General features: G+C 66.5%; 110 protein-coding genes, 1 pseudogene and 1 riboswitch (2 of these 112 running past the window's edge). Of the genes and pseudogenes, 55 read left to right on the plus strand and 56 right to left on the minus strand.

Translation table 11 applies throughout. The features are described 5' to 3' along the window. The 4 genes from BDW41_RS10375 to BDW41_RS10390 form a co-directional block, all read right to left on the minus strand. Positions 1-509, minus strand: partial view of an aminopeptidase gene (locus tag BDW41_RS10375; RefSeq protein WP_074551449.1) — the start only. It extends 526 nt beyond the left edge of the window; the window shows 509 of its 1,035 coding nt (coding positions 1-509); it begins with the start codon at positions 507-509; the stop codon falls past the left edge of the window. 97 nt (positions 510-606) lie between these two features. Further along, entirely contained in the window at positions 607-1,005 is a 399-nt protein-coding gene (locus BDW41_RS10380; protein WP_074551448.1) for a hypothetical protein, read from the minus strand. A 125-nt stretch (positions 1,006-1,130) separates the two neighbouring features. Then, the gene (locus BDW41_RS10385) at positions 1,131-1,838 is read right to left on the minus strand and encodes a histone H1-like repetitive region-containing protein (RefSeq protein ID WP_074551446.1); all 708 of its coding nucleotides are present in this window, start codon (positions 1,836-1,838) and stop codon (positions 1,131-1,133) included. Between the two features lie 128 nt (positions 1,839-1,966). Further along, positions 1,967-2,569: a rhomboid family intramembrane serine protease gene (locus BDW41_RS10390; protein ID WP_074551444.1), complete on the minus strand. Its 603-nt coding sequence runs from the start codon at positions 2,567-2,569 to the stop codon at positions 1,967-1,969. 163 nt (positions 2,570-2,732) lie between these two features. Here BDW41_RS10390 and BDW41_RS10395 point away from each other — a divergent pair, with 163 nt between their 5' ends. Further along, on the plus strand, positions 2,733-3,614 hold the full coding sequence (locus tag BDW41_RS10395; protein ID WP_074551443.1) for a PhzF family phenazine biosynthesis protein: 882 nt from the start codon (positions 2,733-2,735) through the stop codon (positions 3,612-3,614). Next, on the plus strand, positions 3,611-4,078 hold the full coding sequence (locus BDW41_RS10400; RefSeq protein ID WP_074551442.1) for a YaiI/YqxD family protein: 468 nt from the start codon (positions 3,611-3,613) through the stop codon (positions 4,076-4,078). Before BDW41_RS10395 ends, BDW41_RS10400 begins: the two co-directional genes overlap by 4 nt. A 30-nt stretch (positions 4,079-4,108) precedes the next feature. On the opposite strand, the gene BDW41_RS10405 is transcribed toward BDW41_RS10400, so the two are convergent. Both BDW41_RS10405 and BDW41_RS10410 read right to left on the minus strand, forming a co-directional pair. Then, positions 4,109-4,996 carry an NAD(P)-dependent oxidoreductase gene (locus tag BDW41_RS10405; protein ID WP_074551440.1) on the minus strand — a complete coding sequence of 296 codons (888 nt, stop codon included), beginning with the start codon at positions 4,994-4,996 and terminating at the stop codon, positions 4,109-4,111. A gap of 64 nt (positions 4,997-5,060) precedes the next feature. Continuing rightward, on the minus strand, positions 5,061-6,239 hold the full coding sequence (locus BDW41_RS10410; RefSeq protein ID WP_074551438.1) for an NAD(P)/FAD-dependent oxidoreductase: 1,179 nt from the start codon (positions 6,237-6,239) through the stop codon (positions 5,061-5,063). 108 nt (positions 6,240-6,347) lie between these two features. Between BDW41_RS10410 and BDW41_RS10415 the strand changes: the two genes are divergently transcribed. Beyond that, positions 6,348-6,830: a YajQ family cyclic di-GMP-binding protein gene (locus BDW41_RS10415; RefSeq protein ID WP_074551437.1), complete on the plus strand. Its 483-nt coding sequence runs from the start codon at positions 6,348-6,350 to the stop codon at positions 6,828-6,830. Positions 6,831-6,876: 46 nt separating this feature from the next. Here BDW41_RS10415 and BDW41_RS10420 read toward each other — a convergent pair whose 3' ends face one another. Then, positions 6,877-7,566 carry a DUF1345 domain-containing protein gene (locus BDW41_RS10420; RefSeq protein WP_074551435.1) on the minus strand — a complete coding sequence of 230 codons (690 nt, stop codon included), beginning with the start codon at positions 7,564-7,566 and terminating at the stop codon, positions 6,877-6,879. Between the two features lie 132 nt (positions 7,567-7,698). Further along, the gene (locus BDW41_RS10425) at positions 7,699-7,974 is read right to left on the minus strand and encodes a GNAT family N-acetyltransferase (RefSeq protein WP_074551597.1); all 276 of its coding nucleotides are present in this window, start codon (positions 7,972-7,974) and stop codon (positions 7,699-7,701) included. Between the two features lie 144 nt (positions 7,975-8,118). On the opposite strand from BDW41_RS10425, the gene BDW41_RS10430 reads away from it, so the two are divergent. Further along, on the plus strand, positions 8,119-8,550 hold the full coding sequence (locus tag BDW41_RS10430) for an OsmC family protein (protein WP_304529194.1): 432 nt from the start codon (positions 8,119-8,121) through the stop codon (positions 8,548-8,550). Positions 8,551-8,662: 112 nt separating this feature from the next. Beyond that, positions 8,663-9,520: an intradiol ring-cleavage dioxygenase gene (locus BDW41_RS10435; RefSeq protein ID WP_074551433.1), complete on the plus strand. Its 858-nt coding sequence runs from the start codon at positions 8,663-8,665 to the stop codon at positions 9,518-9,520. Between the two features lie 6 nt (positions 9,521-9,526). On the opposite strand, the gene BDW41_RS10440 is transcribed toward BDW41_RS10435, so the two are convergent. Beyond that, positions 9,527-10,624, minus strand: a complete 1,098-nt coding sequence (locus BDW41_RS10440; RefSeq protein WP_074551431.1) for a 3-deoxy-7-phosphoheptulonate synthase — start codon at positions 10,622-10,624, stop codon at positions 9,527-9,529. A 253-nt stretch (positions 10,625-10,877) separates the two neighbouring features. Here BDW41_RS10440 and BDW41_RS10445 point away from each other — a divergent pair, with 253 nt between their 5' ends. The 5 genes from BDW41_RS10445 to BDW41_RS10470 all read left to right on the plus strand — a co-directional run bounded on the left by BDW41_RS10445 (position 10,878) and on the right by BDW41_RS10470 (position 19,210). Further along, complete coding sequence (locus tag BDW41_RS10445) at positions 10,878-11,801, plus strand: oxygenase MpaB family protein (RefSeq protein WP_074551430.1); 924 nt, start codon at positions 10,878-10,880, stop codon at positions 11,799-11,801. Positions 11,802-11,959: 158 nt separating this feature from the next. After that, complete coding sequence (locus BDW41_RS10450) at positions 11,960-13,786, plus strand: 3'-5' exonuclease (RefSeq protein WP_083337760.1); 1,827 nt, start codon at positions 11,960-11,962, stop codon at positions 13,784-13,786. 504 nt (positions 13,787-14,290) lie between these two features. Continuing rightward, entirely contained in the window at positions 14,291-15,379 is a 1,089-nt protein-coding gene (locus BDW41_RS10455; protein WP_074551428.1) for an aromatic ring-hydroxylating dioxygenase subunit alpha, read from the plus strand. Then, positions 15,376-16,689, plus strand: coding sequence for an amino acid permease (locus BDW41_RS10460; protein ID WP_074551426.1), 1,314 nt, complete (start codon positions 15,376-15,378; stop codon positions 16,687-16,689). Before BDW41_RS10455 ends, BDW41_RS10460 begins: the two co-directional genes overlap by 4 nt. A gap of 1,126 nt (positions 16,690-17,815) precedes the next feature. Next, positions 17,816-19,210 carry a glycosyltransferase gene (locus tag BDW41_RS10470; protein ID WP_083337759.1) on the plus strand — a complete coding sequence of 465 codons (1,395 nt, stop codon included), beginning with the start codon at positions 17,816-17,818 and terminating at the stop codon, positions 19,208-19,210. A gap of 13 nt (positions 19,211-19,223) precedes the next feature. On the opposite strand, the gene BDW41_RS10475 is transcribed toward BDW41_RS10470, so the two are convergent. Continuing rightward, positions 19,224-19,667 carry a hypothetical protein gene (locus tag BDW41_RS10475; protein WP_074551595.1) on the minus strand — a complete coding sequence of 148 codons (444 nt, stop codon included), beginning with the start codon at positions 19,665-19,667 and terminating at the stop codon, positions 19,224-19,226. Between the two features lie 97 nt (positions 19,668-19,764). Between BDW41_RS10475 and trxC the strand changes: the two genes are divergently transcribed. After that, on the plus strand, positions 19,765-20,202 hold the full coding sequence (gene trxC, locus BDW41_RS10480; protein ID WP_074551422.1) for a thioredoxin TrxC: 438 nt from the start codon (positions 19,765-19,767) through the stop codon (positions 20,200-20,202). 8 nt (positions 20,203-20,210) lie between these two features. Here trxC and BDW41_RS10485 read toward each other — a convergent pair whose 3' ends face one another. Continuing rightward, the gene (locus BDW41_RS10485; RefSeq protein ID WP_074551420.1) at positions 20,211-21,770 is read right to left on the minus strand and encodes a YdiU family protein; all 1,560 of its coding nucleotides are present in this window, start codon (positions 21,768-21,770) and stop codon (positions 20,211-20,213) included. Positions 21,771-21,994: 224 nt separating this feature from the next. Between BDW41_RS10485 and BDW41_RS10490 the strand changes: the two genes are divergently transcribed. Beyond that, positions 21,995-22,192, plus strand: a complete 198-nt coding sequence (locus BDW41_RS10490; RefSeq protein ID WP_074551418.1) for a hypothetical protein — start codon at positions 21,995-21,997, stop codon at positions 22,190-22,192. A gap of 23 nt (positions 22,193-22,215) precedes the next feature. Here the strand turns inward: BDW41_RS10490 and BDW41_RS10495 are convergent, their stop codons facing one another. Genes BDW41_RS10495 through BDW41_RS10505 form a run of 3 tightly spaced genes read right to left on the minus strand, consistent with a single transcriptional unit; the run spans position 22,216 to position 24,930 of the window. Further along, positions 22,216-22,929, minus strand: a complete 714-nt coding sequence (locus tag BDW41_RS10495; protein ID WP_074551417.1) for a 16S rRNA pseudouridine(516) synthase — start codon at positions 22,927-22,929, stop codon at positions 22,216-22,218. Then, positions 22,926-23,993 carry a class I SAM-dependent methyltransferase gene (locus BDW41_RS10500; protein ID WP_074551416.1) on the minus strand — a complete coding sequence of 356 codons (1,068 nt, stop codon included), beginning with the start codon at positions 23,991-23,993 and terminating at the stop codon, positions 22,926-22,928. The genes BDW41_RS10495 and BDW41_RS10500 overlap by 4 nt, the downstream gene beginning before the upstream one ends. Positions 23,994-24,051: 58 nt before the next feature. Next, positions 24,052-24,930, minus strand: coding sequence for a pseudouridine synthase (locus BDW41_RS10505; RefSeq protein WP_074551414.1), 879 nt, complete (start codon positions 24,928-24,930; stop codon positions 24,052-24,054). Between the two features lie 310 nt (positions 24,931-25,240). On the opposite strand from BDW41_RS10505, the gene BDW41_RS10510 reads away from it, so the two are divergent. Next, positions 25,241-27,169 (plus strand): serine protease, encoded by a 1,929-nt coding sequence (locus BDW41_RS10510; protein ID WP_233496835.1) that lies wholly within the window; start codon positions 25,241-25,243, stop codon positions 27,167-27,169. A gap of 120 nt (positions 27,170-27,289) precedes the next feature. Here the strand turns inward: BDW41_RS10510 and BDW41_RS10515 are convergent, their stop codons facing one another. Continuing rightward, a complete protein-coding gene (locus BDW41_RS10515; RefSeq protein WP_074551593.1) occupies positions 27,290-28,558 on the minus strand; it encodes a multidrug effflux MFS transporter in 1,269 nt (422 codons plus the stop codon). Positions 28,559-28,638: 80 nt separating this feature from the next. Further along, positions 28,639-28,718, plus strand: a riboswitch (Fluoride riboswitch). 77 nt (positions 28,719-28,795) lie between these two features. Between BDW41_RS10515 and crcB the strand changes: the two genes are divergently transcribed. The 11 genes from crcB to BDW41_RS10570 all read left to right on the plus strand — a co-directional run bounded on the left by crcB (position 28,796) and on the right by BDW41_RS10570 (position 38,451). Continuing rightward, positions 28,796-29,179 carry a fluoride efflux transporter CrcB gene (gene crcB, locus BDW41_RS10520; protein WP_074551410.1) on the plus strand — a complete coding sequence of 128 codons (384 nt, stop codon included), beginning with the start codon at positions 28,796-28,798 and terminating at the stop codon, positions 29,177-29,179. Between the two features lie 8 nt (positions 29,180-29,187). Next, positions 29,188-29,532: a DUF190 domain-containing protein gene (locus BDW41_RS10525; protein WP_074551408.1), complete on the plus strand. Its 345-nt coding sequence runs from the start codon at positions 29,188-29,190 to the stop codon at positions 29,530-29,532. A gap of 46 nt (positions 29,533-29,578) precedes the next feature. After that, complete coding sequence (gene cfa, locus BDW41_RS10530) at positions 29,579-30,697, plus strand: cyclopropane fatty acyl phospholipid synthase (protein WP_074551407.1); 1,119 nt, start codon at positions 29,579-29,581, stop codon at positions 30,695-30,697. A 104-nt stretch (positions 30,698-30,801) separates the two neighbouring features. Continuing rightward, the gene (locus BDW41_RS10535; protein WP_074551405.1) at positions 30,802-31,671 is read left to right on the plus strand and encodes a TraB/GumN family protein; all 870 of its coding nucleotides are present in this window, start codon (positions 30,802-30,804) and stop codon (positions 31,669-31,671) included. 38 nt (positions 31,672-31,709) lie between these two features. After that, positions 31,710-32,333, plus strand: coding sequence for a DUF6445 family protein (locus tag BDW41_RS10540; RefSeq protein WP_255412969.1), 624 nt, complete (start codon positions 31,710-31,712; stop codon positions 32,331-32,333). 100 nt (positions 32,334-32,433) lie between these two features. Continuing rightward, a complete protein-coding gene (gene parC / locus BDW41_RS10545) occupies positions 32,434-34,671 on the plus strand; it encodes a DNA topoisomerase IV subunit A (protein WP_074551403.1) in 2,238 nt (745 codons plus the stop codon). Positions 34,672-34,849: 178 nt separating this feature from the next. After that, on the plus strand, positions 34,850-35,377 hold the full coding sequence (locus BDW41_RS10550; protein ID WP_074551401.1) for a hypothetical protein: 528 nt from the start codon (positions 34,850-34,852) through the stop codon (positions 35,375-35,377). A gap of 216 nt (positions 35,378-35,593) precedes the next feature. Further along, entirely contained in the window at positions 35,594-36,433 is an 840-nt protein-coding gene (locus BDW41_RS10555; protein ID WP_074551399.1) for an alpha/beta fold hydrolase, read from the plus strand. Between the two features lie 9 nt (positions 36,434-36,442). Beyond that, entirely contained in the window at positions 36,443-36,808 is a 366-nt protein-coding gene (locus BDW41_RS10560; protein WP_074551398.1) for an EamA family transporter, read from the plus strand. 13 nt (positions 36,809-36,821) lie between these two features. Beyond that, a complete protein-coding gene (locus BDW41_RS10565) occupies positions 36,822-37,253 on the plus strand; it encodes an EamA family transporter (RefSeq protein ID WP_074551591.1) in 432 nt (143 codons plus the stop codon). A 1-nt stretch (position 37,254) separates the two neighbouring features. Continuing rightward, positions 37,255-38,451, plus strand: coding sequence for a DegT/DnrJ/EryC1/StrS family aminotransferase (locus BDW41_RS10570; RefSeq protein WP_074551396.1), 1,197 nt, complete (start codon positions 37,255-37,257; stop codon positions 38,449-38,451). A 9-nt stretch (positions 38,452-38,460) separates the two neighbouring features. On the opposite strand, the gene BDW41_RS10575 is transcribed toward BDW41_RS10570, so the two are convergent. The 3 genes from BDW41_RS10575 to BDW41_RS10585 all read right to left on the minus strand — a co-directional run bounded on the left by BDW41_RS10575 (position 38,461) and on the right by BDW41_RS10585 (position 41,296). After that, complete coding sequence (locus tag BDW41_RS10575; protein WP_074551395.1) at positions 38,461-39,264, minus strand: type II CAAX endopeptidase family protein; 804 nt, start codon at positions 39,262-39,264, stop codon at positions 38,461-38,463. Positions 39,265-39,375: 111 nt separating this feature from the next. After that, positions 39,376-40,251 carry a hypothetical protein gene (locus tag BDW41_RS10580; protein ID WP_074551394.1) on the minus strand — a complete coding sequence of 292 codons (876 nt, stop codon included), beginning with the start codon at positions 40,249-40,251 and terminating at the stop codon, positions 39,376-39,378. After that, on the minus strand, positions 40,238-41,296 hold the full coding sequence (locus BDW41_RS10585) for a GNAT family N-acetyltransferase (RefSeq protein ID WP_074551392.1): 1,059 nt from the start codon (positions 41,294-41,296) through the stop codon (positions 40,238-40,240). The genes BDW41_RS10580 and BDW41_RS10585 overlap by 14 nt, the downstream gene beginning before the upstream one ends. A gap of 234 nt (positions 41,297-41,530) precedes the next feature. On the opposite strand from BDW41_RS10585, the gene BDW41_RS10590 reads away from it, so the two are divergent. Next, positions 41,531-41,782, plus strand: coding sequence for a phosphopantetheine-binding protein (locus BDW41_RS10590; RefSeq protein ID WP_019464829.1), 252 nt, complete (start codon positions 41,531-41,533; stop codon positions 41,780-41,782). A gap of 3 nt (positions 41,783-41,785) precedes the next feature. Then, a complete protein-coding gene (locus BDW41_RS10595) occupies positions 41,786-43,000 on the plus strand; it encodes a beta-ketoacyl-[acyl-carrier-protein] synthase family protein (protein ID WP_074551391.1) in 1,215 nt (404 codons plus the stop codon). A gap of 733 nt (positions 43,001-43,733) precedes the next feature. Here the strand turns inward: BDW41_RS10595 and BDW41_RS10600 are convergent. Next, positions 43,734-44,144 (minus strand): NUDIX domain-containing protein, encoded by a 411-nt coding sequence (locus tag BDW41_RS10600; RefSeq protein WP_110301583.1) that lies wholly within the window; start codon positions 44,142-44,144, stop codon positions 43,734-43,736. Continuing rightward, positions 44,141-44,629 carry an 8-oxo-dGTP diphosphatase gene (locus BDW41_RS10605; protein ID WP_074547484.1) on the minus strand — a complete coding sequence of 163 codons (489 nt, stop codon included), beginning with the start codon at positions 44,627-44,629 and terminating at the stop codon, positions 44,141-44,143. The genes BDW41_RS10600 and BDW41_RS10605 overlap by 4 nt, the downstream gene beginning before the upstream one ends. A 235-nt stretch (positions 44,630-44,864) precedes the next feature. Between BDW41_RS10605 and BDW41_RS10610 the strand changes: the two genes are divergently transcribed. Together BDW41_RS10610 and BDW41_RS10615 are read left to right on the plus strand one after the other, a co-directional pair. Next, the gene (locus BDW41_RS10610; RefSeq protein WP_074547668.1) at positions 44,865-45,569 is read left to right on the plus strand and encodes a phosphodiester glycosidase family protein; all 705 of its coding nucleotides are present in this window, start codon (positions 44,865-44,867) and stop codon (positions 45,567-45,569) included. Positions 45,570-45,621: 52 nt separating this feature from the next. Continuing rightward, a complete protein-coding gene (locus BDW41_RS10615) occupies positions 45,622-48,042 on the plus strand; it encodes a penicillin acylase family protein (protein WP_074547483.1) in 2,421 nt (806 codons plus the stop codon). Positions 48,043-48,214: 172 nt separating this feature from the next. Here BDW41_RS10615 and dapE read toward each other — a convergent pair whose 3' ends face one another. The 6 genes from dapE to map all read right to left on the minus strand — a co-directional run bounded on the left by dapE (position 48,215) and on the right by map (position 55,478). Continuing rightward, positions 48,215-49,348: a succinyl-diaminopimelate desuccinylase gene (gene dapE / locus BDW41_RS10620; protein WP_074547482.1), complete on the minus strand. Its 1,134-nt coding sequence runs from the start codon at positions 49,346-49,348 to the stop codon at positions 48,215-48,217. A 53-nt stretch (positions 49,349-49,401) separates the two neighbouring features. Beyond that, positions 49,402-50,469 (minus strand): VIT1/CCC1 transporter family protein, encoded by a 1,068-nt coding sequence (locus tag BDW41_RS10625; protein WP_074547481.1) that lies wholly within the window; start codon positions 50,467-50,469, stop codon positions 49,402-49,404. 1 nt (position 50,470) lies between these two features. Then, a complete protein-coding gene (locus tag BDW41_RS10630) occupies positions 50,471-50,827 on the minus strand; it encodes a Spx/MgsR family RNA polymerase-binding regulatory protein (protein WP_074547480.1) in 357 nt (118 codons plus the stop codon). Beyond that, positions 50,824-51,651, minus strand: a complete 828-nt coding sequence (dapD, locus tag BDW41_RS10635) for a 2,3,4,5-tetrahydropyridine-2,6-dicarboxylate N-succinyltransferase (protein WP_074547479.1) — start codon at positions 51,649-51,651, stop codon at positions 50,824-50,826. The genes BDW41_RS10630 and dapD overlap by 4 nt, the downstream gene beginning before the upstream one ends. 241 nt (positions 51,652-51,892) lie before the next feature. Next, a complete protein-coding gene (glnD, locus tag BDW41_RS10640; RefSeq protein ID WP_074547478.1) occupies positions 51,893-54,547 on the minus strand; it encodes a [protein-PII] uridylyltransferase in 2,655 nt (884 codons plus the stop codon). A 163-nt stretch (positions 54,548-54,710) separates the two neighbouring features. Continuing rightward, positions 54,711-55,478: a type I methionyl aminopeptidase gene (map, locus tag BDW41_RS10645; RefSeq protein ID WP_074547477.1), complete on the minus strand. Its 768-nt coding sequence runs from the start codon at positions 55,476-55,478 to the stop codon at positions 54,711-54,713. A gap of 350 nt (positions 55,479-55,828) precedes the next feature. Here map and rpsB point away from each other — a divergent pair, with 350 nt between their 5' ends. From rpsB to BDW41_RS10720, 15 genes are all read left to right on the plus strand, one after another. After that, positions 55,829-56,713 (plus strand): 30S ribosomal protein S2, encoded by an 885-nt coding sequence (gene rpsB, locus BDW41_RS10650; protein ID WP_074547476.1) that lies wholly within the window; start codon positions 55,829-55,831, stop codon positions 56,711-56,713. Positions 56,714-56,770: 57 nt separating this feature from the next. Next, entirely contained in the window at positions 56,771-57,649 is an 879-nt protein-coding gene (gene tsf, locus BDW41_RS10655; protein ID WP_074547475.1) for a translation elongation factor Ts, read from the plus strand. A 235-nt stretch (positions 57,650-57,884) separates the two neighbouring features. Further along, on the plus strand, positions 57,885-58,607 hold the full coding sequence (gene pyrH / locus BDW41_RS10660; protein ID WP_074547474.1) for a UMP kinase: 723 nt from the start codon (positions 57,885-57,887) through the stop codon (positions 58,605-58,607). A 207-nt stretch (positions 58,608-58,814) separates the two neighbouring features. Beyond that, positions 58,815-59,372 (plus strand): ribosome recycling factor, encoded by a 558-nt coding sequence (gene frr, locus BDW41_RS10665; RefSeq protein ID WP_074547473.1) that lies wholly within the window; start codon positions 58,815-58,817, stop codon positions 59,370-59,372. Positions 59,373-59,395: 23 nt separating this feature from the next. Further along, entirely contained in the window at positions 59,396-60,136 is a 741-nt protein-coding gene (uppS, locus tag BDW41_RS10670) for a polyprenyl diphosphate synthase (RefSeq protein WP_074547472.1), read from the plus strand. Between the two features lie 31 nt (positions 60,137-60,167). Further along, positions 60,168-60,986 (plus strand): phosphatidate cytidylyltransferase, encoded by an 819-nt coding sequence (locus tag BDW41_RS10675; RefSeq protein ID WP_074547471.1) that lies wholly within the window; start codon positions 60,168-60,170, stop codon positions 60,984-60,986. Next, the gene (locus BDW41_RS10680) at positions 60,983-62,170 is read left to right on the plus strand and encodes a 1-deoxy-D-xylulose-5-phosphate reductoisomerase (RefSeq protein ID WP_074547470.1); all 1,188 of its coding nucleotides are present in this window, start codon (positions 60,983-60,985) and stop codon (positions 62,168-62,170) included. The genes BDW41_RS10675 and BDW41_RS10680 overlap by 4 nt, the downstream gene beginning before the upstream one ends. Positions 62,171-62,192: 22 nt before the next feature. Then, positions 62,193-63,539, plus strand: a complete 1,347-nt coding sequence (rseP, locus tag BDW41_RS10685; RefSeq protein WP_074547469.1) for an RIP metalloprotease RseP — start codon at positions 62,193-62,195, stop codon at positions 63,537-63,539. Positions 63,540-63,756: 217 nt separating this feature from the next. Further along, positions 63,757-66,219 carry an outer membrane protein assembly factor BamA gene (gene bamA / locus BDW41_RS10690; RefSeq protein WP_074547468.1) on the plus strand — a complete coding sequence of 821 codons (2,463 nt, stop codon included), beginning with the start codon at positions 63,757-63,759 and terminating at the stop codon, positions 66,217-66,219. Positions 66,220-66,369: 150 nt separating this feature from the next. Beyond that, positions 66,370-67,398 carry a UDP-3-O-(3-hydroxymyristoyl)glucosamine N-acyltransferase gene (lpxD, locus tag BDW41_RS10695; RefSeq protein ID WP_074547467.1) on the plus strand — a complete coding sequence of 343 codons (1,029 nt, stop codon included), beginning with the start codon at positions 66,370-66,372 and terminating at the stop codon, positions 67,396-67,398. Continuing rightward, a complete protein-coding gene (fabZ, locus tag BDW41_RS10700) occupies positions 67,391-67,864 on the plus strand; it encodes a 3-hydroxyacyl-ACP dehydratase FabZ (protein WP_083337560.1) in 474 nt (157 codons plus the stop codon). Before lpxD ends, fabZ begins: the two co-directional genes overlap by 8 nt. Further along, complete coding sequence (gene lpxA, locus BDW41_RS10705) at positions 67,861-68,634, plus strand: acyl-ACP--UDP-N-acetylglucosamine O-acyltransferase (protein WP_074547466.1); 774 nt, start codon at positions 67,861-67,863, stop codon at positions 68,632-68,634. The genes fabZ and lpxA overlap by 4 nt, the downstream gene beginning before the upstream one ends. A 58-nt stretch (positions 68,635-68,692) precedes the next feature. Beyond that, entirely contained in the window at positions 68,693-69,904 is a 1,212-nt protein-coding gene (gene lpxB, locus BDW41_RS10710; RefSeq protein WP_074547465.1) for a lipid-A-disaccharide synthase, read from the plus strand. 46 nt (positions 69,905-69,950) lie between these two features. Then, on the plus strand, positions 69,951-70,532 hold the full coding sequence (rnhB, locus tag BDW41_RS10715) for a ribonuclease HII (protein ID WP_110301584.1): 582 nt from the start codon (positions 69,951-69,953) through the stop codon (positions 70,530-70,532). A 314-nt stretch (positions 70,533-70,846) separates the two neighbouring features. After that, entirely contained in the window at positions 70,847-71,056 is a 210-nt protein-coding gene (locus BDW41_RS10720) for a hypothetical protein (RefSeq protein ID WP_074547463.1), read from the plus strand. Positions 71,057-71,109: 53 nt separating this feature from the next. Here the strand turns inward: BDW41_RS10720 and BDW41_RS10725 are convergent, their stop codons facing one another. Further along, a complete protein-coding gene (locus BDW41_RS10725) occupies positions 71,110-72,549 on the minus strand; it encodes an amino acid permease (RefSeq protein WP_074547462.1) in 1,440 nt (479 codons plus the stop codon). A 283-nt stretch (positions 72,550-72,832) separates the two neighbouring features. Here BDW41_RS10725 and dnaE point away from each other — a divergent pair, with 283 nt between their 5' ends. The 7 genes from dnaE (at position 72,833) to BDW41_RS10760 (ending at position 81,638) form a co-directional block, all read left to right on the plus strand. After that, a complete protein-coding gene (gene dnaE, locus BDW41_RS10730; RefSeq protein WP_074547461.1) occupies positions 72,833-76,372 on the plus strand; it encodes a DNA polymerase III subunit alpha in 3,540 nt (1,179 codons plus the stop codon). A gap of 142 nt (positions 76,373-76,514) precedes the next feature. Further along, positions 76,515-77,471: an acetyl-CoA carboxylase carboxyltransferase subunit alpha gene (locus tag BDW41_RS10735; RefSeq protein ID WP_074547460.1), complete on the plus strand. Its 957-nt coding sequence runs from the start codon at positions 76,515-76,517 to the stop codon at positions 77,469-77,471. Positions 77,472-77,577: 106 nt separating this feature from the next. After that, positions 77,578-78,333: an NYN domain-containing protein gene (locus tag BDW41_RS10740; RefSeq protein WP_074547459.1), complete on the plus strand. Its 756-nt coding sequence runs from the start codon at positions 77,578-77,580 to the stop codon at positions 78,331-78,333. Continuing rightward, positions 78,326-79,615: a tRNA lysidine(34) synthetase TilS gene (tilS, locus tag BDW41_RS10745; RefSeq protein ID WP_233496836.1), complete on the plus strand. Its 1,290-nt coding sequence runs from the start codon at positions 78,326-78,328 to the stop codon at positions 79,613-79,615. The genes BDW41_RS10740 and tilS overlap by 8 nt, the downstream gene beginning before the upstream one ends. 68 nt (positions 79,616-79,683) lie before the next feature. Continuing rightward, positions 79,684-79,935 (plus strand): exodeoxyribonuclease VII small subunit, encoded by a 252-nt coding sequence (locus BDW41_RS10750; protein ID WP_074547458.1) that lies wholly within the window; start codon positions 79,684-79,686, stop codon positions 79,933-79,935. Next, a complete protein-coding gene (locus BDW41_RS10755) occupies positions 79,895-80,818 on the plus strand; it encodes a polyprenyl synthetase family protein (RefSeq protein ID WP_074547457.1) in 924 nt (307 codons plus the stop codon). Before BDW41_RS10750 ends, BDW41_RS10755 begins: the two co-directional genes overlap by 41 nt. 94 nt (positions 80,819-80,912) lie before the next feature. Beyond that, entirely contained in the window at positions 80,913-81,638 is a 726-nt protein-coding gene (locus tag BDW41_RS10760; protein ID WP_083337559.1) for a hypothetical protein, read from the plus strand. A 150-nt stretch (positions 81,639-81,788) separates the two neighbouring features. Here the strand turns inward: BDW41_RS10760 and BDW41_RS10765 are convergent, their stop codons facing one another. Then, positions 81,789-82,226, minus strand: coding sequence for a DUF4870 domain-containing protein (locus tag BDW41_RS10765; RefSeq protein WP_074547454.1), 438 nt, complete (start codon positions 82,224-82,226; stop codon positions 81,789-81,791). Positions 82,227-82,339: 113 nt separating this feature from the next. Continuing rightward, complete coding sequence (gene pmbA, locus BDW41_RS10770) at positions 82,340-83,692, minus strand: metalloprotease PmbA (RefSeq protein WP_074547453.1); 1,353 nt, start codon at positions 83,690-83,692, stop codon at positions 82,340-82,342. Between the two features lie 112 nt (positions 83,693-83,804). Between pmbA and BDW41_RS10775 the strand changes: the two genes are divergently transcribed. Together BDW41_RS10775 and yjgA are read left to right on the plus strand one after the other, a co-directional pair. Continuing rightward, positions 83,805-84,053 carry a DUF1653 domain-containing protein gene (locus BDW41_RS10775; RefSeq protein WP_074547452.1) on the plus strand — a complete coding sequence of 83 codons (249 nt, stop codon included), beginning with the start codon at positions 83,805-83,807 and terminating at the stop codon, positions 84,051-84,053. Positions 84,054-84,081: 28 nt separating this feature from the next. Then, complete coding sequence (yjgA, locus tag BDW41_RS10780) at positions 84,082-84,669, plus strand: ribosome biogenesis factor YjgA (RefSeq protein ID WP_074547451.1); 588 nt, start codon at positions 84,082-84,084, stop codon at positions 84,667-84,669. A gap of 35 nt (positions 84,670-84,704) precedes the next feature. Here the strand turns inward: yjgA and BDW41_RS10785 are convergent, their stop codons facing one another. From BDW41_RS10785 to tldD, 3 genes are all read right to left on the minus strand, one after another. After that, the gene (locus BDW41_RS10785; protein ID WP_074547450.1) at positions 84,705-84,914 is read right to left on the minus strand and encodes a hypothetical protein; all 210 of its coding nucleotides are present in this window, start codon (positions 84,912-84,914) and stop codon (positions 84,705-84,707) included. Beyond that, positions 84,911-86,329 carry a putative sulfate exporter family transporter gene (locus BDW41_RS10790; RefSeq protein WP_074547449.1) on the minus strand — a complete coding sequence of 473 codons (1,419 nt, stop codon included), beginning with the start codon at positions 86,327-86,329 and terminating at the stop codon, positions 84,911-84,913. Before BDW41_RS10790 ends, BDW41_RS10785 begins: the two co-directional genes overlap by 4 nt. Positions 86,330-86,498: 169 nt before the next feature. Beyond that, positions 86,499-87,938, minus strand: coding sequence for a metalloprotease TldD (tldD, locus tag BDW41_RS10795; protein ID WP_074547448.1), 1,440 nt, complete (start codon positions 87,936-87,938; stop codon positions 86,499-86,501). A gap of 142 nt (positions 87,939-88,080) precedes the next feature. Here tldD and BDW41_RS10800 point away from each other — a divergent pair, with 142 nt between their 5' ends. Beyond that, positions 88,081-89,286 (plus strand): sterol desaturase family protein, encoded by a 1,206-nt coding sequence (locus BDW41_RS10800; protein WP_110301585.1) that lies wholly within the window; start codon positions 88,081-88,083, stop codon positions 89,284-89,286. Positions 89,287-89,333: 47 nt separating this feature from the next. Here the strand turns inward: BDW41_RS10800 and BDW41_RS10805 are convergent, their stop codons facing one another. Next, positions 89,334-93,242 (minus strand): YhdP family protein, encoded by a 3,909-nt coding sequence (locus BDW41_RS10805; RefSeq protein ID WP_074547447.1) that lies wholly within the window; start codon positions 93,240-93,242, stop codon positions 89,334-89,336. Between the two features lie 38 nt (positions 93,243-93,280). Next, a complete protein-coding gene (gene rng / locus BDW41_RS10810) occupies positions 93,281-94,765 on the minus strand; it encodes a ribonuclease G (RefSeq protein WP_074547446.1) in 1,485 nt (494 codons plus the stop codon). A 181-nt stretch (positions 94,766-94,946) separates the two neighbouring features. On the opposite strand from rng, the gene BDW41_RS10815 reads away from it, so the two are divergent. Next, entirely contained in the window at positions 94,947-95,459 is a 513-nt protein-coding gene (locus tag BDW41_RS10815) for a mismatch-specific DNA-glycosylase (RefSeq protein ID WP_074547445.1), read from the plus strand. Here the strand turns inward: BDW41_RS10815 and BDW41_RS10820 are convergent. Then, positions 95,444-96,336: pseudogene (locus BDW41_RS10820) on the minus strand (LysR family transcriptional regulator). The gene BDW41_RS10815 and the pseudogene BDW41_RS10820 overlap by 16 nt on opposite strands. A 92-nt stretch (positions 96,337-96,428) precedes the next feature. On the opposite strand from BDW41_RS10820, the gene BDW41_RS10825 reads away from it, so the two are divergent. Beyond that, positions 96,429-97,406 (plus strand): NAD-dependent epimerase/dehydratase family protein, encoded by a 978-nt coding sequence (locus BDW41_RS10825; RefSeq protein ID WP_074547664.1) that lies wholly within the window; start codon positions 96,429-96,431, stop codon positions 97,404-97,406. 2 nt (positions 97,407-97,408) lie between these two features. Here the strand turns inward: BDW41_RS10825 and BDW41_RS10830 are convergent, their stop codons facing one another. From BDW41_RS10830 to rplN, 21 genes are all read right to left on the minus strand, one after another. Further along, positions 97,409-98,692 (minus strand): cytochrome c, encoded by a 1,284-nt coding sequence (locus BDW41_RS10830; RefSeq protein WP_074547444.1) that lies wholly within the window; start codon positions 98,690-98,692, stop codon positions 97,409-97,411. Beyond that, the gene (locus BDW41_RS10835) at positions 98,689-99,378 is read right to left on the minus strand and encodes a c-type cytochrome (protein WP_233496844.1); all 690 of its coding nucleotides are present in this window, start codon (positions 99,376-99,378) and stop codon (positions 98,689-98,691) included. The genes BDW41_RS10830 and BDW41_RS10835 overlap by 4 nt, the downstream gene beginning before the upstream one ends. Positions 99,379-99,587: 209 nt before the next feature. Then, the gene (locus BDW41_RS10840; RefSeq protein ID WP_074547442.1) at positions 99,588-101,210 is read right to left on the minus strand and encodes an MASE1 domain-containing protein; all 1,623 of its coding nucleotides are present in this window, start codon (positions 101,208-101,210) and stop codon (positions 99,588-99,590) included. A gap of 251 nt (positions 101,211-101,461) precedes the next feature. Beyond that, positions 101,462-102,847, minus strand: coding sequence for a 3-deoxy-7-phosphoheptulonate synthase class II (locus BDW41_RS10845; protein ID WP_233496837.1), 1,386 nt, complete (start codon positions 102,845-102,847; stop codon positions 101,462-101,464). Positions 102,848-102,860: 13 nt separating this feature from the next. Continuing rightward, a complete protein-coding gene (locus BDW41_RS10850) occupies positions 102,861-103,358 on the minus strand; it encodes a disulfide bond formation protein B (RefSeq protein WP_074547441.1) in 498 nt (165 codons plus the stop codon). Between the two features lie 257 nt (positions 103,359-103,615). Continuing rightward, positions 103,616-103,996, minus strand: a complete 381-nt coding sequence (gene rplQ, locus BDW41_RS10855) for a 50S ribosomal protein L17 (protein ID WP_019464876.1) — start codon at positions 103,994-103,996, stop codon at positions 103,616-103,618. Positions 103,997-104,297: 301 nt separating this feature from the next. Further along, positions 104,298-105,296, minus strand: coding sequence for a DNA-directed RNA polymerase subunit alpha (gene rpoA / locus BDW41_RS10860; RefSeq protein WP_026033857.1), 999 nt, complete (start codon positions 105,294-105,296; stop codon positions 104,298-104,300). A gap of 16 nt (positions 105,297-105,312) precedes the next feature. Next, a complete protein-coding gene (rpsD, locus tag BDW41_RS10865) occupies positions 105,313-105,939 on the minus strand; it encodes a 30S ribosomal protein S4 (RefSeq protein ID WP_074547440.1) in 627 nt (208 codons plus the stop codon). Positions 105,940-105,952: 13 nt separating this feature from the next. Next, positions 105,953-106,339: a 30S ribosomal protein S11 gene (gene rpsK, locus BDW41_RS10870; RefSeq protein WP_007513384.1), complete on the minus strand. Its 387-nt coding sequence runs from the start codon at positions 106,337-106,339 to the stop codon at positions 105,953-105,955. 12 nt (positions 106,340-106,351) lie between these two features. Next, positions 106,352-106,708, minus strand: a complete 357-nt coding sequence (gene rpsM, locus BDW41_RS10875; RefSeq protein ID WP_019464879.1) for a 30S ribosomal protein S13 — start codon at positions 106,706-106,708, stop codon at positions 106,352-106,354. Between the two features lie 137 nt (positions 106,709-106,845). Next, on the minus strand, positions 106,846-108,171 hold the full coding sequence (secY, locus tag BDW41_RS10880) for a preprotein translocase subunit SecY (RefSeq protein ID WP_074547439.1): 1,326 nt from the start codon (positions 108,169-108,171) through the stop codon (positions 106,846-106,848). A gap of 4 nt (positions 108,172-108,175) precedes the next feature. Next, entirely contained in the window at positions 108,176-108,613 is a 438-nt protein-coding gene (gene rplO, locus BDW41_RS10885) for a 50S ribosomal protein L15 (RefSeq protein ID WP_199535325.1), read from the minus strand. Next, positions 108,613-108,807: a 50S ribosomal protein L30 gene (gene rpmD, locus BDW41_RS10890; protein WP_019464882.1), complete on the minus strand. Its 195-nt coding sequence runs from the start codon at positions 108,805-108,807 to the stop codon at positions 108,613-108,615. Before rpmD ends, rplO begins: the two co-directional genes overlap by 1 nt. Beyond that, positions 108,800-109,309 carry a 30S ribosomal protein S5 gene (gene rpsE / locus BDW41_RS10895; RefSeq protein WP_019464883.1) on the minus strand — a complete coding sequence of 170 codons (510 nt, stop codon included), beginning with the start codon at positions 109,307-109,309 and terminating at the stop codon, positions 108,800-108,802. Before rpsE ends, rpmD begins: the two co-directional genes overlap by 8 nt. A 170-nt stretch (positions 109,310-109,479) precedes the next feature. Continuing rightward, entirely contained in the window at positions 109,480-109,839 is a 360-nt protein-coding gene (gene rplR, locus BDW41_RS10900; RefSeq protein WP_074547437.1) for a 50S ribosomal protein L18, read from the minus strand. Between the two features lie 84 nt (positions 109,840-109,923). Next, positions 109,924-110,451, minus strand: coding sequence for a 50S ribosomal protein L6 (rplF, locus tag BDW41_RS10905; protein ID WP_074547436.1), 528 nt, complete (start codon positions 110,449-110,451; stop codon positions 109,924-109,926). A 10-nt stretch (positions 110,452-110,461) separates the two neighbouring features. Further along, a complete protein-coding gene (gene rpsH / locus BDW41_RS10910; protein WP_074547435.1) occupies positions 110,462-110,857 on the minus strand; it encodes a 30S ribosomal protein S8 in 396 nt (131 codons plus the stop codon). A 225-nt stretch (positions 110,858-111,082) separates the two neighbouring features. Beyond that, on the minus strand, positions 111,083-111,388 hold the full coding sequence (rpsN, locus tag BDW41_RS10915; protein ID WP_026033858.1) for a 30S ribosomal protein S14: 306 nt from the start codon (positions 111,386-111,388) through the stop codon (positions 111,083-111,085). A gap of 19 nt (positions 111,389-111,407) precedes the next feature. Continuing rightward, positions 111,408-111,950 carry a 50S ribosomal protein L5 gene (gene rplE, locus BDW41_RS10920; protein WP_038620419.1) on the minus strand — a complete coding sequence of 181 codons (543 nt, stop codon included), beginning with the start codon at positions 111,948-111,950 and terminating at the stop codon, positions 111,408-111,410. A 12-nt stretch (positions 111,951-111,962) separates the two neighbouring features. Beyond that, entirely contained in the window at positions 111,963-112,277 is a 315-nt protein-coding gene (gene rplX, locus BDW41_RS10925) for a 50S ribosomal protein L24 (protein WP_019464889.1), read from the minus strand. Positions 112,278-112,291: 14 nt separating this feature from the next. Next, on the minus strand, positions 112,292-112,570 hold the 3' portion of the coding sequence (gene rplN, locus BDW41_RS10930) for a 50S ribosomal protein L14 (protein WP_038620422.1). It continues 90 nt past the right edge of the window; 279 of the gene's 369 nt are visible here — the last part of the coding sequence; its start codon lies beyond the right edge, outside the window; it ends in the stop codon at positions 112,292-112,294.

Below are 112,570 nucleotides of genomic sequence, written 5' to 3' on the forward strand. Positions count from 1 at the left end.
GCGAGTTCGTGGAAGATGGTGCCGGCCAGCTCGTCGTCATCCCAGCGCATCATGCTGCTGAGGATGGGGTCGGCGAACCAGCCCAGGGTGGAATACGCCGACACGCCGCCGACGTAGACGTCATCCCCCTTGGCTTCCAGGCGCGAGGCTTCGGCCTGGGCCTTCGGCTTGGAGAAATAGCCGCGATAGGCCACACATCCCGCGAAGGGAAAACAATGCTGCACCGGCGCCACCGAGAACCTCGGCGTGGCGAAGACGTTCCACACCACGTAGGGTCGATCCAGCTTCACATAGCTGGTGTAGCTGCGGTTATCGGGCAGGCCCAGGTGTTCGGAGGCGAACCGGCGCGCGTCCTGCGACAACGCCAGGCGCTGGCGGGTCTTGGCATCGGTGGCGGGATCGCTCAGCACCGCGCTGACGTCGCGGCGGTTCATGACCAGCTCGCCCTGCCCCTTGGCCACGTGGGCGTAGTAGTCGACCGTGCTGCAGGCAGAAAGCACGAGGCCCATCGTCAACGCGACGATGGGCCTGGGAATCCGTAGTGTTCGTGGCACGCGGCGGGGCAACCTCATGCCGCGATTGTGCCCTGAACCTGGCGTTCGTGGCTCAGTGGCCGCGACCGCCCCAGCCGCCGTGGCCGCCGCTCCAGTTGCCATGGCCACCGCTCCAGCTGCCATGGCCGCCATGGTAGTAACCGCCGCCACCGTGATAGTAGCCACCGTGCCCGTAGTAACCGCCACGGTAGTAGCCGCGACCGTAATAACCGCCACCCCAGTAGCCGCCGATGCCGACGCTCACGGCCGGACCGTAGCAGCAGCCGTAGTAGCCGTAGCTCGGATAGTAGTAGCCAGGGTAGTAGCCGCTATAGGTGACGCCCGTGCCGTAGTAGGCATCGCCGCCGCCCGTGGCGACGGGGCGCACGTAGCTGTAGCCAGGGTCGTAATAGCAACCGGATAGCGCCGCGGTGGCAACCGCCAAGGCGAGACCGGCAAGCATGCGTTTCATGACAAAAGGCCTTCAGTGGAAGACGACTCCACTGTGAACCTCCGCCGTTGAGTGCGCACTGAACGCTCCCGGCATGGCGGCAGCGCGGGCTGCCGGCCATGCCGTTACCGGGTTGGGTGACCGGTTCAGTGGTTGCCGTTGCGCTCGGGCGGCTGACGGATGTGTCCGTAGACCGCCTCGCTGGAGACGCCGCCGTTACCCGTTCCCATGCCGATGGCGTCGTTGCTGGCCGAGGGATGTTCATCGGCGCCCGGCCAGGTGGGACCCTGCCGCACGCGCTCCTGTTTCGCCTCGAGCAAGGCCTGGATCTGCTCCGCGGCCTGCTGCGGCGTGATGCGCTTGCGCGCCGGGCGTCGCGGACGAGGCGTGGCGGCGGCCGTTGTGCGACTGCGCGTGGTCTTGGCCGCCGACTTGCGGGTGGCCGCCTGGCGAGGGGCGGCGCGTTTGGAGGCCGCCTTGCGGGCGGTCTTCTTCGCCGTCTTCTTGGCGGTGGTGCGCTTGCGTGCGGTCTTCTTCGCCGTGGCCTTGCGTGGAGCGGCGCGCTTGGTTGCGGCCTTGCGTGCCGTCGTCTTGCGGGCAGTGGTTTTCCGTGCGGACGTCTTGCGGGCGGTGGCCTTGCGTGTGGCCGCCTTGCGCGCCGCGGGTTTCTTCGCGGCTACCTTGCGGGCGGCGCTCTTTCGCGTGGCGGTCTTGCGTGCTGCGGTCTTGCGAACCGTGCGACGGGCCGTGGCGGCGGCGCGTTTGCGTGCGGTGGTTTTCTTGGCAGTGGATGTGCGGGTGGCGGTTTTCTTGGCCGAGGATTTCTTCGCGGCCGGCTTGCGCTTCGTTGCCATGCGTCTTCACTCCTGCGGTGATCGAGAAAGCCTGACGCCCCCATCACGCCAGGCTAACCCGACAAGTAACACCGCAAAGATGTATCAGGGGTGAGCAAAGCCGCTTTTTTTCGGCATCCACCGCGCGATCAGAACCTCGGCCGCGAGAGTTCCGACAGGAAATGCGAGAGCACTTCCGGCCGGATAAGCAGGGTGAATGCCACGCCGAACGCCGCGCCCCACAGGTGCGCGCTGTGATTGACGTTGCCCTGCCCGCGGCGATCCATGTAGATCGAATACACCACGTAAAGCACCGCGTAGATGATGGCCGGCATCGGCACCACGAACACCACGATGCGCGACCACGGCGACAGCAGGATGTACGAGAACAGCACCGCCGATACCGCGCCCGACGCACCCAGGCTGCGGTAGTTCGGGTTGTTCTTGTTGCTCAAATAGGTCGGCAGGATCGAGACCACCAGCGCCACGATGTAGAACAGCGCAAAGCCCATCGTGCCCAGCTTCGCGGCGAAGAACCCTTCCATCACGCGGCCGAAGAAGAACAGCGTGATCATGTTGAACAACAGGTGGCCGAAGTCCGCGTGCACCACGCCATAGGTCACCAGGCGGTGGTATTCGCGGCTGCGCGTGATGGCCGGCGGCCACAGGATCAGATCGTTCATCAGGCGGGCGTTGTTGAACGCCATGAAAGACACGATGGCGGTGATGGCGATGATGATCAGGGTGATCATGCAGTGTTCCGTATGGGGCTGAAGGCAGCGGCAAAGACTTCCCATCTTGGCGGCGCGGCCGGCGCTTGTCGACTGCCGGGCGACTGAAAAGTCCAAGCAGGGCGCCACGTTCCGCACTATCATGCCCGGCTTCCCGCGTTTCCCCACGCCCCAGGCCCCTTCCATGTCGATCCGTTACCTGCATCTGGACGTCTTTGCCGCCGCGCCCGGCGGCGGCAACCACCTGGGCGTCGTCACCGACGCCGCCGGCTGGAGCGACGCCCGCATGCAAGCCTTCGCCCGCTGGACCAACCTCGTCGAAACCACCTTCCTGCTGCCGCCCAGCCAGCCCGGCGCGAGCTATCGCGTGCGTATCTTCACGCCGCACAAGGAAATTCCCTTCGCGGGCCACCCGAGCATTGGCAGCGCGCACGCCGTGCTACTGTGCGGACTGGCCCATCCGGTGGATGGCCTGCTGTGGCAGGAATGCGGCGCCGGCGTGCTGCCGATACGCGTGGAACAGAATCGCGGGCAGCAACAGTTACTGTTGAAATCACCGCGTTCCACGGTGGAAAAGACCGGTCGCGATGCGCATCCGCTGCTCGACGCCGCACTGTCCGGCATCGGCTTGGGCGTGCTGCCACCCGCCTATGTGTCCGGCGGCCGCCACTGGTGGCTGGCCGAATGCGCGGACGAAGGCTCGCTGCGCCAGTGGAAGCCCGACCATGCCGCCATCGGCGCGCTGGCCAAGGCCACCGACAGCATGGGCCTGTGCGTCTTCGCGCACAGTGCGCATGCGGACTATCAGCTGGTCGTGCGCGCGCTGCCGGCCGGCGTCGGCCTGGTGGAAGATCCGGCCTCCGGCGCGGCCAATGGCCTGATCGCGGCCTATATCGCCCATGCCGAACCGAACGGCCCGCTGGCGCGCGGCTACGTGGTGAGCCAGGGCCGCGAGATCGGCCACGATGCCAGCCTCACCGTGCATATCGACGGCGACGATGTTTGGATCGGCGGCCACACCAACACGATCATCGACGGCACGCTGCACTGGAACGGCCGCGATTGAGCACGCGACCGCACATCTGGGTGGATGCCGACGCCTGCCCCGCCGCGATCAAGGAAGTGCTGTTCCGCGCGGCGGAACGCGAGCAGGTGCAGGTCACTCTGGTGGCCAATCAATGGCTGCGCACGCCGCCCTCGCGCTTCGTGCGCGCCATCCAGGTGCCAGGCGGTTTTGACGTGGCGGACAACGAGATCGTCGAGCGTGTCAGCGCCGGCGACCTCGTCGTCACGCAGGATATTCCGCTTGCTTCCGCCGTGATCGCCAAGGGCGCGCTCGCCGTGCATCCGCGCGGCGAGCTCTACACGCCCGACACCATCGCGCAGCGTCTCTCCATGCGCAATTTCATGGACGAGCTGCGCGGCGCGGGCGTGGATACCGGCGGACCCGCGGCATTCCATGCGCGCGACAAGCAGGCCTTCGCGAACCAGTTGGATCGTTGGCTGGTGACATACCGGCAGACGCGCTGAAGCGCCCGCGCGGCATCGCATCTCATCCGTTCAGAGCTTGCGCTCGTCCAGATGCGCGCGGCGCGCGGCGACCTGCGCCATGATCGACCAGTCCACGTCCTCGTCGCCGGCGGACAAGGCCTCAAGCAGGCTGTCGCGCAACAGGCCGGCCAGCGGCAAGGGCACACGCGTGGCGTCCGCCGCGGCCAAGGCCAGGCCAATGTCCTTGTAGCCCAGCGGCAGCGCGAAACCTGCTGGCGTATAGCGCGATTCCGCGATGAGCTTGCCATAGCCCTGATACGCCGGCGCAGCGAACAAGGTGCTGGTCATCACCTCCAGGAAATCCGCCGCGCTCACGCCATGCGCCCGCGTCAGCGCGGAGGCTTCGGCCATACTTTCGATGGCGGCGCCCAGCATGAAATTGCCTGCGATCTTCACCACGTTCGCCCGTTCCGGCGCGTCGCCCAGCGGCCAGATCCGGCTGCCCATCGCATCCAGCATCGGCCGCACGCGATCGATCACTGTCGGCTTGCCCGCCGCAAGGATGTTCAGCTTGCCCGCGGCGGCCACATCCGGCCGGCCGAATACCGGCGCGGCGACGTAGTCGAGGCCGCGCGAGGCATGCGCGTGCGCCATCTCGCGCGCCAGCGCCACCGAAATGGTCGCATGATTGACGTGCACAATGCCCTTGTCCATGCCATCCAGCAGGCCATCGTCGAAGAACACACTGCGCACGGCCTGATCGTTGGCCAGCATGCTGAACAGCACTTCGCCCTGCGCCGCGCGGTCCGCCGTCTTCGCCACCTTCGCGCCCAGCGAAGCCAGCGGCTCGGTCGCGGCTGGCGAACGGTTCCACACGGTCACCTCGTAGCCGGCCTTGATCAGGTTGCTGGCCATGGCGCTGCCCATGGAACCGAGGCCGATAAAACCCACCTTCATGCGATTTTCTCCAAACAAGACAATACACGCAGTGGAACACGGCGCACGTTCAACGCGCGCGAAATCAGGCCACTTCGCCCGCCGCGCGCCCCGAAGCCCAGGCCCACTGGAAGTTGTAGCCGCCCAGCCAACCGGTGACGTCGACCACTTCACCGACGAAATAGAGACCGGGCACGAGCTTCGACTGCATGGTCGTCGACGACAGACCATCGGTATCGACGCCGCCCAGCGTCACTTCCGCCGTGCGATAACCCTCGGTGCCGCTCGCAACGATGGACCAGTCGTGCAATTGCTCGCCGATGTCCTTGAGCTCCGCCTCGCGGTACTGCCGCATGGGTTTGCTCTCGAACCACAGCTCGCACAGACGCTGCGCCAAGCGCCGCGGCAAGGCATCGCCCAGGACGTTCTTCAGCTCGGCGGCGGGCCGCGCCTGGCGCTGCTCCTGCAGCCATGCGCCCAGGTCGAGTCCGGGCGACAGGTCGATGCGCAGATCGTCGCCAGGCTGCCAGTACGAGGAAATCTGCAGGATGGAAGGCCCGCTGATGCCGCGATGCGTGAACAGCATGCCGGCGCGGAAGGACCGCTTGCCCACGCGCGCCTCCACCATCGGCAAGGCCACGCCGGAGAGATCGTGATAGCGCTCCTGATGCTTGCCGCTGAGCGTCAACGGCACCAGCCCCGCGCGCGTGGGCAGCACGTTGTGGCCAAACTGGCGCGCCAGTTCGTAGCCAAAGCCCGTGGCGCCCATCGTCGGAATCGACAGGCCGCCCGTGGCGACCACCAGCGATTGGGCGTGCACCTCGCCGTGCGAGGTGATCACGTTGAAGCCCTCGTCCGTCTTGCGCACGCGCTGCACGCCGCAGCTGGTCTCGATGCGCACGCCGGCCTGCGCGCACTCGTCCAGCAGCATGCGCACGATGAGCTTGGACGACTCGTCGCAGAACAGCTGGCCCAGTTCCTTCTCGTGGTACGCGATGCGGTGCTTTTCCACCATCGCGATGAAATCCCAGGGCGTATAGCGAGCCAATGCCGATTTGGCGAAATGCGGATTGGCGGAGAGATAACAGGTCGGCGTCACGCCCATGTTGGTGAAGTTGCAACGCCCGCCGCCGGACATCAGGATCTTCTTGCCGACCTTGTTGGCGTGATCGACCACCAGCACGTTGCGCCCGCGCTGCCCGGCCACGATGGCGCACATCAGCCCGGCCGCGCCGGCGCCAATGACCAATACATCCACTTTCACGCGCGCACCGTCGTCATGCCTGGTTCCTGTCCCGTTGGGCGCGCATTATCCGACAGGACGGGCCATATCGCTTAAACTGGCCCTTTCCTTCGCACCGGAACCGCCAGCATGCCCTCCTTTGACGTCATTTCCGAAGTCGACAAGCACGAACTGACCAATGCCGTCGACCAGGCCAACCGCGAGCTCGCCAACCGCTTCGACTTCAAGGGCAGCGACGCGAAGTTCGAACTGGACAAGTTCGTAATCACCCAGTCCGCGCCCAGCGAATTCCAGCTGGAACAGATGCTGGACATCCTGCGCGGCCGCCTCACCTCGCGAAAGATCGACATCCGCGCACTGGAAGTGGGCGACGCCGAAACCAACCTCGGCGGCTCGCGCCAGAAGATCACCGTGAAGCAAGGCATCGAACAGCCCATCGCCAAGAAGCTGGTGGCCTCGCTGAAGGAGGCAAAGCTCAAGGTGGAAGCGCAGATCAACGGCGACAAGCTGCGCGTCACCGGCAAGAAGCGCGACGACCTGCAACTGGCGATGGCGGTGCTGCGCAAGGCGGATGTGGAGCTGCCGTTGCAGTTCGATAACTTTCGCGATTGATGGAGGACGCGCTGGCGCTGAGGGTGTTACGCCTGCGCGTGGCCCCTCACCCCGCCAGGCCCGCCGCAATATTCACGCTGATCGCAATGATGAACACATTGAAGAAGAACGCGATCACGCTGTGCATCAGCGCCACGCGCCGCAGGTAACGGCTGCTGATCTGCACGTCGGACACCTGGAAGGTCATGCCGATCACGATGGCGAAGTACATGAAGTCCCAGTAGTCCGGCTCGTCCGTACCGGGGAATTCCAGCCCTTCGTGCTTCTTGCCGAAGTCGCCGTAGAAGCCGTGCGCATAGTGCATGCCGAACATCACGTTCAGGAACAGCCACGACAGCACGATGCTCACCGCGGCAATCGCCAGCGCACGGGCATCGCCGCCCTTGGCGGCCCCCATCTCCGTGGTAAGAGCGAGCGCCACGAAACCGGTAAGGATCAGCGCCGTCCACAGCACGCCCCAGCGGCCGGTGTCCTGCTTGCGCGCCTGCCCCCGCATCAACTCCGACGAGGTGGTTCGGCAGAACAGGATGGTCAGTGCGGTCAGATAGACGGCCACGCCAACGTCGAACCCCAGCAACAGCGCTTTCGCCGGCTTCAGTTCCGCCCAATGCCACAGCGACAGCCCGAGCAGCAGGGCGACAGCGCCGGAAATCATCAGGCGCGGACGTGCGCGCAGTATCCGGAACGGGATGAAGCCGCGCGCCGGCGGGCGGGTTTCGTCGGGCGCTGCACTCATGCGTGCGCCTCTGCGGCGTTCAGGCAGTTCGTCGTCACCACTGTCTCTCCATGACCCCGAAGCGGGCATGGCGCATCTTAGTGCCTGTTCACCGTTTCCCCATCACGCCCGATGGCAGCGCGGACCGCCAAGTCAGACGTGCAGGTCCTGGTACTCCGGATGGCGGGTCATCCAGATTTCCGAGTAGGAGCACGCGGGATCGACTTTCCAGTGCTCTTCACGCGCCGTATCCAGGGCGGTGCGCACCAGGTTGGATGCGATGCCGCGCCCGCCCACGGCGGACGGCACGATGGTATGGGTGATGGTCATCACGCCGTCTTCCAGGGTGTAATCCAGCACGCAGGGCACGCCGTCCACCTTGGTTTCGAAACGATGGGCCCGCGGGTTGTGGTTGATCTCGGCGAACATGAAACGCGCCCTCTTGAAGCGAGGCGCGGAGAGTAAAGCAAGTGACAGCGAACCACGCGTGAAGACGTTGGCCTTTCGCGTTCGCGTTTCGTGCATGAGTCTTTCGGCAAGCTCCATGAGTATCGCCATGGCTTGCGCACGAGAATCGACATGAAGAGGAACGCATCCGCCGTGTGGTCGGGCGGCCTGAATGAAGGCACGGGTTCCATTTCCACGGCGACCGGCGTGTTGCGCGATGCGCCCTATGGATTCCGCTCACGCTTTGAAGACGGCCCCGGCACCAATCCGGAAGAACTGCTCGGCGCCGCGCACGCTGGTTGCTTCAGCATGGCGCTTGCGCTGGGCCTGGAGCAGGCGGGGCATACCGCGCAGCGCATCGAGACCAAGGCCGTGGTGACGCTGGACAAGGACGGCGACGGTTTCGCCATCACCACCGTCGATCTCACCTGTCGTGCGAAAGTGCCCGGCATCGATGCCGCGGCGTTCGATGCGATCGCCCAGGCGACCAAGCAAGGCTGCCCGGTGTCCAAGGTGCTCAAGGCGACGATCAACCTGGATGCGAAGCTGGAAGACTGAGCCGCGGCCATCGCGTCGACGCATCGTTCACGCATGTCATCCTGAAGCCTGCCCACGCGTTCGATGAAGGGCTGCGCCAGCGCGGCGCCCAACTTCGGCCTCAGGACGCGTAGTGAAGATCACCTGGAATCGACGCCATTTTCTGCAGATGTGCCTTGGCGGCATCGCCGCGCTTCCGTTCTTCCGCATCGCGCGTGCGCTGCCGGATGGACGTCCGGCCTGCCGGCTGAGCGCCGAGCAGACCGAAGGCCCCTACTATCTCGATCGCGCGTTGATGCGGCAGGACATCACCGAGGGCAAGCCTGGCTTGCCATTGGCATTGCGTCTTGAGGTGCTGGACAGCCGCACCTGCCGTCCATTGAGCGATACCGCGCTGGAAATCTGGCATTGCGATGCGCAGGGCCTGTATTCGGGCTTTACCCGGATGTCGCCCGGCGGCCCCAGCATGGGCCTGTCACCCGGAGGCGCACACGGCACGCCTCCACCGGGACCACCGCCGGGCGGCATGCCGCCGGGTCCGCCGCCCGGGCTCGCGGGCGGTCCACATGGCGCGCCGCCAAAGAGCGTGCCCACCGATGAACTGACGTTCCTGCGCGGCGTGCAGATCACGGATGCACGCGGCATGGTCGCGTTCCATACGATCTTCCCCGGCTATTACGCGGGGCGCTGCAATCACATCCACCTGAAGCTGCACACGGGCGGGCAGATGCAGGACGGCCATTATCGCGGCGGCAAGGTGGTGCACACCGGCCAGCTGTTCTTTCCCGAGGCTGCCTCGCTGGCCGCCATGAGTGGCGAGGCGTATCGGCGGCACGGCCTGGAACGCACCACGCTCACGCAGGACAACGTCTACGCGAGCCAGCACGGCAGCGGTTCCATCGCCACCATGTCGCTGGACGGATCCATGCACGTCGCGACGTTGACGCTGGCGGTCGATCCCACCGCCACCAGCCGCGAAAGCATAGGTTGAACGCGCTCAGCAACCGGAGGCCACGCGCGCCGTGCGTGGCGCCGCCTTGGCCATGGCGCGACGTGTGCGCACCGCTTCGGCAAGACGGTCGAGCACCCGCACCGACGCGTCCCAGTCGATGCAGCCGTCCGTGATGCTCTGCCCGTAGCGCAGCGGCTGCCCCGCTATCAGATCCTGCCGTCCGCCGACGAGATGGCTTTCCACCATCACGCCCACAATGCGCCGCTCGCCTGCAGAAAGCTGGCCGGCGATGTCGTCGATCACGCGTGGCTGGTTTTCCGGCTGCTTGTGGCTGTTGGCGTGGCTGGCGTCGATCATCACGCGCGCCGGCTGCCCGCTGGCGGCAATGGCCGCGCAGGCCGCGTCGACACTGGCGGCGTCGTAGTTCGGCGTCTTGCCGCCGCGCAGGATGACGTGGCAATCCTCGTTGCCCGTGGTGGCGGCAATGGCCGTCTGGCCGCCCTTGGTGACCGCCATGAAATGATGCGGCTGCGATGCGGCGCTGACCGCGTCCACCGCGATCTTCACGTTGCCGTCGGTACCGTTCTTGAAGCCCACCGGGCACGACAGTCCCGAGGCCAGCTCGCGATGCACCTGGCTTTCCGTGGTGCGCGCGCCGATGGCGCCCCAGGCCACGAGATCGGCGATGTATTGCGGCGTGATCATGTCCAGGAATTCGCAGCCCGCCGGCATGCCCAGCTCGTTGATGTCGCGCAGCAGCCCGCGCGCCAGCCGCAGGCCCTTGTCGATGCGGAAGCTGCCATCGAGATCGGGATCGTTGATCAGCCCTTTCCAGCCCACCGTGGTGCGCGGCTTCTCGAAGTACACGCGCATCACGATCTCCAGTTCGCCCGCGTGCCGCCCGCGCTGCTCCACGAGGCGCTCGGCGTACTCCAGCGCAGCCCGCGTGTCATGGATCGAGCAGGGGCCGATCACCACCGCGAGGCGGTCGTCGCCGCCCGACAGGATGCGGTGCAGGGCCTGCCGGGAGGCACTCACGGTATGCGCCGCGTGGACGCTTGCCGCGCAGTCGCGCATCACCTCTGCCGGCGTGCTGAGCGGAGTGATGGCGCGGATGCGCAGATCATCGGTGGAAGGGTTCACGGTAGTCTCCTTGGGGGTTCCACCGCGACCATAAAAAAGGCCGCCAGTGGTGGCTGGCGGCCTTTTTGGGAATGGTGTCTTGTCGTCAGGACAATCGCGACCAACCCTCCGCCAGCGGCATCGGATAGCCGTAAAACCAAAAATACTGGCGGGTGGCGGGGAAGGTCATGGCGACAAGGAATAACACAGGCTTTTCGCGCATGCAAAGGATGCATGTGAAACCAACGCGCACCGCGAACGCTACACTCGCGCCATGACGTCGCCCTGGAACCTGCTCACCCGCCCTGCCCGCGAACCCATCCGACGCTGGGTGCTCAGCGTGTTTCCGCGCGGCGGCGGCGGTCACGTGGACTACGACCATCCGCTGGGCGACCCCGGCTTGTTCGGCCCGGACAGCGCCACCTGGCGCGTGCACGCCGACTTCGCCGGCATGCTCGCGGGCGGACTCGCTGCCTTGATGCTGCAGACCTTGCATCCGCTGGCGCTCGCGGGGGTGTGGGATCACTCCAACTTCCGCGAGGACCTGGTCGGCCGCCTGCGCCGCACCACCTCGTTCGTCAGCGGCACCAGCTACGCCCCGCTGGATCAGGCGCAGATGCTGATCGATCGGGTGAAGCACATCCACGCGCAGGTGAAGGGCGTGGCCGAAGATGGACGGCCATACGCGGCCGACGATCCCGACCTGCTCACCTGGGTGCACGTCACCGAAGCCTACAGTTTTCTGCAGGGCTACCGTCGTTACAGCCATATCGCCCTGCCCGCCGGCGCGGCGGATCGCTACTACGATGAAGTACGGCGCATTGCGCAAGCCCTGGGCGCCCGCGAGGTGCCCGCCTCCGAGGCGCAGATCGCCGCCTATTTCAAGCGCATGCGGCCCGAGCTTCGATTCAGCGGACGCTCGCGCGAAGTGTTGGACGTGCTCTACCGCGTGCGGCTCCCCGTGCCCGTGGCGGGCTTGTCGCGCGACGTGTTCCTGCAGGCCGGCGCCGCCTTGTTGCCGCCCTGGGCGGATGTGCTGCTGGAACGCACACCGCTGCAACGCGCCCAGTCGCGCTTGGCGGCCAGGGCCCTGTGGTCGGTCGCACCCGTGTTTCGCATGGCCCTGCCCGATGGCATCGCCAGCCGCGCATGCATGCGCGTCGGTGTCAGCCCCGATACCCTGCAGCACTGGCATTGAAGCTTGGCCCGCGGCCGCAGCCAACGCGGCGCGATTGACTCCGCCGGCCGATACGCTAACGTCGCCGGACCTGAACGCCCTGCGCATATGCAAGGAAAGGCACGAGGCAGCTCACCGTGGCGACGCTCATTCCATCCCGAAACAGTTGCCTGCCGCAGATGACCGGCGGCGAGAAGCGCTTTTCCGAACGCCTGGAGCAGAAGCTCGAGGACGATTACCTGCTGTGGTACGACGTGGCCATCGGCCCGAAGCAACGCCGGCCCGACTTCATCGTGTTCCATCCGCGGCGCGGGCTGCTGGTGCTGGAGGTGAAGGACTGGAAGCCGGGCAGCATCCAGCAGGCGGACCGCACCTTGTTCACCCTGATCGCCGGCAACAGCAGCCAGAAGGAACACAGCCCGCTGATGCAGGCCCGCGACGGCGCGAATGAAATCGCCAAGGTGCTGCAACGCGATCCCGCGCTGTGCTATCCGCCGGGCCATGCCTATGAAGGCCGCCTGCAGATGCCGCTGGGCTACGGCGTGGTGTTCGCCAACATCAGCCGCAAGCATTTCGAGGCCGGCCAGCTCGAATCGGCCATTCCCGCGCATCTGGTGATCTGCCAGGACGAGATGTACGAGTCGGTGGAATCGGAGGCGTTCCAGGAGCGCCTGTGGGCCATGTTTCCGCAGGTGTTTCCCACCGCGCTCACCCTGCCCCAGATCGACCGCGTGCGCTGGCACCTGTTCCCCGACATTCGCCTGGAAGCCGGCGATGGACAGTTCGGCCTGTTTGCCGGCGGCGAGCGGAGCAAGTCCACGAAGGTGGCCATTCCCGACCTGATCCAGGTGATGGACGCGCAGCAGGAATTGCTGGCGCGCTCGCTGGGCGATGAACACCGCATCATTCACGGCGTCGCCGGTTCCGGCAAGACGATGATCCTGGGCTTTCGCGCCATGGAGCTGGCGCGCACCCTGTCCAAGCCCGTCCTCGTGCTCTGCTACAACACGGCGCTCGCCGCGCGGCTCGAACAGCTGATGGGCGAACGCGGTCTCAGCGACAAGGTGCAGGTCTACAACTTCCATCGCTGGTGCCGCAGCATGCTCACTGCCTACCACGTGCCGGTGCCGGAAGACGGCCCGCACGTGGCCGAAGAGCTGCCGCCCGCGGTCATCGCCGGCGTGGACAGCGGGCAGATTCCACGCTTCCAGTACGGCGCCGTGCTGATCGACGAAGGCCACGATTTCGAGCCAGAGTGGTACAAGCTCATCGTGCAGATGATCGATCCCAACACCAACTCGCTGCTGGTGCTGTACGACGATGCGCAGAACATCTACGGCCAGGCCAGCCGCAAGAAGCTCAGCTGGAAGAGCCTGGGCGTGCAGGCGCAGGGCCGCACCACCATCCTCAAGCTCAACTACCGCAATACGCTGGAGATCCTTTCGGTGGCGCGTGGTTTCGCCAGCGAGCTGCTGCTGGGCCGCGACGAAGGCGACGACGGCATTCCGCTGATCGAACCGCAGAGCGCCGGCCGTCGCGGCGCCTTGCCCGAACTTATCCGCGTCGAGCAGCAGAAAGACCAGTTGCCCGCGATCATCCAGCGCCTGCGCGACGAACGCTCCGCGGGGCGCCGCCTGTCGGACATGGCGGTGATCTTCCGCAACGGCTGGGAAGGCGAGAAGCTGCACGAAGCCTTGCAGCAGGCCGGCATTCCCAGCCAGCTCGCCGAAGGCAACGGCTCAAGCTCGCTCTTCGTGGTGGACGACACGGTGAAGTTGATCACCATGCATTCCAGCAAGGGCCTGGAATTTCCCTTGGTGATCATCCCGGGACTCGGTTCGCTGCCCAAGCCGGGCAAGAACGAGACCGAGGAAGCCCGCCTGCTCTATGTGGCGATGACGCGCGCGACGGAGCGGCTGGTGATGATCCATCACGAGGATTCGATCTTCAGCCAGCGCATCCGCAACTCGATCAACGAGGTGCAGCAGCAGTTGGCCAGTAGTTGATTCGCTGGCTTCTTGCGGGGATTGTGTGTGGGATGATGGCATCGCGATCTTTTCTTTATAACGGTGAGACGCAAAGCCATCGCCCGCCTTCATAAGAACCGTCATTCCTGCGAAGGCAGGAATCCAGTGGCTTTACGCTTGGTTGTCGCGTGGAGTTTGGTCGACACTTTTGGCCTCTCCACAACATGGCCACGTAGGCGGCCAAATCGCGGGGACGCTCCAAAAGATCACCTCTACGCGACAACCAAGCGTAAAGCCACTGGATCCCGGCCTGCGCCGGGATGACGGTTCCTTTGAAGTGAAGGGGCAAGAACGACCGCCACCATCGCAAGGTGACAGCGCTGCCGGCGCCCCCTCTCTCGCTGCGAGGTAAAGAGGAGCAACACCAAAGCGTTCCGCTCGCGACGCCAAACTCCCTACCCCCACCTTCGGCCGCGGATCCCCCTTCCCTTGCCGCCTCCGTGGGTTTAAACAGTAGGACAAATAGCCACCGGTGAAGTGTCCATGCGCGACCTGCTCGACGACGCCGTACTTGCACCCCAGCCGCTCGACTACGCGCTGACGCTTCCGGCCAGCTTCTACACCGATCCACGCATGCCGCACCTGGACGCGCGAGCGATCTTCGCGCGTAGCTGGCAGCTGGTTTGCCATCAGTCCCAGATTCCCGGTTCGGGCGATCACGTGGTGACGGAGATCGCCGGCCTGCCGCTGCTGGTGGTGCGCGGCGAAGACGGCGTCGTCCGTGCGTTCCACAACGTCTGCCGTCACCGCGCGGGCCCCATCGCCAGTTGCGATGGAAAAGGCGCGAAGGCGTTGCGCTGCCGCTATCACGGCTGGACCTACGGACTCGATGGCGTACTGCGCGGTGCGCCGGAAATGGGACGCACGCAGGATTTCAATCCGTCGGACATCCGCCTGCCCGAGGTGCGCGTGCAGGTGTGGCAAGGACTGGTGTTCGTGGCCATCGGCAACGCGCCGCCCTTCCATGACGTGGTCGCCGGCATCGATGAACGGCTGGGGCCGGAGCGCTCGCTGGAGAACTACCAGTTCCATCACCGGGCGAGCTATGAGGTGGCATGCAACTGGAAGGTGTACGTGGACAACTACCTGGAGGGTTACCACGTTCCGCACATCCATCCCGGCCTCAACAGCCTGCTCGACTACCGCAGCTACATCACCGAAACGGCGCAGTGGTATTCGTTCCAGTACAGCCCGCTGGAAAGTTCGGGCGACCTGTATGGCAGCGGCGAGGCGCTGTACTACTTCATCCATCCCAACACCATGCTCAACATCCTGCCGGCGCGCCTGCAGACCAATCGCGTGCTGCCGCTGGGCGTGGACCGCTGCCGCGTGGAGTTCGATTTCTATTACCCGCCCGACGACAGCGCAGAAGCGCAGGCGCGCCGCGCGCGCGACATCGAGTTCAGCGACGAGGTGCAGGACGAGGACGTCACCATCTGCGAGGACGTGCAGCGCGGGCTGGCCTCCGGCTCGTACGACGCCGGCCGCCTGAATCCGTTGCGCGAAAATGCCGTGCACCATTTCCACGAGATGGTGCGCCGCGCCTATCGCGAAACGAAGGTCGAGGCATGAATGGCAGCACGCGGGTGATCGGCCAGTGGACCCTGGTCGCACTGGTGATCGGCAACATCATCGGCTCGGGCATCTTCGTGTTGCCCGCGGCCATGGCGCCGTTCGGCGCGGCCAGCCTGCTCGGCTGGGCCATCACGCTGTGCGGTGCGCTGGCGCTGGCGCGGATCTTCGCGTGGCTGGCGCAAGGCATTCCCAATCACGGCGGCCCTTATGCCTATGCGCGCTGCGCGTTCGGCGACACCACCGGCTTCCTGGTGGCGTGGAGCTACTGGATCTGCACCTGGTCGGCCAATGCCGCGCTCGCCGTGGCGTTTACCGGGAGCCTTGGCGCACTGTGGCCCGCCGTCACTTCGACGCCGCTGCGCAGCGCGCTGTGTGCGCTGGCCGCACTGTGGGTATGCACGGGCATCACGCTGGCTGGCGTGCGCGAGGCCGGCCGTGTCGCGATGGTGACCACGCTGCTCAAGCTGGTGCCGCTGCTGCTGTTTGGATTGATCGGCCTGGCAACGTTGAACGCCGGCTCGTATCACCCGTTCAACCCCGTAGGAGAGCCGCTGCCCCACGTGGCGCTTTCCACCGCCACGCTGGCGCTGTGGGCCTTGCTGGGGCTGGAAACGGCGACGGTGCCCACCGGTGTGGTGAAGGATCCGCTGCGTACCGTGCCGCGCGCGACCATGATCGGCACCCTGGTCGCCGGCCTGGCGACCATGCTGGCCTGCACCGTGGTCATCGGCATGCTTCCTGGCAGCGAGCTCGCCGCGTCGCCGGCGCCCATGGCCGCGGCAGCCACGCACGCCTGGGGATCCACGGCGGGCATGGTGGTTGCCGCGGTGGCCGTGGTGTCGTGCTTCGGCACGTTGAACGGCTGGGTGTTGCTGGTGGCGCAGACCACCATGGCAGCCGCGCAGGACGGCATGTTTCCGCGCCTGTTCGCGCGGGTGGACAAACACGGCACGCCATGGATCGGATTGCTGATCAGCAGCGTGCTGACCAGCGTGTTGATTGCCGCCAATTTCACGCGCTCGCTGGTGGCGCTGTTCACCTTTGTGATCCTGCTGTCCACCGCGACCAATCTCTTGCCCTACCTGATCGCCACGCTGGCGTGGTGGCGCCTTGAAGGCCTCCGCTCGCGCTGGCCGCGCCGGCTGGTGGCCGCCTTGGCGCTGGCCTTCTCGGTCTGGGCGCTCGCCGGAGCGGGCACGGAGCCGCTGCTGTGGGGCGCCGTATTGCTGCTGGCCGGCGGCCCGTTCTACCTCGGCTGGCGACTGCTGAGGCGCAAGGCGCCCATGCTGCCGGACCACTCGGCTTGACCCGGTGTTGACGCCTCTTTCGCGGGTAGCGCAGTCTGATCGGGCTGCATATCCGGGAGAGGCGACCATGAAGCGGATCGTGTGGACCGTGTTGGTGCTGTTCGGACTGGCGAGTCCCACGGTATCCGCGCAGGGGTTGAACGGCGTGGTCACGGCCTACGTCGACCTCTACGCGGGCCCGACCCAGGCTATCCCACCATCGCGCAGCTGCCCGCAGGCACCAGCGTCGCCATCCAGGGCTGCACGGCGGGCTGGGCGTGGTGCGACGTGATCACCATGGGCGTGCGTGGCTGGGTGGCGGGCACGTTCGTGCAGTACGCCTATCAGAACCAGCCGGTATACGTGGCCGACTATGGCGCCCGCATCGGCATTCCCATCGTCACGTTTTCCATTGCGGCGTACCGGGGCTCGTACTACGTGAACCGGCCGTTCTACCGGAATCGCGATTACTGGTATGGCCGTCCGTTTGCGCCACGTCCGCCGCCGCGTCCGCCGGGCTGGCGTCCTGGCGCACGGCCACCGGCGCCGGGTTACCGGCCGCCACCGGGTGGCGGGCACCGTCCGCCGCAAGGCCGTCGTCCTCCACCGTCGCAGGGTTCTCGCCCGCCAGCGGACCATCGCCCAGGGCCCGGGCCGAATCCCGGCGCACGTCCTCCCGGCCAGAATCCTCGCCCGCCTCAAGGCAATCGACCGCCCCAGGGCAATCGCCCACCGCCGAACCAGGGTGGCAACCGGCCACCGCCGGGACAGGGAAACCAGCGCCCCGCGCCGCGACCGCAGACACGCCCGGCGCCGGGCGACAAGGGCGGTCATCAGGCCGCATGAGTGAGCGCACGCGCCGCGATGCGTCGGTTTGTGCCGGCGAGCGTCGGCAGCGCGAAGTGAAGCACGCGGCACCTGCCCTGACGTAAACGATTTTTCCCGGACGTTGACGCGATATCGCGGCGCAAGCCGTGTGGCATGGCTCTTGCCGCTCGAAACGGCGAGAGGCCAAGTTCCCGCAAGGACGCGCAGGGCCATCCCGGCAGGCGCGTGCCAGGCATCATGAAGTGCTTTCCCGCGATCGCGGGCGGGCGCATCATGCAGTGCAGGCACGCGACCGGCCATCGCAGCAGCAGGCTCTCGCATGAGTGTCAACGCACAAGACTGGTCCACCCGGCGGTGCCCCTACCCGGTCACGGTGCGCTTGCCGCTGGCCGCGGCCAACGACAGCCACGTGCATCGGCGCCGTTACGTATCCGTGGGTTGGAAGTTCACCCTGGCATTCGCGGTGTCGCTGGCCTGGGCCAGCTTCGCGTACCTGTTGTCGTCCCAATGGACAGCGGCACTGGCAACGCCGGCGCAGCGACTGCTGGCGCATGGACTGGTACTGGGCATCGCGGTGCTCCCGGCTTTCATGAACACGTTCCTGGCGGTGGGGCTGCTGCTGGATCGCCGCCCCGAACGCTCGCGTTTCGCCGACGACGATTTCCCCGCCGTGACGCTGCTGATCGCGGCGCACAACGCGCAGGACACCCTGCTCGACACACTGGCCAGCATCGCGGCGCAACGCTATCCCGCGCCGATGCAGGTCGTGGTGATCAACGATGGATCCACCGACGGCACACTGCAGCGCTTGCGCAACCTTGACCATCCCTGGCTGGAGGTGCTCGACCTCGCCTGTCCCGGCGGCAAGGCGAAGGCGCTGAATGCGGGTTTGCGGTTCGCCGCGCATGCCCTCACGGTGACGCTGGATGCCGATGCACACCTGCATCCCCTCGCGCTGCGGCAACTGGTGACGCGCTACATGAGCGAGCCGCCGAACACCGCCGCGGTGGCGGGCGCCGTGCTGGTGCGCAATTCGCGGGAAAACCTGGTGACGCGCATGCAGGAGTGGGATTACTTCCACGGCATCTCGGCCACCCGGCGGGTACAGAGCCTTTGCCAGGGCACGCTGGTCGCGCCCGGCGCGTTCTCGCTCTATCGCACCGACATCCTGCGCGTCGTCGGCGGCTGGACTGAATGCGCCGGCGAGGATATCGTGCTGACCTGGGCCCTCCTGCGCGACCACCATCGCGTGGGCTACGCGGAGGATGCAATCGCCTTCGTGCGCGTGCCCTCATCGCTCGCGCATTTCATGCAGCAACGCCGGCGCTGGGCCCGCGGCACGGTGGAGGCCTTCAAGGCCCATGGTCCGCTGCTGTTCCGGTGCAGGCTGAGCACGTTCTTTATCGGCTGGAGCCTGCTGTTTCCGTACGTCGACCTGATCTACTCCGTGGCGCTGATACCCGCCGTGCTGCTGGCCTGTACGGGCGTCTACTGGTTGGCCGGCTCCGCGCTGGCCTTTGCCCTGCCCACGGCATTGCTCGCCAACGCAGTGATCCACGCGGTGCAATCGCGCATGTTCCGCGCGCTCGGGCTGGGCGTGCGCAGGAATCCGATCGGACTGCTGGGTTACGCGCTGATCTACGGGCCGCTGATCAAGTGCGCGAACGTGATGGGTTACCTGTCCAGCATCGTGGCGCGACGCGAACGCGCCTGACCACGCGGCTGTTCTATGCAGCCGCCCATGGCCACCAGCCGCGCTGTCGTTGCGCGTAGCGGTCCGCGGCGTACTCGAAGCGATTGCGGGCGCTGATGCCGCCGCACGCCGCGTAGAGCGGGAGAAACAATGGCCCCAGCGCCATGTACTGGAACACGTGCGCGCGCTCGTGATCGGCCAGGGAAATGCACGGCTCGCTGCGCAGCCCGGCACGGTGCGCATAGGTGAAGCACGGCGTATCCAGCGTGTCGCAGGAATAGAGGATCACGTTGCCCAAGGTGAGCGCTCCGCCGGCTCCTGCATGCGGCATGCGTCGGAATGCCAGCGCGTACTCGCGGCGCCGCCATTCTGGCCGGGCGCCCCAGGGCATGCACGCCAGGCCCGCGAGCAGGCCCAGTGCGCTGTTGGGCAAGGTCCAGACGATGCCCGCCAGCAAGGCCAGCCCTTGCCGCGCCATGGTTCCGGCCCCTCGCTCGCGCACGTCGTCCTCCTTGTTTCCCCGCACTGGCAACACCATCTGAGGCAGCAATGAGTCTTGGCCATCGAGGCCCGCCATGTCCACCACGCTGTCGATTCCCTGCCCCCACTGTTCGGCGCTCAACCGCGTGCCGGACGAACGCCTGGGCGAACATCCGGTTTGCGGGCGCTGCAAGCAGCCGCTGTTCGAGGGCAAGCCGGTCGCGCTCACCGCCAACAACTTCGACGCGGTGGCAACGCGTGGCGACCCGCCCGTGGTGATCGATTTCTGGGCGCCGTGGTGCGGCCCGTGCATGAGCTTCGCACCGGTGTTCGCCGAAGCGGCACGCGGCCTGGAACCTCAGCTGCGCCTGGCCAAGGTCGATACCGAAGCGCAACCTGCGCTGGCCCAACGCTTCGGCATCCGCAGCATTCCGACCCTGCTGGTGATGCGCAATGGCCGCGAGGTGGCGCGCCAGGCCGGCGCGCTCAACGGCATGCAGTTGCGTCAGTTCCTGGCCAACGCGCTGCGCTGACGGCGCACTCAGGAACTGCAGGAAAGCATCGAACAGCCAGCCTTGTGCATCGCCCATGCCGGGCGCTTGCGCGCAAAGCGCTCGCGGCCGGGCTGGTCGTCGTAAGGGTGGCGCATGACCTCCAGCAGTTCGTGGATGCCGCCGTAATCGCCTTGCGTCGCGCGGTCGATGGCTTCCTGCGCGAGATAGTTGCGCAGCACGTAGCGCGGGTTGGCCGCGCGCATGCGTTCGCGACGTTGCTCGCCGGAAAGCGCGTCGTGGCGCACGCGCGCCGCATAGTTTTCCAGCCAGGCCTGGAACGCCGGCTCGTGCTGCTGTCGCTTGGCCTCGTCATAGAACGATTCCTGCAGCGGCACCAGCGATGGCTGCTCGGGGTCGACATCGGCCAGCGCGCGGAAGAACAGCGTCATGTCCACTTCCGCCTCGCTGAGCAAGGCGTGGAGTTCGCGCATGCGTTCCACGTCGGCGTCTTCACAGACCGCGAGACCCAGCTTGCGCGCGATGTTGTCGCGATCCGCCTGCGCATACACCGCCGCGTAGCGATCCAGCCCCGCCTGCAGCGCTTCCGTGCCGTTGAACAGTGGCGCCAAGGCCATGGCGAGGCGGCTGAGGTTCCACCACGCCACATTCGGCTGCTGGCCAAAGCGGTAACGCCGCCGGCCGGCATCGGTGGTGTTGGGCGTCCACTCCGGATCGAAGTTGTCTATCCAGCCATACGGGCCGTAGTCGATGGTGAGCCCCAGGATGGACATGTTGTCCGTGTTCATCACGCCATGCACAAAGCCCACACGCATCCAGTGCGCCACCATGCGCGCGGTGCGTTCGCAGATCTCGGCGAACCATGCGGCATAAAGCGGCTCGCCGGTGCCTTGCAGGCCCGGGAAATCACGACGAATGGTGAAATCGGCCAGCTGCTTCAACAGCGCGATGTCGCCCCGCGCCGCCGGCAATTCGAAGTTGCCGAAGCGAATGAACGAAGGCGCCACGCGACACACGATGGCGCCCGGCTCCGGCTGCGGGTGCCCGTCGTAGAACATGTCGCGCACGACGGTGTCGCCCGTCACCACCAGGCTGAGCGCGCGCGTGGTGGGCACGCCCAGATGATGCATCGCCTCGCTGCACAGGAACTCGCGGATGGACGAGCGCAGCACCGCTCGCCCATCCGCGCCGCGCGAATACGGCGTGCGGCCGGCGCCCTTGAGTTGAAGCTCCCAGCGCTCGCACGCCGGCGTGAGCACCTCGCCCAGCGAAATCGCGCGGCCATCGCCGAGCTGGTCGGCCCAGACGCCGAACTGATGCCCGCCGTAATTGGCTGCGAACGGCTGCATGCCTTCGAGCAAGGCGTTGCCGCCGAGAACCTGCGCCAGGCCGGGGCTTTCCATCGCCGCCGCATCCAGCCCAAGAACCTGCGCCATGTCCGCCGACCAGGCCACCACCCTTGGCGCCGCCACGGGCGTCGGCGTGACCCTGGAATACAGGGCGCCCAGCACCTGGCGCGGATGCAGGCCCTGCTCGGCGTCCGCTGGCAGCTCGCGAACGAAGGCGTTGTCGAAGTTCAGATGTGTCATGGCAGCCGCTGGCAAGGAGGAACGCCCGTGGTGATCCGCGCCACGAACGCACGAAATTCCTGCGGAAAAACGCAGGATATTGCGCGATTCAGCATTGTGAAAATTGTGACAGTCTTGCGAGAAACTTGCGTCGAAATTCAGTGCCGATTGGCATTTGTGTATCGCGTGTGAAACTGGTTATATGCGCCCTGAACGGCCGCGCAGGGGCGGCCGGGAGCCCGAATATGCACATGCTTCTCGCACGTTCCGCCTTCGGTCGCGGAATGCAGCTGGTGGCAGGGATGCTGAATCACAAGGACACGCAGGACGTCCGCAACCATCAACGTCAGGGGCACGGCTTTCAGCTCGTCTCCTGGCAGCCCGGCGCACATTCGCGACGCGAAGACGAACTCGCGCGCCGTCGCCAGAATCCGTTCGGCTGAGCGGCGCTGCGCGTCCGCGCGCATCACGCGTCCGCTGGTGCTTCAAAGATGCGCGCGATCTCGCGCTCTTCAAGTGCGCGCCATTCGCCCTGCGCCAGGCCGTCCAGCGTCAAGGCGCCCACGGACACCCGCGACAGCGTTTCCACGTGATTGCCGACGGCGGCGAACATGCGTCGCACCTGGTGGTAGCGCCCTTCCGTCAGCGTGAGGCGCGCGCGGCGCGGTGACAGCACGTGCAACGTCGCGGGTTCGAGCGGATCCTTCTCCGATTCCAGCATCATCGTGCCGCTGGCGAACAGCGCGGCCTCGTCGCCGCGAAGATCACTGGCCAGCGTCGCCTCGTACACCTTCGCCACGCAGGACTTGGGTGAAATGATCCGGTGCAGCAGCGCGCCGTCGTCGGTGAAGAGCAGCAGCCCGGACGTGTCGCGATCGAGCCGCCCCACCGTGGAAAGCGCGGGATCGCGCATGCGATAGCGCGGCGGCAGCAGGTCGTAGACCACGCGCCCGATGTCCTTGCGCGAGCAGGTCGCGCCCAGCGGCTTGTTCATCATCAGCACCAGGCCAGCGGGCGGATCCAGTGGCTCGTCGTCGATGCGGATGTGTTCGTGCGGCACCTTGTCGTCGGCGTACAGCACCTCGCCGTCCGGATCGGTGATGCGGCCTTCGCGGAACATCAGGGCGACATCCTTGCGGCTGCCGTAACCCAGGTTGGCGATCAGCTTGACCAGTTTCATGCGCGTACCCCGCGAGCCTCGATCACCTTGAAACCGTCCTGCATCACCACGGCGCGAACCTCGTTGAAACGCGAGGCCAGAGTGGCCTCATAGGGAAGATGGCGATTGGCCACCAGCCAGAATCTGCCATGCGGCAGCAGCGCATCGGCGGCGGTATCGATAAAGGCGCGACCCAGCTCCGGCAGGTCGGCGCGCCCCTGATGAAAAGGCGGATTGCTGACGACGACGTCGTAGCGCTTGGGCAAGCCTTGCGTCACGTCGTGCCAATGCACCTCAAACGCCACATCCCGGCCGCTGTCGCTCAGCGCGCGCTCAAGGTTCTGTCGCGCCGGCTCCAGCGCGCGCGCCTCGGCTTCGTAGAGGTCGACGCTCGACACGGCCGGGCAACGCGCGATCAGCTGCGCGGACAGATAGCCGTAGCCCGCGCCGAGATCCGCCACGCGGCCGGCAAGATCCGCGGGCAGATGTTCCGCCAGCAAGGCGGATGCCGTATCCACCCGGTCCCAGGCAAACAGGCCAGGACGGCTGACGTAACCCGCATCGTTCAGGCGCGGCGCATCGAGCACCGTCCATGCGTCCAGTAGGCCGCGATCCATCGTTGCCCCCAAGGGCTGCGTCCAGAACACGCGGCATTTGTGCTTGGACAGCGTGTGCAGCGGACCCGCCAGGCTCGCCAGATCGCCCTCGGCGGATTTCGCGCCTTCGGCATTGGGCACGGCGGCCAGCACCACGCCGCCTTCCGACGCGCGTTGCAGCGCCTGCGCGAACAAGGCGCGCGCCTCATCGCGCTGGCGCGGCGGCAGCACCAGCACCAGCGGAAAAAGTTCGTTGCCGCCGGGCGGCGCCACATGCAGGCCGCTGCGCGTCAGGGCTTCCGCGAAAGGCTTGAAGCCCTGCTCGCATACCCAGCCCTTCCGTGCCATTTCGCGCAAGCGGAACCCGTCGCGCGCACGCAGGAACAGCACGCGTCCGTCGGCAGGCAGCGCCAGCTCGCCAGTGTCGAAGGGCACGAAAATGGCCTCCAGCGCCGCATCATGGGCTACGGGAGAAAACGGAGAAGGCATCGGGCAGGAAGGTCCGTGAACGGGCGCCTATGTTACCAATCCGCCAGGCGCCCGCTGCTCACCGCATGGAAAGCAACGTCCGCTCACTGACGAACTCCCGCGGCTTGCCACTCAACGGATCGACAAAAGCCAGCCGGCGGGCCAGCAGTTGCAGGGGATGCGCGTGGTCGTCCGGCCGGGGCTCCGGCAGATCCGGGTAGAACGGATCGTAAAGAAGCGGCGCCCCCAGCGCGGCCATGTGCACGCGCAACTGGTGCTTCTTGCCGGTGACGGGTTGCAAGGCGTAGCGCCAGTGGGTGTCGCGGCGCTCCAGCACCGCGATGCGCGTTTCGCTGCTCGGCTCGCCCGGCACTTCGTGCATGCGGAAGAACGGCTCCCCCGCCACGATGCGCGAGCGCCGCACCAGCGGAAACGACAGCGCCGGCAGCGGCGCCGCCCAGGCCTCGTAATCCTTGTCGATGCGACGATCGCGGAACAACGCCTGATAGGCGGCACGGCTGGCCGGGTTGGCGGAAAACATCACCAGGCCGGCAGTGTGCCGGTCGATGCGATGCAGCGGCACGAGATCGGTGTTGCCCAGCGCACGCGTCAGCCGCGCCAGCACGGTTTCCTCCACGAACCCGCCCGCCGGCGTCACCGGCAGGAAATGCGGCTTGTCCACCACCACCAGGTGGGCGTCGACATGCAGCAGGGTTTCATGGAACGGGATGGACGGCTCCTGTGGCACTTCGCGGAAGTAGTGCACGCACATGCCCGCGCGACAGGACGCATCGGCGCGCAGGGGCTGGCCGGCCTCGTCGAGCACGCGGTCGCGGGCGAAGCGATCCGCCCAGGTGGCGCGGTCGACGCGCGGAAACAGCGCGCACAGCGCATCCAGCACGGAACCCCACGGCCCCTGCGGCAGGTGCACGGTACTGGCGGCGGGTGGACGCGACATCGAAGGGCTCCGGGAAAACACCCGGCAGCTTACCGCCGCCGGGCCGTTTTCCGGCACGAGGGATGGCATGGCGGCGGCCCCGTCCTGTCACGGCGATGACTTGTGACGTACACCATTCCAACGCCTGAACCGTTGGATACACTCGCCGACAGGAGGGTTCCGCACCCAGGGGATGGCGCCACCCAGCGCGCCGAGACACTACGCGAGGCAGCACATGGATAAGCCGGCACACCACGCTCGGCACGCGCTTACTTCGACACCCCGGCACGCACGGCGATGCGCCGCGTGGCTGGCCACCCTTGCACTTGCCATGCTGTCGCCCCTACATGCCGCCACCCTGGACCCGGCCGTGCTGCCGCAGGTGCAGGCGGCCACCTTCGAGGTGGTCATACCCAAGCCGGAGAAAGACCCCCTCACCTACGAAAAGCCGCTGCCGCTGGACCAACTGCCCTACCAGGAGCGCACGGACAAGTACTACTCCGTCGGCACCGCCTTCGCGATCGGCGACAACCGCTACGTCACGGCCGGCCACGTCATCGCGCTCGGCGTCGACAGCCTGATGGGCGAACCGGCGCTGCGCGATGCCAGCGGCCATGTCTATGCCATCGACAAGGTCACGCGCTACTCGCTGCACGAGGATTTCGTCGAGTTCACGCTCAAGGACCCGCCCAAGGTCGCGCCGCTCGCGGTGAACACGCAGCCCGAGATGAACCAGGTGGTCTACGCCGTAGGCAATGCGCTGGGCACCGGCATCGTGATCCGCGACGGCCTGTACACCTCGCAGACGCCGGAGGAGCAGGACGGCCGCTGGAAATGGCTGCGCTTCTCCGCCGCCGCCTCGCCAGGCAACAGCGGCGGCCCGCTGCTGGACAAGGACGGCAAGGTCATCGGCGTGGTGGTGATGAAATCGCCCGACGAGAATCTCAACTACGCGCTGCCCATCGACCTGGTGCTGAAGGCGCCCGCCAACCTCGGCGACATCGACACGCGCGAGAGCTACCAGCTAGACGTGATCGAGGACCGCCACACCGGCGCGTTCAAGGCCCAGTTCCCGCTGCCCAAGTCGTTCGCGGATTTCAGCGCGACCTACCAGAAGCTGCACAACGCGGACGTGGACCAGAAGCTGCACGAGCTCTTGGCCGAGAACGCCGCCACGCTGTTTCCCAACGGCCCGGGTTCGAGCCGGCTGCTGCACAGCAACGCCACGCTCAACCCGTTCCCCACCCTGCTTCACCGCAACAGCAACGGCAACTGGGTCATCGCCACGGCGAACGCAGGCAAGGCCACGCTGCCCCGCAACGGCTATCTCGAACGCGCTCTGGTCGGCCAGCAGGTGATGTTCCACCTGCGCAAGCCCGACGACATCACCAGCAAGCAGCTTTACGGCGATTCCAAGCTGTTCATGGACCTGGCGCTGAAGGCCGCGCCGCTGCAGCGCCGCGTCGGCACGGAACAGGTGAAGATCACTTCGCTGGGCAAGCCCTCGCTGGAGCGCGACTACACCGACGCCTACCAGCGGCGCTGGCAGATCCGGGAATGGCCGATGGCATACGACAACGGCCTGGTGGTGGCCTTCCTGCTGCCGGTGCCGGACGGCTACGCGGCCATGCTCCGCATGACCAACAACCGCACCGAGCATGAGGACATGGCGGACATGAAGCAGCTGGCCAACTTCGTCTACGTGTCCTACAGCGGCACGCTGGCGCAGTGGAAGGAGTTCCTGGCCCAGACCGAACTGCTGCCCAGCGTGCTGTCGGACATCGCCATCCGCTTCGACTATGGCGGCGACTTCAAGTACCAGTCCAAGCGCATCGGTTTCGCCTATACGCCCACGCTGCAAAAGATCGATGCCGACAGCCAGCTCGTGCTCGGCATGTCCTACTTTCAGGATCACGGCAAGACGATCTGGGACGTCTCCAAGGTGCAGGTGAAAGCCAACGTGGAAAACGCCGAGCGCGTGACGCTCGGCCGCCACGTGGCGCCATCGGATGACCTGGACGACAGCTTCCGCAACTCCTGGGGCAAGATCGTCAACCGCAGCCACCCGGACGACGGCGTGCCGTACAGCGAAAACGACATGACCTACATCGGCACCGTGGGCGGCACCCAGGCCAGCACCGGCGCCAAGCCGGAAGTGCTCTACACCGCGTTCTACGGCGTGGACGGGCCACGTCCCGAAGAGGCGATGAAGGGCAAGCTCAACCTGTTGCTGGAGAAGCTGCAGGTCAACGAGCACTGAGTGGTTGTTGGCGATCTGCGTTTGAGGTCGCCGTACGTGGACATGTACCTCACCGTCATCCCCGCGAAAGCGGGGATGACGGTGAGGGAAAATGAATTCCACGCGATCGCCAACGAACTCTCAGCGCGGCTCGGCGATCTCCGTCTGGCACTCCACCTCAACCTCGGCCGCCGCGGTGTGCGGCACCTGCGGCCGCGCTGACAGCCGCTGGTACCAGCGCCACGACAGCGCGCCGATCAGGGTCAGCACGCTCGCGCCCAGCGCCAGATACACCATGCGCCCGGACAGCAGCGGCGACAGCACGCCGGCCACAATCGCGCACAACAGCAGGCTGCAGAAGGCCTGCACCGAGGACGCGCCGCCGCGGCGATGCGGGAAGCGGTCGAGCAGCAACAAGGTAAGCGTAGGAAACGCCAGCTGCACGCCGATGCCGTGCAGCACCAGCGGCAGCATGGACCAGGGCAGCACCGGCTGCGCCGTGACCAGCGCGATCAGCAGATGCAGCCCGCAGGCCAGCAGCATGGCGCCGTAGCCCATGTTCACCGTATAGGTCACGCTGCGCCGGTTGGCCATGCGGCCGGACAGCCAGGCACCGATCATCAGGCCCGCGACGGTGGGCAGGAACAGCCACGGAAAACCCTGCGCGGACAGGTGCAGCAGGTCGCGGATGATGTGCGGCGCCGAAGCGATGTACAGGAACAGCCCGGCGAAGTTCACCGTGCACGACAGCAGCAGCGGCCAGAACGGGCGATCCCTGCCGAAGCTGATGTAGCCGCGCACCAGCGTGGTCGCGTTGAACGGCGTGCGCGCCGCCGGCGGATGCGTCTCGTCCAGATACAGCACCAGGGCCACCGAGATCAGCAGCGTGAAACCCATCAGCACCCAGAAGATGCCATGCCAGCCGTTGAGGAACAGCAGCTGCGCGCCGACGATGGGCGCGATCACCGGCGCGACGCTGAAGATCATCATCACGCGCGACATCAGCTGTTGCGCGGCCGCGCCTTCCAGGCTGTCGCGCACGATGGCGCGCCCCACCACCAAGCCGGCACCCGCACAGATGCCCTGCAACGAGCGGCAGGCCAGCAGCATGCCGTACGAGGTCGACATGGCCGCGCCCGCGGAGGCCAGCGCATACACCAGCATGCCGGCGACGATCACCGGCTTGCGGCCGATGGCGTCGGAAATCGCGCCGTGGAACAGGCTCATCACCGCATAGGTGACCAGGTACATGCTGATCAGTTGCTGCAGCCCGGTGCTGTCCACGCCAAATCGCTGGCCGATCAAAGGGAACGCCGGAAACACGGCGTCGATCGAGAACGGGCCGATCATCGACAGGCCCGCCAGCAGCCACGGCAGGCTGCGCCGGACGGGGCGCGGGGAAGACGTCATGGGCATGGCACGGCGGGCGAGGAGCGCTGAGTATAGCGGCGCGCCACGCTCGCCCGAGCCATGACGTTCGGCTAGCATGGCCACGCACAGGAGATGGCATGCCTCCCGACCCGAGCCGCTCGGGCAAACCACCCTCCGGGTTGATGATGCCTGCACTGCCGGGTTTTCCGGGGCGCAGGCGCGTGCCTGTTTCCGGGAAGCCTTCCAGAGAAGTTCTTCAGTTGAGGAGACGACGACGTGGGCTTTACCGGTTTTCTTGCCGTCGGCATCGGAGGCGCGCTGGGTTGCTGGCTGCGCTGGACGCTGGGCGTGCTGTTCAACCCCGTGTTTCCCACCGTGCCGCTGGGCACGCTGGCCGCGAACCTGCTGGGCGGCCTGCTGATGGGCGCCGTGCTGGGCATCTTCGATCATTTCCAGACCCTGCCACCGGAGCTGCGCCTGTTCGCCGCCACGGGTTTCCTGGGCGGGCTCACCACCTTTTCCACCTTCTCCGCCGAATCGACCACGCTGCTGCTGCGCCAGCAGTACCTGTGGTTTGGCGGACACCTGGCCCTGCATCTGGCAGGCTCCATCGCGATGACCGTGTGCGGCATCGCGCTTACCCGCGCCGTACTGCGCTAGGAGGGGCCATGAATAACACGCAAGAAGGCGTCCTGCTCAGCTTCTACACCCATGCACGCGCGCGCCACGAGGGCAAGCTGGTCTATGAATGGCTGCTCGAACATGCGCGCCGGCAGGGCATCGGCGGCGGTTCGGCGTTCCGCGCCGTGTGCGGGTTTGGCCGGCATGGCGTGCTGCGCGAGGAGCAGTTCTTCGAGCTTGCGGATGACCTGGCCGTGAAAGTCGAGTTTCTATTGAGTGAGGACCAGTCGCAGGCGCTGTTGCAGACGGTGCGCGACAGCGGCGTCGACGCGGTGTATGCAGTCGCTTGCGCAAGCTTCGGTTGGCTGGGCAAGGCGCCAAACGACCACTGAAGCACGCCGCGCCTGCCGCATCGTCACCACGCGATACGAGGAACGCATGAGTCAGGATTCACTCAAGGCACGCGCCGCCACCCTGCTGGAACACGCCGGCATCCGGCTCGACGGCTCACGCCCCACCGACATGCACGTGCACGACGAGCGCCTCTATGCGCGCGTGTTTGCGCACGGCTCGCTCGGCCTGGGCGAAAGCTACATGGACGGCTGGTGGGACAGCGAGGACCTGCCGGGCATGTTCACCCGCATTCTCGGCGCGCAGCTGGACACGGAGCTGAAAACGCTCGATACCCTGCTGGCGCACCTGAAGGCGCGTTTCATCAACCTGCAGCGGGGCGACCACGCGTTCGAGATCGGCCGCGTGCACTATGACCTGGGCAACGACCTGTTCCAGGCCATGCTGGGCAAGCGGCTGGTCTACTCCTGCGGCTACTGGGCGCAGGCGAGCAACCTGGACGACGCGCAGGAGGCCAAGCTCGACCTGATCTGCCGCAAGCTGCGCCTGCAACCGGGCCAGCGCGTGCTGGACATCGGCTGCGGCTGGGGCGAGGCGCTGAAATTCGCCGCCGAGCGCTACGGCGTGCAGGGCGTGGGCATCACGGTGTCGGAGCAGCAGGCCGCGTTCGCGCGCCAACTGTGCGCCGACCTGCCGGTGGAGATACGCCTGCAGGACTATCGCCAGCTCGACGAGCCGTTCGATGCCATCTTCTCCATCGGCATGTTCGAACACGTGGGCGCGCTGAACTATCGCACCTACTTCGAGGTGGCCCGCCGCTGCCTGCGCAACGACGGCCTGTTCGTCCTGCACAGCATCGGCAGCAACGGCTCGCCCGGCCGGCCCGACCCGTGGATCGAGAAATACATCTTCCCCAACTCGATGATTCCGGCCGCCAGCCAGGTGGCCGAGGCGCTGCAGAACCTATTCGTGGTGGAGGATTGGCACAACTTCGGCGCCGACTACGACCTGACGCTCACCGCGTGGCGCGCCAACTTCGACGCCGCCTGGCCGCAGCTCAGGGAGCACTACGACGACCGCTTCCGCCGCATGTGGCGCTTCTATCTGGCCGTGTCGGCCGCCGTGTTCCGCAGCCGGCGCGACCAGCTCTGGCAGCTCACGCTCAGCCCGCACGGCGTGCCCGGCGGTTATCGCGTGCCCCGCTGATTTCGCTTGCAGCGGGCCACGAGGCCCACGATAGTGCCCTTATCCGCGGGCGCAGCCATTGCGCCCGCCATGACACGCTGTTCGCCTTTGCCCCGGAATTTGCCTTGAAACTGCTTCGACGACTGGCCGTTGCACTGGCCCTGAACCTGCTGCTCGTCACCGCGGCCGCCGCCGTGCCGGGCCTGTGGGTCGCCAGGAACGAACACGCCACGGTCTACCTGTTCGGTACCGTGCACCTGCTGCCTTCGGACACGCACTGGAAATCGCCCGCGCTGGAGAAGGCGCTGGACGAGAGCCAGCGGCTGAGCATCGAAATCGTCGACGACGACACCGCCTCCATGCAGGGCCTGGTCATGCAGCACGGCCTGGATCCTGGCCAGCCGCTGTCCAGCAAGCTCAACGAGAAGGAGCGCGCGCAACTGGAACAGGCCGCGCAAACCGCCAGGCTGCCGGGGGGCGCGGCCGCGCTGCAGCCCATGCGTCCCTGGCTGGCCGCGCTCACCTTGACCATGGCCCCGCTGATGCAGGCAGGGCTGGATCCGAACCAGGGCGTGGACAAGCTGCTCAAGGCGCACATGCAGCAGGCGGGCAAGCCGGTGGACGGGCTGGAAACGGCCGAGCAGCAGATCATGATGCTGGCCGGCCTGCCCGAAGCCATGCAGCTGGATTTCCTGCGCGAATCGTTCAAGGACGTCGCCGAGGGTCCGGCCAAGCTGCATGAGCTGATCGATGCCTGGCGCAATGGCGACACCGCGGCCATCGCCCGCATCGAGGACGAAGACCTGCGCAAGGACAGCCCGCAGCTCTACCGGCAGCTGATCGTCGAGCGGAACCAGGCCTGGGCCAGGACCATCGCCGAACGCATGCGGCAACCGGGCGTGAGCTTTGTCGCGGTAGGCGCCGGCCATCTCGCCGGGCCCGACAGCCTGCAGGAACAACTGCGCAAGCTCGGCGTCTCCGTCACGCGCGAGTGATACCTGCCTTGTGGCCTTGAACCGCATCGGCGCAGTCAATAACCTCGGGCCGCATGCCGACATCCATCATCGTCGTTGACGACTTTCTCGAAGATCCCGTCGCCTTTCGCGACGCCGCGCTGAAGCTTACCTACCCGCCGCAGGAAGGCTCGTTTCCAGGGCGCAATTCGCTCGAACGCCTGCCGCTGGACGGCCTGGCCGAATACGTGTCGCACATCGTGGGCGAGCCGCTCGCGCTGATGACGCCGCCCCAGTCGCACGGCAAATGCCGCATCACCCTCGCCGCCGACAAGGGCAAGGCCAAGGTGCATACCGACCCCTCGCACTGGTCCGGCGTGCTCTACCTGAGCCGGCCGGAAGACTGCCGCGGCGGCACGGATTTCTACCGCCACATTCCCACCAACACGGACCGGCGCCCGCTCAACCACGACGAACTGGCGGCGATGGGCTACGACAGCATCGAGGCGATGCATCGCGACATCATCGAAAAAGACACCAACGACGACAGCAAGTGGGAGCTCACCATGAGCGTGCCCATGCGCTTCAACCGGCTGGTGCTGCTGCGCCCCTGGCTGTGGCACACGGCCGGCAACGGCTTTGGCGACACGCTGGAAAACGGCCGGCTGGTGCACCTGATGTTCTTCGGCGCCGGCCGTCGCTGAGCGGCGCTTCCGGCCCGGGCCCCTCGCCCGCCGGTCCCCCTTTCTGGCACCATCCCCCGGTTAAGCGCGCCGCCCGCGCGCACGCAGACGACGCAAACCCATGAATTTGCAAGCCAATTTCGAACAGATCCCGCTCAAGGAATACGCCGAGCGGGCCTACCTCGACTACTCGATGTACGTGGTGCTGGATCGCGCCCTGCCCTTCGTGGGCGATGGCCTGAAGCCGGTGCAGCGTCGCATCGTCTACGCCATGAGCGAGCTGGGCCTGGCCGCCACGGCCAAGCCGAAGAAATCCGCCCGCACCATCGGCGACGTGATCGGCAAGTTCCATCCGCACGGCGACACCTCGTGCTACGAGGCGATGGTGCTGATGGCCCAGCCGTTCTCGTACCGCTACCCGCTGGTGGACGGCCAGGGCAACTTCGGCTCGCCGGACGACCCCAAGAGCTTCGCTGCGATGCGCTACACCGAATCGCGCCTGAGCCCCATCGCCGAAGCCCTGCTCGGCGAGCTGGGCCAGGGCACGGTGGACTGGGTGCCGAACTTCGACGGCACGCTGGAAGAACCCAGCTGGCTGCCGGCGCGCGTGCCGCACGTGCTGCTCAACGGCTCCATGGGCATCGCGGTGGGCATGGCCACCGACATCCCGCCGCACAACCTGCGCGAAGTGGTGAGCGCGTGCATCCGCCTGCTGGATGATCCGGACGCCACCGTGGCCGACCTGTGCGAGCACATCCAGGGCCCGGACTATCCGACCGAAGCGGAAATCATCACGCCGCGCAACGAACTGCTGGCGATGTACCAGAACGGCACCGGTTCCGTTCGCGCGCGCGCCGTGTATCACATGGACGAGGGCAACATCGTCATCACCGCCCTGCCGCACCAGGTGAGCCCGTCCAAGATCCTCGAGCAGATCGCCGCGCAGATGCGCGCGAAGAAGCTGCCGATGGTGGAAGACCTGCGCGACGAGTCCGACCACGAGAACCCGATCCGCCTGGTGGTGGTGCCGCGCTCCAACCGCGTCGACGCGGCCGAGGTGATGCAGCATCTGTTCGCCACCACGGACCTGGAAAAGAGCTTCCGCATCAACCTCAACATGATCGGCCTGGACGGCCGCCCGCAGGTGAAGGATCTCAAGAGCATCCTCACCGAGTGGCTGCACTTCCGCACCGACACGGTGACGCGCCGCCTCAACCATCGGCTGGCCAAGGTCGAGCGCCGCCTGCACCTGCTGGAAGGCCTGCGCATCGCCTATCTCAACCTGGACGAGGTGATCCGCATCGTCCGCACCGAAGACGAGCCCAAGCCCGTGCTGATGGCGCGCTTCGGCCTCAGCGAGGAACAGACCGACTACATCCTCGAGACCAAGCTGCGCCAGCTGGCCCGCCTCGAGGAGATGAAGATCAATGCCGAGCGCGACCAGTTGGAAGAGGAACGCGCGCGCATCAACGTGCTGCTGAAATCCCCGGCCAAGCTCAAGGGCCTGATCAAGGAAGAGCTGCGCACCGACGCCGCCAAGTACGGCGACGACCGCCGTTCGCCGCTGGTGCAACGCGAAGCCGCGCAGGCGCTGGACGAGAGCGCGCTGGTCGCCAGCGAACCGGTCACCGTGGTGCTGAGCCAGAAGGGCTGGATCCGCGCCGCCAAGGGCCACGACATCGACGCCGATGGCCTGAACTACCGCGAAGGCGACAGCCTGCTCGCCGCCGTGAAGGCGCGCACCACGCAGCAGATCGCGGTGATCGACTCCACCGGCCGCAGCTATTCCACGCCGGCGCACTCGCTGCCCTCGGCACGCGGCAACGGCGACCCGCTCACCGGCCGCTTCAGCCCGCCGTCCAGCGCCAGCTTCGACGCGCTGGCCGCCGGCGACAACGACACGCGCCTGATCCTGGCCACCGACCACGGCTACGGCTTCGTGACCCGCTTCGAGGCGCTCACCGGCCGCAACAAGGCCGGCAAGCAGATCATCACCCTGGGCGACGGCGCCAAGGTGCTGGCCCCGCAGGTCAGCGCCGACCCGGCGCGCGACCGCATCGTGGTGGTCACCACCGAAGGCCACCTGCTGATGTTCTCCGTGGCCGAGCTGCCGGAACTGGACAAGGGCAAGGGCAACAAGCTGATCGACGTGCCCAAGGCCAAGCTGGCGGCGGGCGTGAAGGTCGTCGGCGTCGCCGTGGTCACCGAAGGCAAGGGCGAAGTGACGCTCTACGCCGGCCAACGCAAGCTCACGCTGAAATGGCCGAACCTGGTGGAGTACGGCGGCAGCCGCGCCACCCGCGGCGGCCTGCTGCCGCAGGGCCTGCGCCGCGTGGAACGCATCGAGACCACGGGTTAAGAGCGAGGAACGAGTGGGGAGAAGTGAGAAGTGAGAGAAGAGCTCTCTCTCGTTTCTCACTCCTCTTCACTCACTTCTAGCTTTTGGGAACTTCACCGCTTGACGGGAAATCCAAGATAACGTGTGCACACCAGCGACGGTGGCGCGTTATAGGCCCCATGCCCCCGGAGTTTTTCCCATGAAGATCGTCCGTACCACCGTTTTCGTCGCCGCGAGCCTGCTCGCCGCCACGGCCTGGGCCCAGAACAGCGAGCAGCCGCTGAACCTCAAGCTGCCGGCCAACCTGCCCGCCTCCAGCGCCAGCGCGGCCACCGCCAACACCGCCGCCCCCACCGACGCCAGCAAGGCCGTATCCGGCCGCGCCAGCACCACGGCACAGGCCAGCGCCCCCGCCACCCAGGCCAACGCCCAGACGGGCGCCTACGCCAAGGACCCGCCGGGCACCTATTACGGCGACACCAGCGGTGCGCTGGGCGATACCCAGGCGGCCGCCAGCGCCCAGCCGGCGGCCACCTGCGACGACGCCACCTACAACCAGCCGCAGGTTCACGGCGCGGTAACCACCGGCGTGGTGGCCGGCAACCACTTCAGCGGCAGCTACGGCGGTGCCGGTGTCACGCTCAGCCAGGCCTTTGGCAGCTGCGAGCACCCGACCGGCGGCATGAGCATCTCGGTCAGCGGCAGCCAAGGCCATTTCGGGCGCTGAGCCCCGCCTAGCAATATCCGTTCGCCCAAGCCCGCCATCCTGGCGGGCTTTGTCGTTCCTGGTCCGGGCCAGCATCCGACACCTCCTAACCCCTGGGCAGGAAAGTCGAAAGTTCTTGGAAAGGGTGGGCCTGCAGACTGTTTCCATGGTTTACGGTCCCTTTTCCCTGCGCGCATCGCGCCGCCCCACCCTCATCTGCAGCACCGGAGCTCCCCAGTGATCCAGAATGTCGAGTTCCGCTACGAAGGCGGTCGCAGCGGTGTGCTGCTCATCCACGGCCTGACGGGCACCCCGACGGAGATGCGTCTCCTCGGCAAGGGGCTCAACCGGGCCGGCTATTCCGTGTACGGCATGCAGCTGGCGGGCCACTGCGGCGACGTCGACGACCTGCTCAAGACCGGCTGGAAAGACTGGTACGCCAGCGTGGAAGCGGCGGCCGAGCAGTTCCGCCACGAGGTGGATCACCTGTTCGTGGCCGGCCTGTCCATGGGCGCCGTGCTGGCGCTCAAGCTCGCCGCCGAGCGTCCGGAGTGGGTGAAGGGCGTGGGCGTGTACGGCGCCACCTTCCGCTATGACGGCTGGGCGATTCCGTGGATCGGCAAGTTCTCCTTCCTGCTGCCGTTCCTGCACAAATTCGGCATCGGCAAGCACCGCATGGTGCACGAGGGCGAGCCTTACGGCATCCGCGACGAGCGCCTGCGCGCGCAGATCAGCGGCGCCATGCTGAGCGGCGACAGCGCCGCGGCCGGCCTGCCCGGCAACCCGTGGCCGTCGCTGGGCGAGATGTACAACATGGCGGCCGTGGTGAAGCGCGACCTGCCCCGCGTCACCGCGCCCTGCCTGATCGCGCATGCGACCGAGGACGACATCGCCAGCATCGAGAATGCCTACCTCGTGCAGCGCTCGGTGTCCGGCCCGGTGGAAACGCTGTGGCTGAAGGACAGCTACCACATGATCACGGTGGACCGGGAACGTCGCCTGCTGACCGACCGCTCGGCGGAGTTCTTCCGCCAGATCGCCGCCACCTACGAACCCGCCGCCCGCGCCGCGGCCTGAGGACTCGCCATGAGTCCCCTGGTGGTTGCGTTGTGGCTGCTCAACGTCACGCTCGACACCGTCGGCCAGCTCGCCTTCAAGGCGGCGGCCGGCGATCCGCGCGCGGGCGATGGCTTGGCGCGCTGGAAGTACATGGCGTCGCGTCCGTGGATCTGGATCGGCGTGCTCTCCTACGTCGCCGAATTCCTGGTGTGGATCGCCTTCCTGTCGCTGGTCGACCTGTCCGCAGGCGTGCTGCTGGGTTCGATCAACATCGTGGTGATCATGATTGCCGGCCGCATCCTGTTCAAAGAAAAGCTCACGCCGCTGCGCGTGACCGGCATGCTGCTGGTGACGGCGGGCGTGGCGATCGTGGGTCTGGCCGGGGGCGGTTGAGATGTCCAGGAACCTGATTCGCTTCTACGCCGTCGGCTTCACCATCCTGGTGCTGTTCGACACGCTGGTGCAGTTAAGCTTCAAGTACGCCGGCGACCACGCCTTTCCGCCCGAGGCCAACTGGGCGTGGATCGTGCGCGTGTTTGGCCATCCGTGGATCTATATCGCGGTGATCGGCTACGTCGGCAACTTCTTCACCTGGATGACGCTGCTCAAGCACGCGCCGATCGGTCCCGCGTTCGCGGTGACCCATCTGGAAGTGGTGAGCGTGATGCTGTTTTCCGTGTGGCTGTTCCACGAGCCGCTGACCTGGCCGCGCGTGCTCGGCGCGGCGACCATCGTGGCGGGCATCATCTGCCTGGCCTTTGCCGAAAGCGGCGCGCATCCGGAAGGCGATGCGCCGACCGAAGCGAAAGGTGCGCTGGGCGTCACCGCCGGCAAATGACATGCGCGAGCTGCCGCCCACCGCCGGACTGCCGCTACGCCTGACCGACCTGGGGCCCGGTCGCGCGCCGTTCGCCCAGCGAGTGGCCGACTGGCTGGGCGTGGATCAACTGCAGCTCGAATGCTCCGGCACCGCCGCCATGGTGGTTGCACTGCGCGCCATGCATCGCCTGCGTCCGCAGCGCGACGAGGTGATCGTTCCGGCATGGACGTGCCCACTGGTGGCGCTAGCCATCCATCGCGCGGGGCTGAAGTTGCGCCTGTGCGATCTCGCGCCCGACCATTTCGACATGGATTTCGTCGAGCTCTGCACGCACGCCGGCCCGCGCACGCTGGCCATCGTGCCGACGCACCTCGCCGGCCGCGTGGCCGACGTGAATGCCGCGCTGGACGTGGCCCATCGCGTGGGCGCCTATGTGCTGGAAGACGCCGCGCAGGCGCTCGGCGCGAAGCAAGGCGGCCATACGGTGGGCCTGCTCGGCGATGCGGGCTTCTTCAGCCTTGCCGTGGGCAAAGGGCTCACCCTGTTCGAGGGCGGCCTGCTGCTCACGCGCGACCCCGTGCTGCGCGACGCCTTTGCCGTAAGCCATGAGGCCACCACCCGCCCCGACGCGAAGATGGATTGGCAGCGCGCGCTGGAACTGATCGGCTACACGCTGGCCTATCGCCCCTCGCTGCTGCCGCTGGCGTATGGACGTCCATTGCGCAAGGCGCTGGCGCAGAACGATCCTGTCGCCGCTGTCGGCGACGATTTCGGGCCGGATATTCCGCTGCATACGGTCAGCGCCTGGCGCCAGGCCGTCGGGGCGCGTGCGCTGCCGCGGTTGCCGGCGTTCCTCAAGGCGACACGCGCGCAGGCGAAGCGCCGCGTGGAACGCCTGCGCCGGATTCACGGCGTCACCGTATTCGACGACCAACCCGGCCAGCAGGGCGTATGGCCCTTCCTGCTGCTTACTCTGCCGACTGAAGCCCAACGCGACGCCGCGCTGAAGACGCTGTGGACGGCTGGCCTCGGCGTCAGTCGCCTGTTCATCCACGCCCTGCCCGACTACGGCTACCTGCGCGAGATCGTGGCCGACACGTCGCTGCCGAACGCGCGCAGCTTCGCCGCGCGCTCGCTCACCATCACCAACAGTCCGTGGCTGGACGATGCCACGTTCGAGTCGATCTGCACGGTGCTGGAAGGCGCGACGCGCTGACGCCCACACTCAGTCCGCATGCGCCTGCCTGCGACCCATCGACAGGAACAGCAGCGCACCCACGCAAAGGCCCAGGCACGGGCCGACGAGGCCCATGTCCATGCCCCTCGGCACGCTCACGCCCATCATCGCCACGGCGTTGGACGCTGCATGCATCAGCACGCACAGCAGGATGCTGCGCGTGCGGCTGTAGAGCCAGCCGAACAGCAGCGCGTTGCCCATGATGCCGACGAGGAACAGCGCAAAACCCGCGTGGTACTGCGTAACGCCCGGCAGAAAGAACAACGGCAGATGCCATAGCGCCCAGATCGGGCCAATCAGCAGGGCCGCCCGTGCGGGCCCGATGGCATGCCCCCATTCTTCCTGCGTGACGCCGCGCCAGCCCCATTCCTCCAGCCCGCCGCCAACGATGGTCATCAGCAGATACTGCGGAAACAGATACCACGGCTTGATGTCCACCAGGCCGCCCAGCGCAGGCTTCAGCGCCACAGCCACGCCGATGGCGATGAAACCCAGGGCCAGCGGCAACCCCAGCGCCAGCAGATACCACACGGGATGCACGCGCCAGCGCAGCAGGCGCTGGTTGAACTCCCGCAGCGGCGCCTGTTCGCGCGTGCGCCATACGGCCAGGTAGGCGGCGACGGTGGGCCCCAGGCCGCCCAGCACATACAAGGTCATGTAGGGCCACTGGCCATAGCTCGTGAACTGCCGCTGGGCAAGCACGACGAGGATGCCCCACGCCACCCAGGTGATGCCGAAAGCCATGGCCAGATACACGAGCGCACGGCGGCTGGTGGGAAAGTGTTCGGTCATGGTGTGGCATCGCCTCGGCAAACGCCGGAACACGCCGGCTCTCGATACGCCTGCAATACACCTGTGCGGCCGGCATCCATCGCCGGCACGCAGGATGGTCAACGCCTTCGGTTACACGCTGCTTTCGGCAATCGCCGCCAGCAGGCGCGTGTTGAATGCACGCTGTTGCGCCTGCCACGCGTCCAGCTCGCTCTGCGGTACCGGCTCCTGGCCGTCCATGCCGCTCAGCAGCCGCTTCCACCAGCTGCGGTAGCGGTAGGCCGATACTTCGCCATTGATGTCGCTCGCCACGATGCGGCCGCGCAATGCCTCGATGATCGCCATCGCGTGCGGTTCTTCCAGGCGCCCCTGATCCCAGTTGGTGCGCGCGGTATCGACGCTGAAGGCGTCCTTGTCGATGGACAGGTAGGTCGGCTGCGGCGCCTGCTTGAGCTGCTTCACGAACGCACAAGTGAGCGCATCGGAATCGTCGAAGCGGCGGAACGCATCGCTCAGCCCCAGCCGGGCCGCCCAATCCACGTTCACGTCCATGCACCAGTAGCTGAGCTTGCCCGCCTGCAACGGGCGCAGGTAGTTCTCCCACGCATGCTTCGCGCCGATGTCGCCCGAGGTGATGCCCACCACGTGCACGTGCGTCACGAACGGCAACATGGCCACGCGGCGCACCCACGACCCGCAGTGGATGCCCCACGGAAAACGCATGTTGTCGGGATGATTGTCGAACACCACCAGTTGGAACGGCCCACGCGCGCGCTGTCGCTGCACCAGCGGCCAGGTGAGATGGTGATAATCACCCGAGCCCATCAACACCGTGCCGTAGCTTTCGGGCATGCGCTGGTCCAGGTAGTCGCGCAGGCGATTGAACGTGCGCAAGGTGCAGCCAAAGCGGATGTCTTCCTGCCAGTCGGACAGTGCCAGCGTCGTCGCCCCGACGATCGGGCCGACCGAGCCGTCGAAATCCAGGATCAGCGGTTCATGCCTGTTCATGCGCGGCCCATTGGCTGTCGCTCTCGAAGAATTTGCCCAGCTTGCGCGCGGCGGCGCGCAACAGCGGATTGCGCAGGTAGATCGCGTGCCGCGTCAGGGTGAATTGTGCACCCAGATACGACTTGATCTGCGGGTCGGTCCAGCCCGCGACGTAATGCGTCAGGCCGTGTTCACGCGCAAAGGCCAGGTTGTGGAACCAGCTGGTGAAGTACAGGTTCTGCTCGCGCGCCTGCGGATAGGCAAAGCCCACGTACTTGTCGATCAGCTTGCCCTCCACCACGAAGCAGAGGTTCCAGCCGATCATCGCGCCCTCGTGGCGATAGACGAAGACGACGCCGCCGTTCGAGGCATCGCGCAGCACGGCGGCGAAAAAATCGCGGCTGAGCTTGTCGAAATGGATTTCGCTCTGCGCGTAGACGTTTTCGTAAAGCGCGTAATAGGCGTCGACCACGGCGTCGTCGGCAAACATCGCATCGCCGCAATGGACAGCCTCCACGGCCACGTCGTCGCGCTTGCGCAGTTTGCGGCGGATGTCCTTGCGCCGGCCGGAGGACAGCCGCGCGAGGTATTCGTCCTCGCTCTGGAAATCGATCGTGACATAGGCCAGCGCCTGCCCTTCGAGCAGCACGAAACCCTGGGCGTCGCAGGCATCCATGAACCGCGCGCACCAGTCGTTGGTGGCGCCGTCGAACAAGGGTGAAGCCTGCGGCACGTCCTTCACGATCATCAGCCGCTGACGGCGGCCCAATTGCTCGCGCAAGGCCTTGGCCAGCGCGTCAGGCTGTGCGCCGCGCGGAAACAGCGCGTACTCGGACACGGTGGTGCCCACGAAGGCGGTGCGCCAGCGCAACAGCCGGCCCCACCACCGATAGCCAGGGGCGCCGGTCAGCTTCTTCCGAACCTCGTCGTCGGCGGTGGTCAGCAAGTCGAACGGCGCGACGAAGGCCGGGGTGTCCGCGACCCGCGTCACGCTGAAATCGATGGGTGGATGCTCGGCGAACCGCGCCACCAGTGCGTCCGGTTCGAGCTGGTTGAGGTACCGCACGCGACAGCCCCGCGAGTCACAAGGCCATAGGATACGACGCCCCGCCCGCCCAGACACGGCCCGCGTGGCATGCCCCCGCCGAAAAGACTGGCGAAAGGCGCCAGGGGGAGCATCGGACTGCGCCACATTGTGAGGTGGCGTTCTGGACTTTGTCCTGGCGGTTCGTCAGGCTTGGTAGAGGGGCGTCCGGGGGATGCCGCATGACACGCCGCCAAGGGAACCAGGAAAGCAGACATGAGCAATGTTCAGCAGGAAACCTTCGACATCATCGCCAAGCAGGCCAAGATCGAGCTCGACACGATCAAGCCGGAGTCCACCCTGAAGGACCTGGGCATTGCCTCGCTGGACGCCATCGAAGTGATCTTCGACATCGAGGAGCACTTCAACATCAACCTGCCCAACGAAGACACCGACTTCGACAATGGCACCGTCGGCCAGCTCGTCGAAGCCATCGAGCGCCAGCTCGCCCAGAAGACCAGCGAATAATCCATGCGCCGTATCGTGATCACCGGCATGGGCGCGATCTGCGCGCTCGGCCATGACGCGCCTTCCGTGTGGAAGGCGATGACCGAAGGCCGCCCCGGCATCGGTCCGATCCACCACATCCAGCCGGGACAGCTGCGCAATGGCGGCATCGCGGCCGAGGTGGCCGATTACGACCCCAAGAACCACTTCGATGACGCGCGGGCCGCGCTGCTGGATCCCTTCAGCGAATACGCGCTGATCGCGGCCAACGAGGCTATCCGCCAGTCGGGCATCCAGTTCCAGGGCGAAGCAAGCGCCCGCACGGCCGTGGTGATCGGCACCGGCGCCGGCGGCGAAACCACCCGCGACGATCTCTACGAACGCCTTTACGGCGAACACCAGGGCCGTTTCCACCCGCTCGGCATCGTGCGCATGATGATGAACGCGCCGGCCAGCCAGGTGAGCATGGTGCACGGCATCACCGGTCCCGCCTTCGTGGTGGCGAGCGCCTGCGCATCGTCCAACCACGCCTTTGCGCAAGCGGCCATGATGATCCGCTCCGGCATGGTCGACGCCGCCGTGGTGGGGGGCACCGAAGCCTGCATCACCCTGGGCACGCTGCGCGCGTGGGAAGCCATGCGCGTGCTCGCCCCCGACACCTGCCGCCCCTTCAGCAAGGGCCGCCGCGGCCTGGTGCTGGGCGAAGGCGCGGCGATGTACGTGCTCGAAACACTGGAATCGGCGCAGAAGCGCGGCGCGGAAATCATCTGCGAACTGGTGGGCACGGGCATGAGCTCGGATGCCGGCGACATCGCCGCGCCTTCTGACATCGGCGCGGCCGCCGCCATGAACATGGCCCTGCGCGACGGCGGCCTGGCGCCGGAAGACATCGACTACATCAACGCCCATGGCACCGGCACCGTGGCCAACGACAGCACCGAGACGCGCGCCATCCACCGCGTGTTCGGCGAGCATGCGCGCGAACTGCTGGTGTCCTCCACCAAATCCATGCACGGCCACGCCCTGGGCGCCGGCGGCGCGCTCGAACTGGTAGCTGCCATCGGCGCCATCCACGACGGCATCGTGCCACCCACCATCAACTACCTCGAACCCGACCCCGCCTGCGACCTGGACTACGTGCCGAACGTGGCGCGCGAGCGGAGAGTGAATGCAGCCATCAGCAATTCGTTCGCGTTTGGCGGGCTGAATGCGGTGGTGGCGGTGAGGCGCATGGGGTGAGTTTTGCGACGCTCTCTTTTTGGAGAGCGCGGACGTGGCTGGCAATGACGGTTCTTTGGTGTCGTTGCGCGAAATGCGTGAGGCACGTGACCCAATCTTCGGAACACCGCACTCCAACCGACACGTCAGTTTTTCTCTAAGGCAGGCGCTCCACAGCCGCCACGACGCGAGGTGCCGCGCAGCGGCACGAGCCGTCGGCTCCGCGCTCTTGATCTTGATTTTCCGGGTCCCCGTATGAGGCGGCGGACGGGTGGAGATCAGGCCCCGCAGGGGTGCCTGGCAGGGATGCCAGGCACTTTTCGTCGGGGCAGGAGCCCCGTCGAAAAGCCCGTAACCCGTCCGCGCACCTTCCGGGCAACGCCCGGAAGGCGCCGATTCCGGGGGGCCCTTCTCTTTGGTTACTTTCTCTTGGGCAAGCAAGAGAAAGTGACCCGGCCTCCGGCAGGAGGTCGGAACGCTCGCCGCGTAGGTGGCCAGGTTGCCGGAACGCTGATAAAGAGCCGACAACCTCCACGCGACAACCCAGCGCAAAGTCACTGGATCCCGGCCTACGCCGGGATGACGGTTCTTTTGAAGTGGTGAGGCAAGAGCGACCCTTCACCTCAGCCCTCTCCTCGCTCCTCAAAGCCGCAGCCATCCATGGCTGCTCCCCGCGTGCTCCGGAGGGGAGAGGGAGCAGAAGCAACGGAGCCTCATGCGCCTCGATCAAGCGCACCCGCAACAACGCACTCCCCTAAAAAGAATCCCCCGCCACCAACGGCAAAATCGACTCCCGACTCAACCTCGCGATCGGCAAATCCCCCGGGTCCGCCGGATCAACCCAGCACACACCCTCGATCTCCGCCCGAGCCACAAAAGGCCCATCGGCCTCCACCTCGTAAACCTCGGCCTCGACCACATGGCCCGGTTCGTTGGCCGCCGGCGCGCTGAATCGCCCCAGCCACCGCGCGCCTTCGCGCCGCATGGTGCAACTCAGTTCCTCGTGCAGTTCACGCGCCAGCGTGTGCAGGTCGTCGCGATCGCCTGCATCGCGCTTGCCACCCGGCTGCTGCCACACCACCGCGCCGCGCTTGCGCACCATCAATACCCTGCCCTGCGCGTCGCGGATCACCGCGGCGACGATGCGGATGATCTTTCCGCTCACAGGCGTGAGTAGGCCCAGGACTGCATGCGACCGTCCTTGTAGGGCATCACGCCATGGAACGTGCGCGGGTCTTCGTCGAATACCAGTGGCAGGAAGTGGCGATCGCCCTCCCACATGGGAAGGTCCATCAACCGGTCCACCGCCACCCATTCCAGCGTGCCTTCGGGGTTGGAGGCGAGCGGCGTGCCGCTGTAGCGGTCGATCACAAAGATGAAGCCGAGCCAGTCCTCGCCCTGCTTGCCGAAACCGGGCCAGTTGAGCGTGCCGCGCAACGACATCGATTCGCAGGTAATGCCGGCCTCTTCCAGGATCTCGCGGCGCATGCAGGCGGCGATGTCCTCGCCGGGCTCCATCTTGCCGCCCAGCCCGTTGTACTTGCCCAGGTGCATGTCGTCGGGCCGCGAGTTGCGATGGATCATGAGGACTTGCCGGCGATCCGGCGACAGCACATAGCCGAGGGTCGCGACGATGGGTGTGTAGGGCATCGGTACGCAGCGATGGGGAAAGTGGTCAGTATAGTCGCCCTGTCGCGCGGCCGGTCGCCGGCGTCGCGTGCCATGCGTCTCGACGGACTTGCGTCCGCCCGGCCAGGGCGGCGACCATCGTGGCATGTCCATCGCTCCAGGCCATCTTCCGCTCCGACTGCGCCGTTCGCTGCGACGGCTGCTGCCCCTGGCGTTCGCGCTGGCGGCGGGTTGCGACCATCAGGCGCAGCCGGTGATGAGCAAGGAAGAAATTTTCGAGAAGCAGAACTTCCGCGTGGTCAGCATCGACCTCAAGCGCGAAACGCTGAGCCTGCACTGGAAAGACCCGGAAAGCGGCGAGCCCTACGGCACCATCAACGCATTGCGGCAATGGGGCATGTCGCACAACCGGCGTATGCTGTTCGCCGCCAACGCGGGCATCTACGACCGCCAGTTCGCGCCGCTGGGCCTGTACGTGGAAGACGGCAAGACCGCCGTGCCGCTGAACATGGCCCACGGCAATCCGGCCTCGGGCAATTTCTCGCTGCTGCCCAACGGCGTGTTCGCCATCTATCCCGACGGTCACGCCGCGGTGCAGACCAGTGCCGCGTTCAAGGCGGCGGGAAAGCCCGTGCAATGGGCCAGCCAGTCCGGCCCCATGCTGGTGATCGACGGCAAGCTCAACGACCAGTTCATCGACGACTCCAACAGCCTCAAGTGGCGCAGCGGCGTGTGCGCCAAGACGCCGCACCACGTCGTGTTCGCGGTGAGCGAGGCGCCGGTGAACTTCCACACCTTCGCACGCTTGTTCAAGGAAGACATCGGCTGCCGCGACGCGCTGTACCTGGACGGCACCATTTCGCAGTTCTACGTGGACGGCGAAGGCTATGCCGGCGCGCCCACGTTCATGGTGAAGCCCTACGCCGGGATCTTCGCGGTGTTCACGCAACCCACGCCATGACCGCGCACGCCGGCGGTCTTTCCTTACTCTTCCGGACCAAGCCCCTCGCGCCATGACCCGACCCCGACGCTTCCACTGGCTTCGTTATCTCCTTGGAACCCTGCTGATCCTGGTGCTGGGTGTCGCCGCCGCCGTGTGGTTCCTGCTGGCCGGCAGCCGCGCGCAGCTCGACGGTGACGTGAAGCTGCCAGGCCTGGGCGATGCGGTGGCGGTGACGCGCGACGCGCTCGGCACCACCACCTTGCAGGGCAAGAGCCGCGACGACGTCACCTATGCCATGGGCTACGTGCACGGGCAGGAGCGCTTCTTCGCGATGGACCTGATGCGTCGCCTGCCGGCGGGCGAGTTGTCCGAACTCGTCGGCGCCAAGGCGCTGGATACCGACCTCAATCACCGCCGCCATCGCCTGCGCAGCGTCGCGCAGGCCGCCTATGCGGCGCTGCCGCCTGAGCAGAAACACACGCTGGACCTCTACGCCGCCGGCGTGAACGCCGGCCTGGCGCACCTGCACGTGAAGCCGTGGGAATACCTGCTGCTCAACGCCAAGCCGCAGGCGTGGCGTCCGGAGGACAGCTTCCTTGTCATCGCAGCGATGTACCTGGACCTCAATGGCGACGGCCGCGACGAGCGCGAGCTGCACATGGCCGAGTTGCGCAACGTGCTGCCCGCGCCGGTTGCGGATTTCCTGCTCTCGCCCGATCCCGACTGGGAGGCACCGCTGCAGGGCGACCTCTCGCATCCGCCGGTGATCCCGGGCGCCGACGTGTTCGACCTGCGCAAGGCATCGCCCGCCACCAGCGGCGACAACAGCGCCGTGACCGCCGCCCTGCTTCCCGCGCTGGACGCTGCCCGACCGGGCAGCAACAACTTCGCCGTCGCCGGCAGCCTGACCGACACCGGCGCAGCCATCGTCGCCAACGACATGCACCTGAGCCTGCGCGTGCCCAATATCTGGTTCCGCGTGCGCCTTCGTTATCCGGATGCCACCGCGCGCGGCGGCCAGCGCGACGCCAACGGCGTGTCGCTGCCCGGCACGCCCGCCTTGGTGGTCGGCTCGAACGGCCAGGTCGCCTGGGGCTTCACCAACAGCTACGGCGACTGGGCCGACTGGGTACGCGTGCAGCGCGACCCGAACGACGCCAGCAAGTACAAGGTGCCCGAAGGCTGGGCGTCCATCGAAACGCACGACGAAGTCATCCACATCAAGGATGCACCCGACCACACGCTGAAAGTGGAGGCTACGCGCTGGGGACCGATCATGGGCAAGGACGTGGACGGCACGCCGCTGGCGCTGGCCTGGATCGGCGACCGCCCGCGCGGCTACAACCTCGGTGTGATGCAGCTGGAACACGCGAGCAGCGCGCATGCCGCGCTCGACCTCGCGCCCGGCATGGGCATGCCGCCGCAGAACCTGCTGGCAGGCGACAGCGCCGGCCATATCGGCTGGACCATCACTGGCACCTGCATTCCGCTGCGCAAGGGTTTCGACCCACTGCTCCCCGCCGACTGGTCCGCCGCCGAAACCGGCTGGACGGGCTGCGCGGAAGCCTCGCAGTATCCGCGCATCGAAGATCCCGCCGACGGCCGCCTGTGGACCGCCAACAACCGCACCGTGGACAGCGCCGACCTGGAACTGCTCGGCAACGGCGGCCACGACCTGGGCGCGCGCGCGCAACAGATTCGCGATGACCTGCGCGCCCGCAACAGCTTCACGCCCGGCAACATGCTCGACGTGCAGCTCGACAACCGCGCCGTGCTGCTCACGCGCTGGCAGCGCCTGCTGCAGGACACGCTCGCCGGCACGCACGACCCGGAGCTTGAACAGCTGCGCCAGCTCACCGCGACGTGGATGGGCCGCGCCGCCATCGACAGCGTGGACTACCGCCTGGTGCGCGCCTTCCGCGACAAGGTGAAGGAAAAGGCGCTCGCTCCGTTCGTGGCCGAAGTGAAGGCCAAACACGACGATTTCGCCTGGCCCGGCCTGGTCGACGCGGAAGCCGCCGTGTGGACCATGGTGCGCGACCGTCCCGCGAACCTGCTCGATCCCAAATACGACAACTGGAATGCGTTGCTCAACGCCGCCGCGCACGACGTGGCCGACGAGCTTGGCAAGCAGCCTGGCGGCCTCGCCGCGCGCACCTGGGGCGAAGCCAATCACACTGCCATCCGTCATCCGCTGTCGCGCGCCCTGCCCGGTTTCATCGGCCGCTTCCTCGACATGCCCGACGAACCGGTGGCCGGCGACCACAACATGCCGCGCGTGGTCTCGCCCGGCTTCGGTGCATCCGAACGCCTGGACGCCATGCCCGGCCACGACGCACAAAGCATCCTGCACATGCCCGGCGGCCAGAGCGACAACCCGTTGTCGCCGTATCACGGCGCGGGCGAGGCCGACTGGGTGAATGGACGTCCAACCCCCTTGCTGCCCGGACCGGACCAGCACACGCTGACCCTGCTTCCCGCCAAGGGATAGGAACGAAAAGAGCCGCTTGAGAGCGGCTCTTTTCATTGCAGCGCTAGGGCAGGTTCATTTGGTCGCCCCAGGCATTTGCCCAGGAACTGCTCGGCCATGGCGTAGAACGCAATGCCGTTCTACGGACGCGCAAAACCATGTTCATCGGGGAACAGCACGTAGGTCACGGCAATCAGTCGAGCAAGCGCCTGCAAACGGCCTCGTACAGCGCCGGCAGCTTTTCCAGATCGGCCACCGACACGCATTCGTCCACCTTGTGGATGGTCGCGTTCACCGGCCCCAGCTCCACGACCTCCGCGCCCAGCGGTGCGATGAAGCGCCCGTCGGAGGTGCCGCCGCCGGTGCTTTCTTCCGGCGCGATGCCGCAAAGCTCCTTGCACACCGACACCACGGCATCGCGCACGGCGCCGCCGGGTGGCGTGAGGAACGGCTCGCCGGACAGCGTCCATTCGATCTGCCAGTCCACGCCATGCCTGTCGAGAATCGCCTCGGTGCGCTTGCGCAGATCCTCGGCGCGACTGGCGGTGCTGTAGCGGAAATTGATCAAGGCAGTGAGCGTGCCGGGAATGACATTGTTGGCGCCCGTGCCTGCGTTGAGGTTGGACACCTGGAACGACGTCGGCGGGAAATCCGGATTGCCCTCATCCCAACGCTCCGCCGCCAGTACCGCGAGCGCAGGAGCAAAGGCGTGGATCGGGTTGCGCGCCTTCTCGGGATACGCCACATGCCCCTGGATGCCGCGCACCACCAACGTGCCCGACAACGAGCCACGCCGGCCGACGCGGATCAGGTCGCCCAGCTTTTCCTTCGACGAAGGCTCGCCCACCACGCACCAGTCGATGCGCTCGCCGGTGGCACGGAAATGCTCGGCCACGCGGCGCACGCCATCGAGGTTGTCCGGCCCTTCCTCGTCGCTGGTCAGCAGCAGGCCGACGCGCCCCCGATGACCCGGATGCGCCTTCACGAAGGCCTCCAGCGCCACCACCATCGCCGCCACGCCGCCCTTCATGTCCGCCGCGCCACGGCCATACAGATAGCCATCGCGAATCGTCGGCTCGAACGGATCGCTCTTCCAGTTCTCCACCGGCCCGGAAGGCACCACGTCGGTATGCCCCAGGAATACCAGCAGGGGCCCGCCGCTGCCATGCGTCGCCCACAGGTTGTCGACCTCGCCGAAGCGCAGATGCTCCACGCGAAAACCCACCGCCCGCAGGCGCTCGCCAATCATGGCCTGACAGCCGGCATCGTCCGGCGTCACCGAACGGCGGCGAATCAATTCAGAAGCGAGATCGAGAACCACAGACATGTCGAGCCTCAAAACCAGAACTCATGGATGAACTGCCGTGGACAGCGTTGACCTTAACCCGTCAGCGCCGTTCCCAACACATGCCCCACGGCATAGGTGATGCCCGCCGCGGCCACGGTGATGCCCAGCTGGCGGGCGATGGAGAACGTCATGCTCCGACCGGTGAACAGGGCGGTGCCCATGCCGATCAGCACCAGGCCGGCGATGGTCGAGGCGATGCTCGCCATGAAGGCGGTGTGGGCGCTGAGGAACAGGTAGGGCGCCACCGGAAACAGCGCGCCGAGGGCAAACAAACAGAACGAGGAAATGGCCGCGCCCCACGCCGAGCCGCCGAGTTCATCGGGGTCGATGCCCAGGTCTTCGCGCACCAGCGTATCCAGGGCCGTGCGCGGACGCTCGGCGATCTGCGTGGCGAGCGCCTTGGCGGCATCCGGGGTCATGCCCTTGTCGCGATAGATGCTGGCAAGGCTGCGCGCGCCGTCTTCCGGCGCCACGGCAAGGCGCTCGGCGCGCGCGGCGATCTGTGCCTGGTAGAACTCGCGGGAACTGTTGACCGACAGCCATTCCCCCAGCGCCATGGAACACGCGCCTGCCACCAGGCCCGCGAAGCCGGCCAGCAGGATCGCGTGATCGCCCGCGGCCGCGCCGGCCATGCCCATGATCAGGCTGCCGTTGGAAACCAGGCCGTCGTTGGCGCCCAACACGGCGGCACGCAGCGTGTTGCCGCTCTGCGTGCGATGACGACCGCCGCGTGTGACGGATGCCGTGCGTTCGACGAAATGATCGCGATGGCCTTCGCGATCCACCGGCGTCGGCAGATGATCGGCATGCTCGAGGCGCACCACGGTGGGCATCACGAAATCCGTGCCGAAGCGCCGCGCGAACCAGGTGAGCACTTTCACGCGCGTGCCGATGCGGGCGGGCGGCACGGGCTCGCCCATCTGGGTCAGGCGTTCTTCCCAGAACGCCGCGTTGGCGCGTTCGCCATCCGCGATGCGGCGATAGGCGCGCGCCAACCGCGCATCCGCGGCAAGCTCGGACAAACGGTCATAGAGCGCCGCGTTGTCGCGCTCGATACGAAGATTGGTGCGGTAGTGTCTCGCCGAACGCACCTTGCTCATGTCACTTCCCGAACAGCTTCTTGAAGCCGTTGTCGGTGAAGCCGACGGTGACAGACCCGTCTTCCTGCAGCACGACGGGCCGGCGCACCAGTGCGGGATATTCCTTGAGCAACAGCGTCCACTCCGGATCGCTGCCCGGGTTCTTGCGTTGCGGCAGCAGGTTGCGCCAGGTGGTGGACGATTTGTTCACCAGCTTTTCCCAGCCACCCAACTGCTGCGCCCATGCCTTGAGCGTCGCCGCCGGCACGGGATTCGCGCGGTAATCCACGAAGGTGAAAGGCACCTCGAAACGATCGAGCCAGTTGCGCGCCTTGCGGCAGGTATCGCAGGTGGTGAGGCCGTACAGAGTCGCGCTCATTCGGCGCTCCGCAGCAGTTCGTTGATGCCGGTCTTGCTGCGCGTCTTTTCGTCGACCTGCTTGACGATGATGGCGGCATACAGGCTGTGCGAGCCGTCCTTCGCCGGCAGGCTGCCCGCCACCACCACGCTGCCGGCAGGCACGCGGCCGTAGCTGATCTCGCCGGTGGCGCGGTTGTAGATGCGCGTGGACTGGCCCAGGAACACGCCCATGCCGATCACGCTGCCCTTCTCCACGATCACGCCCTCGACCACCTCGGAGCGCGCGCCGATGAAGCAGTTGTCTTCGATGATGGTCGGGTTGGCCTGCAACGGTTCCAGCACGCCGCCGATGCCCACGCCACCGGAGAGATGCACGCCTGCGCCGATCTGCGCGCACGAGCCCACCGTGGCCCAGGTGTCCACCATGGTGCCAGCGCCCACGTAGGCGCCGATGTTGACGTAGCTGGGCATCAGCACCGCGTCTTTCGCGACATGCGCGCCGCGGCGCACCAGCGCGCCGGGCACCACGCGCGCGCCCAGGCCTTCCAGCTCCACGTCGTTGCCGTGCGCGAAACGCAGCGGCACCTTGTCGAAGGCCAGCGCCGGGCCGCCGTCCACCACGCGATTGCCGTTGAGGCGGAAGTACAGCAGCACCGCCTTCTTGATCCACTGGTTCACCGTCCAGCCGCCCTGGCCGTCCGGCTCGGCAACGCGGCGCTCGCCGGATTCCAGCAGGTCGATCACCTGCTCCACGGCCGGGCGCAAATGCGTGTCGATCTCAGCCTGGGTCAGGTCGTTGCGGCGCTCGAAGGCGTCGTTGATAAGGGTTTCGATGGTTTGCATGGCGTTCACGGCAATGGATATCGGAGGAGGCGGCCATGCGAAAGGCCGCGGAGACAAAGCGATTCTGACAAGAAAAGCCGTCCATCGCGAGTCGTGGTGTCCGTGCGACCCATGGAGAGCCTATTGCCTTGAAGCGGCACACACCCGCGTAGGGAAATGAGCTGTTTCGACGTAGCGGGCCAGCCATGACACTGGGGGAAGCTGTCATACCAGGCCCTTTCGAACCGGCGCAGTCACGGCATCAGGCGCGCTTTTCCTTCGCCGGTCCCAGCCGTTCCAGCAGGGCGTGCAACAGGCGATCCTGCAATTCGACGTTGAGTGGCGCGTCGTGGCGGTCGGTGATGAGGAAGAAGTCTTCCACGCGTTCACCGAATGTGGCGATGCGTGCATCGTGCACGCGGACGCCGGCATCCATCATGCCCTGCGCCACCGCGGCGAGCAGGCCGGGACGGTCGCTGCATACCAGTGCGAGGCGCGTGCGGCCCTGCACCGTGCTGAAGGAAATCTTCGGCGTCGCCTGGAAATGCTTCAGATGGCGCGACATGCTCCGGCGCGACGGCTGGTGCACGTGGCCCGGCTGCGACAACGCACGATGCAGGCGCTGCTTCAGTTCTTCCGCACGCTCGGGCGAGGCGGGCTGCTGCGTGTCCGACTCCAGCAGCAGGAAAGTGTCCAGCGCCATACCCGTGGGCGAACTCAGCACGCGCGCTTCCATCACGGAGAAATGCAGGCGATCCAGCATGGCCGTCACGGCGGCGAACAAACCGTCGCGATCAGGCACGTAGACGAACAATTCCGTGGTGCCGCGCACCGACTTGGGATGAACCTCGACCAACGGCGTTTCGCCCTTGGCGCGCAGGATCGCCGCCGTCTGCCACGCGATCTGCTCGGGACGGTGGCGCAGGAAGCTGGATTCGGGAAAACCGCGCCACAGCCGCTGGCAGACGTCGGCGGCGAATCCATCCTGCTGCAGCAAGGCGAGCGCCTGGTCGCAGCAGCGGCGCACCTGCGCTTCCGCATCGGCGGGCAGTTCGTCCTCGCTGCGCAGCGCGTAGCGCGTCGAGGTGTAGAGGTCGGCGAGCAGCCTGTCCTTCCAGCCGTTCCACAGCTTTGGGCTGGTGCCGATGATGTCGGCGATGGTCAGCAGATACAGATAATCCAGGCGCTCGGACGTGCCCACGGTGTCCGCAAAACGATGCACCACGTCGGTATCGGTGATGTCCTGTCGCTGCGCGGTGGTGCTCATCAGCAGATGCCAGCGCACCAGCCACGCGACCAGCTGGATGTCCTCCTCGGGCAATCCGAGCCGGTGGCCGAAGGCGAGCGCGTCTTCCTCGCCGAGCACGGAATGATCGCCGCCGCGTCCCTTGGCGATGTCGTGGAACAGCGCCGCCAGCAGCAACAATTCCGGCTTCGGCAGGGTCGGCCAGATCTTGCAGGCGATGGGAAACTCGTTGGCCGCGTCCGCATCCGCAAACCGCGCGACGTTGCGCAGCACGCGCAGCGTGTGCTCGTCGACCGTGTATACGTGGAACAGGTCGTACTGCATGCGGCCGAACACCTTGCCGAACGCCGGCAGGATGGCGGCAAGCAGGCCGTGGCGATTCATGCGCCACATGGCTTCCACCGCCGGCGCACCGAGCTGCAGCAAGCGCAGGAAGGCCGCGAGCACGTCAGGATCATCACCCAGCGTGCGCTCGAGCACGGCCGATGCCTGATGCATGCGACGCATGGTGTCCGCCGTGAAACCCGTGATGCCCGGCTCACCCAGTCGCGCAATGAAGGCCTCGACCAGCGTGGCCGGACGCCGCATGAAAAGATCGGGATCGCGCAGCGCAAGGCGTTTGCCGTAGCGCACGAAATTCTCGCCCACCGGCTGCGGCGCCGCGGGCGGCTCGAGCATTTCCTCGAAGCGCTCGGCAATCTGCACGCCCAGCCGCTCCACCTGGCTGGCGGCGCGATAGTAGCCCTGCATGAACTGCTCGACGCCGAGGTTCTTCTCGTGCTCGTCCTGGAAACCCAGCCGTGCGGCCAGCGCGCGCTGGTAGTCGAACAGGAGCCGCTCCTCCGCGCGTCCCGCCTCCAGGTGCAGCGCAAAGCGATAGCGGCGCAGCGTGGCTTCCGATTGTTCCAGCGAATCCTTCTCCGCCGGATCCAGCAGGCCTTCGGCAACCATGTCGTCGAAATCGTCCGCATGCGCGAGGCGACGCCCGAGCCAACGCAGCGCATCGAGCGTGCGCAGGCCACCGGGGCCGTCCTTGATGTTGGGCTCGAGGTTATACGCCGTGTCGTTGTAGCGCGCGTGGCGCGCATCCCGCTCCGCCAGTCGCACGGCGAGATATTCCGCGGGCGGCCACATCGAAGGATCGTCGACGATGGCTTTCAGGCCTTCCTCCATCGCGGGATCGCCCGCCAGCCGGCGCGCATCGAGCAGGCTGGTGAACACGCTGGCGTCCTGCTTCGCTAGCACACGGCATTGCGCGAGATCGCGCACCGCATGCCCCACCTTCAATCCGATATCCCACAGCGTGGCGAAGCACTGCTCGAGCGCACGCAGCCGCGCCGGTTCCGACGGGCCCACCAGAGCCAGCAGATCGACGTCCGAATGCGGGAACAACAAGGCGCGACCGAAACCGCCCACCGCGAACAGCGCGGCGTCCGTCACGTCGCCCAGGCACGCCGTCCATACGTGCACCACGATGCGCTGGACCGATTCGCTGCGGCGATGCGCCAGCGCCGTGGCATCCGCGCCGTCGCGGAATGCCGTGGCCAGCGCGCGGTCCACGTCGCCAAGCAACTGGCGCAGCGCGCGGCGTGCCTCCGACGACACGCCCGAGCGCGGCACCGCCACGGGAAGGCGGGGCAAGGGAGGCAGTACGATCGGGGCGACGGTCATGGACACGGATATATGTGGCGACGCAGCAAGTCTGCCACCAATGGGGTGGCAGGCGGGTGGAAATTCCATGCGCGCGGCTGGCGTGTCCCGGGGCACGCCACGCCGCCGCCAGGTATTCGACCAGGCATAAAAAAGGGCCGCCGCAGCAGCCCTTTTTCTCACCTCATGCCGCGTCCGGCCAGGGCGTCAGGATCTCGAACCCGTCGTCCGTCACCGCAATGGTGTGCTCCCACTGCGCCGACAACGAATGGTCCTTGGTCACCACCGTCCAGCCGTCCGGCAGCTGCTTGGTCTGCGGCTTGCCGGCATTGACCATGGGCTCGACCGTGAACGTCATGCCCTTCTTCAGCTCCAGGCCCGTGCCGGCGCGGCCGTAATGCAGCACCTGCGGCTCGTCGTGGTAGACCTTGCCGATGCCGTGGCCGCAGTACTCGCGCACCACCGAGAAACCGGCGGCTTCGGCGTGCTTCTGGATCGCCGCACCGACATCGCCCAGCGTGGCGCCGGGACGCACCGCCTGGATGCCGTGCATCATGGCCTCGAATGTCGTATCCACCAGGCGCTTGGCCAGCACCGACGGGGTGCCCACGAAGTACATGCGGCTGGTATCGCCGTGCCAGCCGTCCTTGATGACGGTGACGTCCAGATTGATGATGTCGCCGTCCTTCAGCACCTTGCCGGGCGAAGGAATGCCGTGGCAGATGACGTGGTTGACCGAGGTGCACAGGGTCTTGGGGAAGCCGTTGTAGCCCACGTTCGCCGGAATCGCCTTCTGCACGTTCACGATGTGCTCGTAGGCCAGGCGGTCCAGGTCTTCCGTGGTCACGCCGGGCTTCACATGCTCCTTGAGCATGGCGAGCACCTCGGCGGCCAGCTTGCCGGCCTCGCGCATGGCCTGGATGTCTTGGGGGGTTTTAAGGGTGACTGCCATAGTTCCACTCACATGGCGGCTAACCTGCTGAAAATCCAGCGACTTGCCGCACCGCCGGCGTACCGGCTACAATTTCGAAGTTTTGCTGACCCGAGGTGTCCGTTTCCACGGTCCTGGCGGTCATCGCAAAGCGAGGGAAGATTGTAACCGTCTTGCGGTACAACCCCTACAAGTCCTTGATTGGACAACTAAAACGCCACACACGCGTCGGCACCGCCTTCGGGGTGCCCTGGCCAGCCTTCCCACTACAGCGGGCTGACAGGGTCGAAGCCGGGGATGCGTGGAGGTCCCAACCCCCGGGCCATTACCTCCCTTCTTAAGGGGACGGCCCAACAATCGGAGTTTTACCCATGGCACAAGTCACCATGCGCCAGATGCTCGAAGCTGGCGTGCATTTCGGCCACCAGACCCGTTACTGGAACCCGAAGATGGCGCCGTACATCTTTGGCGCCCGCGGCAAGATCCACATCATCAACCTCGAGAAGACGCTGCCGCTCTTCACCGACGCGATGAACTTCCTCTCGGCCATCGCCCAGAAGCGCGGCACCGTGCTGTTCGTCGGCACCAAGCGCTCGGCCCGCGAGCCGTTGGCTGAAGAAGCCGCGCGCGCCGGCATGCCGTTCGTCACCGCCCGCTGGCTGGGTGGCATGCTGACCAACTTCCGTACCGTGAAGCAGTCGGTGGCCCGCCTGAAGGAACTGGAAGCCGCCGAGACCGACGGTTCGTTCGACCGCCTGGTCAAGCACGAAGTGCTGGCCCGTCGCCGCGAGCGCGAGAAGCTCGAGAACTCGCTGGGCGGCATCAAGGACATGAACCGCCTGCCTGACGCCCTGTTCATCATCGACATCGGTCATGAAGACATCGCCGTGCAGGAAGCCAAGAAGCTCGGCATCCCGGTGATCGCCGTGGTCGACACCAACTACAACCCGGAACTGGTCGACTACGCCATCCCGGGCAACGACGACGCCATCCGCGCCATCCAGCTGTACGCCCGCGCTGCCGCTGACGCCATCCTGGAAGGCAAGGCCGCCGCGCCGGCCGCGGCCCAGGGCGACGCCAATGAGTTCGTCGAACTCGACGAGGAAGGCAACCCGGTGGCCAAGGAAGAGCGCAAGGCCGCTCCGCGCCGTGACGACCGCAACAACCGTGGTCCGGCCAAGAAGGGCGCTGGCGCTCCGCGCGGCGACCGTGGCGGCCGCGGCGGCCGTCGCAACGAAGAGTCGGACGGCGAGTAAGCCCTCCCTGCCCCGGCCCGCAAGGGCCGGGGCGCATCAAAGCTTTGAGGAACCCAGATGACCGCCATTACCGCAAAACTGGTTAGCGAACTGCGCGAGCGCTCCGGCGCCGGCATGATGGATTGCAAGAAGGCGCTGGTCGAAAACAACGGCGACATCGACGCCGCTGTGGAATACCTGCGCAAGACGGGTCTCGCCAAGGCCGACAAGAAGGCCGACCGCGTCGCCGCCGAAGGCCGCATCGCCACCGCCCAGGCCAACGGCAAGGCCGTGCTGGTCGAAGTGAACAGCGAGACGGACTTCGTCGCCAAGGCGCCGAACTTCATCCAGTTCACCAATGACGTGGCCGAGGCCGTGCTGGCTTCCGGCGCCGCCGACATCGACGCCGCCAAGGCCGCCGCCTTCCCGGGCGCCGACAACGTCGAGTCCGCCGCCAAGGCCCAGACCGCCACCATCGGCGAGAAGATCGAAGTGCGCCGCGTCGCCCGCATCGAGAACGATGGCCCGCTGGCCACCTACTCGCACGGCGGCAAGATCGGCGTGATCGTGGCGCTCAAGGGCGGCTCGGAAGAGCTGGCCAAGGGCATCGCCATGCACGTGGCCGCCATGAACCCGCCGCACATCAAGCCGGAAGACGTCCCGGCCGAGTTCATCGCGAAGGAAAAGGAAATCGCGCTGAGCCAGATGACCGACAAGGACAAGGCCAAGCCGGCCGACATCCTGGAAAAGATCATCTCCGGCAAGATCAACAAGATCGTCTCGGAAGTGACCCTGGTCGGCCAGCCGTACGTGATCGACACCAACACCACCGTGGGCGAGGTCCTGAAGAAGGAAGGCGCCGACGTCGTGGCCGTGGTTCGCCTGGCCGTGGGCGAAGGCATCGAGAAGGTGCAGGAAGACTATCTGGCCGAAGTGGCCAAGGCGATGCAGGGCTGAGGCCTTGCTTCCCTGAAGTCTCGAAGAAGCCGCGGGCAACCGCGGCTTCTTTTTTTATGAGAAGCCCGCACGGTCCGCCCGGCCCATTCCACACCGGCCGCCACCGCACGGCGTTTGCTGCCAACCCCGCGTTGGAGCTGAATTTTCCCACCCGGCAGCGGCACGAAATCCCTTACCCGCCCGCGTCACTGCCGTTACAATGCGCGCGTTTTGCCCCACACAATCCGGAGACCCCATGAGCGAACCTCTTAAGTACCGCCGTATCCTGCTCAAACTCTCCGGTGAAGCCTTGATGGGCGAGGCCGACTACGGCATCGACCCCAAGGTCATCGGCCGCCTGGCCGACGAAATCATCGAAGTACAGAAGGCCGGGATCCAGATCGGCGTGGTCATCGGCGGCGGCAACATCTTCCGCGGCGCGGGCCTGGCTGCGGCCGGCATGGACCGCGTCACCGGCGACCACATGGGCATGCTGGCCACCGTCATGAACGCCCTGGCCATGCAGGACGCCATCGAGCGTCGCGGCGGCTTTGCCCGTGTGATGAGCGCCATCCAGATCCACGACGTCGCGGAAGACTTCATCCGCCGCCGCGCCGTGCGCCACATCGAGAAGGGCCGCATCGTGCTGTTCGCCGCCGGCACCGGCAACCCGTTCTTCACCACCGACTCGGCCGCCGCGCTGCGCGCCGTGGAAGTGGGCGCGGACCTGCTGCTCAAGGCCACCAAGGTGGACGGCGTGTATACGGCCGACCCCGCCCGCCACGCCGACGCGACGCGCTACGACACGCTCACCTACGACCAGGTGATCGAACGCAAGCTCGCCGTGATGGACACCGCCGCCATCGCGCTGTGCCGCGACCACGGCATGCCGCTGCGCATCTACGACATGACCGTGGCCGGCAACCTCATGCGCATCATGCGCGGCGAGGCCGTGGGCACCATCGTGTCCGATAACTGAGGCTGGATCCCTCTCCCCACAGGGGAGAGGGAGTGAGGGGCCATCTTGCCGTATCGCAACATCGAAGCGAGCTTCGATAAAACACTCGCGAGCGCCCGCCCCTCAGCTCATTCCTCTCCCCAGGGGAGAGGGCGAAAGCGCGTCGCTCCAACGCCCCTCGCCCCCCTGCTATACTCGCCGGCTTGCACGGTTTGAGGGGTGTTTCCCATGCTTAACGACATCAAGAACGATGCCCAGACCCGCATGGGCAAGAGCATCGACTCGCTCAGGCACAGCCTGACGCGCCTGCGCACCGGCCGCGCCAGCACCGCGCTGGTCGACGGCATCAAGGTGCCGTACTACGGTTCGGACATGCCGCTGAACCAGGTGGCCACGGTCGCGCTGGGCGATTCGCGCTCCATCATCATCACCCCGTTCGAAAAGAGCCTGGTCGGCCCGATCGAAAAGGCCATCATGGCCTCGGACATCGGCATCACGCCGAACACCGCCGGCACCACCATCCGCCTCAACATGCCGCCGCTCACCGAAGAGCGTCGCCGCGAGCTGGCCAAGCACGTGGCGCATGAAGGCGAGGAAGCCAAGATCGCCATCCGCAACGTGCGCCGCGACGCCATGCAGCAGGTCAAGGATCTGCTCAAGGACAAGGCGATCACCGAAGACGACGAGCGTCGTGCGGAAGACGAAATCCAGAAGCTCACCGATCGCTTCGTCAAGGACGTCGACGGCGTCGTGAAGAACAAGGAAGAGGAGCTGATGGCGCTCTGAGCGCCATCGGTCCGTCTCTCCGCATGACCAGCGCCGACTCCGCGCGGGTACCGCGCCACATCGCCATCGTGATGGATGGCAACGGTCGCTGGGCAAAGCTCCGCCACCGCCCACGCACGTTCGGCCACAACGCCGGACGCAAGGCCGTGCGCAACGTGGTCGAGGGCTGCCTGCGCCACGGCGTCAACGTGCTCACCCTGTTCGCATTCTCCAGCGAGAACTGGCAGCGTCCGCAGGACGAAGTCGGCGCGCTGATGGAGTTGTTCGTTCGCGCCCTGGACAAGGAAGTGGACGAACTGCACGGCAACGGCGTACGCCTGCGCTTCGTCGGTGACCTGGCCAGCTTCGAGCCGGGGCTGCGCCAGCGCATGCTCGCCGCCATGGCCCGCACGGCCGGCAACGACGCGCTGCATCTGAACATCGCCGTGAGCTACGGCGGCCGCTGGGACATCGTGCAGGCGGCGCGCAAGGCGGCCGAGGCCGTGGCGCGCGGCGAACTGCGCGCCGAGGAGATCGACGAGCAGCTGCTTGGCCACTGGATGTGCCTGGCCGACCTGCCGCCGCTGGACCTTTTCATCCGCACCGGCGGCGAATGCCGGGTCAGCAACTTCCTTTTGTGGCAGCTTGCCTACGCGGAACTGCACTTTACCGATACCCTGTGGCCTGATTTCGACGAGGCTTGCCTGAAGAGCGCCATCGACGATTACGCCCGCCGCGAACGCCGCTTCGGCAAGACCGGCGAACAAGTCGCCAAGAAGGCCTGATGGCCGGCCCCACGTCTGCACAAGGACACCCATGCTGCTCCAGCGCACCCTGACCGCACTGCTGCTTGCTCCGCTGGTGATCCTGCTGATCCTGCTGGCGCCGACCGGCGTCTTCGCGGTGATCGTCGCCATCGCGTTCCTGGCCGCCATGTGGGAATGGACACGCCTTTCCGGCCTCAAGCCGACCCCGCCGCGCGTGGCCCTGCTGGTGCTGACGGCGGCCGTCTTCGTGCTCTGCTGGCTGACCCGTGGCGGCATCGCCTGGCCGGTGCTGATCGGTGTCGGCGTGGCCTGGTGGATCGTGGTCTGCCAATGGCTGCGTCATTTCGCGTTCGGCGCGGCGCCGACCCGCGAAAACTGCTTCATGAAACTGGGCGCGGGCTTCCTGGTGATCGTGCCCGCGTGGGTGGCCGTGGTGACGATCCACGGCTCGTCCGCCCATGGCCACTGGTGGACGCTGCTGGCCCTGTTCATCGTGTGGGCGGCGGACATCGGCGCGTATTTCAGCGGTCGCCAGTTCGGCCGCCGCAAGCTGGCGCCCACCATCAGTCCGGGCAAGACCTGGGCCGGCGTGTATGGCGCGTTCGTCGCCGGCGCCATCGTGGCCGGTGCGGGCGGCATGATGCTGGGCGTCTCCGGCGGCAAGCTGATCGGCCTGCTGGTGCTGTCGGCGTTCGCCGTGGTCGCCTCGGTGGTGGGTGATCTGCTGGAGAGCCTGATGAAGCGCCACGCCGCCGTGAAGGATTCCGGCAACCTGTTCCCCGGCCACGGCGGCCTGCTCGATCGCCTCGACAGCGTGTTTGCCGCCCTGCCCGTGTTTGCCGCCGGCATGCTGCTGCTCGACCTATGAGTAACGCTCCACGCAAGGTCGCAGTGCTTGGCGCCACCGGCTCCATCGGCGGCAGCACGCTCGACGTCATTGCCCGTCATCCGGACCGCTTCCGCGCCACCGTGCTCACGGCGCACAGCAACGTGGCCGCGCTGGCGGAGCTGTGCATCCGTCATCGACCCGAACTGGCCGTCATCGCCGATCCGGCGCTGGAAGGCGAACTGTCGCGCCGGCTCGCCGCAGCCGGCGTGCGCTGCGACATCGCCAGCGGGCACGACGCCATCACGCAGGCCGTCTCCGGCACGCTGTGCGACACGGTGGTGGCCGCCATCGTGGGCGCGGCGGGGTTGGATTCCACCCTCGCCGCCGCGCGCACCGGCAAGCGCCTGCTGCTGGCCAACAAGGAATCCATCGTGATGGCCGGCGCGCTGCTGCTGGACGCGCTGGCGGTCGGCGGCGGCGAACTGATTCCGGTGGATTCGGAACACAACGCGATCTTCCAGTGCCTGCCCGGCGGACGTCCTCCGCTGGCGGCCAGCGGCGTGCGCCGCCTCATCCTCACCGCTTCCGGCGGACCGTTCCGCGGCCGCACACGCGCGGAACTGGCCGGCGTCACGCCGGAACAGGCGTGCAAGCATCCGAACTGGGTGATGGGACGCAAGATCTCGGTGGATTCGGCCACCCTGATGAACAAGGGCCTGGAGGTCATCGAAGCGCATCACCTGTTCGGCGCGGCGCCCGACCTCATCGACGTGCTGGTGCATCCGCAAAGCCTGGTGCACTCGCTGGTGGAGTACGTCGACGGCTCCGTGCTCGCGCAGCTGGGCAACCCGGACATGCGTACGGCAATCGCCCACGCGCTCGCCTGGCCCGCGCGCATCGAGGCCGGCGTCGCACCGCTGGACCTGGCTGCCTGCGCGCCGCTGGCTTTCCAGCATCCTGACCTGGACACCTTCCGCTGCCTTGCGCTCGCCTTCCAGGCCTTGCGTGCCGGCGGCGATGCCACCGCCATCCTCAATGCCGCCAACGAAGTGGCGGTCGAGGCCTTCCTTGCGGGCGGATTGCCGTTCCTGGGCATCGCCGATCTTGTCGAGAGCGTACTTACGGAACTGCCGCCGCAACCTGTGGTCGATGTCCAGACTCTGAATGAACGCGACCGGATGGCCCGCGAGGCCGCCCGCCGCATCCTTCGCAACGCCTGCTGACAAGCCTGATAAGCTCTTGCAGATGAATAGTGTATTTGGCTCAGTGTTTTGGTTGCTCGTCACGCTTGGCGTGCTGGTGACCTTTCACGAATTCGGTCACTACTGGGTAGCGCGGCGCTGCGGCGTCAAGGTGCTGCGTTTCTCCGTGGGCTTCGGCAAGGCCATCTGGAAGCGCATCGGCAAGGACGGCACCGAATACCAGGTCGCCATGATCCCGCTGGGCGGCTACGTAAAAATGCTGGACGCGCGCGAGGGCGACGTCGACCCCGCGCTGGCCGGCCAGGAGTTCACCGGCAAGCCGGTATGGCAGCGCATCGCCATCGTGGCGGCGGGGCCGGGCTTCAACCTGATCTTTACCCTGTTCGCCTTCTGGTTGATGTTCCTGGTGGGCAAGCCGGACGTCGCGCCGGTGATTTCCGCCGTGCCGCAGACTATCGCCGCCGAAGCCGGCGTGCGCACCGGCGACCGCATCCTCAGCGTCAACGGCCATGCGGTGGAAACGTGGAGCGATTCCATGGACGCCGTGGCGAACGCCCTGCTGGGGCGCGATCCACTGCCGATGCAGGTGCGCGGCACGGACGGCAGCGCGCGCAACCTCGTACTGCCCCTCAACCAGCTTCCCGCCGGGCAGGACATCGGCCAGTACCTGGACAAGCTCGGCCTGAAGCTGGCGCCCTCGCCGGCCGTGGTCGACAACGTCCTGCCGGGCAAGCCTGCCTCGCTGGGCGGCATGCAGGGCGGCGATCGCATCGTCAGCCTCAACGGCACCGCCATCGGCAGCTTCGAGGAGTTCCAGCGGCTGGTGCCGCAGGAGGCCGCCAAGTCGCCCACGCTGGCCATCGTGGTGGAGCGCGCCGGCAAGACCGTGCCGCTGTCCGTCACCGCCCGCATGGAGTCGCTGGAGGGCCAGCCGAGCAACTGGGTGATCGGCGTGAAGTTCGCCGAACGCGAACAGGCCATCCTGCGCTACGGCCCGCTCAAGGCCATCGGCGCCTCGCTGGAAACCACCTGGAACAGCGCCGCCTCCACCTTCAACATGATCGGCAAGATGCTGACCGGGCAGGCATCCACCAAGAACCTGTCCGGCGTGATCGGCATCGCCCAGGTGGCCAATGCCTCGGCCAGCATGGGCATCGGCTGGTTCTTCAGCTTCCTTGCGATGGTCTCGCTGAGTCTTGCGATCCTCAACCTGATGCCGATCCCCGTCTTGGACGGCGGTTGGCTGCTGTATTACCTTATTGAGTTGGTCAAGGGCAGCCCCGTCAGCGAACGCACCATGATGGCCGGTCAGTATGTCGGCCTGGTCATGTTGTTCACGTTGATGGGATTGGCTTTCTACAACGACATCCACCGCTTCCTGCCTTCGTGACGCGTGCCGGCTTTGACGAAAGTCGCGCGATGTCCGGGGGACAGGCGTATCTGCGGCGTGCGCATGCCATGCGCTTGCGGCGGAAACGTGGCGATGGTTCACCCTGCGCATCTGGGGACGATGCAAGCACCCTTTCAAGGCTGGGCTCGTCCTGGCTTCACGTATTGATCGGGGCGGCCCTGGCCGCCTCATCGGAATAAAACCAACGGAATCGACGATGAAGCGTATCGCCGCCCTGATCCTGCTTGCCTCACTCTCCGCCAATGCCCTCGCGTTCGAGCCGTTCGTCGTTTCCGATATCCGTATCGATGGCCTCAGCCGCATTTCCGCCGGTACGGTGCTCAACTACCTGCCGATCAACCGCGGTGACCGGCTGACCAACGATGGCGCGCAGCGCGCCATCCGCGCGCTCTACCAGACCAAGTTCTTCAGCGACGTGGAGATCGACCGCGAAGGTGACATCATGGTCATCAAGGTCGTCGAGCGCCCGTCCATCGCCAAGCTCAACCTGCGCGGCAACAAGGACATCAAGGAAGAAGACCTGCGCAAGGGCCTCAAGGAGATCGGCCTGGCCGAAGGCGAAACCTTCGACCGCCTGTCGCTGGACCGCGTGCAGCAGGAACTGGTGCGCCAGTACTACAACCGCGGCAAGTACAACGTGTCGGTCGATCCGCACGTGACCCAGCTCGACCGCAACCGCGTGGCCATCGACATCGAGATCCGCGAAGGCAAGGTCGCCAAGATCCAGGAAATCAACATCGTCGGCAACAAGGCGTTCACCGACAAGGAAATCCGCTCGGGTTTCGAGTCGAACACGCCGGGCTGGCTGTCGTGGTACTCGAAGGACGACCAGTACTCGCGTGAAAAGCTCTCCGGCGACCTGGAGAAGCTGCAGTCCTACTACATGGACCGCGGCTACGCCGACTTCGGCGTCGACTCCACGCAGGTGACCATCGCGCCGGACAAGCGCTCCATGTACATCGCCGCCAGCGTCAAGGAAGGCGACATCTACACCATCTCCGACGTGCATCTGCTCGGCGAGCTGATCCTCCCCGAGGATTCGCTGCACCAGCTGGTGTACGTGCACAAGGGCGACACCTTCAACCGCAAGGCCATCGAGGCCAGCGGCAACGCCATCAAGAGCATCCTGGCCAGCATCGGCTACGCCTTCGCCAAGGTCACGCCGGTGCCGAAGCTGGACAAGGAAAAGCGCACCGTCGACCTGACGCTCTACATCGAGCCGGGCAAGCGCGTGTACGTGCGCCGCGTGATCTTCCAGGGCAACACCCGCACGGAAGACGACGTGATGCGCCGCGAAATGCGCCAGCTGGAAGGCAGCTGGTTCTCGCAGCCGGCCATCGACCGCTCGAAGATCCGCCTACAGCGCCTGGGCTACTTCAAGACCGTCAACATCGACAAGGCGCTGGTGCCCGGCACCGAAGACCAGGTCGACCTGACCGTGAAGGTGGAGGAGCAGTCCGCCGGCAGCCTGATGTTCGGCGTGGGCTACTCGCAGTACTCGGGCATCATCCTGTCCGCGTCGGTGTCGCAGAACAACTTCCTCGGCACGGGTGACAGCTTCACCGTGGGCGCGTCGCGCAGCGACTACTCCACCTCGGTCAACGCCAGCTACTTCAACCCGTACCTCACCGACAGCGGCGTGGGCATCGGCTACAACATCGGCTACACCAAGAGCAATTACGGCGACACCAACAGCGACTTCGTGAACTACGAGAGCTCGCTGAAGTCGTTCTCCAGCTTCCTGAGCTTCCCGATCTCCGAAACGGACAACATCCGCGCGGGCCTGGGCATCAGCAGCAACAAGATCAACCTGAGCTACCAGTACCTGGACGAGAACGGCAACGTTCAGACGGCCAATTACTCGCCGCAGATCCTGATCGACTACCAGAACGCGCTGGGCCACCAGACCATCCACACGTGGGATGCCACGCTGGGCTGGAACCATGACACGCGCAACGGCTACTGGGCGCCGACCCGCGGCGGCCTGATCTCGCTGTCCACCGACATCGCCCTGCCCGGCTCGACCGTGCAGTACTACAAGATCATGGGCGAGGCGAACCACTACTGGCCCATCGGCAAGGGCTTCGTGCTGTACGTGGACGGCCAGGTGGGCTACGGCAAGACCTACGGCCAGACCTTCGACAACAGCAGCGAGGACGGCATCTACCAGAAGGGCCAGGCCATCACCTTCCCGTTCTGGGAGAACTTCTACTCCGGCGGCGTGCGCGACGTGCGCGGCTTCCAGGACAACACCCTCGGCCCCCGCGTCTGCGTGGGCACCGTCGCCGACCCGACCACGGGCAAGCAGGTGCCGATCACCCCGCTGCCGAACGGCACCTGCCCGGGCAGCGTGTACAGCTACGCGCAGCCGCTGGGTGGCGCCTTCAAGGTGCTGGGCACGGCCGAGCTGTATCTGCCGCTGCCGTTCCTCAAGGACATCAACACCGCCCGCGTGTCGTGGTTCGTGGACGTCGGCAATGCCTACACCGATTACCAGAGCTTCACGGCCAAGACGCTGCGCGTCTCCACCGGCCTGTCGCTGCACTGGCAGGCGCCGATCGGCCCGCTGATCATCAACTTCGCGGTGCCGCTGCGTACGCAGGCGGATGACAACCACTACGAAGAGCGCATCCAGTTCACCTTCGGCAGCCAGTTCTGACGAACTGACCGTTGGGTCGACTCCGCAGAAGGCGCGGCCATGCCGCGCCTTCTTTTTGGCCGCCGCCGCCCACACCGGCAGCGGCCCTCCGTACCACTTTTGATGCCTCCGCCGGGGGGACCTACAATGGTCCGATTGCAGGGAGCTGACATGAGCGTTTTTCAAACCACCGTATCCGAGCTGGCCGAGCGCTTCGGCCTCGTCTTCCACGGCGATGGCTCACGCGTCATCGATGGCGTGGGCACGCTGGCGGGTGCCAGCCCAAGCCAGTTGAGCTTCCTTTCCAACAGCAAGTACGCCTCGCAGCTGACCGGCACGCGCGCCGGTGTGGTGGTGATGCGCGAGGAAAACGTGGCGGAGAGCCCCGTGGCCGCCCTGGTGGCACGCGACCCTTATGTGGCCTACGCCAAGATCGCCGCGCTGTTCGAGCGCCACCCCGCCTCGCCGCAGGGCATCCACCCCACCGCCGTGGTGTCGCCGGGCGCCGTGGTGGCGCCGACCGCCAGCATCGGCCCCGGTTGCGTCATCGAGGACGGCGCGGTGGTGGAGGACGGCGCCATCCTCGGCCCGCACTGCATCATCGGCCCCGAGTGCACGGTGGGCGCGCAATGCCGGCTGGTGGCCCGCGTGACCCTGGTCATCCGCGTCACGCTGGGCAAGCGCGTGCTGGTGCATCCGGGCGCGGTGATCGGCTCGGACGGCTTCGGCCTCGCCTTTGACCGCGACCACTGGATCAAGCTGCCGCAGCTCGGCGGCGTGCGCATCGGCGACGACTGTGAAATCGGCGCCAACACCACCATCGACCGCGGCGCGCTGGACGACACCGTGCTCGAGGAAGACGTGCGCCTGGACAACCAGATCCAGATCGCCCACAACGTCTACATCGGCGCCCACACGGCCATGGCCGGCTGCTCCGCCGTGGCCGGCAGCGCCAAGATCGGCCGCTACTGCATGATCGGCGGCAACGCCGGCGTGCTGGGCCATCTGGAAGTGGCCGACCGCGTTAACATTACCGCCAAGAGCCTGGTCACGCATTCCATCCGCGAGGCGGGCGAATACGCTTCGGGCGTACCCCTGCAGGAAAGCCGCCAGTGGCGGCGCAACGCAGCCCGATTCAAGCATCTCGATGAATACGCGCGCCGGCTCTCGGCGCTGGAGAAGGACCGCAACAATGAGTGACCTGACCGTGCCCTTCCACCTGCCCGTGAACGTGGAAACGATCCAGCAGCTGCTGCCGCATCGCTATCCGTTCCTGCTGGTCGACCGCCTGATCGAGCTGGTGCCCGACAAGAGCGCCGTGGCCATCAAGAACGTGACGATGAACGAGCCGTTCTTCCAGGGCCACTTCCCCGGCCACCCGGTGATGCCGGGCGTGCTGATCGTGGAAGCCATGGCGCAGGCCGCCGGCCTGCTGACGCAGATCTCCAGCCGCCTGAAGGGCACCACGGGCAGCCCGCTGTTCTACCTGGCCAAGGTGGACAACGCGCGCTTCAACGCGCCGGTAGTGCCGGGCGACCAGTTGCGCCTGGAAGTGGAACTCAAGCGCCTGCTGCGCAGCATGGGCCTGTTCGAGGCGCGCACCATCGTGGACGGCAAGGTCGTGGCCAGCTGCGAGCTGATGTGCGCCGCGAGGTCCGACAAATGATCCACCCCACCGCGCAGATCGACCCTACCGCGGTCATCGCCGATGGCGTCAGCATCGGCGCGTACTCCGTGATCGGCGCCGACGTGCATATCGGCGAAGGCACGGTCGTCGGCCCGCACGTGGTGATCCAGGGCCCGACCCGCATCGGCCGCGACAACCGCATCAGCCAGTTCGCCTCGCTGGGTGGCGACCCGCAGGACAAGAAGTTCCATGGCGAGTACACCGAGCTGGTGATCGGCGACCGCAATCAGATCCGCGAGTACGTCACCATCAATCGCGGCACCGGCGACGGCGGCGGCGTGACGCGGATCGGCAACGACAACCTGATCCTCGCCTACGTCCATATCGCGCACGACTGCAAGATCGGCAACCACATCGTGTTCTCCAGCTATTCGGCGCTGGCCGGACACGTGGAGATCGGCGACTGGGTGGTGATGGCCGGCTTCTCCGGCGCGCACCAGTTCTGCAAGATCGGCGCGCATGCCTTCATCGGCATGGGCTGCCTGCTCGGCTCGGACGTGCCGCCCTTCGTGACGATGGCCAACGAACAGCGCGGCCGCCCGCGCGGCATCAACACCGAAGGCCTCAAGCGGCGCGGCTTCGACACGGCCCGCATTTCGTCCATCAAGCGCGCGTACCGCACGCTGTACATGGCGGGACTGACCCTGGCCGACGCGCGCGAACAGCTCAGCGTCCAGGCCAACGACAGCGAGGACGTGCGCGCGATGCTGGAATTCCTCGATCGCAGCGAACGTTCGCTGGCGCGCTGACATGAGCTTCGCCCCTATCGGCGTATCGCACACGGGCTCTTGCTGTTGATGTCACGACATGGCTGAGATCGAAGTCATCAGGCGCGCACCCACCATCGCCATCATCGCCGGCGAAGATTCCGGCGATCAGCTGGGTGCCGACCTGGTCACGGCCTTGCGCCGCCGCTATCCCGAGGCGCGCTTCGTCGGCATCGGCGGCGCGCGCATGCAGGCCACCGGTTTCGATTCCTGGTTCGACATCAAGGAACTCTCGCTGTTCGGCTTCGCGGAGGTGGTGTCGCATCTCCCGCGCCTGCTCAAGTTGCGCAAGGAGCTGCTGGCGCGCCTGATCGCGGCGAAGCCCGATGTGGTGGTCGGCATCGATGCGCCCGATTTCAACCTGGGCGTGGAGAAGCGCCTGCGCGAGGAGGGCATTCGCACCGTGCACTACGTCAGCCCGTCGGTGTGGGCGTGGCGCGAGAAGCGTGCGGAAAAAATCGGACGCAGCGCCGACCGCGTACTGTGCCTGTTTCCGATGGAGCCGGCGATCTACGCGCGGCACGGCATCGATGCGCGCTTCGTTGGCCACCCGCTGGCGGACCGCTTCGCTCTGGTGTCTGACCGCACCGGCGCGCGTGATTTCCTCGGCATTCCGCAGAACGTGCCCGTGCTCGCCGTGTTGCCGGGCAGCCGCGGTTCCGAGATCAAGCAATTGGGCGTTGCGTTCATCGAGGCGGCGCGCAAGGTCGCTGCGCAGCTGCCGGGACTTCGCATCGTCGTGCCGGCAGCCAATGAACGCGTGCACGCCACGCTGAAGCAACTCATCGGAAACGCCGAGGGGGAAAGCGCTCCGCTGCTTATCGACGGACACGCGCACGAGGCCATGCTCGCCGCCGACGTGGTGTTGCTCGCCTCCGGCACGGCCACATTGGAAGCCATGCTCGCCAAGCGCCCGATGGTGGTCGGCTATCGCGTATCGCCGGTGAGCTACCGCATCGCCAAGGCGCTCAACATGCTCAAGACGGACGTCTATTCGCTGCCTAACATCCTGGCGCGGGCGAGCGGCATGGGCGATGACGTGAAGCTGGTGCCCGAACTCATGCAGGACGACTTCACCGTCGACAAGCTGGCGGACGCCACGTTGTCGCTGTTCCACGACAGCGAGCGCCGTGGCGCCATCGTCGCCGCCTTCGAGCAGTTGCATCTGGCCCTGCGCGGCGACTTGGAAGGCCACGCGGGCGATCTGGCCGCCGAAGCCGTCGCCGAGATGATCGAGGCTCGCCATGGCTGAGCCCAAGGTCAGAAAGCGTTCTGCGGCCATTGAACCCACTGTCGCGATGCGCCTCATCGCCGGCGTGGACGAGGCGGGACGCGGCCCTCTCGCCGGTCCTGTCGCGGTCGCGGCGGTGATCCTGGATCCGGCGCGGCCCATCGATGGACTCGATGATTCCAAGAAGCTCACCGAGCAGAAGCGCGAGGCGCTCTATCCGCTGATCGTCGAGCGGGCGCTGGCGCACTGCATCGTGATGGTGATGTCCGACGAGATCGACCGCATCAATATCTTCCAGGCCACCATGACCGGCATGAGCCGCGCGCTCTCCGGCCTGACGCCGGCGGCGCACGAGGCATGGATCGACGGCAACGCCCTGCCGCGCGACCTGCCCTGCACCGGCCGCGCCATCATCGGCGGCGACGCGCTGGAGCCGGCCATCAGCGCCGCGTCGATTCTCGCCAAGGTCACGCGCGATCGATGGATGGTGGCGCTGGATCGCGAACATCCCGGCTACGGTTTCGCCGAGCACAAGGGATACGCCACGCCGGCACATCTGGCCGCGCTGCAGCGCCTGGGACCTTGCCCGCACCATCGCCGCAGTTTCGCGCCGGTGAAGATTCTGGTGGACCAGGGCGTGCTGTTCTGACGCGGATCGCCAACGCGACCCGCAGGTAAAGCAATCGCAGGGCCAAAACGCGCGCCCGAAAACATGCCCAATGGCGGGCGTCACTCGCGTGCAACAGCGCTAATCTAAGCTCCAAACCATGGAGCAGCAGCTCCGCACGCGTTGACCCGTGCAACCTTTCTGCCCGCCGCTGCATCCGAATGGATAAGGAAGCGAAGCCATCGGCTCCGATGCGCTTCCATCGAGCAGGGACGAAGGCCCCGTGCGCGCCTCCCCACCACGTGCATGGGTTTGAAGACTCCAACCAAGCGCGCATTCGACCGCAGGAGTCCGCGATGAACACCTACCGCCGCCTCAACGACCCGGTCACGCCCGGCACCCCTCCGAACGTGACGCCCGCATCCCAGCTCAGCGCCGGCGAGATCGCCGCCATCGTCGATGCCGAGTACCGGCACGTCGATTACGACCGCCATCCGCTCCGGGTACAGGGACTGGACCACTACATCGACCGTCCGCAAAGCGCGGAGCGTTTCCACATCTGGTAAGGCGCGAGCGCCGGCGACGATGGCGGCCATCGTCGCCGCGGCGCCGCGATGGATCAGCCGCGCGCCCGCAGGCGACTGTTGCGGTAGCCGTAACCGATGTAGATGAGCATGCCCAACGCGGTCCAGCCGGCCAGCAGCATCCAGTTGCCCGCGTTCATCTGCGCCAGCAGAAACAGGCAGACCAGCACGCCCAGCGAGCACACCAGCGGCGCGGCGGGTACGCGGAAACCGCGCGGAAGATCCGGCCGCGTGCGACGCAGCACCAGCACGCCGATGCACACCGTGGCGAAGGCCAGCAGGGTGCCCATGGACAGCAGGTCGCCCAGCAGGCTCAGCGGGAACACCGCCGCCAGCACGCCGCCGATCACGCCCACCAATACCGTCGTGCGGTGCGGCGTCCTGAAGCGCTCGTGGACGGCGCCGAACGTGCGCGGCAACAGCCCATCGCCCGCCATGGTGTAGAGAATGCGCGCCAGGCCCAGGTGCATCACCAGGATCACCGAGGTGAGCCCGGCCACTGCGCCGATCTGCGTCAGCACCTTCAGCCACGCCAGCGAGGGATGCGCGGCCAGCGCCGTCGCCACCGGCTCGGCCGTGGCCAGCTGCGGATACGGCACCAGGCCGGTCAGCACCGCCGCCACCACGATGTACAGCACCGTGCAGATGGCCAGCGAAATGAGGATGCCGGCCGGCACGTTCTGCTGCGGGTTGCGCGTCTCCTGCGCGGCCGTCGCCACCGCGTCGAAACCGATGTACGCGTAGAACACGCTGGTCGCGGCGCGGAACACGCCCGACCAGCCGTAGTGATCGCCGCCCTGGCTCGCTGGCACGTACGGGTGCCACAGCGAGGTGTCGATGTACTGCAGGCCGAACACCACGAACAGGATCACCACCAGCACCTTGAGCACCACCACCACGCTGGCGAACAGCGTCGACTGCCGGGTGCCCGCGTAGAGCAGCGTGGTGATCGCCGCCACCACCAGCAACGCCGGCAGGTTGATCCACGCACCGGTCACCACGAAGTGCCCGTCCTTGAACGCCAGCGGCGCATTGGCCAGCACCGCCGGCACGTCGATGCCCACGCTGTGCAACAGGCCCACGCCGTAGCCGGACCAGCCCACCGCCACGGACGACACCGCCAGCAGGTACTCGGCCACCACGTTCCAGCCGATGAACCAGGCCAGCAGTTCGCCGAACGTGGCGTAGGCATACACGTAGGCGCTGCCGGACACCGGCAGCATGGCGGCGAACTCGGCATAACTCAGCGCCGCCAGGGCGGCGGCAAGGCCGGCGAGCACGAAGGAGATGGTCAGCGCCGGGCCTGCATGCTCGGCGGCCGCCTGTCCGGTGATGACGAAAATGCCCGCGCCGATCACCGCTCCCACGCCCAGGACGATCAGGTCCTTGAGGCCCAGCGTGCGCCGCAGATTGTCGTTGGCCGTGAGCGACGCCTCGATGGGTTTGATGGTGAACAGCGAACGGATCAGTGACATCGGCATTTTCCCGGCAGCGTCGGGACTGCCGTCCAGGATGAAAGCACCGGACCATGCCAGTCCCGGCGCCGCCCTGCAACTGAACTGTCTGCATCGACGGCGGTGAAGACATGCCGAAGGCCGGCATGGCAGATAGGCGCGGCCGGCTTGCCAGCCGCTGCGCGAGCGACGGCCAAGCGGCATCCCCCTGATCCAGCGCGGAAAAACCGCCCGGCAGGCAATGTCAATTCTTGCCCGCTCCGGGCCACGCCGTTAGGCTGTGGATCCATCCTGCGCGTGCGCCATGTCCGTCCGCTTCGCTCACCTTCACCTTCACAGCGAATACTCGCTGGTCGACTCGACCATCCGTATCAAGGGGCTGGTCGACGCCTGCGTGCGCCAGGGCATTCCGGCGGTCGCGCTGACCGACGAAAGCAACATGTTCGCGCTGGTGAAGTTCTACAAGGCCTGCAGCGCGGCCGGCATCAAGCCGATCGGCGGAGCGGACCTGTGGGTCAGTTCGCCGGACGATCCGCGTCCCTGGCGCCTCACCGTGCTGGTGCAGAACCACGCCGGCTATCTCAATCTGTCGCGGCTGGTGTCGCGTGCATGGCGCGACGGCCAGCACAGCGGCCGGGCCATGGTCGACGCCGCATGGCTCACGCCGGAAGCCACGCACGGCCTGATCGCCATGCTCGGCCGCGAGAGCGAAGTCGCGCGCATCGCCGTGAATCAGGGCGTGGATGCGGCCGTGGCGCGCATCCGCCCGTTCGCCACGCAGATGGCCGACCGGCTCTACCTCGAACTCACCCGCACCGGCCGCGAAGGCGAGGAAAACTGGAACACGGCCGCGCTGGCCCTCGCCGCGCAACTCGACCTGCCGGTGATCGCCAGCAACGACGTGCGCTTCCTCAAGCAGGAAGGCTTCGAATCGCACGAAGCGCGCGTCTGCATCAATCAGGGCCGCGTGCTGGCCGACCCCAAGCGCCCGCGCGACTACAGCGACCAGCAATACCTGAAGTCGCCCGAGGAAATGGAGGCGCTGTTCGCCGACCTTCCCGAGGCGCTGGAAAACACCATCGAGCTGGCCAAGCGCTGCACGCTGGAACTGAGCTTCGGCACGTATTACCTGCCGGATTTCCCGGTGCCGGAGGGCCACGACCTGGCCAGCTACATCCGCGAGATTTCCCGCGAAGGCCTGAAGGAACGCCTGGAATTCGCCGGCGTCGCGCCCGGCCGCACGCGCGAGGAGTATGAAGCGAGGCTGGAACGCGAGCTGGACGTCATCATCAAGATGGGCTTCCCCGGCTACTTCCTGATCGTGGCGGACTTCATCAACTGGGGTAAGCAGAACGGCATTCCCGTGGGCCCGGGCCGCGGCTCGGGCGCGGGTTCGCTGGTGGCGTGGGTGTTGAAGATCACCGATCTGGACCCGATCCAGTTCGACCTGCTGTTCGAGCGATTCCTCAATCCCGAACGCGTGTCGATGCCCGACTTCGACATCGACTTCTGCATGGATCGCCGCGACGAGGTGATCGACTACGTCGCGCGCAAATACGGCCGCGACCACGTCAGCCAGATCATTACCTACGGCTCGATGGCGGCGAAGGCCGTGCTGCGCGACTCCGGCCGCGTGCTCGGCATGGGCTACAACGCGGTGGACCGCATCGCCAAGCTCATTCCCGCGCGCCCGCTCGACCTCACGCTGCAATGCGCGCTGGGCCGCTCGGAAAAGGCCAAGAAAGAACCCGACCGCATCGTCAAGGATTTCTGCGACCTCTACGAGCAGGACGAGGAAGCGCGCACGCTGATCGACCTGGCGCTGAGCCTGGAAAGCATCACGCGCGGCGTCGGCAAGCACGCCGGCGGCGTGGTGATCGGGCCCAAGCCGCTGACCGAGTTCGCGCCGCTCTACTGCGAACCGGGCGGCGCCGGCGTCGTCACGCAATACGACAAGGACGACGTGGAAGCCGTCGGCCTGGTGAAGTTCGACTTCCTCGGCCTGCGCACGCTCACCATCATCGACTGGGCGGTGAAGGCCATCAACGCGCGCCGCGCGGCCAATGGCGAGGAAGCGCTCAACATCGCGGCCATCCCCACCGATGACCCGGCGGCGTACGACCTGCTGAAGAAGGCGCAGACCGTCGCGGTGTTCCAGCTCGAATCCTCCGGCATGCAGCGCATGCTCAAGGACGCCAAGCCCGACCGCTTCGAGGACATCATCGCGCTGGTGGCGCTGTACCGACCGGGCCCGATGGACCTGATCCCCAGCTTCGTGGCGCGCAAGCACGGCCGCGAGGAAGTGATCTACCCGGACCCGCGCGTCGAGCCGATCCTGAAAGAGACCTACGGCATCATGGTCTATCAGGAGCAGGTGATGCAGATGGCGCAGATCGTGGGCGGCTATTCGCTCGGCGGCGCCGACCTGCTGCGCCGCGCGATGGGCAAGAAGAAAGTCGAGGAAATGGCGAAGGAGCGCGCCAAGTTCCGCGAAGGCGCCGCCAAGGACGGACTCAGCGGCGAAAAGGCCGACGAGATCTTCGACCTGATGGAGAAGTTCGCCGGCTACGGCTTCAACAAGTCGCACGCCGCCGCGTACGCGCTCGTCTCGTATCACACCGCCTGGCTGAAGGCGCACTACCCCGCCGAGTTCATGGCCGCGACGATCTCGTCGGACATGGACAACACCGACAAGGCGGTGACCTTCATCGACGAGTCCAAGGCCATCGGCCTGAAGGTGCTGCCGCCGGACGTCAACGCGTCGGAGTTCATGTTCGTCGCGGTCGAACCGCGCGTGATCCGCTATGGCCTGGGCGCCATCAAGGGCGTGGGCCAGGGCGCGTGCGAAGCCATCGCCGAGGAACGCAAGCGCGGCGGTGCCTACAAGGACCTGGCCGATTTCTGCCGTCGCGTGGATTCGACCAAGCTCAATCGCCGCGTGCTCGAAGCGCTGATTCTTTCCGGTTCGCTCGACGCGCTGGCGCCGAACCGCGCCAGCCTGATGGCGCAGCTGCCCAACGCGATGAAGGCGGCGGACCAGCACCTCAAGAACAAGCAGAGCGGACAGAACGACATGTTCGGCGCGGCGATGGGCGCCGCCGCCCCGACGGTCGACGTCGACCTGCCCGTCGTGCCCGACTGGCCGCTCGAGCAGAAGCTGCAGGGCGAGCGCGACACGCTCGGCCATTATCTTTCCGGCCACCCCACCGACCCGTGGAAGGACGAACTGGCTCAGCTCTCGACCTGCCCGCTGGGCGAGATCGCCGAACGCTACCAGCCACCGAAGCCGCGCAAGAGCGACGGCGACGACAACCGCTTCCGCCGCGGCCCGGATACGCCGTGGACCGTGGCCGGCATGGTCACCGCCGTGCGCAAGCGCGGCGACAGCGACGCCTTCGTGCGGCTGGAGGACGGCACCGGCTCCATCGAGGTCAGCTTCTTCGGCGACCTCTACCTGCAGATCGCCCCCATGCTCACGCGCGACCAGATCCTGGTGGTCGAAGGCGGCCTGCGCATCGACGATTTCTCCGGCGGCGGCTTCGCCCTGCGCGCCCGCAGCGCCTATACGCTGGGCGACGGCTGCCGACGCTTCGCGCGCCTGCTGCGTTTGAAACTGAATGGCGTGACCCCAGGCTTCGTCGACGACCTGCGCCGCACGCTCGCCGGCTATCGGGGCGGACGCGCCAGCGTGATCCTCCACGGCTACCACAACGCCATCGCCCAGGCCGACCTGGAACTGGGCGAGGACTGGCGTGTGGACGCCATTCCGGAACTGCTGCGCGCCATCCGGGCCGTTCCCGGAGTGGAGGCGGCCAAGCTGCGGATTGTGAAGAGCCAGGATTGAGTAAAGAGAAACGAGAAGTGAGAGAGGCGCCCTGCTCTCACTTCTCGTTCCTCTTCACTATTTCCTAACCCCATACGCCCCCGTTCCCGCGTTTTTTCCAGACCGGTATACTGGCGCGCTTCCGTGTCATGAACTGCACCGAATGAATCCCAACTTCCTCGATTTCGAACAACCCATCGCCGAGCTGGACGCGAAGATTGAAGAGCTTCGCCATGCCAGCCACGGGCAGGCGTTCAACATCGACGAAGAAGTCGGCCGCCTGCGCGAGAAGCTGAAGCTCAAGACCAACGAGATCTTCCGCAACCTCACGCCGTGGCAGGTGACGCAGCTGTCGCGCCATCCGGGCCGTCCGTACACGCTCGACTACATCAGCGTGATGTGCGACGAATTCCATGAGCTGGCCGGCGACCGCGCCTATGCGGACGATGCCGCCATCGTCGGTGGCCTGGGCCGCATCAACGGCCGCTCGGTGATGATTATCGGCCACCAGAAGGCGCGCGACACCAAGGGCAAGGTGCGCCGCAATTTCGGCATGCCGCGCCCGGAGGGCTACCGCAAGGCGCTGCGCCTGATGAAGATGGCCGAGCGTTTCGGCCTGCCGCTGATCACCCTGATCGACACGCCAGGCGCCTACCCGGGCGTGGGCGCGGAAGAGCGTGGCCAGTCCGAGGCCATCGCCCGCAACCTGCTGGAAATGGCGGACCTCAAGACGCCCATCGTCTGCACCGTGATCGGTGAAGGCGGTTCGGGCGGCGCGCTCGCCATTGGCGTGGGCGACCGCACCATCATGCTGCAGTACTCCACGTATTCGGTGATCTCGCCCGAAGGCTGCGCGTCCATCCTGTGGAAGAGCGCGGAGAAGGCCAAGGACGCCGCCGAGGCGCTGGGCCTGACCGCCCCGCGCCTGCTGGAGCTGGGCCTGATCGACAAGGTCGTGCGCGAACCGCTGGGCGGCGCCCACCGCAACCCGCACTCCATGGCCGTGCGCCTGAAGGCGGTGCTGCTCAACCAGCTGGACGAGCTGGAAGCGCTGCCGATGCAGGACCTGCTCGACCTGCGCTACAAGCGCCTGCGCAGCTACGGCGCATACACGGAATAACGAAGCCCAGAGAAACGGGAACCATGTTCTCGTTTCCCGCTCATCTTCACTCACCTCTCGTCCCTACTGGCCTACCATCCGGGCACCAACGCCCGGAACCGCGTCCATGGCCAACGAACACGCCACCAAGCTCGCCGTACTCATCGACGCGGACAACGCGCAACCGGCCATCGCCGAGGCGCTGCTCGCCGAAGTGGCCAAGTACGGCACCGCGCACGTCAAGCGCGCCTATGGCGATTGGACGTCCAATCACCTCAAGGGCTGGAAGGAGCAATTGCTCACGCAGTCGATCCAGCCCATGCAACAGTTCGGCTACACCAGCGGCAAGAACGCCACCGATTCGGCCATGATCATCGACGCGATGGATCTGCTGTATTCCGGCCGCTTCGATGGCTTCTGCATCGTGTCCAGCGACAGCGACTTCACGCGACTGGCCGCGCGCATCCGCGAATCGGGCCTGATCGTCTACGGCTTCGGCGAGCGCAAGACGCCCGACCCGTTCGTGGCGGCTTGCGACAAGTTCATCTACACCGACATCCTGGTCGCCAAGCCCGACGAGGAACAGCCACTCAAGCCGCGCACCGCCGCGCAGCTCAAGCAGGATTCCAGCCTGGTGAACCTGCTGCGCAACGCCGTGGACGCGGCGTCCGACGACGATGGCTGGGCCACCTTGAGCGGCGTGGGTTCCATCGTCACCAAGCAGCGCCCCAACTTCGACGCGCGCAGCTACGGCTACAACAAGCTCAGCGAATTGATCACCGCCACCACGCTGTTCGAGATGGATCGCCGCAGCCCCGGCGAAGGGCGTCCGAAGGTGATCTACGTGCGCAACAAGAGCAAGAAAACCGCCGCCCGTGACTGAGCTGACCGACGTACTGCGCGACGCGCTGCAGGCGCAGCCGGACGGCGCGCTCTGCGTCGCCTACAGCGGCGGCCCCGATTCCACGGCCTTGCTGCACGCGCTGGCGCAGTCGCCGCAGACGCACGCACGTGGCCTGCGCGCACTGCATGTCGATCACGGACTGCACGCCCAAAGCCATGCGTGGGCCGAGCACTGCCGGCAACTCGCGCGCGAATGGGGTGTGCCGTGCCTGGTGCTGCGCGTCGAGGTGGATCATCAACGCGGCTACGGCCTGGAAGCGGCGGCGCGCGAGGCGCGCTATCACGCCTTCGCCGCGTCGCTGCAGAAGGGCGAGCGGCTGCTGCTGGCGCATCATCGCGACGACCAGGCGGAAACCGTCCTGCTGAAACTGCTGCGTGGCGCGGGCCCCGAAGGGCTCGGTGGCATGCGCGCGACGCGGCGGCTGGGCGAGGGCCAACTCTGGCGTCCGCTGCTCGACACGCCTCGCGATGCACTGCGCCGCTACGTGGAGCGACACGAACTGCCGTGCATCGACGACCCTTCCAACAACGATGCGCGCCTCTCGCGCAACTTTCTCCGACACGAGATCCTGCCGCGCTTGAGCCAGCACTGGCCGCAAGCGGTGGAGTCGATCGTGCATAGCGCGCGGCTGCATCGCTCCGCCAGCGATGCACTCGAACAGCAGTGGCGCACCGAACAGGCACGCTTGCTCGACCCGGCCACAGGCAGCCTCGACGCCGTCGGCTGGCTCGCGCTCACGCCCGCCTTGCGCCATCCCCTGCTCGACGACTGGCTGCATGCGCGTGGGCTCACCGCACCCACCACGGCGCAGCGCGAACAGATCGAGCGGCAATGCACGGCGCACGACGGCCAACTGCCGTGCATCCGCTGGCCCGGCACCGAACTGCACGTGTGGAAGGGGCGGCTATGGGCGCTTCCGCCCCGGCCTGCCATCGACCCGCACTGGCAGGCGGACTGGCAGGGCGAGCCACTGGCCCTGCCCGACGGCGGAAGCCTGCTGCTGGACCCGCCTGCACGGCTGGACGCCCCACTCACCGTGCGCCTGCGCCAGGGCGGCGAACACCTGCGGCCGGCCGGACACGCGCACACCCGCGAGCTGCGCGACCTGTTCCAGCAAAGCGGCATGCCGCCGTGGCGCCGGCTTGCCTGTCCCCTGCTCTACGCGGGAGACGAACTGATCGGCGTGGGCGACCGCTGGCTCACCGAGCGAGGCGCGACGCTGCTGGGCGACGCCCGGCCCCGCTGGCAGCCCGCCTGGTGAACATCTTGCGGCGACGCCGCCCCACCGCGGATTGATTCCCTACGCCCCCTGCGCTAGTTTTGCGGGCCATGGCCAAGTCTGCATCCGCCCCTGTTGCCCCCGCCGCCGATTTCGAACATTCGCTGGACGAACTCGAGCAGTTGGTCGCGCGCATGGAGGGCGGCGAGCTGAGCCTGGACGAATCCCTGTCCTCTTTCGAACGCGGCATTGGCCTATATCGCCATTGCCAGCAGGCATTGGAAAATGCCGAGCTGCGCGTACGAATGCTGCTCGACCCCGATGCCCCAGACACTGCCGAACCCTTCCAGCCCGAGCTCTGAGCTCGGCGCCCCCTTCAAAGCGCTGATTGCCCGCGCCGAAGAGGCGCTTGTCCGCTCGCTCCCCCCCGCCGACACCACGCCCGTGGAACTCCACCAGGCGATGCGCTACGCCGTGCTCGGCGGCGGCAAACGCCTGCGGCCGCTGCTGGTCTACGCCGCCGGCCATGCCTTGGGTGAAACCGGATCGAGCCTGGACGCCCCGGCCGTGGCGGTGGAACTGATCCACGCCTATTCGCTGGTGCATGACGACCTACCCGCCATGGACGACGACGCCCTGCGCCGCGGCCGGCCCACCTGCCACATCGTGTTTGGCGAAGCCATGGCGATCCTCGCCGGCGATGCGCTGCAGGCGCTGGCGTTCGAGCTGCTGGCCCACGACGTGGACGCCGGCGTGTCGCCGGTGCGCTGCGTGGAAATGCTGCGCGTGCTGGGCCGCGCCTGCGGCGCCGACGGCATGGCGGGCGGACAGGCGCTGGATCTGGCCGCCGTGGGCCGCAAGCTCACGCTGGCCGAGCTGGAGTTCATGCATGCCTGCAAGACGGGCGCGCTGATCCGCGCCGCCGTGCAGCTCGGTGGACTGGCCGCCGGCGCCTCCGCCGACGAGCTTGCCGCGCTGGATCGCTACGGCCACGCGGTGGGCCTGGCCTTCCAGGTGCGCGACGACATCCTGGATGTCGAAGGCGAATCGGCCGTGCTCGGCAAGACGGCCGGCAAGGATGCGGCAGCGGACAAGCCCACGTTCCCGTCCATCATCGGCATGGACGCTTCCCGCAAGCACCTCGCCCACCTCACGCAGGAGGCGCTCGACGCCGTTGCCCCCTTCGGCGAACGCGGCGCCCTGCTGGTGGAACTGGCGCTTTATGCGGCGGCGCGCCTGAAGTAACGCGGCGCCCGCTTGCGGTTCGCTGACGATGCGTCAACAGCCGTCGCCCTGGAACGTTCCCTGAAGGCCACGCCTTCTTACCGTTGCGACCGCCATGTTCCCACCTCGTTTCTCGCGCGGCCTTGTGGCCGGCACCTTCGCCAGTTTGCTGATCGCCGGCACGGCCATCGCCGCGCAGGGCACCGATTTCAGCGGCGCATGGCGGCTGGACGACCGCAGCAGCGACACGCCTGATGCGCTCACCGCCGCCATGCGCGTGGAAGCGCGCAAGGAACTGGCCGCGCAGCAGGCTACGCCGGCCTCGTCATCGTCCAGCGCCGCACCCGCCAGCAACAACCATGGCGGAGGCCGCCATGGCGGCATGGGCGGCGGAGGCATGGGTGGCCACGGTGGCGGCATGGGCGGTGGCGGGCGTGGCCGTCATGGCGGCGACAGCGGTGACGGCAAACCCGCCAATGGCAGCGACAAGGACCCGATCGCCACGGCGACGTATCCAATGCCGCCCACGCTCAAGACCGATACCGTGCTGCTCGTGCAGCAGGACGACAAGACCTTTCAGGTCCGCCTGAACAACGGCGACCAGCTCACCGGCAAGCTGGACGGCGTGGCGCGGCAAACGCTCAACGGCAATGCCATGGTGCGCGGCCACATGGACAACGGGCAGCTGACGGTGAACATCCGCTATGCGGACGGCACCCAGTTGGACCAGACCTGGGCCCTGACGGCCGACGGGAAGCAGATGGTGGTCACGGGCGCGTGGAAAGTGCCCACGCTGGAGCAGGCGGTGACGTTCAAGCGCACTTACGTGGGTTTGCACTGAGAGCCTCTGCGATACCGCCAGCTTCACCCGCCGTCATTCCGGCCTGCGCCGGAATGACGGCGAGGGATATGGGTGCTCATGCAGGATTTTGAACAGTATCGCCAAAACGAAAAAAAGGCGGCCCGCAGGCCGCCTTTTCATCGATTTGTTCTAGCCAATCAGCCGCAGCGTATACGGATAGCGATAACGCACGCCTTCGTTCGCGCGAATGGCCGCGATGATGGTGAACACCAGCCACGCGATCGCGACGATCCCACCCACCGGCACGGCGATCAGCACGCCCAGCCCCAGCGTGATCAGCGTCAGCACGAACAGGGCGAAGAACACGATCGCGACGGTGATGTTGAAGTTCAACGCTTCCTTGGCCTGGTCATCCACGAAGGGCATGGCGTCCTTCTTCACCAGCCAGATGATCAGCGGCCCCAGGAAACAGCCCCAACCGAACCATTGGCCGGTGAGGATGAGGCCCAGCAGCGCCGACAGATGGGCGAACATCGCCCACTGGCGCTCCTGCGCGGAAGGAAGGTCGGACGGCGCGGCGGGGCCGTTCGACGGCGGCGGTACGACGGACTCGGGCGGGACGCTCATGCGCACTTCTCCTGTGTCGTCAAAGCCTGTTCGGCAAGGCCAGCCCCTGAGCTGGCGGCCCTGATCCTAGCAAGGCCGCGCCCGATTTACCGGTGTCACTCGTCAGGGCCGGCTCAGTCGCCCGCGATGGTCATCTGTTCCAGCAGGATGGAGCCGGTGAGCAGGTGGGAGCGGTGGTCCACGTCCGAACCCACCGCCACGATGTTGGCGTACATGTCGCGCAGGTTGGCCGCGATGGTGATCTCTTCCACCGGATAGGCGATCTGGCCGTTTTCCACCCAGAAACCGGCCGCGCCGCGCGAGTAGTCGCCCGTGACGGTGGACACGCCCTGCCCCATCACCTCCGTCACCACCAGGCCGCTGCCCATGCGCTTGAGCAGGGCGGCGAAGTCGTCCTGGCCCGGCTCGACGATCAGGTTGTGGATGCCGCCCGCGTTGCCGGTGGATTCCAGGCCCAGCTTGCGCGCCGAATAACTGCCCAGTACGTAGCGCGCGAGCACGCCGTTCTCGATCAGCGCGCTGTCGCGGGTGGCCACGCCTTCGGCGTCGAACGAACCTGACCCCTGCCCGCGCATGATGAACGGGCGTTCCACGATATTCATCCACGACGGCATGATCTGCTGCCCGGCGTGATCCAGCAGGAAGCTCGCACGCCGATACAGCGCGCCGCCGCTGACCGCGCCGATCAGGTGGCCGATCAGGCCGCGTGCCACCTCCGGCGTGAACAGCACCGGGCACTGGCGCGTGGAAAGCTTGCGCGCGCCCATGCGCGCCAGCGTGCGTTCGGCCGCCTTGTCGCCCAGCGCCCGCGCGCTCATGAAGTCGTCCGCCGAGCGCACGCTGTCGTACCAGTAATCGCGCTGCATGCCTTCGTCGTCGCCCGCGATGAGCGCCAGCGACAGGGAATGGCGCGTGCCGCGCTCGCGCCCCACGAAGCCATGCGAGTTGGCATAGACGGCCAGGCTCTCGCCCATCTGCACGCTGGCGCCATCGGAATTGGTGATGCCGGCATGCGCGCGGCCGGCATCTTCGATCTGCGTACCCAGCGCGATGGCCTGCTCGGTGTCGATGCGCCACGGATGCCACAGGTCCAGGTCGGGGAACTGGGTGGCCATGCGCGAAGCATCGGCCAGGCCCGCGGCCGGGTCCTCCTCGGTGTAGCGGGCGATGGCGCAGGCCTGTTCCAGCGTGGCCTGGATGGAGTCGGGGTTGAGGTCGGCGGTGCTGGCCGAACCCTTGCGCTGGCCGAAATACACGGTGAGCCCAAAGCCGCGGTCCCGCGTGTGCTCCACCGTCTCCACCTCGCCCAGGCGCACGTTCACGTTCAGGCCCGTGTCGATGCTGGCGGCCACCTCGGCCTGGCTGGCGCCGGCGGCGCGGGCCCGGCGAATCACGTCCTCGGCCAGTTGGGCCAGGCGGTCGAGTTCGTCGCTGCTGCGATCCTGGGTGGTGCTGAGCTGGGTCACGCGTGAATTCCTGCAGGAAAACGGGGAACGGGTAGAATACGCGGTCCGACCCGCGCAATTCCCCTAGATGGGGTCTTGTCCCCCAAAGCAAAGAGCGTCGCGGAGCCCCGCCATGGCACTGACAGCCGGCATCTACCGCCATTACAAAGGCCAGCGTTACCTCGTGCTGGGCACCGCCCGGCACAGCGAGACGATGGAGGAAGTGGTGGTCTACCAGGCGCTCTACGGCGAGTACGGCCTGTGGGTGCGCCCCGTCGCCATGTTCCGCGAAACCGTGGAGCTGGACGGCGAGCCCATTCCCCGCTTCGCGCTGGAACAGGCCGAACCCGACCTGCTCGACGGCGTCGTCGCGACGCCCTGAACACCGCATCCACTGCTGGAAGACATCCGTGCCACGCACCTACACCCACGACCCCGACCACGACTACGGCCCCACCCGCACCCAGCAGCGCCGCGACGCGTTGGCCGTGCTGGCGCTGGCCAACCAGCTGGTCGAGCTGCCGCAGAGCAAGCTGGCGCGGCTGGAGTTGCCGGAAGACGTGCAGCGCGAGATCGCCAACACGCGTCGCATCACCGCGCATATCGCGCGCAAGCGGCAGCTGCAGTTCCTTGCCAAGGTGATGCGCCGGCATGACACGAGCATCTTCGATGGCGTGCGCGCCGCGCTGGGCGAAAATCGCGACCGCCAGCGCCAGGAGACGGCCGCCATGCATCGCCTGGAAGCCATGCGCGATCGCCTGCTGGCCGATCCCGACAACGCGATGAGCGACGTGATTGCGCAATATCCCGGCGTCGATCGCCAGCACCTGCGTTCGCTGGTGCGCCAGGCCAAGGTCGAGAAGGACGGCAACAAGCCGCCACGCGCGTACCGCGAGATCTACCAGCTGCTCAAGGATCTGGCGAACGGCGGCGGCGAAGAACACGTTGCCGACGAAGTCGACATCGATATCGACGAAACGGAAGAGAACGACGAGTGAGTTTGCGGGTGGCGTTTTCGCGCCACCTAATAACCTCAATCCTCGCTGGGCTGGAATGCCGCGCACACGTCGCGCGGCGATACGAAGCAATCGTGCTTCTCGCACAACGCGCTCGCACCGATGCTCGCGCCATAGGCCGAACCCAGCGAGGCCAGGCCAGGCAATACCTGTTCGATGTTCCGTCGATCATCCCGGCGGAACCGGCACAGCTCGCAGCGCGCCGCCAGCGTGGCCGCCACGCTCATCCGCCCAGCCCGTTCCAGTAATCGGCAAACACGTGCACCGACAGCACGTAGCCGATGATCACGTTCACCACCACGCCCGCCGTGAACGCGAGCAAGGGGCGCCAACCCGTCGCGGCCAGCAAACGCAGGCGGGTGGTCAGCCCAATGCTGAGGAAGCAGAACGTGAAGGCCCACGTGCGCAGGGTGCTGATCGGCGCCACCAGATCAGGCGTGACCACCTTGCGGTAATCGGCCAGCGAATAGTGGCTGGCGATCCACGTGATCAGCGCCGAGGCCAGCACGAAACCGAACACGAACTTGGGAAAGCGCGCCCAGATCTCGCGCGCATCGGCTTTCGCCTGCACGCCGTTTTCCGAGGTGTTCCAGCGCGTGGCCGCCACCCAGGCCAATACGAACGCCCAGATACCGATCCAGATGTCGCGGCCCACCACCTTCATCAGGGTGAACGCCTGCACGGCGGCATCCGGCGCGCCGGCGATCGCGCCGCCGGCGTTGCGTGCCGCATCGCCATAGGCCTGCGCGGCCGCGACGCCCGCCGCATCCGCGAATTCGGAGGTGCCGATCCATGCACCCGCCACCGCCGTGGACAAACCCAGCGCGCGCGATGCAAACGGCAGCACAAAGATCATCACGATGGCCCACACCACCACCAGGGTGATCGCCACCGACGTATCCTCGCGCCGCGCGCGCACCGCGCCACCGCTGGCAATGGCTGCGGACACGCCGCACACCGCGCCGCCCACGCCCAGCACCGCCGCGAAACGCTTGTCGAGCCCCAGCGCCTTGCCGGCCAGAAAGATGCTGAAGAACGTGGCCAGCGACACGATGGTCGCCTGCCCCACCGCCACTGGGCCGGCCCAGAACAGCAGGGTCAACGGCAGCGTGGCGCCGAGCAGCACGATGCCCACCTTGATGTAGAACTCCACACGCAGGCCGGACTGGAACCACTCCGGCAGGCGCACGGTGTTCGAGACGAGCAAGCCCAGCGCCAGCGCCAGCAAGGGCGCCTCGAGGTTGTAGCGCGACGCCTGCACCCACGCGGATGCCGTGAAGATCAGCAGCGACACCACGAACAGGATCAGGAACGCCGGCAGAAAACGCGGCAGCGAGTGCCCAAGCACCGCCAGGCCCGTACCGAACAACAGCGCGAACGCGGCGAACAGGGCAAGGTAGTTGGGCCAGTGCGAGGCGAAGCCCTGCCAGGCGTCGGCAAGCGTCTTCCACTTCGCCGGCGCCACCGCCAGCCATTTCAGGCTGCTGCCGTTGGCGAACAAGGCCCACGCCACCACGATCACCAGCAGGCCGATCCACACCGACCACCAGTCCTCGTTGGAAAACACCGCCCATCGGGCGGGGCGTGCATCGACGCCTTGCGCACGGGCCTGACCCGGCAATACTCGTGTCGCTTCGCTCATCGCACCGCCCCTCACCAAAATAGAGTCCGGACGTATGGACGTCCGGGCGGCCAACGGGAAAGGCCGCAGCGGGCACTGTCCGCGCGGCCTGCGCCAAAGCGAAATGAGGTTTTGTTCTATGGATATAGCCGCGGCAAAGCGCCAACGGCCATGGCGAACCGCCGGTTGCCTACGACGCCGTACCGCCCACCGTCATCGCATCCACCTTGAGCGTCGGCTGGCCCACGCCCACCGGCACGCTCTGGCCGTCCTTGCCGCATACGCCCACGCCTTCGTCCAGGGCCAGGTCGTTGCCGATCATGGAGACGCGGGTGAGCACGTCGGGGCCGGAGCCGATCAGGGTGGCGCCCTTCACGGGGCGGGTGACCTTGCCGTCTTCGATCAGGTAGGCCTCGCTGGCGGAGAACACGAACTTGCCGTTGGTGATGTCCACCTGGCCGCCGCCGAAGTTCACGGCGTACAGGCCCTTTTTCACCGAGCGGATGATCTCCTGCGGGTCGTGCTGGCCGGCGAGCATGTAGGTGTTGGTCATGCGCGGCATGGGCAGCTGAGCGAAGGATTCGCGGCGGCCGTTGCCGGTGGGCGCCATGCCCATCAGGCGGGCGTTGAGCTTGTCCTGCATGTAGCCCTTGAGGATGCCGTCCTCGATAAGCGTGGTGCACTCGGTGGGCGTGCCTTCGTCGTCCACGCTGAGCGAGCCGCGGCGGCCCGGCAGGGTGCCGTCGTCCACCACGGTGACGCCGGGCGCGGCCACGCGCTGGCCGATGCGGCCGGCGAAGGCCGAGCTGCCCTTGCGGTTGAAGTCGCCTTCCAGGCCATGGCCGATGGCCTCGTGCAGCAGCACGCCTGGCCAGCCCGGGCCGAGCACCACCGGCATGCTGCCGGCCGGCGCGTCCACGGCTTCCAGGTTCACCAAGGCCTGGCGCACCGCCTCGTCGGCGAAGGCCATGGCGCGGCCGTTTTCCAGCAGCTCGCGGTAGCCGTAGCGGCCACCGCCGCCGACGTGGCTCTGCTCGCGACGGCCGTTCTGCTCCACGATCACCGCGACGTTCAGGCGCACCAGCGGGCGCACGTCGGCCGCCAGCGTGCCGTCCGATGCGGCCACCAGCACGGTGTCCATGGTGGCGGCCAGGCTGACGATGACCTGCTTTACCCGCGGATCGCGCGAGCGCGCGTAGGCGTCCACCTCGCGCAGCAGCGCGATCTTGTCGGGGTTGGGTAGGCTCTCGACCGGATCGATGGCCGGATACAGCTGGCGGGCGCCGTTCAGCGCGAGCGGCTTGCCGGCGCCGTTGCCGCCGTGGGCAATGGCGCGGGCGGCCCGGGAGGCCTCCAGCAGCTGGGGCATCACGATCTCGTCGGAATAGGCGAAGCCGGTCTTCTCACCGCTGATCGCGCGTACGCCCACGCCCTGCTCGATGGAGTGGCTGCCGTCCTTGACGATGCCCTCCTCCAGTACCCAGGACTCGCTGCGGGAGTGCTGGAAATACAGGTCGGCGGCGTCGATGGAGGGGCCCATCAGCTGGCTGAAGACATGCTCGAGGTCGGTGGCGGCCAGGCCGCCCGGCGACAGCAGGCGGCGTTCTGCCTGCGCGATCAGGGAATCCATGAAGTGGGTGCCGTATGCGAAAAAAGGGACTTTACCAAGTTGGGGCCGCCCGCCGGGGGTTTAAAGCCCGCCTCGTGCAGCGGCGCGGCCCCAGCGGTTACGATGCGGGCCTTGTCCATGACAACCATGTGAAGGATCACATATGAGCGATACCCCTCGGCAGCCATTGGCCCACAAGGTCATCGACCGGGCCATCAAGGCGCCCATCGAGGAAACCCGGGAACTGCTGCACAAGGACGGCGAGCTGAAGCCCGGCCTGGGCAAGATCAGCAGCGTCATCGCCCTGTCGCTGGGCTTCCTGAGCCTGCTGGGCGTGCTGGCCTTCCACTTTCCGCAATACCTGACCACGCCGGACCTGCGCCACAAGTATTCGGTGGACGTGCTTCGCCAGCTGCTGCTGGCCGCCCTGCTCGTTTCCGGCGGCATGTCGCTGGCCAACATCATCCTAGGCCGCGCGCGGCAACTGAGCATGGTGGCGTTCGCGCTGGTGATCGTGGCCACCGCGCTGGGCGGCTCGCGCGTGCCGGTGGGCAATTTCCCGGACCACACGCCCTACATCGGGCTGGACTGGTTCATCCTGGACCTGCTCGGCTCGACGCTGATCTTCGTGGTGATCGAGAAGCTGTTTCCGCTCTACAAGGGCCAGACGCTGTTCCGCAAGGAATGGCAGACGGACCTCAAGCATTTCGCGGTGAACCACTTCATCGTCGGCCTGGCGTTGCTGGTGGTGAACTTCCTGCTGCACCACCTGTTCGGCTGGCTGGTGAGCAGCGATTTCCAGCAGTACGTGCAGCACATTCCGTTCGTGCCGCAGCTGCTGCTGTGCATTCTGGTGGCGGACCTGGCGCAGTACTGGACGCACCGCGCGTACCACGAGGTGCCGTTCCTCTGGCGCTTCCACGCCGTGCACCACTCGGTGAAGACCATGGACTGGCTGGCCGGTTCGCGCCAGCACATGCTGGAACTCATCTTCACCCGCGTCGCCGTGCTGGCGCCGCTCTACATCCTGGGCTTCAGTGAAGGCGTGATGAATGCCTACATCATCGTGGTGGGCTTCCAGGCGGTGTTCAACCACGCCAACGTGCACCTGCCGTGGGGGCCGCTGAAATACCTGGTGGTGACGCCGGATTTCCATCATTGGCACCACGCGTCCGATGACGAAGCCATCGACAAGAACTACGCCGCGCACTACGCCTTTCTCGATTACCTGTTCGGCACCGCGGTGAAGTCGCCGAAGAAATTTCCGGAGCACTACGGCGTGGTGGGCGATTACATGCCGGACGGGTTCGTGCGCCAGCAACTGTTCCCGTTCCGCGGCAGCACCAAGCCGCGCGATCCCGCCGCCTGACATCCGCGCCGTCGCGCTGGCGCGACGGTGCATTCATCGGAACAGGTTCAGTACGCCGAGCTGCTCGCCGGCGCGGGTGACGCACCGGTGTCCGGAGCCGCCGCGGGCGGCACGGGCACATCCTTCTTTTCCACCAGCGTGATCGCCGGCTTGTCCCAGCTGCCGGTGATCTTGTAGCGCGCGCTGGCCGCGCGGTTGATGCCGTGGCCCAACAGGCCCTGCGCCACGAAGCCGGCAGCGATGCCGATGGGCCCGCCCACCACTGCGCCCACCACCGGCAGGCTGTTGCCCGCGTGCGGAATGGCCAGCACCTGCAGGTCGTAATCCTTCGCGCGCACGCCGGTGCGTCCCTTGATGGAGATCTCCGCCGCCGGGCTGCGGATCTGCAGGTTGTCGGTGGTGGCGTTGCCGTCGCCTAGCCTGAAATCGCCCGCGATGGCGTCGAATGCCAGCCCCTTGCCGAACACGTCGCCGAAGTCGAACGACAGGCGACGCGGCAACTCCAGCACGGACACGAGGCCAAACAGGCGCGCGACGCCCGGCCCCACTTCCGGCATGCGGCCATCGGTGATGTCGATGCTCAGCTTGCCGTCCATGTTGCCGAGCTCCATGGCGGACGGCGCGCCCGGCCAGGTCGCGTCGAGCTGCGCGCGCACCTTGCCGCCCGCCAGCAGGCCGTCGTAACCGAAGGCGCCCAGCATGTCGCCCATGTTGTCGGCGGCGAAATCGATGCGCATGTGCGAATGGCTGTCGCCCGCCGTGCCATTCCAATCGCCGACGCCATTGATCTGCACGCCGCGCGACAAGGTGCGCAGCTGATCGATATGCATGCCGCGATCGGTCGGCCAGGTTTCCAGCCGCGCATCGCCCAGCTTGGAATCGCCGAAACGCAGATCGCTGACCCACAGGTGGAAGGGCGGCAGCGCGGATGGCGTGATGCCGGTAGCGGCGGGATTGGGCACCGGTGTCGCCGCGTTCGCCGGCGATGGCGCGGCGGCGCCTTGCGCGGTCGCGGCTTCGGCCGTGCCCGTGCCGCCCTTCTTGGGCGGCGTGGTGTCCTTGGGCCAATACAGGCGCTGCAGGCGCGCCGTGACGCCGCGCCTGCCCAGGTCGGCCAGCGGCACGTTGAACCGCCCGGCGAGCGCCGCGCTGTCGACATCCACCACCAGCCCGTCGGCTTGCGAGCTGGCGAGCAGATGCATGTCGGCAAATGGATGGCCAAACACCAGCGCCTGCTCGGCGTTCACGTCGATGCTTTCCAGGCCCGGCCCGTTGCCACTACTTCCCGATGCGGCGTACTGGGTCCAGCCAGTCACGTCGAGCCTGGCCGGCCGGCCGCGGATGCGGATGCCCTTCTCCGGCACGGCGTCCGGCGCCCGGGTGCCGAAGGCGAACGTCGCGGCGAGCGACTGGCTGTCGTTCTGCGGCAGGCGCATGCGTGCGCGCACCACCTGCCCCACGCTCAGCCGCACGTCGCTGCCCTGCATGGGCAGGTTCATGTCCAGGTGCAGCGGCAAGGTTTCGTCCGCGGATTTTTTCAGCGGCACGGGGAAATCCAGCGCCATGCCGCCCAGCACGGAATCCACGCTCAGCTGCTGGGTGACGGCCGCCGAACCCGATGTCGATGCGTTGACGATGTTGAAGCCGACGGTGAAATCGCTGCGGCCCGTCGCCACCTGGTTGAGCCAGTCGAGCTGTTTGTAGCCCTGCGTCAGCTCGGCCATGCTGAAACGGCCGGCCAGCTTGGCCGACAGCACGGTATCGGGCTGGCCGGTGGCGCCGGCAATCGCGAGATCGAGTTTGGCGGGTTGTCCGCGAAAGCTGGTATCGAGCGGACCGGCGTGAAAGCCCGCCTTGTCGAACGTCGCCGGGCCGGTCAGCTTGTCCAGGCTGAGGTTCCATTCCGGCGCGTTGAAGTCCACGCCCTTCAACTGCGCGCGGCCATCGAGGATGAAGTTGCTCGAGTCCGCCACCGGCAGTGACAGGTGGAAGTCGAACGCGCCGCTGCCGCCCAGTTTCAGCTTGGACAGCACGTCCGCATGGCGCATGCCGATGGGGCTGTGCTGTACGAAATCCAGCATGCTCGCGCCGCTGCCGCTGCCGCTGACATTGAGGTCGAGCACCGTGTGGCCCAACTCCGGAATGAGCGCCACCGCGCGGTCCACCTTGTTGCCCAGCGACTCGCCCTGGCTCGCTTCGACGAACATGCCGCCGTTGATGAAGTTGGCGACCGCGCTGACGTTCTGCGCATGCGGCCAATCCCTGCCATAGGCCAGCTCCAGCCCGCTGATTTCCGCGCGCGCCTCGAAGCGCCCTTCGTTGTAGTGGAACGGCCAGTCCTTCAGGTCGCCGCGCACCAGCACGTCGCCGTGATCCACGTTGCCGGCCACCAGGGCCTGGTCCAGCCACTGCACGGCGGCGGGCGACATCGAGTCGATCGGCCAGAACAGCTTGGCGGCATCCACGTCGGCATGATCGAGCGTGGCGTACAGATCCAGGAAGGGACGCCCGCCGGCCGCCGGCAATGCCACCTCGCCGCGCGCTTCGCCGCCAAAACCGGCGCCTTCGAAATCGAATGCCTCGGTGCCGATGTGCAGCGCGTCCTCGTCCTGCCAGAAGGCCACGTCGCCGCTGAGCTTCGACATGACGAAGGGCTGGCGGAACGTGTGCGGAAAGCGCAGCACCGTCGCCTGCGCGGGTAGCGAGACCACTGTCGCCTGCGCATCGCCACGCAGCTCGCCGTGGATTCCGTCGATGCCCGGCAACTTGCCCACCGGGTTGATCGCCACGCCGTCGAAGGCGGCATACAGCGAGCGCAGCCCCTCGGCGCGGCTCCACGCCAGTTGCGCCTGCGCGAGCTGGCCACGCGGCTTGCCGCCGCCTACCCACTGCGCTAAACCGGTCGACAGCTGCGGCTTCAGCGCCAGCCACGGCACCAGCGGCGCCAGTTGCAGCTGGCGCGCGGCCACGTTGACGCTGGCCTGATCGGTGCCCATGGCGTTGAGCGCAATCACCGCCGCGCCGCCGTCGTCCGCCGCCCAGCGCACGGTGTAGCTGTCCTTGCCGATCGCCACTTCGGCCAGGCCATCCAGTGCATCCGCGCTGGCGCTGGCGCCATCGGGATTGCTGAGCTTCACGTCGCGCAGATGGAAACGAGTGAGGCTGCGCACCACGCGGGCGTCGCGCCAGTCCAGCCAGCTTTCGATGGAACCATTGCCGCTGTCGGCCGTATAGCCGGCCATATCGATTTCGGTCGACAGCGCATGCAGATCCAGGTTGCTGCCGCTGATCCACAGTTTGCCGTCGGCACCGTCGTCGCTGAAGTTGCCGGCGCCGCGCAGCTGCCCGGGCGCATTCTCGCGCCGCAGCAAGGCGCCCACGCGAATGCGGCTCCCTTGCCGGCTCACGCGCAACTGGTCCGCCAGCAGGGTGAAATGCCGATGGATGCGGTTGTCCGTGATGTCCAGGCGCGTATCGCTCAGGGACAGGCCCACGGACAACTGGCTGAAGCCAGGCTTCTGCCGCTCCGCGCCGCCGGCCAGTCCTACGCCGTTGATATGCCACGTACCGTCCGCGTCGCGGCTGATGTCGAACTGCAGGCCACGCGCATGCAGGTTCACCACGTGCCGGGAAGGCAGTAGCCAGCCGCCGGGATCGAACTTGAGTTCGGCTTCGGGAATCTGGATCGAGGCGCCGTCGCCGTTCGACCCGATGGTCACGCCGCGCATCAGGAACAGCGGACCGGAAGGCTGCCAGCGCCCTTCCATCGACTGGAACGTCACCGGGCGGTGCAGCCTCGCGGAAAGCTGCGCCTGCACCCATTCCGGATGGCGCGCCAACAGCGGCAGCAACACCTGGGCCAGCCCCATCAGCACGGCCAGCGAGATCACGGCCACGCCGCCGACCCAGGCCAGGGCTCGGGCGCAGAAATGGGTGCGTTTCAACCAGAGGGTCACGGCGGACTCACGGCGCGCAGTACGGCATGGACCGCGCCTTACAACAGAACCACATCGAACTGTTCCTGCGAATAATGCTCCTCAGCCTGAAAGCGTATGCTTTTGGAGATGAACTCTTCCAACTCGGCCACCGCAGCGGACTCTTCCTCCAGGATGCGGCCGACCACTTTCGGGCTGGCCATGACCAGCAGTTTCTCGGTGTTGAACTGGCGCACGGCGCGGGTGATTTCGCGAAAGATCTCGTAGGTCACCGTTTCCGCGGTCTTGAGCGTGCCCCGCCCGCTGCAGGCCGGGCACGGTTCGCACAGCTGGCGTTCCAGGCTTTCGGTGGTGCGCTTGCGCGTCATCTCCACCAGCCCCAGCGCGGACATCGGGTAGACGGTGGTCTTGGCGTGGTCGCGCAGCAGGCCCTTTTCGAGCATGCGCAGCACCTGGCGCCGGTGTTCCTCGTCCGTCATGTCGATGAAGTCGATGATGATGATGCCGCCCAGGTTGCGTAGCCGCAGCTGGCGGGCCGCCGCCTGCGCGGCCTCCAGGTTGGTCCGGTAAACGGTTTCCTCGAGATTTCGCGTACCGACGTAGCCGCCGGTGTTCACGTCGATGGTGGTCATCGCCTCGGTCTGGTCGACGATGAGGTAGCCGCCGGACTTGAGCGGCACTTCCTTCTTCAAGGCCCGCTGGATTTCGTCCTCCACCCCGTACAGGTCGAAGATCGGCCGCTCGCCGGAATAATGTTCGACGCGGTCGTCCAGCTGCGGCATGAACTTGTGCACGAACTTGACCACCTTCTCGAAGGTCTCGCGCGAATCCACGCGCACCTTCTCGATGTCCTCGTTGAGCATGTCGCGCAGGCTGCGCAGCGGCAGCGAGAGCTCCTCGTAGACGCGCTCGCCGACCTTGGCCTTGGCGATGTTCTCCTGCACGACGCGCCACACCTTGCCGAGGTAGGTGACGTCGAAGGCCAGCGATTCGGCGGTCTGCCCTTCCGCATTGGTGCGCACGATGTAGCCCAGCGGGTTCTCGCCGATCAGCGAGGTGAGCACCTCCTTCAGGCGCTGGCGCTCGGCTTCTTCCTCGATGCGCGCTGAGATGCCCAGCGTGCGCGCATGCGGCAGCAGCACCAGGTAGCGCGACGGGATGGACAGGTGGGTGGAAAGCCGCGCGCCCTTGGTGCCGATGGGGTCCTTCACCACCTGCACCACGATCTCCTGGCCCTCGTGCACCAGTTCGCTGATGGAGGGCGTGTGTCCATTGCCGCCGCCCGTCTCGGCACCCTCGCCGGCGGCCGGCTGCGGCGGGCGCACGATGTCCGAGGCGTGCAGGAAGGCCGCGCGCTCCAGCCCGATGTCCACGAACACCGCCTGCATGCCCGGCATCACCCGCTGCACGCGCCCCTTGTAGACATTGCCCACATAACCGCGCTTGGAGGCCCGCTCGACGTGCACCTCCTGCAACATGCCGTTCTCGACCACGCCGACGCGTGTCTCGCGTGGGGTCACGTTGATCAGGATTTCTTCGCTCACCAGGTGCTCCCGTGCGTGGGCGATCTTTATAGCGGCAGGACGCGCACACTGTCGATGCGCTTGCGTATCCGTCGTGCGCAAGATCGATGACGACGCCAACTGCCCCGCAAATCAGGGGATTTCGTGTACCGGCGAGTGTTTGATTGGGCCGGCCGGACGGCGCCCGGTATGCTGCGCGTCGATGCCAGCCACGATACTTCCCGACCTGCTCCAGCCCGGCCTGGCCCTGGTGTTCTGCGGCACTGCCGCCGGCCGCCGTTCCGCCGCGGAAGGGGCTTATTACGCCCATCCGGGCAACCTGTTCTGGCGGGCGCTGCACGCGGTGGAACTCACGCCCCGGCTGTTCGCGCCGGCCGAGTTTCCCCTGCTGCCGGCGCTGGGCATCGGGCTGACCGATCTGGCCAAGCATCACGCGGGCAACGATGACGAGCTTCCCCGCGACGCCTTCGACGTCGCGGCGCTGCGCCGGCGCATCGAACGCCATGCGCCAGGCGTGCTGGCATTCACCAGCAAGGCCGCCGCACGCGCCGCGCTGGGGCGCCCGGCGGGCTATGGGCTGCAGGCGGAGCGTTTCGGGGCTACCCGGCTGTTCGTGTTGCCCTCACCCTCCGGCCAGGCGCGCGGGCACTGGGATCTCGCGCCGTGGCAGGCACTGGCCGCCCTGGTGCGCTTGCCGGCTCAGGAGCGCGCGTAGGCCTCCAGCGCGGTGGCCAGGTGCTCGAACAGCCGGCGCACGCGCAGGCTGGCGCGTAGGTCCTCGTGCAGACCACCCAGGTCTCCAGCGGCAGCGACAGCTCGGCCGGGAACAGGCGCACCAGCAGCGGGTCGCGGCGAGCCAGCTGCACCTGCGTCATGCCGATGCCGAAACCCGCGCGAATGGCCGCCAGCGCCGCCAGGTCGCTGTCCGTGCGCAACGCGAAGCGCTCGCGGGCATAAGCCAGGCCCGCGGGGCGCAGGCGGCGGATATACGGCGCTTCCGTATCGAAACCGATCAGTGCATGACCGGCCAGCGCGTCGAGCGCAGGCGGGTAGCCGTGCGCATCCAAGTAGCGGCGATGGGCGAACATGCCTATCTCCACCCGGCCCACATGACGGGCCACCAGCGCCTCCTGGGTGGGCTGGATCATGCGGATGGCGATGTCGGCGTCGCGCCGCAACAGGTCGGCCGCCTGATTGGACAGCACCAGTTCGATCACGATGCCCGGATGGCGTTCGCGAAACTCGGCCAGGATCGGCGGCAGCACCTCGGCGCCCACCACCTCGCTGGCGGTCAACCGCACGGTGCCGCTGACCTCGGCCCGCCCCGCCGAGGCGGTACGGCGCAGTGCGGCGGAGGCCGAGGCCATCGCCTGCGCATGTGGTTCCAGCTCGCGGGCCAGCTCGGTAGGCACCAGGCCTTGCGGCGTGCGCGTGAAAAGCGGTGCGCCCAGCGTGGATTCCAGCTCGCGCATGTGCCGTCCCAGGCTGGGCTGGGTCATGGCCAGCGCGCGGGCGGCGCCAGACAGGCTGCCCTCGCGCATGACCGCGAGAAACGAACGGTAAAGCTCCCAGCCGGGTTCGATGTCAGCCATGCATATTTGTATAGCAGATCTTCGTTATTGGGCAATTTTCTTTGATCGCCACCCGCACCAAGCTGGCGGCACTCCCCAACGAGGATCTGAGCATGCAAACGCAACGTACGGTTCTGGTGATCGGCGCCAACGGCGGTATCGGCCAGGAAGCCTGCCTCGCCCTGCTGCGGCACGGCTGGCGGGTGCGCGCCCTGGTGCGCAAGGCGCCGGCGGCAGCGCAAAACATCGACTGGCGCATCGGCGACGCCATGCGCCGCGTCGATGTGATCGAGGCCGCGAGCGGCGTGGACGTGATCGTCCATGCGGTGAACCCGCCGGGCTATCGCGGCTGGGAGCAGCGGGTGCTGCCCATGCTGGACAACACCATCGCGGCGGCCGAGGCCAGCGGCGCGCGCATCGTACTGCCCGGTACGGTCTACAACTACGGCCCGGACGCCTTCCCGCTGTTGGGCGAAGACGCGCCGCAGCATCCGCTCACCCGCAAGGGCGAGATCCGCGCGGAGATGGAGCGCCGCCTGGAAGCCGCCGCCCACGCGGGCGGCCGGGTGCTGGTCCTGCGCTGCGGCGACTTCTTCGGGCCGCGCGCCGGCAACAACTGGTTTGCGCAGGGGTTGGTGCAGGCGGGCAAGCCGGTCACGCGCGTGGCCTACCCCGGCGACTACGCCATCGGCCACTGCTGGGCCTATCTGCCCGACGTCGCCGAAACGCTGGCGCGCCTGCTGGATCGCGAGAACGAACTCGCGCGCTTCGAACGCTTCCACTTCGGCGGCTACTGGCTCGACGGACACGCCATGCTTGCCGCCATCTGCCGCGCCACGCATAACGATGCCATCAAGGCCGGCCGCTTTCCGTGGTGGCTGGCGCGGCTCGCCTCACCGTTCAACGAAACGCTGCGCGAGCTCTGCAAGATGCGTTACCTGTGGCAAGCGTCGGTGCAGCTGGATGACCGCAAGCTCAAGGCCTTCCTCGGCGCGGACCTGTACACGCCGATCGATCAGGCCGTAGCCGCCGCGCTGACCGGCGCCGGCTGCATGCCCACCTCAGCTCACCATGCAGCCGCGCACGCATGACGTCAGTCGATTGGAGTGTGGCGATACTTGACCACGTCGCGCTCCATCACGATCGACGCCTTGTTCGACCACGACTGGCGGATGTAGGTGACCACGGCGGCCACGTCGGCATCGCTCAACTGTTGCGCGAAGGGCGGCATGGAGTAAGGGCGGGCGTTGCCCTGGGTCACCGGCGGAAAGCCGCCCAGCAGCACCACGCGCGTGGCGTTTATGCCGGTGGGTTCGTTGACCGAGGAATTGCCGTCCAGCGGCGGATAGATGCCCGCCACGCCCTTGCCGTCCTTGCCATGGCAATCCGCGCAGCGTTCCGCATAGACCTTGCCGCCCTGCGCCAGGATCGCGCGAGTATCCAGCGCAGCGGTCGGCGCCACCACGGCCGGGCGCGGCGGCAGCGATTGCAGGTAGGTGGCCATGGCGTGCAGGTCGTCGTCGTGCATGTGCTGCGTGCTGCGCGCCACCACTTCGGCCATCGGGCCAAAGGCGGTGCCACGCGCGGACTGGCCGGTCTTGAGCAGGTCGACGATGTCCTGCTCGCTCCATCCGGCAAGGCCGCCGTTGGCCTGCGTACTCAGGTCCGGCGCGTACCAGTTCTGCACGGGAATCTGGCCACCCGCCAGCGACGTGTTGCCCTGCTGGCCGCCCAGCGAGTCACGCGGCGCGTGGCATTCGTTGCAATGGCCCAGGCCCTGTACGAGATAGGCGCCACGGTTCCACGCATCGGACTTCGCCGCGTCGCGCTGGAACTCGCCCTCCTGGAAATACAGCGCGCGCCACGCCTTCAAGCTGCTGCGCACGCTGTAGGGAAACTCTAGCGACGGCGCCTGCGCGGGTGCGTGCACGGGCGCCAGCGATTGCAGGTAAGCGAAGATCGCCAAGGCATCGTCGCGCGAGACCTTGGTGAAGGAGGTATACGAGAACACCGGATAGAGAAATTCCCCATGACGGCCCTTGCCGCTGTGCAAGGCCTGCCAGAAGTCCTCGAAACTCCACTCGCCCAGCCCCGTCGCGCCATCGGGCGTGATGTTGGGCGACGGGATGTTGCCGAACGGCGTGGGCAACACGCGCCCGCCCGCGTAGCGCTCGCCGCCCTGCGCGGTATGGCACGAGGCACAGTCGCCGACGACGGCGAGGTACTCGCCCTTGGCGATCAGCGAGGGATCCTTGAGCGTCGCCGCGTTCACCGCACTGGCGGACGGCGGCACCGGTTGCCGCGTTTCGCCACGGAACCACCACCAGCCGCCGGCGATGAGCAGCAAGGCCACGATGAAGATGACGACACGCTTCATGCACCATCTCCCTTGTCGCCCAGAACGCCGCAATGCAGCGGCGGCGTCACCGTGCCTGCCGGCTGCGCATGCATGTCAGCCGGCAGTTCGCGCGTGGCAAGCCACGCCGACACGGCGGTGATATCGGAATCGCTCAGGCGGTTGGCGATCTCCGACATGCAATCGGGCGCCACGGTCGCGCGCGTCTTGGTGCGCCACGAACCGAGCTGCGAGCTGATGTAGTCATAGGGCAAGCCGACCAGGCCCGGAATATCCGGCTGCACGCCGGTGAGCTGGCTGCCATGGCAAGCCTGGCAGGGAGGAATCCGCCGCGCCGGATCGCCCTGCGTCACCAGCGTTTCCCCGCGCTGGCGCAGTTGTGCCGACACGCTCGGCGCCGGCGAGCGCGCATAGGGCACCTCCTGCGCCGCGAAGTATTCGGCGATCTCGCGCATATAGGCCGGGCTGAGTTGTTTCACGGTGTATTCCATCGGCCCGTATTTGCGCAGGCCGTCCTGGAAATCCTTCAGTTGACGCGCGAGGTAGCCGGCCGGCTTGCCGGCAAGGCGCGGAAAGAAACCGCTTTCGGGCGTGCCTTCGCCATGCACGCCGTGACAGGCGGTGCACGCGGCGATGCGCTGCTGCAGGGTGTCGGGGATAGCCGGATGCGTCGCGTCCTGTGCATGCGCATCGACCGCATGCGCCATGACGGCGCACAGCGCCCATGCCCCTATCGCACGCCCGGCCCGCGACCACTTCGCTGAGAGGCTTTTCATGGTTCCCCTATCTACGCGTGAGGGCGCACGAGGCGCGCCGGAACGATGCACGATTATAGGCGGGCACATCCCGCCCACAGCGTCAAACGAGGAGCGCAGGACGCGGCGGCATCTTGTCGCACGACGCGCGAACGCCGCGATCAGGCCGATACGGGACGTGCGGAATCGACCGGCACCACCGATGGCGCATCGACCCGCAAGGCGTCGTGCAGCAGCAGGGTCACGCCCAGATGCTGCTCGCTTTCCCGCTCGTGCACCTGCCCGCCGTAGATGAGCGCGCGCTCGCGCACCGTCGCCATGCCCTGCCCGTTGGTGCCCAGCAGGGAAACCAGCTGGCGCCATTCGGGCACGGGTTTGCCACGCATCGCGGCCGACGCGCGCACGCCGGTCATGCGCATGACCACCCAGCGCCGGCCATGCGTGCAGCCACCACGGATGTGCACGCGAACGCACTTCACGGGCTCGCGCGCCAGCATGTAGACCAGCACTTCGCAGGCCTGGCGATAAAGCATCATGTGGACATCGGGCGCGAGCTGGTTGAGCCCATCGCCCGTCAGGGTGCATTGATAGCCCGCACCGACCAGCGACGCGGCGCGCAGCAGCGGGCCGTTGCGGAACGTGGCGGCCAGGCCGTGCTCGCGCCAGGCGCGCGGATGCAGTGTGTCGGCCAGGCGCTGCATTTCCAGCTGGGTCAGGTCGATGTGCCGCGCATAGTTCTGCTCCATGTTCGCCGGCAGCACGGGGCGAAGGCGGTCCATCATCCGGCGCTGGCCTTCACGCATGGACTGGCCGAGCCGATCCAGCGATTCGGCCACGTGGCGCAACCGCAGTTCTTCCTGGTAAAGCCCTTGCTGCGCCAGCAGGAGGCCGCGCTGTTCGTCCTCGCGGGTATCGGGCGACGCCGCCATTTCGGACCTGGGCGCCAGCCGCGCGCCGAGCATGACCAGGCTGGACACCGCGAACGCGATGAGCGCCTGCGCCTGGATGACGGCCGGATCGCGCACCACGGTCATGGTCAGCTCGATCGCCACGCTCGCCAGCAATCCACCCACGGCGGCACCCTGCCAGCCATGCCGCAGGGTGATCCACGCGACCGGCAGAAACATCGCCATGCGCGAGACTTCGATGACTTCATCGCCATGCGACGGCGATCCCAGCCATACCAGCAGCGCCAGCGGCGGCACCACGCCCATGAGGCAATCGACGGCGACGCGCTTCACGGTCCCCAGGAAATTCCCCGCCGAGCGCTGGCCAAACCAGCTCAATAGCGCGAACACCGGCGGCACCAGGGTCAACCCGCCAAGGTAACTGCCGAGGAAATACTCGAGCACGATATGGGCATTGATCACCGGCAGCGGTTCGCCCGAGGGCATCGTCATCGCGGCGAGCGTGCCGGTGTTGACCAGGGCGCTGACGATGCCGCCGGTCATGATGCTGCCCATCAGCGTGGTGACGTTGACGGCGCCATGGCGCAGCACCGGCGCGCGCTGGCGAAACCAGGCCAGCACCGGCGCGCTCAGCAGCAGCGGGGGCACGGTGACCATTTCTGCCCAAAGCGTGCCGAAACGGTCATGACTGGACCAACCGATCCAGGCCAGCGGAAGGGTTTCCCCCAGCGCCATGGCGAACCAGTAGCGGTACGGCACCAGCAGCAGGCACAGCACGCGCAAGCCGGCCACCAGGTTCCAGTGCGAGACGGAAACCTCGCGCAGCAGCGTATAACCCGCCGCGTAAGCGAGTACGACACCCAGCTGTCGAAGCACCGCAGGAACCCTCTCCAGTTTCCGTGCGATGCGGCTCCCTCTCGTTGCTGTGCCCATCAAGTAACGCCAAGCCCCTGTCTGAAAACGCCCTGTATCGGGCCGGCCCGCAGGCCGTGGCTCCGATGATTGTCGCAGGAAATTACCTAAGCAACGCGCTGCGCTGCGTCACCGGCTTCCCTCCCCGCAAGTCCATGCAAAAAGAAGGCCCGGCGAGTGCCGGGCCTTCGTCGACAGAACAGCGGGGTCGAATCTCAGCGATCGCGCTGGCCGGCGGACTTGCGCACGATCAGCATGGCCAGCTCCAGCGACTGCTCGTAATTGAGGCGGGGATCCACCATCGACTTGTAGGCGCGATCCAGGTCGGCCTCGTTGAGATCACGGGCGCCGCCCATGCACTCGGTGACGTCTTCGCCGGTCAGCTCCAGGTGCACGCCGCCCAGGCGCGTGCCGGACGCCGCATGGATGTCGAAGGCCTGGTCCAGCTCGCCACGGATGTTGTCGAAACGACGCGTCTTGTAACCGTTGGAGGTCGTTTCGGTGTTGCCGTGCATGGGATCGGCCACCCACAGCACGCGGCGCCCTTCCCGCTTCACGGCGTCGAGCAGCGGCGGCAGCGCGCGGCCGATGGAGGCGTTGCCCATGCGATGGATCAAGGTCAGGCGGCCCGGCTCTTCTTCCGGATTCAGCGCATCGATCAGCGGCAGCAGCTGATCCGCCGTCACCGACGGTCCCACTTTCACCGCGACGGGGTTGCGGATGCCGCGGAAGTATTCGACGTGGGCGCCGTCCAGCGCCGCCGTACGCATGCCGATCCACGGGAAATGCGTGGACAGGTTGAACCAGCCTTGATGGCGTGGCACCTGGCGGGTCAGCGCCTGCTCGTAGTGCAGCAGCAGGGCCTCGTGGGAGGTGAAGAAATCGACTCGCGAGAAGCCGGCGATGGGGCCGGCCAGGGTTTCCATGAAACGCAGCGAGTCGCCGATGGCCGTGACCATGCGGCGATACTCCGCCGCCAGCGGCGAGTGCTCGACCCAGGCGAGATCCCAGTATTCCGGGTGATGCAGATCGGCAAACCCGCCATCGATCAGCGCTCGCACGAAATTCATGGTGAGCGCGGAATGCGCGTGCGCCTGGATCAGCCGCTGCGGATCCGCGCGGCGCGCTTCCGGCGTGAACTCGGGGCTGTTGACCAGATCCCCGCGGAAACTCGGCAGGGTCAGCCCGTCCCGCGTCTCGGTATCGGTCGAGCGCGGCTTGGCGTACTGCCCCGCGAAACGGCCCACGCGCAGCACCGGCTTCTTGAGCCCGTGCACCAGCACCAGGCTCATCTGCAGCAACACCTTGAGGCGGTTGGAGATGATCGGGCTGGTACAGTCGGCGAAGCTCTCGGCGCAATCGCCGCCCTGCAGCAGAAAGCGCTTGCCTTCCTGTGCCTCGGCCAGCGCCTGCTTCAGCGCCAGCACCTCCCAGGAGGTCACCAGCGGCGGCAGCGTGGCGAGCTGGCCGGTGGCACGGGCCAGCTCGGCGGCGTCCTCGTACAGAGGCTGCTGCAGCGCCTGACGCGCCTGCCAGCTGCTCGGCGACCAGTCATCGGCGCCCTGCGAGCGGGATGGCGTCATGGTGATGGCATGTGACATGGGAAAGTCTCGCTCAGACGCGCTTGCGCTTGGCGGCGTAGACCGCGAAGACGACCAGCAGCAGATACCAAAGCAGCGTCCACGCCGGCATCGGCAAGCCGAACACCGGCTCGACCTTGGCGCATTCGCCCGAGCCGGTGAACACCATCTTTAGCACCTTGGCGAAGGGAAACGTATCCATCATGTAGCCAAGGTTGGGGCCGCAGGCGGGAATCTGGTCCGCCGGCAAGGTCTGCAGCCACAGATGCCGCGCGGCCGTGGCGATGCCGCCCAGCGCGCCGAGCAGCACGCCACCGGTGTACACCCAGCGGGCACCGCCCCGCGGCGCATGCAGGCCGCCGATCAGGAAGAACACGCCCATCACCATGAACGCGATGCGCTGAAAAATGCAGAGCGGGCACGGGATCATGTTGAGCACGTGCTCGGCATACAGCGCGTAGCCCAGCAGCGCCACGCAGATGACGAAACCGGCGAGATACGTTGCGCGATACGACCAGCGGAAAGGATTCATGTCGGGGCTTTGTTGCGTTGCGAAAGCGGGACATTACCCGCTTGCCCAGCCCCTGTCAGCCCTGACCTCTGGCGGGCGCGACCAAGCCCTACACCGTCGCCGAAGGGCAATCAGCCGGTGGCGCATGGGCGACCGGCCACCCATGCCCGCCGCATGACCTGTTCCCAGGGCGCGGCTGCGGATTCCAGGGCGTCGAACAAACAAAAACCCCGGCAAGTCGCCTTGCCGGGGTTCTGCTTGACGCGTGTCGCTACCGATTACTCGGCGGCGGCGTCGGTCTTCGGGCGATCGACCAGCTCGACGTAGGCCATCGGGGCGTTGTCGCCCGGGCGGAAGCCGGCCTTCAGGATGCGCAGGTAACCGCCGGGACGCTCGCGGTAACGGGGACCCAGTTCGATGAACAGCTTGCCGACGGCTTCCTTGTCGCGCAGGCGAGCGAAGGCGAGACGACGGTTGGCGACGCCATCGGTCTTGGCGAGCGTGATGAGCGGCTCGGCGACGCGACGGAGTTCCTTCGCCTTGGGAAGGGTGGTGCGGATCAGCTCGTGCTTGAACAGCGACGACGCCATGTTCTTGAACATGGCTTCGCGGTGGCTGCTCGTGCGGTTGAGCTTGCGACCGGATTTCTGGTGGCGCATGGCTAGTACTCTCTATGTCTGTTGTTATGAAAAGCCGGCGGTTATGTCCGACTTCCCGCGGTTACCCGCTGATGAAGCCCTTCGTGGTACGGGCTCTTATTGAGCAAAACGGCCAAACCGGCCGTTGAAGGCGTCTGCAAAATCCGAGGGATCAACACTCGTCAGACGACCAAGACCAAGCGACCAAGGCGGTCACCCGAAACATCATGCGGCCCGAAGGCCGCTTTGATCGTTGGCGGGCATGCCGAAGCACACCCGCCAACGTCTTTACTGCGGGCGACCGCGAACGGTCGCCGGAACATCAGCCCAGCTGCATGCCGTGCGACAGGCCCGGCGGCGGCCAGTTCTCCAGCTTCATGCCCAGGGCCAGACCGCGGCCACCCAGCACGTCCTTGATTTCGGTCAGGGACTTCTTGCCGAGGTTCGGGGTCTTGAGCAGTTCCACTTCGGTCTTCTGAACCAGATCGCCGATGTAGTAGATGCTCTCGGCCTTGAGGCAGTTCGCCGAGCGAACCGTCAGCTCCAGGTCGTCGATCGGACGGAGCAGCAGCGGGTCGAAACCGCCCTTCTCCGCCTTGTCCGTCGCGCTCTCGCGACGCGAGAAGTCACCGAACACCGACAGCTGGTCGTTGAGGATCTCGGCGGCCTTGCGAACCGCGTCTTCCGCACCGATGGTGCCGTTGGTTTCGATGTCCAGCACGAGCTTGTCGAGGTTGGTGCGCTGTTCCACACGGGCAGCGTCCACTTCGTAAGCCACGCGCAGCACCGGCGCGAACGAGGCATCGAGCTGCAGGCGACCGATCGGACGCGCTTCGTCGTCCGGATGCTGGCGCGCGCTGGCCGGCTGGTAGCCGACGCCGCGACGCACCTTCAGGCGCATGTTGAGCGCGATGTCCTTGGTCAGGTGGCAGATCACATGCTCGGGGTTGATGATTTCCACCGAGTGGTCGACGGCGATGTCGCCGGCGGTGACCACGCCCTTGCCCTTCTTGGACAGGGTCAGGGTGACTTCGTCACCCGAGTGCTGGCGAATGGCCACGTCCTTGAGGTTCAGCAGGACTTCGATCACGTCCTCCTGCAAACCTTCCAGCGTGGTGTATTCGTGCAGCACGCCATCAATTTCCACCTCGACGATGGCAGAGCCAGGGATCGAGGAAAGCAGCACGCGGCGCAGCGCGTTGCCCAGGGTGTGGCCGAAACCACGCTCGAGCGGCTCCACCACCACCTTGGCGCGGTTGGCTCCGAGCTGCTCGACGCTGAGGCCGCGAGGCCGCAGCACGCTAGTTGACGAAACTGCCATGCAGGGCTCCGGTTGATTACTTCGAGTAGAGCTCGACGATCAGGCTCTCATTGATGTCGGACGGCAGATCACCACGATCCGGCATCGACTTGAACGTGCCTTCGAACTTCTTGCTGTCCACTTCGACCCACTGCGGACGCAGGTCCATGGTGTCGAACACGGTCGCCGCTTCCTGCACGCGCAGCTGGTTGCGGGCGCGCTCAGTCAGGGCAACGACGTCGCCCGAACGGACCTGGTACGACGGGATGTTCACCTTCTTGCCGTTGACCAGCACAGCCTTGTGGCTGACCAGCTGACGGGCCTGGGCGCGGGTGACCGCGAAACCCATGCGGTAAACGACGTTGTCCAGACGGCTTTCGAGCAGGCGCAGCAGGTTCTCGCCGGTGTTGCCCTTGAGGGTCGACGCCTTGGAGTAGTAGTTGCTGAACTGGCGCTCGAGCACACCGTAGATGCGCTTGACCTTCTGCTTTTCACGCAGCTGCAGCGCATAGTCGGACATGCGCATGCGCTTGTTGGCGCCATGCTGGCCGGGCTTGTTTTCCAGCTTGCACTTCGAATCGATAGCGCGAGCGGGGCTCTTCAAACTGAGGTCTGCACCCTCGCGGCGAGCGAGCTTGCAGGTAGCTCCACGATAACGTGCCATGGGTATGCTCCTTTTAGACTCGACGCTTCTTGGGGGGACGGCAGCCGTTGTGCGGAATCGGCGTGACGTCGATGATGTTGAGCACCTTGTAGCCCAGCGCGTTCAGCGAACGCACGGCGGACTCACGACCCGGACCCGGGCCCTTGATGCGCACTTCCACGGTCTTCACGCCGTAGTCGCCCGCAGCGCGGCCAGCCTTTTCGGCGGCAACCTGGGCTGCGAACGGGGTGGACTTGCGCGAACCGCGGAAACCCGCGCCGCCGGCAGTCGCCCACGACAGGGCGTTGCCCTGGCGGTCGGTGATCGTGACGATGGTGTTGTTGAAGGAGGCTTGCACGTGGGCCACGGCATCCGTGACAACGCGCTTGATCTTCTTCTTGGTCTTGACAGGCTTAGCCATGTTCGGAATCCGTTACTTCTTGATGGCGCGACGCGGGCCCTTGCGGGTGCGCGCATTGGTACGCGTGCGCTGGCCGCGCACCGGCAGACCACGGCGGTGACGCAGACCGCGGTAGCAACCCAGATCCATCAGACGCTTGATGGCGATACCCACCTCGCGACGCAGATCGCCTTCGACGACGTACTTACCGATTTCGTGACGAAGCTTTTCCACTTCGCCTTCACTCAGGGACTTGATCTGCGTGGTGGGAACCACGCCTGCGTCCGCGCAGACCTTCTTGGCCCGGCTGCGGCCGATCCCGTAAATGCTCTGCAGGCCAACCCAGACATGCTTCTGGACCGGCAAATTGACACCCGCGATGCGCGCCATGATGTACTTTCTCCGATGCGTTTCGTGCGCGGTAAACGCGCAATTCTAACCGTAAACAACCCAACAGGAAAGCCCTGCGGCACCAGGGGTGCCGCCGCCCTCCAATCCAGACCAACTTCCCACCACCCCAGCAGCCATCAGTTGCGGCGGAGGTTGGCCTTCTTGAGCAGGCTTTCGTACTGGTGACTGACCAAGTGCGCCTGCACCTGGGCAGTGAAATCCATCACCACGACCACCACGATCAGCAGAGAGGTGCCGCCGAAGTAGAAGGGGACGTGCCACGCCTTTTGCATAAACGAGGGAACCAGACAGACCAGCACCAGGTAGAGGGCGCCGACACCGGTCAGACGGGTCATCACGTTATCGATGTAATCGGCCGTGGAACGGCCGGGGCGGATACCCGGGATCAGGGCGCCGGAGCGCTTCAGGTTGTCCGCTGTCTCCTGGGAGTTGAACACGATCGCCGTATAGAAGAAGGCGAAGGTGATCACCAGCACCGCGAAGACGATATCGTACAGCGGCTCACCGGGGGTGAGCGCCTGGGTCAGCTCGGTCAGCCAGCGGGACTGGTGTCCCTGGCCGAACCAGGTAGCGGCCGTTGCCGGGAACATCAGCAGGCTGGACGCGAAGATCGGCGGGATCACGCCCGACATGTTGATCTTCAGCGGCAGGTGCGACGTCTGGTTCATGTAGGCACGCTGGCCACCCGAGCGACGCGCGTAGTTCACGGTGATGCGCCGCTGGGCGCGTTCCATAAACACCACGAACGCCGTCACCAGGAGGATCAGCGCCACGACCATGAGCATCTTGATGACCGAGAGCTCGCCGTTGCTGGCCATGGTCAGGGTGTGCGCCACCGCACCCGGCAGGCCGGCCACGATACCGGCGAAGATCAGCAGCGAGATGCCGTTGCCGATACCGCGCTCGGTGATCTGCTCACCCAGCCACATCAGGAACATCGTGCCGGCGGTGAGGCCGACGATCGAGGCCAGGATGAAGCCCATGCCCGGCGTGTACACCACCGGCGCGCCACCGGATGCCACCTGCTTCTGCAGGGCCACCGCGATGCCGAACGCCTGGAATGCCGCCAGGCCAACCGTGCCGAAGCGGGTGTAGGTGGTCATCTTGCGACGACCAGCCTCACCTTCCTTGCGCAGGGCCTGCAGGCTCGGGATCACCGCACCCATCATCTGCACCACGATGGATGCCGAGATGTAGGGCACGACGCCCAACGCGAACACCGAGAAGCGTGCCAGCGAGCCGCCCGAGAACATGTTGAACATGTTCATCAGGCCGCCGCCCTGCTCGATCAGGTTCGTCATGGCTTCGGGGTTGACGCCCGGAACCGGGATGAAGGAACCGAGACGGTAGACGATCAGCGCACCAATCACGAAGAAGATGCGCTGACGCAGTTCCGTCAGCTTGCCGAGCGATCCGAGCGATGTGCCCTGGGCTGCCGCCACGTGATTACTCCACGCTGCCGCCGGCAGCTTCGATCGCTGCCTTGGCGCCGGCCGTGGCCAGCACGCCCGACAGCTTCACCGCACGGCCGATCTCGCCCTTGGCGACGACCTTGACCTTCTTGGCGCGGCTGTCGATCAGACCGGCCTGGTGCAGGACGATCGGGTCGATCACGTCGGCCTTGAGGGTGGCCAGCTGGTACAGGAACACTTCCTGGCTCTCCGCCTTCTTCAGCGAGCGGAAGCCCACCTTCGGCAGGCGGCGCTGCAGCGGCATCTGACCGCCTTCGAAGCCGTACTTGTGGGTGCCGCCCGCGCGAGCGTGCTGACCCTTGTGACCGCGGCCAGCGGTCTTGCCCAGGCCCGAACCGATACCGCGGCCCACGCGAAGGCGGGTCTTGCGGGCACCGGCAGCCGGCTTGATGTCGTTAAGACGCATGGTGATTACTCCTCAACCCGCACGAGGTAATAGACCGTGTTGATCAGGCCACGCACCTGCGGGCTGTCCTTCAGTTCACGGACGTCGTTGAGCTTGTTCAGGCCGAGCGCCTTCACGCTCAGGCGATGACGGCTCTGCACACCGCGCAGACCCTTGACCAGGCGCACGCGCACGGTGGCGGCGGTTTCGTTCTTAGCCATTGCCCAGCACCTCTTCAATGGTCTTGCCGCGCTTGGCAGCGATCTGCTTCGGCGAGGCCACGGCCTGCAGGCCCTTGATGGTCGCGCGGACCAGGTTGATCGGGTTGCGCGAACCGACGGCCTTGGCCAGCACGTTCTTCACGCCCACCACTTCCAGCACGGCGCGCATGGCACCGCCGGCGATGACGCCGGTACCTTCGGAAGCCGGCTGCATGAACACGCGGGCTGCGCCGTGGTTGGCCTTGATGGCGTACCACAGGGTGCCGTTGTTCAGGTCGATGCTCACCATGTTGCGGCGGGCGCGGTCCATGGCCTTGGAGATGGCGACCGGCACTTCACGCGCCTTGCCATAGCCGAAGCCCACGCGACCTTCGCCGTCGCCGACCACGGTCAGCGCGGTGAAGCTCATCTGGCGGCCACCCTTGACGGTCTTGGCCACGCGGTTGACGGCAATCAGCTTCTCGAGCAGGCCGTCCGAATTTTCGCGATCGGTAGAAGACATGTTCTTTTTCCGTATGCCTGGCGAACCAGGACTTTTGCTTGCGGCTAAGCCGCTTGGAGTTGTATTGCCCTTCGGGCGGGGAATGGAGAATGGTGAACAGGGAATAGCGGCCAGCTACGAGATTCGACGCCTTTGCTATTCCCTACTCCCTATTCTCTATTCCCGATCAATTAAAACTTCAGGCCGGCTTCGCGAGCCGCATCGGCCAGGGCCTTGATGCGACCGTGGTAGCGGAAGCCCGAGCGATCGAACGCCACGGATTCGATACCGGCGGCCAGCGCACGCTCAGCCACGGCCTTACCGACAGCGGCGGCAGCGGTCAGGTTCTTGGTGCCCTTCAGGCCCTCGGCAACCGACTTCTGCACGGTCGAAGCAGCAGCGACCACGCTCTGGCCATCGGCGGCGAACACCTGAGCGTACAGGTGCTGACCGGTGCGATGCACCGACAGGCGAGCCACGGCGAGCTTGCGGATGTGGGCGCGGGTGGCCTTGGCGCGACGCAGGCGGGATTCGTTCTTGTTCATCGTCATAGTTCCTGGAAACGGATCGGCAAACAGCTTTGGCTCTTGTTGAAGAGTGCAGCCACGGGTGGCTGCTTCTTCGCGAGGGACCGCTTATGCCTTCTTGGCTTCCTTCAGGGTGATCTTCTCGCCGGAGTAGCGCACGCCCTTGCCCTTGTAGGGTTCCGGCGGACGGAAGCCGCGAATCTTGGCAGCCACTTCGCCCACGCGCTGCTTGTCCGAACCCTTGATGAGGATCTCGGTCTGCGACGGGGTTTCGATGGTGATGCCTTCCGGAGCGTCAAACACGACCGGGTGCGAGAAGCCCAGGGCGATGTTCAGCGACTTGCCGGCCATCGAGGCACGGTAGCCCACGCCGACCAGCTCGAGCTTGCGCTCGTAACCGTCGGAAACGCCCTTGACCATGTTGGCCAGCAGCGCGCGCAGGGTGCCACCGAACTTGTCGTCTGCACCTTCGGCCACGGCGATGTTCGCCACGCCGTTCTCGATGGAGACGGAAGCGCCCGGCAGGGCGTGGGTCGCCAGGGTGCCCTTCGGGCCCTTGACGGTGATGCCTTCGGCGGTCGAGGTGATCTCAACGCCCTTGGGCAGGGTAATCGGCTTTTTGGCAACGCGGGACATCGTCGGCTCCTTATGCGACCTGGCCGATGACTTCGCCGCCCAGACCCTTGGCACGGGCCTGCGCGTCGGTCAGCAGACCGGCGGAAGTCGAGATGATCGAGATACCCAGGCCACCAAGGACCTTCGGCAGCTCGTCCTTGCCGCGGTAAACGCGGAGGCCCGAACGGCTGACACGGGTGATGGATTCGATAGCCGGACGGCCTTCGAAATACTTGAGCTTGATCTCGAGCACCGGCTTGCCTTCCACGGTGGAGGCCTTGGCGTCGAGGATGTAGCCCTCGTTCTTAAGAAGGTTGGCGATGGCCACCTTCAGCTTCGACGACGGCATGTTTACGGTCTGCTTGCCCGTGAGCTGGGCATTGCGGATGCGCGTAAACAGATCGGCGATGGGATCAGTCATGCTCATGAAAACATCCTTCAGAGTGCACCGATATCCGAAAAACCGGAAATCTGTTTTGAGTTGTATGCCGGCACGGGGCCAGCCTGCAGGTACGCAGACCGACGACTATAGCAGCATTTTTCCGACTTTGCGAATAACGACGCGTAATCGCGCCAACGGCGGCAGGCCGGGGGCCTGCCGCCGCATCGGAACGGGATAGGGCTTGCGCCCTGCCCCGCCCAGTTTGGGGTCTTACCAGCTGGCCTTGCGCAGGCCGGGGACGTCGCCACGCATGGTGGCTTCGCGCAGCTTGTTACGGCCGAGGCCGAACTTCTGGTACACGGCGCGCGGACGACCGGTCAGCGCGCAGCGGGTACGCTGGCGGGCCGGGCTGGCGTCACGCGGCTGCTTCTGCAGCTTGGCCTGGGCTTCCATCTTCTCCTCGTAGGAGGCGGTGGGGCTCAGCACGATCGCCTTCAGTTCGGCGCGCTTGGCGGCGTACTTCTTGGCGAGCTTGGTCCGCTTGAGATCGCGGTTGATCATCGAGGTCTTGGCCATGATTTCTCTCGCGGCTCTCTTAGTTGCGGAACGGGAAGCTGAAGGCTTCCAGCAGCGCCTTGGCTTCTTCGTCGGTCTTGGCGGTGGTGGTGATGGAGATGTCCATACCACGCATCGCGTCGACGGCGTCGAAGTCGATTTCCGGGAAGATGATCTGTTCCTTGATGCCGAAGTTGTAGTTACCACGGCCATCGAAGGCACGACCCGACACACCACGGAAGTCGCGCGTACGCGGCAGCGAGATGTTGATCAGGCGATCGAGGAATTCCCACATCTGGGCACGGCGCAGGGTGACCTTGCAGCCGATCGGCCAGCCGTCGCGGATCTTGAACGAGGCGACCGACACGCGGGCCTTGGTCTGGATCGGCTTCTGGCCGGAGATCTTGGCCATGTCGGCCACGGCGTTTTCGAGCACCTTCTTGTTGCCCGCCGCTTCGCCCACGCCCATGTTCAGCGTGATCTTGGTGATGCGCGGAACCTGCATCACGTTCTGGTAACCAAAACGCTCGGTGAGCTTCTTGATGACCTGGTCTTTGTAAAACGTTTCGAGACGCGTCGTCATAACGTAGATTCCTTACGCGTCCACAACTTCGCCGTTGGACTTGAACACGCGCACCTTACGCCCGTCGGAGAGCGTCTTGGCGCCAACGCGTTCACCCTTGCCCGTGGCGGAGTTGAACAGCTGGACGTTGGAGATATGGATCGAAGCTTCACGCTCGACGATGCCACCGGCCTGGTTGGCCTGGGGGTTCGGCTTGGTGTGACGCTTGACCAGGTTCACGTTGGAGACGAACACGCGGTCGCCATCAACGCGCAGCACGTCGCCGCGCTGACCCTTGTTCTTGCCGGTGATCACGAGGACCTGATCACCCTTGCGGATACGGTTCATGGTCTAGTCTCCGCTCAGAGCACTTCGGGCGCGAGCGAGACGATCTTCATGAACTTCTCGCTGCGCAGCTCGCGAGTGACCGGCCCGAAGATACGGGTGCCGATCGGCTCGAGCTTGTTGTTGAGGAGGACCGCTGCGTTGCCGTCGAAACGGATCAGCGAGCCATCGGGACGGCGCACACCCTTGGCGGTACGAACCACCACGGCGTTGTACACCTCGCCCTTCTTCACCTTGCCGCGGGGGATGGCATCCTTCACGGTGACCTTGATCACGTCACCGATCGCGGCGTAACG

The sequence above is a fragment of the Dyella sp. AtDHG13 genome (assembly GCF_003201105.1).
Taxonomy (GTDB): Bacteria; Pseudomonadota; Gammaproteobacteria; order Xanthomonadales; family Rhodanobacteraceae; genus Dyella; species Dyella jiangningensis_B.

Excerpts from the sequence above, each read along its gene's own strand:
- BDW41_RS10380 (WP_074551448.1), bottom strand. The coding sequence starts at position 1,005 with ATGAAACGCATGCTTGCCGGTCTCGCCTTGGCGGTTGCCACCGCGGCG.
- BDW41_RS10385 (WP_074551446.1), bottom strand. The coding sequence starts at position 1,838 with ATGGCAACGAAGCGCAAGCCGGCCGCGAAGAAATCCTCGGCCAAGAAA.
- BDW41_RS10390 (WP_074551444.1), bottom strand. The coding sequence starts at position 2,569 with ATGATCACCCTGATCATCATCGCCATCACCGCCATCGTGTCTTTCATG.
- BDW41_RS10395 (WP_074551443.1), top strand. The coding sequence starts at position 2,733 with ATGTCGATCCGTTACCTGCATCTGGACGTCTTTGCCGCCGCGCCCGGC.
- BDW41_RS10405 (WP_074551440.1), bottom strand. The coding sequence starts at position 4,996 with ATGAAGGTGGGTTTTATCGGCCTCGGTTCCATGGGCAGCGCCATGGCC.
- BDW41_RS10415 (WP_074551437.1), top strand. The coding sequence starts at position 6,348 with ATGCCCTCCTTTGACGTCATTTCCGAAGTCGACAAGCACGAACTGACC.
- BDW41_RS10420 (WP_074551435.1), bottom strand. The coding sequence starts at position 7,566 with ATGAGTGCAGCGCCCGACGAAACCCGCCCGCCGGCGCGCGGCTTCATC.
- BDW41_RS10425 (WP_074551597.1), bottom strand. The coding sequence starts at position 7,974 with ATGTTCGCCGAGATCAACCACAACCCGCGGGCCCATCGTTTCGAAACC.
- BDW41_RS10445 (WP_074551430.1), top strand. The coding sequence starts at position 10,878 with ATGACGTCGCCCTGGAACCTGCTCACCCGCCCTGCCCGCGAACCCATC.
- BDW41_RS10450 (WP_083337760.1), top strand. The coding sequence starts at position 11,960 with ATGACCGGCGGCGAGAAGCGCTTTTCCGAACGCCTGGAGCAGAAGCTC.
- BDW41_RS10455 (WP_074551428.1), top strand. The coding sequence starts at position 14,291 with ATGCGCGACCTGCTCGACGACGCCGTACTTGCACCCCAGCCGCTCGAC.
- BDW41_RS10460 (WP_074551426.1), top strand. The coding sequence starts at position 15,376 with ATGAATGGCAGCACGCGGGTGATCGGCCAGTGGACCCTGGTCGCACTG.
- BDW41_RS10470 (WP_083337759.1), top strand. The coding sequence starts at position 17,816 with ATGAGTGTCAACGCACAAGACTGGTCCACCCGGCGGTGCCCCTACCCG.
- BDW41_RS10475 (WP_074551595.1), bottom strand. The coding sequence starts at position 19,667 with ATGGCGCGGCAAGGGCTGGCCTTGCTGGCGGGCATCGTCTGGACCTTG.
- trxC (WP_074551422.1), top strand. The coding sequence starts at position 19,765 with ATGTCCACCACGCTGTCGATTCCCTGCCCCCACTGTTCGGCGCTCAAC.
- BDW41_RS10485 (WP_074551420.1), bottom strand. The coding sequence starts at position 21,770 with ATGACACATCTGAACTTCGACAACGCCTTCGTTCGCGAGCTGCCAGCG.
- BDW41_RS10490 (WP_074551418.1), top strand. The coding sequence starts at position 21,995 with ATGCACATGCTTCTCGCACGTTCCGCCTTCGGTCGCGGAATGCAGCTG.
- BDW41_RS10495 (WP_074551417.1), bottom strand. The coding sequence starts at position 22,929 with ATGAAACTGGTCAAGCTGATCGCCAACCTGGGTTACGGCAGCCGCAAG.
- BDW41_RS10500 (WP_074551416.1), bottom strand. The coding sequence starts at position 23,993 with ATGCCTTCTCCGTTTTCTCCCGTAGCCCATGATGCGGCGCTGGAGGCC.
- BDW41_RS10505 (WP_074551414.1), bottom strand. The coding sequence starts at position 24,930 with ATGTCGCGTCCACCCGCCGCCAGTACCGTGCACCTGCCGCAGGGGCCG.
- BDW41_RS10510 (WP_233496835.1), top strand. The coding sequence starts at position 25,241 with ATGCTGTCGCCCCTACATGCCGCCACCCTGGACCCGGCCGTGCTGCCG.
- BDW41_RS10515 (WP_074551593.1), bottom strand. The coding sequence starts at position 28,558 with ATGACGTCTTCCCCGCGCCCCGTCCGGCGCAGCCTGCCGTGGCTGCTG.
- BDW41_RS10525 (WP_074551408.1), top strand. The coding sequence starts at position 29,188 with ATGAATAACACGCAAGAAGGCGTCCTGCTCAGCTTCTACACCCATGCA.
- cfa (WP_074551407.1), top strand. The coding sequence starts at position 29,579 with ATGAGTCAGGATTCACTCAAGGCACGCGCCGCCACCCTGCTGGAACAC.
- parC (WP_074551403.1), top strand. The coding sequence starts at position 32,434 with ATGAATTTGCAAGCCAATTTCGAACAGATCCCGCTCAAGGAATACGCC.
- BDW41_RS10550 (WP_074551401.1), top strand. The coding sequence starts at position 34,850 with ATGAAGATCGTCCGTACCACCGTTTTCGTCGCCGCGAGCCTGCTCGCC.
- BDW41_RS10560 (WP_074551398.1), top strand. The coding sequence starts at position 36,443 with ATGAGTCCCCTGGTGGTTGCGTTGTGGCTGCTCAACGTCACGCTCGAC.
- BDW41_RS10570 (WP_074551396.1), top strand. The coding sequence starts at position 37,255 with ATGCGCGAGCTGCCGCCCACCGCCGGACTGCCGCTACGCCTGACCGAC.
- BDW41_RS10575 (WP_074551395.1), bottom strand. The coding sequence starts at position 39,264 with ATGACCGAACACTTTCCCACCAGCCGCCGTGCGCTCGTGTATCTGGCC.
- BDW41_RS10580 (WP_074551394.1), bottom strand. The coding sequence starts at position 40,251 with ATGAACAGGCATGAACCGCTGATCCTGGATTTCGACGGCTCGGTCGGC.
- BDW41_RS10590 (WP_019464829.1), top strand. The coding sequence starts at position 41,531 with ATGAGCAATGTTCAGCAGGAAACCTTCGACATCATCGCCAAGCAGGCC.
- BDW41_RS10595 (WP_074551391.1), top strand. The coding sequence starts at position 41,786 with ATGCGCCGTATCGTGATCACCGGCATGGGCGCGATCTGCGCGCTCGGC.
- BDW41_RS10605 (WP_074547484.1), bottom strand. The coding sequence starts at position 44,629 with ATGCCCTACACACCCATCGTCGCGACCCTCGGCTATGTGCTGTCGCCG.
- BDW41_RS10610 (WP_074547668.1), top strand. The coding sequence starts at position 44,865 with ATGAGCAAGGAAGAAATTTTCGAGAAGCAGAACTTCCGCGTGGTCAGC.
- BDW41_RS10615 (WP_074547483.1), top strand. The coding sequence starts at position 45,622 with ATGACCCGACCCCGACGCTTCCACTGGCTTCGTTATCTCCTTGGAACC.
- dapE (WP_074547482.1), bottom strand. The coding sequence starts at position 49,348 with ATGTCTGTGGTTCTCGATCTCGCTTCTGAATTGATTCGCCGCCGTTCG.
- BDW41_RS10625 (WP_074547481.1), bottom strand. The coding sequence starts at position 50,469 with ATGAGCAAGGTGCGTTCGGCGAGACACTACCGCACCAATCTTCGTATC.
- BDW41_RS10630 (WP_074547480.1), bottom strand. The coding sequence starts at position 50,827 with ATGAGCGCGACTCTGTACGGCCTCACCACCTGCGATACCTGCCGCAAG.
- dapD (WP_074547479.1), bottom strand. The coding sequence starts at position 51,651 with ATGCAAACCATCGAAACCCTTATCAACGACGCCTTCGAGCGCCGCAAC.
- glnD (WP_074547478.1), bottom strand. The coding sequence starts at position 54,547 with ATGACCGTCGCCCCGATCGTACTGCCTCCCTTGCCCCGCCTTCCCGTG.
- map (WP_074547477.1), bottom strand. The coding sequence starts at position 55,478 with ATGGCAGTCACCCTTAAAACCCCCCAAGACATCCAGGCCATGCGCGAG.
- rpsB (WP_074547476.1), top strand. The coding sequence starts at position 55,829 with ATGGCACAAGTCACCATGCGCCAGATGCTCGAAGCTGGCGTGCATTTC.
- tsf (WP_074547475.1), top strand. The coding sequence starts at position 56,771 with ATGACCGCCATTACCGCAAAACTGGTTAGCGAACTGCGCGAGCGCTCC.
- pyrH (WP_074547474.1), top strand. The coding sequence starts at position 57,885 with ATGAGCGAACCTCTTAAGTACCGCCGTATCCTGCTCAAACTCTCCGGT.
- frr (WP_074547473.1), top strand. The coding sequence starts at position 58,815 with ATGCTTAACGACATCAAGAACGATGCCCAGACCCGCATGGGCAAGAGC.
- uppS (WP_074547472.1), top strand. The coding sequence starts at position 59,396 with ATGACCAGCGCCGACTCCGCGCGGGTACCGCGCCACATCGCCATCGTG.
- BDW41_RS10675 (WP_074547471.1), top strand. The coding sequence starts at position 60,168 with ATGCTGCTCCAGCGCACCCTGACCGCACTGCTGCTTGCTCCGCTGGTG.
- BDW41_RS10680 (WP_074547470.1), top strand. The coding sequence starts at position 60,983 with ATGAGTAACGCTCCACGCAAGGTCGCAGTGCTTGGCGCCACCGGCTCC.
- rseP (WP_074547469.1), top strand. The coding sequence starts at position 62,193 with ATGAATAGTGTATTTGGCTCAGTGTTTTGGTTGCTCGTCACGCTTGGC.
- bamA (WP_074547468.1), top strand. The coding sequence starts at position 63,757 with ATGAAGCGTATCGCCGCCCTGATCCTGCTTGCCTCACTCTCCGCCAAT.
- lpxD (WP_074547467.1), top strand. The coding sequence starts at position 66,370 with ATGAGCGTTTTTCAAACCACCGTATCCGAGCTGGCCGAGCGCTTCGGC.
- fabZ (WP_083337560.1), top strand. The coding sequence starts at position 67,391 with ATGAGTGACCTGACCGTGCCCTTCCACCTGCCCGTGAACGTGGAAACG.
- lpxA (WP_074547466.1), top strand. The coding sequence starts at position 67,861 with ATGATCCACCCCACCGCGCAGATCGACCCTACCGCGGTCATCGCCGAT.
- lpxB (WP_074547465.1), top strand. The coding sequence starts at position 68,693 with ATGGCTGAGATCGAAGTCATCAGGCGCGCACCCACCATCGCCATCATC.
- rnhB (WP_110301584.1), top strand. The coding sequence starts at position 69,951 with ATGCGCCTCATCGCCGGCGTGGACGAGGCGGGACGCGGCCCTCTCGCC.
- BDW41_RS10720 (WP_074547463.1), top strand. The coding sequence starts at position 70,847 with ATGAACACCTACCGCCGCCTCAACGACCCGGTCACGCCCGGCACCCCT.
- BDW41_RS10725 (WP_074547462.1), bottom strand. The coding sequence starts at position 72,549 with ATGTCACTGATCCGTTCGCTGTTCACCATCAAACCCATCGAGGCGTCG.
- dnaE (WP_074547461.1), top strand. The coding sequence starts at position 72,833 with ATGTCCGTCCGCTTCGCTCACCTTCACCTTCACAGCGAATACTCGCTG.
- BDW41_RS10735 (WP_074547460.1), top strand. The coding sequence starts at position 76,515 with ATGAATCCCAACTTCCTCGATTTCGAACAACCCATCGCCGAGCTGGAC.
- BDW41_RS10740 (WP_074547459.1), top strand. The coding sequence starts at position 77,578 with ATGGCCAACGAACACGCCACCAAGCTCGCCGTACTCATCGACGCGGAC.
- BDW41_RS10750 (WP_074547458.1), top strand. The coding sequence starts at position 79,684 with ATGGCCAAGTCTGCATCCGCCCCTGTTGCCCCCGCCGCCGATTTCGAA.
- BDW41_RS10755 (WP_074547457.1), top strand. The coding sequence starts at position 79,895 with ATGCCCCAGACACTGCCGAACCCTTCCAGCCCGAGCTCTGAGCTCGGC.
- BDW41_RS10760 (WP_083337559.1), top strand. The coding sequence starts at position 80,913 with ATGTTCCCACCTCGTTTCTCGCGCGGCCTTGTGGCCGGCACCTTCGCC.
- BDW41_RS10765 (WP_074547454.1), bottom strand. The coding sequence starts at position 82,226 with ATGAGCGTCCCGCCCGAGTCCGTCGTACCGCCGCCGTCGAACGGCCCC.
- BDW41_RS10775 (WP_074547452.1), top strand. The coding sequence starts at position 83,805 with ATGGCACTGACAGCCGGCATCTACCGCCATTACAAAGGCCAGCGTTAC.
- BDW41_RS10785 (WP_074547450.1), bottom strand. The coding sequence starts at position 84,914 with ATGAGCGTGGCGGCCACGCTGGCGGCGCGCTGCGAGCTGTGCCGGTTC.
- BDW41_RS10790 (WP_074547449.1), bottom strand. The coding sequence starts at position 86,329 with ATGAGCGAAGCGACACGAGTATTGCCGGGTCAGGCCCGTGCGCAAGGC.
- tldD (WP_074547448.1), bottom strand. The coding sequence starts at position 87,938 with ATGGATTCCCTGATCGCGCAGGCAGAACGCCGCCTGCTGTCGCCGGGC.
- BDW41_RS10800 (WP_110301585.1), top strand. The coding sequence starts at position 88,081 with ATGAGCGATACCCCTCGGCAGCCATTGGCCCACAAGGTCATCGACCGG.
- BDW41_RS10815 (WP_074547445.1), top strand. The coding sequence starts at position 94,947 with ATGCCAGCCACGATACTTCCCGACCTGCTCCAGCCCGGCCTGGCCCTG.
- BDW41_RS10825 (WP_074547664.1), top strand. The coding sequence starts at position 96,429 with ATGCAAACGCAACGTACGGTTCTGGTGATCGGCGCCAACGGCGGTATC.
- BDW41_RS10830 (WP_074547444.1), bottom strand. The coding sequence starts at position 98,692 with ATGAAGCGTGTCGTCATCTTCATCGTGGCCTTGCTGCTCATCGCCGGC.
- BDW41_RS10835 (WP_233496844.1), bottom strand. The coding sequence starts at position 99,378 with ATGGCGCATGCGGTCGATGCGCATGCACAGGACGCGACGCATCCGGCT.
- BDW41_RS10845 (WP_233496837.1), bottom strand. The coding sequence starts at position 102,847 with ATGTCACATGCCATCACCATGACGCCATCCCGCTCGCAGGGCGCCGAT.
- BDW41_RS10850 (WP_074547441.1), bottom strand. The coding sequence starts at position 103,358 with ATGAATCCTTTCCGCTGGTCGTATCGCGCAACGTATCTCGCCGGTTTC.
- rplQ (WP_019464876.1), bottom strand. The coding sequence starts at position 103,996 with ATGCGCCACCAGAAATCCGGTCGCAAGCTCAACCGCACGAGCAGCCAC.
- rpoA (WP_026033857.1), bottom strand. The coding sequence starts at position 105,296 with ATGGCAGTTTCGTCAACTAGCGTGCTGCGGCCTCGCGGCCTCAGCGTC.
- rpsD (WP_074547440.1), bottom strand. The coding sequence starts at position 105,939 with ATGGCACGTTATCGTGGAGCTACCTGCAAGCTCGCTCGCCGCGAGGGT.
- rpsK (WP_007513384.1), bottom strand. The coding sequence starts at position 106,339 with ATGGCTAAGCCTGTCAAGACCAAGAAGAAGATCAAGCGCGTTGTCACG.
- rpsM (WP_019464879.1), bottom strand. The coding sequence starts at position 106,708 with ATGGCGCGCATCGCGGGTGTCAATTTGCCGGTCCAGAAGCATGTCTGG.
- rpmD (WP_019464882.1), bottom strand. The coding sequence starts at position 108,807 with ATGGCTAAGAACGAAACCGCCGCCACCGTGCGCGTGCGCCTGGTCAAG.
- rpsE (WP_019464883.1), bottom strand. The coding sequence starts at position 109,309 with ATGTCTTCTACCGATCGCGAAAATTCGGACGGCCTGCTCGAGAAGCTG.
- rplR (WP_074547437.1), bottom strand. The coding sequence starts at position 109,839 with ATGACGATGAACAAGAACGAATCCCGCCTGCGTCGCGCCAAGGCCACC.
- rplF (WP_074547436.1), bottom strand. The coding sequence starts at position 110,451 with ATGTCCCGCGTTGCCAAAAAGCCGATTACCCTGCCCAAGGGCGTTGAG.
- rpsH (WP_074547435.1), bottom strand. The coding sequence starts at position 110,857 with ATGAGCATGACTGATCCCATCGCCGATCTGTTTACGCGCATCCGCAAT.
- rpsN (WP_026033858.1), bottom strand. The coding sequence starts at position 111,388 with ATGGCCAAGACCTCGATGATCAACCGCGATCTCAAGCGGACCAAGCTC.
- rplE (WP_038620419.1), bottom strand. The coding sequence starts at position 111,950 with ATGACGACGCGTCTCGAAACGTTTTACAAAGACCAGGTCATCAAGAAG.
- rplX (WP_019464889.1), bottom strand. The coding sequence starts at position 112,277 with ATGAACCGTATCCGCAAGGGTGATCAGGTCCTCGTGATCACCGGCAAG.